Raw genomic sequence first — 98584 nt, forward strand, 5'->3', positions numbered from 1 at the left:
ACAGTTAGTAAGATACTACCTTTACAACTATTATCACTTTTTATATTTACAGGATTTTCCATTATTATTTTGTTGTACAATTATTTAGACGGAAACAAAAACTATATCCCTTCCATTTTCACTGGAAAAAGATTAGTTGCAACATCCAAAGAAAGCAGAATTAATAAGGCAATTACGATAAGCATTACGCTAATTTCATTCTTTATTTTCTGTAAATTTTGTTACGATAAAGGAATTTATTTCAGCTTAAAATCAATCTTTCAATCATTTGATTCATCATCATTTCTATCGATAAATAGAGGAATTATTGCATTTATCTTTTTCAATTCCATTATTCTGATAATTAATCCATCACAAGTAGCAAAACGAAATATGATTCGCATTGCAACACTTATTCAATCTGCTTTTTTCAGTATTTTTTTATCAGCCGCAATTGCAGTTCCTTTTATGATTTTGCAAGATCGAGTAGCTTACTTCAATATGAGTTCGGAGATTCTTTTATTTTTAGGATTTAATATTGTTTTATTAGTAAACGAAATTTCACTTTTTGTAAAATATAGAAAAGGTATAATCGACTAAGGTGAAATTACTTTTCCTGGTGCATAATATTTCTCTTTTTCAATAAATTCTCCATTTGGCGAATATTTATAAAGATATTTTTCGCCATCAATATTCTTAATTACTTCTTTTCTTATAAACTTATCATGATCATAAACAAGCGTTATCTCTTCCTTATCTTTCGTTTCATATTGTTTAGACGATAGTTTTCCTTTGTAATAATTCTCAATATAAAAAACACCTTCTTTCCTATATTGTTTTGTTTCTAAAGTTCCATCTTCATTATATTTCTCATAACTTTTACCATAAACTTCCATTTTCATAGTATATCGTATTTATTCCTAAAATTGAATTCTCCACAGAAGCTAATACTCCACTTTTATAATACGATTTTGTAATTCCTTTTTTATAATGCGCTTGGCGATTCAAAGAAACAAAACCTTCATTGGTAAGTCTATTTTGATCATTATAACTCTTGAAATTTAATTTATCATTTGCTCTAAATGTATCAGTTTCTAACAAATCATTATGATATATTTTTAATGTTATAATTTTAGAATTCTGAATCGCATACTCTTTTCTATAACTTTCTCCTTCATACAAAACAATATCTCCATTAATTAATTCATTTTTTATTTCAAATTTTCCTTTCTGAAAAGAATTTTCAAGAATATAAAATCCATCTTTAAGCATTTTTCTTTGTTGAGATTCAAGGTCTTTTACATAAACATTCTCAAAAAAATCTTTTGAATTTCCAATAGAAAGTTCAATATTATTAATTTTTTCTTGTGCAAAAATCAATGATGAAACCATCAACAATATAAATAAAATTAGATTTTTTGACTTCATAGGTTTTAAATATATAATTTTTGAAGAATAACACTATTTTACTTAAATTTACAACAAAGCTTTGTAATTTGACACCAAAAGAAATTCTTTTTAAGTATTGGAATTATTCTTCTTTCAAAACGCCGCAAGAGGAAATCATCGCAAGTGTTTTGGAAGGGAAAGATACATTAGCAATTTTGCCGACTGGTGGCGGAAAATCTATCTGTTATCAAGTTCCTGCGATTATTTTTGATGGATTAACATTGGTCATTTCGCCGCTTATTGCGTTGATGAAAGATCAAGTTCAGAATTTACAATCCAAAGGAATTTTGACGGCATATATTACCAATGAAATTGACCAAAATACGATTGGAAAAATTTTGGACGATTGTCAAAACAACAAAATCAAATTATTATATGTTTCGCCAGAGCGTTTGCAAAGTAGAATTTTTGTCGAGCGATTGAAACAAATCAATATTAGTTTGCTAGCTGTTGACGAAGCACATTGCGTTTCTGAATGGGGACATGATTTTCGACCTGCATATCATCGAATTTCAAGATTAAAAACTATTCTTCCTAAAGTTCCAATCTTAGCTTTGACTGCAACAGCGACAGAGAAAATTCAGCAAGAAATTGTTGAAAAATTAGAGCTAAATAATCCTGAAGTTTTCAAATCTTCTTTAAAAAGAGAAAACCTTTCGTACAATGTTTTCCTTTCTGCTGACAAGAAAAATGATTTGATTTATTATTTAAAAAAATATCCTGGTTCGAGTATTATTTTTGTTCGAAATCGAAAATTAACCTACGAAATTGCAAGTTTTTTAAGTCAAAATGGTTTTGATTCCGATTTTTTTCACGCCAAATTAACAAAAGACGAAAAAGAGCAAAAGCAGCAAGATTGGATGTTGAGTAATTCGAGAATTATGGTTTCGACAAATGCGTTTGGAATGGGAATCGACAAACCAAATGTTCGTACCGTTTTTCATATCGATTTGCCGCAAGGAATAGAAGCGTATTATCAAGAAGTTGGGCGCGCTGGACGTGATGAACAGGAATCGCATGGAATTTATTTGTACAATCCTGATGATCGAATTCAAGCAGAAAATATTTTCAAAGCGAATTTACCTTCGCAACAAGATTTTATCAAAATTGGGAATTGTTTGTTTAGTCAATTGCAATTAGCGGAAGGCGAATTAACGGAAATGAATTATCAATTGGATCTTCCAAAATTTGCCGAAAAATTTGGTTTAAATCTTAAAATGGTTCTTCAATTTTTAGAATTTCTCAATACGAAAGAAATCATTCAGCAAAAAAATTATTCACAAAATAGTAGCATTCAAATTTTGGCTTCACCACATTCGATTAACTTGAATGAAAACCGAATTTTTGATTATTTACAACGTCATTATCCTGGAATTTATACTTATAATAGAGAAATTTCTGAGAGTAAAATGGCGTTCGAATTGCACATGAGTATTGGCGACATTAGAAATATCTTACACGAATATGCAAAAAATGGTTCGATAGATTATTCAGATCGATTTTTAGCACGATTTAGATTTCTTGTTCCACGCGATTCGAATGCGTTTAAAAATAAATTATGGAAAGATTTCGAATCAATTCAAGTGAATAATTGGAAACGTTTGCAAGCAATGGCTTATTATGCCGAACAAAATACTATTTGTAGAGAACGTTTGTTATTTGGCTATTTTAATCAAAAATCTGATCAAAATTGTGGTAAATGTGATGTTTGTCAATCCAAAAAACAAAATGAAAGCTTTAATTCATCTGATTTGATTGAATATTTGAAAGAAGGTACAAAAACGCAAGCCGAAATTCTTTCAAAATTCATAAATTCGCCAAAAGATAAAATCGTCGAAGAATTGCAATATTTGATAGACGAAATGCGAGTTCAACCAATTGGATTCGATTCTTATAAACTAATAGAATAAAAATGCGAGTAGTCTTTATGGGTACGCCCGAATTTGCGGCGACATCTTTGAATGAAATCAATACAAATAGTCATCACGAAATAGTTGGAGTTGTTACTGTTCCAGATAAACCGTCTGGTAGAGGACAAAAAATGAATATTTCTGATGTCAAAAAATATGCAGTTGAACATAATTTGCCTTTGGCTCAACCAGAAAAATTACGAGACGAAGCTTTTATCGAAACATTAAAAAGCTGGAATGCTGATGTTTTTGTTGTTGTAGCTTTTCGTATGTTGCCACAAGTTGTTTGGTCAATTCCGTCGAAAGGAACTTTTAATCTTCATGGATCACTTCTTCCGCAATATCGTGGTGCAGCTCCTATCAATTGGGCTGTGATGAATGGCGATCAAGAAACTGGAGTAACAACTTTCTTAATTGATGAAAAAATTGATACTGGAAATATCTTAATTTCTGATAAAGTAGAAATTGGAGAAAATGATAATGTTGGAAAAATTCATGATGAATTGATGCATATCGGTGCAAAATTAGTTGTGAAAACGTTGGATGGTTTAGAAAATGATTCATTAAAACCGCATCCACAAGACGAAACAATAGAATTGAAACATGCTCCAAAAATCTTTAAAGAAGATTGTAAAATAGATTGGAACGATTCAATTACTGCTATTCACAACAAAATTAGAGGACTTTCTCCTTATCCATGTGCGTGGACAACTTTTGGAAATGGCGAAAATTACAAATCGTTAAAAATATATGCTGGTCTAAAAACGGATATTGTTGTAGATGGAGAAGATTATCAATTAATTTTACAAAAAAATAACCTTTATATCAATCTACCTCAAGGAGTTTACGAAATTTTAGAACTTCAACCCGAAGGAAAGCGCCGTATGACAGCCAAAGATTTCATCAATGGACATCAAAACGAGGATACCTTATTCGTAAAATAAGTACTTATTTACTGATTTTTGACACCGATTTCATAAAATTTTGCATTTTTATTGAAATTTATTGCGTTGAAACTTGCACAAATAAAGGGAAAGAGTATATTTGTGTATAAATTAATTTAAAAAGTTACAACTATGAACAAATCAGAACTTATCGATGCAATTGCAGCTGACGCTGGAATTTCTAAAGAAGCTGCTAAAAAAGCCTTAAACTCATTTACAGAAAATGTAACTAAAGCTTTAGCAAAAGGAGACAAAGTTGCTTTAGTAGGATTCGGTACTTTCTCAACATCTGAGAGAGCTGCAAGAACAGGTATCAACCCACAAACTAAAAAAGAAATTAAAATTGCTGCTAAAACAGTAGCTAAATTTAAAGCTGGATCTGAATTATCAGGAGCAGTTGATACAAAAAAGAAAAAATAATATTTCTGATACAATAAAAAATCCACTCGTTTGAGTGGATTTTTTTTACGCCTTGAAATTTAATTAATTCTTCAAAAAAAATCCTTCAAGAATACTTGAAGGATTTTTACATTTTATCTAATATTGATTTAATTATCTTCTGTTAAATCTGTTTTGTACGTTTCTGGAATTGTAAAGTAATTCACTAAAATCGCAATAAAGATTAATATCAATGGATAAGCTAATCCTATATATGGTGACATAGCAGCCGAAACGATAATCGTACTTTTGATTAATTCCGTTACAAAAGTCGTTGCTCCACCAATAAATCCATTCCCCATATTTTGAGCAAATCCCATACTTGTGTAACGAATTTTAGTTGGGAAAATTTCTAACATAAATGCACCAAGCGGTCCGTAAGTTGCTGCACCAGCAATTGAAGTAATTAAACTTACAATAACAATTCCGACAAGCGTTAAATTCGAAATATCATGAACTTCTTTCAATCCTTCTGGATTTCCTAATTTCATGTACAAGAAAAATGATAATGGAATTAAGATAAAACTACAAATCATTCCTCCTAACATAACAGGTTTACGCCCGATTTTATCACTTAATGCTCCAAACCATTGATAGAAAAATGAACTAAATAATGTAGAACATAAAACAACAATTAAAACTGTTTCGTAAGGTAAATTAACCGCTCTTTGTAAAAAGAAAAGAGTTACGAATAATGTTGTTTGCATAATTGTACTTTGAGCAGCATTTCCTCCAAAAATTGCTTTCAACATCAATTTTACATTTCCTGGCGTTGTAAAAGCATCTTTAATTGGTGTTTTAGACGTTTTTCCTTCTTTTTTTAATTGTTCGAAAATTGGACTTTCATGTAAACGTTGACGAATAAAGTAACTCAAAATCACTAATATTCCACTAAATAAAAATGGAATTCTCCATCCGAAACTTGCAAAAGCCTCTTCTGATAAAAATGATTGTGTTAAGAAAACAACTGATAAACATAATAATAATCCAATTGGAACAGTTGCTTGAATAAATCCTGTATAAAATCCTCGCTTCTCTGCTGGCGCATGTTCTGCGACATAAATTACCGCACCTGCATATTCTCCACTAATTGCAAGTCCTTGCATAATGCGGCAAAACAATAATAAAACAGGAGCAAACCAACCTACACTATCAAAAGTTGGAATACAACCAATCAAGAATGTTGCTGCTCCCATCATAATTAAAGAAACTAAGAATGAATATTTTCTACCAATACGATCCCCAATACTTCCAAAAATTAATGATCCAATCGGACGGAACATAAATGATGAAACCACTACGGCAAGTGTTTCTAAGAAATGTGACGAACCATCGTTAGGAAATAATTGTGTCGATAATACACTAGCCAAGATGATTGCCAAGAACATATCGTACCATTCGATTAAGGTTCCGACAGATGATGCTAAAATAATTTGGAAAATATTATCCTTCTTCGCTACTGTTTACGAAGTATCTAAAGTATTTGTACTCATGTTTTTTGTGTAATATTAGAAGTTAAATAATGTTGTCAGTTGAAATCTATTGTTATTTGCTAAATATTTATTTTCGGTTCCCGTACCTTTTATCGTCGCATCTGCCCATTGCGCTGTGCTTCGATCATATTCTAATCTAAATTTTAAGGCTTTGCTTAAGGTAAGATCTAAACGAGGAACTACTTTGTACAAATAATTTACAGTGCGTGTACCTGGAGTTGCCGAAATTGCGCCCCAATTTGTCGTTACACCATAAGATGTTGATGCAATTGCTCCTTCTACAGGATTTTTCACACCGTTATTTCTAACATAACCTGCAAATAATCCGAACGAAAATTTACCTGTTGAGTTTTGTTGCAAATCAATCCACATACTATGCGTATTCATTGGTTTATATGTTTCAACAGCTGTCGGACTTGTTTGGTATCCTACAATTCCACCAAGTTGTACAAAAGACGACGCATCTTGCATCAAATACCCAGCGACAGTTACTTGTAAAGGTTTTGTATTTAACTTAGAATAAGCCATAAACGAAACATTTTCAACTCGTTCATTAGACTTAATAGGAGGATTTCCTGAAGATAATTTTGGCTTCAAATTTTCATATTGCGCACCAATTCCGGCAGTAAAAACTTGTGATTTATATTGAAATTGAAGATGAGCTGCTGGCATTCCACTATTTCGAAAGGGCTCTGTATTTGGAGTAAAATCTCGTTGAGAATGTAAAGCAGCAATAACTTTAAATTTGTCTGTGAATTTATGCGTTAAACGAACTTGAGGATTACGATTCAAAGCATAAACAGGCGCACCAGTTCCATAATTTGCAACATTTGGTAAAGCTTCTAAAACTACAAAAGGATGCCAATATTGTCCAAACCCTAATTGCGTTTTCTCCCAATCCAACATCACATATGCATGACGCAAACGAAACTCGTTGATTCCTCCTTCTGTTGCTCCAAAAAAATCTCCTTCTAAAATACCAGAAGTTTTAGCCCCAAGTAATTCTGGACCTTTCAAATTAACGCCAGCTCTCGAGACGATTGACAACATGTGAAATTTCGAAGCTGCATTGATATCAGCACCGTTTACATCCGATAAACGATCTTTTGGATAAAGCGGAACCAAAGCCTCTCCTGCTCCAATCATTTGACGCGTATCCATAAAAATATCATTCCTGATAAATCCATAAAACTGCACATCAACTTTGTCTTTGTTTTCTCTTGGTTGTATTAATTCTACTTTTTCTACAACCACACTATCTGTCGTTTTCTGTTGAGCAGAGACATAGCTATAGCTGCAAAATATAGCTAGACAAGCCAATTTTGTTAAATTTTTACTCATTTTTTTTGTGATAATTTGAACGACTAAAATAATCAAAAGAAAAAAACTAACAAATGTTCGTTAATCATTTTTAAATAATTTTTCAAAGCTTTATTAAATTCATCATATGTTTAAATATTTTTTGAGAAATAGATATTTTGAAATAAGTTTTGGAAAGAAATTTTGAGAATTTGGTATTTTAATTAGTGTAACAAATACACTTTACTTGAATTCTTCGAGGAGTATTTTTCAAAAAAAATCGAGAGAAGAATAATTGTTTCAACAAATGAGGAGAAAGTTAGACTTCTCTCGTAGTTTTAGTTTTAAAAATGTATGCAAATTTATTGATTACAGAATTTTCTTCAGCATAATCAATAATAAGCTTATGTTAAATCATAAAAAAAAGAAGTTTTTTTAATTCTATTTACCATCCTCTACACTATTTTTAAAATTTATGTATAATTATTCAGTCAATATTATTAAATAAATTATATTTTTATCAAATTCGGATTACATAGTTCAAATAAAATTCAATCTTTACTAATTTTTTAAGATTTTTTTTAGAAAAAACTTAAATGTTGGGGCTATTTTTGCTTTGCAAATTACAGCTATGCAAACAAACATTGAAATACACTCATTAAATCATGTTGATTTGGAAGAATTATCAGCCTTATATAATCTTTCTTATCAAAATTATTACGTTTCTATCAATCTTTCAACTGAACAATTTCAGGGAAAATTAAAAATGGAAGATATCAATCTAGATTATTCTGTAGGTGCTAGTATTGATGGAAAATTAGTTGGCTTTTTACTTTATGGAATTAGAAATTATAACGAAGTAAAAACAGCTTATATTGGTGGAACGGGCGTTTGTCCTGAACATCGTGGAAAAAAAATCACACAACAAATGTTAGATTTTAGTTTTCCAAAATTGAAAGAACAACAAGTGAAAAATATATTTTTAGAGGTAAATACTAAAAATGATTTTGCTATTAACGCTTATGAAGCTTGTGGTTTTGAAAAAACAAGAACTTTAAATAGTTATAAAGGAATTCCTATTTTGGTCGTAAATCCATTACATGAAATTATAGAATTTAGTGATTTAGATTTGATTACAAGTGAAAACTTTTGGGATATAAAACCTACTTGGAAAAATGATATTCAAAGTGTAAAAAATATCATCGAAGATTGTCAAATAAATGGAATTTATGAAGATGGAATTTTAGTTGCTTACAAAATTATCAACAAAAATAATACACGTATTTATCAATTTGGTGTTCATCACGATTATAGAAATCGTTATTTAGCTTCCATCCTTTTCAGCGATTTGAAAAATAAAGAGATTAAAATGATTAATGTTGACGAAAGAGAAATCTCTACAAATGATTTTATTCAATCGATGGGATTAGAATTGTACGACAAACAATACGAAATGAAAAAAGAATTATAATGAAAAGCCTCTATTTAAGAGGCTTTTTTTCATTTTATTATCTACTTCAACTCGAAGAAATCTCTTTTTCCTATTTTAATTTTATTTTCGGTTTTTAATAAAAAATCACCAAAAGCATCCATGTTTTTCTCTCCATTAATTTGTACTGCACCGCTTTCTATCAAACGTCTGATTGCATTTCTCGACAAATCTTTCTTTAATTGATGACAAACATCTAATAATGTGATTTTATCATTCTCAAAGTTTAAAGAACTAATTTTAACAACTTCGAAAACTCTATTTTCATCATTTCTTTTCTGAAATTGATTGTTAAAAAATTCTTCTGCTTGTTCAGCTTCATTTACAGAATGGTATTGAATAATAATATTTTTTGCAACTAATTTCTTAATTAACATTGGATTATCTGTTTTTAATCGCTCATTCAAATTCATTTTTTCTTCAATAGAAAAATCCGTTGCCAACGCAATATATTCTTCTAATAAATCATCTGGAATAGACATCGTTTTCCCAAACATTTCATTTGGTTCGTCCGTCAAACCAATAATATTATTCAACGATTTACTCATCTTTTCTTTTCCATCGGTTCCTCTCAAAAGTGGCATACACATTACAATCTGAGCAACTTCTCCATTGCTTTCTTGCAATTGTCGTCCCATTGTACAATTAAATAATTGATCCGTTCCTCCCATTTCGATATCAGCACTTATCTGAACAGTATCGTATGCTTGTAAAATCGGGTAAACCAACTCATGCATTGCAATCGGCGTATTTTCGGTGAAGCGTTTATTAAAATCATTTCGATGCATCAGTTGTGCAACCGTAACTTTTGACAACAACTTAATAACATCCGTAAAAGGTAAATGATCTAACCAGTCTGAATTAAACACAATTTCAGCCTTATCCACATCAATAATTTTTGACAATTGATTAATGTAGGTTTCCGCATTGTTCTGAACTTGTTTTGCATTCAGCGGTTGACGACTTTTATTTTTTCCTGTTGGATCTCCAATCTGAGCTGTAAAACTCCCAACCAAAATAACTATTTGATGTCCCAAATCTTGAAATTCTTTCAATTTCTTCAATACAACGGCGTGACCAAGATGTAAATCTGGTGCGGTAGGATCAAAACCTAATTTGATTCGTAATGGTCTATTTTCTTTTTCAGCTAATTTTAATTTTTCTTCTAATCCATTTTCTGGTAAAAAAATAGCTACATTTTCCTTTAAACTTTTTAAATTTTCCATGATTTTTTTTAAATAAAAAAAGCCCGAGCAAAACTGCTCGGGCTTGTAGATTATGATTAAATTTTTGACATACAAAATTAATACGAAGTATACACATAGTCTACCCGAGCAAATATTGTACGATAATAAGTGCTAAAAAATGGTAAACGTAATATGTGTTGCAAAAACTTCATTCGTTATGCAAAGGTAAGAATAGTTTTGAGAATAGAAATTTTCGTCCAAAAAATTATCCTAGTCAATAATTCTATAGAAAAATCCTTTATAAAAGTTTTTCGTAATAACTTTGTGTAAATTATTATAGAATGAGCAATAAAACTGCTAAAACAAATGCAGTACGAATTTTAAACACACACAATATTTCGTACGAATTGCGCGAATATGAAGTTGATGAAGAACATATTGATGCTTTGCATGTTGCAAATTCATTGAACGTAAATCCGGAAGGAATTTATAAAACTTTGGTTTTGAAAGGAAATATAGAACCATTTTTAGTTGCCGTAATTCCTGCGAACACACATCTTAATATGAAAAAATTTGCGAAAATTTCTGGTAATAAAAACTGCGAAATGCTTCCGTTGAAAGATTTACTCAATGTTACAGGTTATATTCGTGGCGGTTGCTCACCTATCGGAATGAAAAAGCAATTTCCTACTTACATAGAAGAACTGGCTGTTTTACAAGATCAGATTTGTATCAGTGCAGGAAAAAGAGGTTTACAAATTATTCTAAATCCCGAAGATTTAAAAAATTTGATTGAGGCTAAATTTGAAGATATTACACAATTTGATTCATAATTTATTTACTATTCAGAATGATTTTTTCTAAAATAGTTGGAAATTTTGCTTCATCTTCAAACGTCAAATCTTGATTTGCATACACAATAATTCCATTTTTATCAATCACATAAGTTGCTCTATTATTGTAACCTAAACGATTATAAGAATTATACATCAACGAAATTGCATAATTCTCATCATTCAAATACGTAATATTATTTGTTCGCAAAGCTGATTTCCATAATTCTAACAACGGATTTGTAGAACTAGAAACTGCGTAACTTTTTACATTTTGTAACAATGGATTATGATCGATTAATTGAATTTGAGCAGCACAAGTCATTGCTGCTTTCGTATCAATTGACGTAAAATCTGGTAAAATTTGTCCACTAAACGCCGCAGGATAAAACGTTAAAACTTTAAAAGTTGATTTATCATCCAAAAATTTATCTGTCGAATTAGTCTTATAATTCGGTCCATTCAAAATAAAATCTGGTGCTTTATCACCAACCTTCAAGGTTTTATTTTCTGTGATATTTACTTCTATGTTATCGATTTTAAACGTTCTTTTAATCAATCTTTCCAAAGGTTTCAGATGTTCGCCTTGCGCACGATAATCATTATCTCGCATCAAAATTTTATTGTTTTGATCCACTAGAAAAAGAATCGAACTTTCTACTAAAACATTGTTAGAATTTGACGTTGGAATCATACTCGAAATTGAATTTTGCTTAAAAGGTTTCAACCCAATTGCATTATAAATTTTTCCAACTTCATCATAAATTACCTTCGTTCCATCCAACTTATTTTGATTGGTTGTTTCATTAAAAACAAACGTTTGCTGCGGTTCTTTACTCCATTTATTATCTTCATTTACAATATAAATCACATCAATTTTTAGTGGATTTTGAGACGAAAATGCCAAATTCTTCACAAAATAATAGTTCAGCGAAGTTGTCATCATGCTCGCATACGGATTCGTTTTGTATAAACTTGGCGTAAATACAATAATTTTAAAGTTTGAAGATTGATTGATATTTTCAATTTTATTAATCGGAAACTGAGCGCCAACATTCAAATTTTGAGCTTTTGTAAAACAAAAACCACATATAATTAGTACTATCGAATACATTCGTAACATAAAACGTTTATTTTAAATAAACTAATAAAAACTACCACAAGATAACTAAAATTCTACTTTCTCAAAAAAACTATTCATTAAATTCTCATTAGAATTGACGATTAACTTTTGAAATTCTCAAGCTTTTTTTGCAGTAAATCAGTTACCTTTGTGTTGATTTTTAATTTAAAATTTACACAAATGGAATTCAATGTTAGCAATGCTTTGAAACAATTAAATAATGATTATTCAGAAGATAAGGCGTCAGAAATTATCGAAAATCTATTGTATAATTCAACTGATTTTTCTGATGAAGACCATGAAATAATCGATCAATTGGGTGATAAATTTCTACGAATTGCTGCACAAATTTTTGTGGAAGATTTGGCGTATGATTTCAATACTTTGGTGAATTATTGGGAAGCTTTTATTGGACAATTAACAGAAGAACAATCTCAAAACTTATTGAATTTCGCGATAGAACAAACGGATACAGAATTTGTAGAAGATTTTATTATTGGATACCGAAAATTTTATTCAAATCCCAAAGACAGTATTACATTTTTCAATAAACTGAATGAAGACGAATTTTACGAAATTAAATTCTTCAAAGCACGTTGTTATGAGGTTTTAGGTGAAAATGAAAAAGCTGTGGAAGCTTATAATAGTTACTTAAATTCTGCACATTTCAAAAAAGAAGAAAATACTGAACAAGCTGCTGTAAACGAGTTTTATATTAGTCATAGTATTGCACCTTTGTTAGTGAGCATGAAAAAATATGATGAAGCCAAAACTTACTTTTATCGTGTTTTAGGAAATATCGATTTCGAAGATTATTTAGCTAATTTTGAAGGTTCTAATCAACAAGAAATCAAAAGTTTCTTAGACGATTATGTAACAACTTTGGAAGAAACTGGAGATAAAACAACTGCTGAAAAAATTTCAAAAAAAATAATGCAATATTTTTCTTAGAATTACAACATTCGGAAATGTAGTATTGATTTTTTAGCAAATATTCATAAATAGGTAAATTTAATATTTTCTTAACATTAATATAAATTCTATCTATTTGAGTATAAAAAAATAAATATAAATTTATTTATCAAATTAAGAAATCTACCTACCTTTGTACCATAAATAATTTATTCATAGTTGTTAAGGATAATGAAGTTGATTTTCTGAAGAAGAATATCCTTAATCAAATAGAGTTTTTTTATAGTATTTTTAGGTTGGTTAGTGGTTCAATGTAAGTTGAACCATTTTTTATTTCTTATAACCATAAGCACAATGTCTGCAACCATTTTGGCAACATTTTCCTTTCTGATAATGGAAAAATTCTGTAAAAACCCAATACCCATTTTCGATATAATAATGTATATGAGGAACAAACTCCGAAGGCATTGTTGGATGTGGATATTCTTGATCTAATTCTACAAAATAATTCAGTTTTTCTATACAAGAATTACACAAACATTTGTAATGCGTTTTCTTCAAAAACTCTTTTATTTCATCTTTTATAACAATTGTAGTACAAGCACAATTCGAAATATCATCTACCTTACACTCCATTGTTTCGTTACAACGCGAACAATTTTCGATCATTTTTTTGGATTATTTTTTTGATTTTTCAAAATACGAAAAATTCATAAACTTATCTTAAATCATGTGATTGAAATTCTCTATAACCATCATAAATAAATAGTTATAAATTAATTCTATCTAGACATAAAAGAAATCATTTAAGAATAATAGATTTAAAGTCAAAACTTTAAGAAATTTGTAAAAGAATAAAAGATAGACATTATCATTATTCAATTAGTGTTTTTATAGTAGTTTTGATTGGTTAAAATCCTCGGAAAATTCTTCCGAGGATTTTTTTATTTTCTTAATCTATCAATCAATAAACCAAATCCAAATCCAATAATCGATGGAGCAATCCAACCTAAATCATATTCGAAAAATGGAATTTTATTTAGAGTTGTAATTGTATCTTCATCAAAATATCCTAATAATTTCAATAAACCTAAAACTGCAATTACTGTAGATGCAATTATTGCACAAATGAAAGGCGTTTTACTTTTTACAACTTTGCCAAACAACACAATATAAACAACTAAAGTAATCGTAATTGGATAGACAAATGCTAATGGTTTAATTGCATAATTAATAATTTCGTCTACTCCTTTTATCGATAAACCAAACGAAATTACTGTACATAAAACCACTAAAACGGTATAACTTACTTTTCCGTTTGTTAAACGTCCGAAAAATGTACCTACCGCAGATGTTAATGCGATTGCTGTGGTAAGACAAGCAAATGCCATACATAACGCAATTGCAATTACTCCATATTGACCTAATGTATTTCGAGAAATTTCAATTAATAATTCAGGACGAAGAATTTTTGGATTTGTAATACCTGAAGTTGCACCTAAATAAATCAATCCACCATATACAAATAACAAACAAGTTGTAGACAATAAACCTGATATAATTACAATTTGAGATTTACTTTTTGTATCAGTATACCCTTTATCTCGTGCTGCTGAAATAATAATTCCAGCAAAAATAACAGAAGCCAAAACGTCTAATGTTTGATAACCTTCTATAAAACCTTTCGAAAAAGATTGCATCATCGTTAAGTCTGAAGGTAAGAAATCAGCGGTTGGGTATATAATTCCAATGACTATTAATAAGGTCAATAAAATCAATAATACTGGTGTTAAATAATTTCCAATAACGTCTACCACTTTTGAGGGACGAATCGCTAAAATAAGTGTTACTGCAAAAAATAGTAACGATCCCCACATCGGATCTAATGATGGAAAAAATGGTTTTAATCCCACTTCGAATGTTGTTGCGGCAGTACGAGGAATCGCAATTAACGGTCCGATACAAATCATAATAATTGTACCTAAAATAGCCGCCAAATGTTTGTTCACACGATGCCCTAAATCATTAAAATTATCACCCGAAAAAACAACAGATAAAATACCAGTAAATGGCAATAAAATACCAGTTAACCCAAATGCAATCATCGCGACGAAATAACTTGAGCCCACTTCTAATCCAATCAAAGGAGGTAAAAGAAGATTTCCTGCGCCAAAAAACATCGCAAACAACGCAAATCCAAGCGTTAATACATTGGTTAACTTTTTACTTTTCATATATTTAATAATTCTTTCTGTTTTAAAAAACGGTTCGCAAATTACTACAATTGCATTTTGAAGCCTTAAACTTAGTAGAATTATTCGATAATCACACAGCCAATTTATAAATTCGACAGATTTGAATAACAATTTTTATATTTATCAAAAATTTAAACTCTATATATTATGAATGTTTTAATCATCGATATCATCAAATCTCAACTCATTTGAAATTTTATAAATAGTAATCTTTCGTTTTGTAAATGGATTTATAAATTTAACGCCATCTTTTGTCGATTTTCTGATCATAAAAAAGAAACCTCCAAACAGGCAAACATTAAAGTTACAATTCTTAAAGTGAATAATTTAATTTCTAAATTTTTCATTAAATGAGGTGTCTATATTCCTCTATAATTTACTTGAAGTTCGTCTTGTAGAATCAAAACATAAGCTATAAATGCAGAAATCATTTCCACTACCTAAACCCAAACATTAATTCATCCACTAATACTTATGTTTTTGGAGGTGCGTTATATCATTGATTTGATTTCCTTTAAACTTTCTAACTGATTATTTATGCTCATATTAAAAAGTGTTTTTAATTCAAAGTTGATATAAGAAATGATTCTGAAAAATGTTTTTTCAAAAAAATCCAATTTCATTTAGAAATTGGATTTTATAAATATGATTAATCAATTTTTAAGGATTTGTAGACCATAAAGATGCTGATGCCAACATTGCGCGCTTATCTAATTTTAATAAATCGACAATTAATTGAGCAAAATCTTCTGGTTGAAGCACTTTTTCTGGATTTCCGTCAGTGATTTTTAATACATCTTTTGACATTTCAGATGCAATTGTACTTGGAGTTAAGGTCGTTACACGAATGTTTTTCTTTCTTAATTCGAACATTAATGATTCTGATAAACCTATCAATCCCGCTTTTGATGCTGAATAAGCAGAAGTTACTGCGTTTCCTTTTAATCCCGCCGTTGACGAAACATTGATAATATCACCACTTCCTAACTCTACCATCGAAGGAATTACAGCTTTAGAAACATAATATGGTCCAAATAAATTGGTACGCACAATCTCTTCCCAATCATTTTCTGGCATTTCCAAAAAACTTCCGAAAGCCGCAATACCAGCATTATTAATCAAAATATCAAACGCTCCAAAATTCTCTATTAATCGTTCAAGTTGCATTTTCACTTCAACTTTTTCGGCTACATTAAAAATTGAATAATCTGCTTTTACTCCAAAACTTTTGATCTCTTCTACAGTTTCTTCTAATGTCTTTGTATTTCGTCCTGTCACAGCTACATTAACACCTTCTTTAGCCAATGCCAAAGCAACAGCTTTTCCTAAACCTCTACTACCTCCTGTGACTAAAGCATTTTTCCCTTTTAAATCTTGCATAATTATTTTATAATTAGAATTTTACAATTTATTTTTTGAAGATTTTTTATGATTTTGAAGTACAAAGATAAACAACATAGATTTCTAGGAAAAATATTTTTTATCTACTTAATTATAAGTATTTTTACTACTTAATCACACACTGAATGGATAAATATTTATTTTTTACTCTACTCCTTATCAACGTTCTCTCTTTTTTTTTATTTAAAATAGATAAAAAAAACTCAATTATTGGTAAAAGACGTGTATCTGAATTAGCACTTTGTTTTGTGACTTTGATTGGTGGAACAATTGGTTCTCTTATGTCAATGCAGATTTATCGTCATAAAACAAGAAAAAAGTCTTTTATTTTTAAAATAGTAATGATTATAGCAATACAATGTAGTATATTAATTTTTTTAGTTGATCGTATATAATTGTTCTAAAATTTAAACCTACGACCATCTTTTTTCTCAGCTTGTTGTTTCTTTTGATTCAGTCTTTTTTGCTGAGAAGCTTTAGTAGGTTTAGTCTTTTTTCTAAACTTTGGAATAATCAATGCTTTTTCAACTAATTCTAACATTTTCTTTGTTGCAGATTCTTTATTGTCCAATTGAGAGCGAGATTCTTGCGAATTGATTTGTAAAAATCCTTCTGAATTAATCTTATTTTTTAGCTTTTCTGTGATTAATGCTTTTTCTTCATCAGAAAAAAATTGGGAAACTTCAACGTTCCATTTTGCTAAAACCATCGTTTCAACCTTGTTTACATTTTGCCCTCCTGCACCGCTACTTCTCGCTGTTTTATATGTTATTTCATAAGAAAAATCTTTCATCACTTATTATTTTTATTGAATAAAATATGAGAAATCAAACAGATTAAAGTAAAAAAAACGCCAACAGCAACCACTCCATTCCATTGAAATTTATCCCACGCATTTGCTGCAATAAATGTTCCTAAAGATCCACCAATAAAATAACTCGTCATATAAACTGTATTCACTCGATTTCCTGCTTTGGCATCTAATCCAAAAATAATATTTTGATTAGAAACGTGCATTGCTTGTAAACCTAAATCGATCAAAATTACGCCAACAATTAACCCCCAATATGTATAACCAAACTCATAGAAAAATCCCCAAGAAATTAACATAATGAGAATGGAATAAAAGATTATTTTGGAGGTCGATAAAACTTTCGAAACTCTACCAACCAAAGCTGCTGCTAAAGCACCTACTGCACCAATTAAACCAAATGCTCCAGCGACATCGCTTCCAACAAAAAATGGTGCTTCTTCTAAATGAAAAACCAATGTTGTCCAAAATGCACTAAATGCTGCGAAACCAGTTGCACCACGAAAAGAAGCTAATCTTAATTGAGGTTGAGTTTTTACTAAATCTACAATCGATTTCATCAAAATACCATAAGTTCCTTTGAAATTTGGTTGTATTTCTGGTAAAAATATATAGATGAAAATCCATAATACAAACATTAAAACTGCACCTATCAAATAAACTTCTCTCCATCCTAAATATTCTCCAATAAAGCCACTAAAAACGCGAGAAAGTAGAATACCAACAAGCAAACCACTCATAACCATTCCCACAGCTTGCGCTTTGTTTTGAGGTTCTGCTAATTCAGATGCCATTGGCACAAAAACTTGCGGAATAACTGAGGTAAAACCGATTAGAAAACTTAATGGAAAAAGCCAACTTACGGATGGTGCAAAATACATTCCCAAAAGAGCTACAATTACAAAAACAAAATCGATTAAAATCATTCGTTTTCGTTTCAATAAATCTCCTAAAGGAATAATAAACAACAATCCACAAGCGTATCCAATTTGTGTTAACATTGCAATATTAGAAACTTTACTTTCGGAAACATTAAAATCTTTAGCGATTAATGACAATAATGGCTGATTGTAATAATTATTTGCCACAACCAAACCGCTCCCAATAATCATTATCCATAAAATGATTGGAGTTAATTTGGGTTTCATTTGTAAATTTTCCATTCTAATATTCGCTTGCTTCGGTCAAAAGTTTAACATCATCATGAGATAATTGCACATTTACAGCTTCTACAAAAGCATCAAGATGTTGTTCCTTAGTCGCACTCGCAATAGGAACTACAACTGTTTTCTGATCCATTAACCAAGCCAAAGCAACTGCTGAATAAGAAATATTATATCGCGTAGAAATAGTTTGTAAAGCGTCCAAAATTTTGAATCCTCTTTCGTTCAAATATTTTTTGATTCCTTCTCCTCGTAAACTTTGTTGTAAATCTTCTTCAGTTTTATATTTACCTGATAAAAATCCACTCGCTAAACTATAATAAGGAATAACAGCTAAATTGTATTTCTCAGCAACAGGTTGCAAAAATTCTTCAAAATGCTGACGATCATACAAATTATATTCAGGTTGCAAGGTTTTGTATTGCGGCAAATTGTAAAGTTCTGATTTATCCAACGATTCAATCAATCGCTCCGAAGAAAAATTAGACGCACCAATATATCTCACTTTCCCTTCTTTTATCAATTGATTATAAGCGGATAAAGTTTCTTCAACAGGTGTATTTACATCATCATAATGTGTTTGATACAAATCAATATAATCTGTTTGTAAACGGATAAGTGATTCTTCTACTTCTTTTAAGACATGAGCTTTTGTAGTATTTGGCTTATCTTGAATCATATTTCGTCCACCAACTTTCGTTGCCAAAACGATTTGATCTCTCACTCCTCTCGATTTTATCCAATTTCCGATAATTCGTTCAGATTCTGTTCCAACGTTACCATCCACCCAATACGAATAGTTATTTGCAGTGTCTATCGCATTAAATCCTCTGTCCAAAAATCCATCTAAAATTCGAAAAGATTCTTCTTCATTCAATGTCCAACCAAAAACATTTCCTCCGAAAAAAATTGGTTTTATCTCTAAATCTGTATTTCCTAATTGTACATTTTTCATGGGTATAAAGATAAAAAAAAAGCTACTTTGCAGTAGCTTCTTGTTGTAAAATTTTTTGACTCACACGTCGAAAAATGTAACTTTTAAGATACTTTATGGTGTCTTCATAGGTTTAGAAAACAAAGCATCAAAGTTTAATACTTAGTTTGAAATCGATACTGCAAATATATATACTGAATAATATCTATCATTAAAATAGAGTTTAGATTTCGTTAATTCACGTTTCAGCAAGGTGAATTGTAAATTTATTCAGGTGAAATTTTAATCAACTTTCAAAATCATTCGAACTTTTGTTCCTTTTTCATGAAAATCTATAAAAATATTTTCTTCAATATTATGATTAAGCAATTGTAAACGCTCATTAATAATTTTAAGTGCTTTCGAATCGTGAGTTTTATTTTGCGTAATTTGTGTTGTATTTCCTTTTCCGTTATCTTCAATAATTATTTCTAAATAATCAATTTTTATTCTAATAATCAATTTGATAATCGGTTGCAAATGGTTTTGATCAAATGCGTGAACAAAAGAATTTTCGATAATTGGCTGAATCAACATTGGCGGAATTTTGATACGATAAATATCCAATTGGCTATCAATTTGAACATCAAATTCTATTTTATTTTTCCATCTAAAATTCTCAACTTCAACATATAATTTCAAAAAATCAATTTCATCTTTCAAACTAATTTCATCTTTTGTTGAAAGATTTAACATCTGACGAATCAAATGAGAAAAACGTCCCAACGAATTTAACGCATTATCAATATCATTATCCAAAATATAAAACTGAATAGAATTCAACACATTGAAAATAAAATGCGGATTCATTTGAGATTGTAAGGCTGTTAACTTCGTTTCGGTTAATTGTCGCTCTAATTGCAAACGTTGATTTTCTTGTGTATTTTTCTCATTTAATTGACTAATTTTTAATTGATTAAATTTATTTAACGTCTTGATTTTATTTGTATTATAACGATAAATAATCAATCCTAAAGTTAAGACTGACAACAAAATAAAATAAATATTCAAGTAAAAAGGTTCGTCAACATTCAACGAAACCAAATCAATAATTTGTTTTTGTCCGTTGCTTGTATCTGTTATTTCTAATTGAATACGATATTTACCATATGGTATATTCCGCAAATAAATAGATGGGTTATAAAAATACTCATTCCACTTTTCATCAGGATTTACACGATATCTGTACTTATAACTTTGAGCGAAATTAGCATCAACGACAGCAAAATTTAGTGTAATATTGTTCTCATTATTTTTTAAATTCAAATCTTTATCAATCAAATCAAACCACATAAATTTATCTATCCCAAAAGATTCATCATTAATTTTAAAACTTGTAATAATAATCTCTTTCGACTGATTTTTTTGCTTTAATAAATTCTCAAGATTTAACTTATAATAACCATTTTCAACACCAATTGTAGCCGTTTTTCCGTCAAAAATAGACGAATGTATATCCTTATTCACAAAACCTTGTTCATTGCCAATCATATATGTTTTACCATTATTGAAAACGAGTAAATTACGATTGGTTCCAATTAAAATTGAGTTCCCAAAAATGTCAATTGAACTAATATTTTCTCCACCAATTTCACGAATATTAATTACTTTTTTTGTGATTAACTCATCTCCCTTTATCTCTAAAATATAAACTTTCGCAAATTCTGTTGCAACCAACAACTGATTATCTCCAACACATTTTATCATTTTAATTTTAGATTCTTTAAACTGATTATTTTGCAAATACGAAATAAAATTTCCATTTTCATACTTGAATAATCCATCTAAAGAAGATCCAAAAAATACAGCTTTTTTATTTTGACAAATCGAAACAACATCTTTCGGAACATTGGCTTGCGCAGCGGAATATGAGTGATATTTTAGGTTATTCAAATCATCAAAAACCAAAATTCCTCCAAAAGGATTTGTTTGAATAAATTGATTATTAAAATACGTAAATTGACTTGTTCGATTAGGTAAATAATCTTTGAATTCTCCATTAAAATCTAACTCGAAAAGTCCTAAATTAGTTGCTATAATAAACGAATTATGACGAATAATCATTTTATAAAAACGAAGATTTTTTTCTTTCAAATCAAAATCAATTTCATAAAAATCTTTATTTGATTGACTTAAAAAATCTTTGAATTTTGACTTATTTCGAAGCATATATTGATAAAAAGCATCTCTCTTTATCTGTTTATTAAATACGTTGTTCTCCTGAAAATAAAGACCTTCTGACGTTAAAAAATATTGTGTATTTTCAACTTTTAAAATTTCAATGACTTTTTTATTATCAATCGTAGAAAAATCTAAAAAATGATTAAAATGAACTTCAAAAAGCCCTTTATCAGCGCTTCCAACATAAATTAAATCATTCGTTTTACTACTAAAAACTCGATAAGGATAATCCGAAGTAATTTTAAAATTCTCTGTTTGATCTGTTATTTTATTATTCTTTAACTCCGCAACCATCCCATTTCCTGCTCCCGTTTCGTAACCTGCTAATAAAAAAGAATGACGTTTATCTGAAATGTTGTGATTTCTAAAAACTGGAAAATCATACGTTTTAAAATTCAATTTTTTATTCAAAAAATCGTTTATCGGAATAACATTAAGACCTTTAGACGATGACAAATACAAATCATTATTATACAAAAAACTATAATTAATTCGATTGAAAGGATTGGCCAACTTCAACTTATCACGATGAACTTCATAAACACCATGATCGATTGTTGCAACATAAACTTTATTTTGATATTCGAAAAAAGACACCGCTTCGAACACAATATTGTTATTTTTTTCGAAAGAAGGATTGTAAATTTTCTTTGATTTTGTATCAATAATCGAAACGCCTCCTTGCGCTGCAACATATATTAAATCATCTAAATAAAATAAATTTCGAACGCGATCCGAAACCAACCCTTTCGCTGTATTAATTTGTTCAAAACGTTGACCTGTAAATTTCAATATTCCTTCTCCATAACTTCCAAACCAAACATTATGCTCTCTATCTTCTATTATTGTCCAAACATTATTGTATTGTACTTTCTCGAAGCGTTTCATCATTTTGAAATTATCCATGTCTTTCACAAACACGCCAAAACGAGTTCCAACCCATAAAATTTTTCGAGAATCTTTATAGACACTCAAAATCTCATTGGCAGGCAAACCATTTTCGTACGTGTATTGTTTTGTCAAAACATATTGCGCAGAAAGTTGATGAGAGCAAAGAAATAAAAGAAGTAAAAAAATGAAGTTACGCAACCACATTCGATAAAATTTTATACCCCAATGAAGTCACAGGCAGATTTGATTCGCCGTCTTTTGGATGACAATTAAGAATCAATAAATTGTTTCGTTTATCAAATTTTTTAGCAAAATTAATATTGACTAAGTATGATCTATTTACACGGAAAAAATTGGTTTGATCAATCAAATTTTCTACTTCTTTTAGCGTTTTAGTTACCATGTGCACATCTTTTTCAGTAAAAATTGTACAATAACTATCATCCGCTTTGCAGTAAATAATATCTTCAATTTTCAGTACCAAAACCTCTGTTATAGATGGAATAAAAATAATTCCATGTTCATTTTTGAAAACATCTTTCAGATTATCTGTTTCTACCTCATCTTCAAAATCATCTGCAATATTGATAATCTCTTTCGTTTTTTGTGTTTGATTTTGACGTTCTACAAAACGATTCAATAATACTTTAAGGTCAGAAATTGAAATAGGTTTCATCAAATAACCCAAACATCCCCATTGATTTACAGCTTCTAAAATATAGTCTGAATGAGCTGTTGTGAAAATGACATCAAACGTAATATCATCGAAATAATCAAATAATTTAAACCCAAATTCCTCTGGCATGTGAATATCCAAAAAAACGATATCTGGTTGATTTTCCTTAATTTTTTCAACGCCTTCTTTTACAGAATTTGCAGTATCAATGGAAACAAAAAAATCTGGCAAAGCATGTTGAATAATTTTCTTTAACCCTTGTTGAGCAAAGTGTTCATCATCTATAATAAGAGCTTTGTAATGATTCATTTGAGTTTAATTTGTTACAAATATAAACTAAAAAAGGATGCTCCGTAGAACATCCTTTGATTATGATTGAAGTAATATTTTTAAACTCTTTTCGATTTTAATTGTAAAAAGATTGCTGCAATTATTGATCCTACCGAAGCCATAATAAAGCCAACCCATAGTTGCGAATTAAATCCTAACCCCATTGCAATCGGAATTCCTCCTAAAAATGCGCCTAAAGCATTTCCGATATTAAAACTTGCTTGACCAGCCGCTGCTGCTAAAGTTTCTGATCCTTTTCCGTTATTAATCAACATCATTTGGATTGGCGAACCAATTGTAAACGCAATTAATCCTGTAATAAACGACATAATATAAGCCATTATTTGTATGTGAGAAGTGAAATAAACAATCACTAAACAAATCGCCATCGAAGCAAATGAGATAATTGCAGCTTTATTTGGCGACATGGTATCTGCCAATTTTCCACCTATAAAATTACCTACAAACATTCCTAGACCAATCAAGGTCATAATAATTGGAACTTTTGTTTTGGGTAAATCTGCCACATTTGTCATTAATGGAGAAATGTAACTTATCCACGCAAATAATCCTGAAGTTCCGATAGAAATCATCACAATTAATACCCAAGCTTCCCATTTTTTGAAGAAACTTAATTGTTCTACCAAACTTCCTTTGTTTGTATTTTTAAGATTCGGAACCCAAAGAGAAATCGCTAACATTGTGATTAATCCTAAACTTGCAATAATCCCAAACGTTAATCGCCACGAAAAAACTTGTCCTAATTTCGTCCCTAATGGAACTCCGACTAAATTCGCAAACGTTAATCCCGCAAACATAATCGAAATAGCTTGCGCTTCTTTTCCTTTTGTTGCTAATTGTGCTGCCACAACAGATCCTACTCCAAAAAACGCTCCATGAGGTAAACCAGACATAAAACGAGCAATTAATAAGGTATTGTAACTTGGTGCAATAACAAAAAGTGAATTAAAAATGGTAAACAATAACATAAAAAAGATTAAAACTTTTTTAGGCGAATATTTACTTGTAGCCATGATCAATGTTGGAGCTCCAACCATTACGCCCATTGCATACATTGATATAAAATTCCCTGCTGTTGGAATTGAAATATTCAAATCTTTTGCAAAATCTTCTAAAACTCCCATCATCGAAAATTCCGTCATTCCGATGGCTAAACCTCCCATTGCTAAGGCAAGTAAACTCTTTTTTACCATTTATTCTTCTATTCTTCGTATAATTCTATCGGCAAACCGTCGGGATCTTCAAAAAAAGTAAACTTCTTTTGCGTGTATTCATCCACACGAATTGGCTCTACCATCACATTCAACTGCGTTAATTTTTCTACTTCATTTTCTATATTTTCCACAGCAAAAGCAATATGTCTCAATCCAGAAGCTTCTGGTCGAGAAACACGTTTTGGTGGATTAGGAAAAGAAAATAATTCGATGCAGTAATAATTTTGCAAAGCTAAATCTAATTTATAAGAATCACGTTCTTTTCTATAAACTTCTTGCACAATTTCGAATCCTAAAATTTCTGTATAAAAGGATTTCGATTTTTGATAATCTGAACAAATGATTGCAATATGATGGATTTTTTTTAATGCTAACATGGTTTATGCGTAATGATTATTTTTTGCTCTTTCATATTGTGGCAACCACTTTATATCTTCGTCCAACTCTTTTGCAGCACGCAATGCAAAATATGGATCACGTAATAATTCTCTTCCTAAAAAGATTAAATCAGCTTCATTATTTTGAAGAATTTCTTCGGCTTGTTTTGGTTCAAAAATTAATCCAACAGCTCCAGTAATTATTTCAACTTGATTTTTAATTTCATTTGCGAATGGGACTTGATAATTTTTTTTGACATCAATTTTTTGATGACTCACTCCTCCTCCAGACGAAACATCAATCACTTCTACTCCATTTTGTTTTAATATTTTACACAATTCAATTGTTTCATCTAAATTCCAACCATTTTCTGCCCAATCCGAAGCTGACAAACGAACCCAAAGCGATTGAGTTGTAATATATTTTTGCATTTCAGCAACAATTTCTAACACAAAACGAATTCTATTTTCGAAACTTCCTCCATATTCATCTATTCGATTATTAATTAAAGGCGAAAGAAATTGATGAACCAAATAACCATGCGCACCATGAATTTCTAAAATTTCAAAACCAGCTTTTATGGCACGTTCAGTTGCTTTTCCCCATTCTTCTACAACATTTTCAATTTCAGAAATTGTTAATTGATGTGGAATTTCATCCGATTCATTAAAAGGTAAATTAGAACTCGAAACTGTTTTCCAACCATTTTTTTCGTCAGATTTTATTTGATTGTGTCCCAACCAAGGTTTTTCTGTACTTGCTTTTCGTCCTGCATGCGCTAACTGAATCCCAGGAACGCAATTGTATTTTTTGATTTCAGAAGTTAATTTTTGATACGCTTCGATATGTTCATCTTTCCAAATTCCTAAATCACCATATGAAATTCGACCTTCTACAACAACCGCGGTAGCTTCTTGTATAATCGCCGAAACATTACCTACTGCACGCGAAACATAATGTTGAAAATGCCAATCATTTGGAAAACCATCTTCCGAAGAATATTGGCACATTGGCGACATAATAATTCTATTTTTTAATGAAATAGATTCATTTATATTAATTGATTCAAATAATTTGCTCATTACTTGTTTTTTTGATTTGATTAATTTGGAATAAAATTCGTGAATTTGATTGATTTCTTAAAATGATTCAGCTTAAAAATAGTTTAAATTCTAATCTTTCAGAAAAATTAAAAAAGCGTCGAAATACACAAAATCATAAATAATTTTAACAATTTATTTAAAACTGACAAAAAACATAAATTTAAAAAAATCTAATAATCAATCCGATATCATAGTAAATATCTAAGGTTCAGAATAATTTTTAATAAATCTTTCATTGTTTCTTAGTTTGTTCGTAATTTTACAAAAAAGTGAATTTTGGAAAAGAAAAAGATTGTCATTTTAGGTGCTGGATTTGCCGGACTTAAATTAGCCCGTAAATTAAATAATAACCCACACTTTTCTGTTACACTTATTGACCGCTATAATTACCACCAATTTCAACCCTTATTTTATCAGGTTGCAACTGCAGCGATTAACGCAAGTGATATTTCGTTCCCTATTCGAAAAGTATTTCAAGGGAGTAAAAATGTGAGCGTTCGTTTAGCCGAAGTTACAGCAATTAAGAAAGATCAAAATATTGTTGAAACCACAATCGGGGATTTTTCCTACGACTATTTGGTTGTTGCCATGGGATGTACCACAAATTTCTTCGGGAACAAACAAATTGAGGAATTATCATTCCCAATGAAATCGACAAATGAAGCTTTAACGCTTAAAAATCGATTATTAACAAACTTCGAGAGTGCATATTCTGCAGAATCTCCAGAAGAATTGGAAGAAATTATGAATATTGTCGTTGTAGGTGGAGGACCAACAGGAGTTGAGCTTTCAGGTGCAATTGCGCAAATGAAAAAATTCATTCTTCCGAAAGATTATCCAGATTTAGATTTCTCTAAATTGAATATTTATTTGATTGAAGGAGGTCCAAATTTATTAGGTCCAATGTCTGAATTGGCGCACAAAAAGTCTTATGAATATTTGACAAATATGGGCGTAAATGTTTGGACAGAAGGTCGCGTAACTGACTACGATGGAAAAACAATTTCTTTGGCTGATGGTCGTACAATCAATACTCGAAATTTGATTTGGGCTGCTGGAGTTATGGGAAATGTGCCTGAAGGAGCAGTAAAACAAGAAGATTTGCAACGAGGAAATCGTTTGAAAGTAGATCGTACTTCTAAAGTTTTAGGAACTGAAAACATTTATGCAATTGGAGATATTTCTTCGATGGAAACACCGAAGTATCCTCATGGACATCCACAATTAGCACGTGTTGCAGGAGATCAAGCTGAACAATTGGCGAAAAACTTTGACAAATTAGGACAAGGTTTATCTGAAGATAAATTGACATTGTTCGAATACAAAGATCCAGGTTCTATGGCAACAATTGGTAAACGCAAAGCAGTTGTCGATTTACCTAAATTCTCTTTCTCTGGACGTTTGGCATGGTTTACATGGATGTTTTTGCACTTGATGTTAATCTTGACTGTACGTAACAAATTAGCTATTTTCTTAAACTGGGCACAAACTTATTTTACAAATGATTCATCATTACGTATTATTGTTCGTCCAACGAAAAAAGATTTTAGATTTAATTTGAAAGGTTATCGCCGTTTCCCAAAGAATCGTGATAAAGAAGTAGAAGCTTAATCAAAAAAGTATATCAATAAAAAACACCGCTAAAAATTTAGCGGAGTTTTTTTTATCTATAAATTGAAATTTTATTTTCTTGCAGAAGGTCTTCTCACTCCTGTTTTTACTCTTTCTGTTGTTGCTGATTTTGCATTTACAGCACCTTTTGCAGATTTGTTGTATAATTGAATGAAATCAAACAATCCGTCAAAATCACCCGTCAATGTTTTACCATTCGAAACTCTCAAAGCAAAGTTTGTAGACAATAAACTTCTGTTATAAGGATCAAAATAATTTTTTAAGTTAATAGATCCTGAAGAGAAATCTGTATCTAATAATGCAAATGTTCCTGAATTAAGAACTGGTACATAATTTTGCATAATAGGATCTTCGTAATATTCGATATAATCCAATCCTCTATCATTATTTTCTGTTACGTAAGTTCCATTAAAATTTAAATCACCTCTTTGAAAGATTTCTAAATACAAATAAGAGCCATATAATTTTCCATTTTTAGGAACCGGATTCGTCGATAACTCTACACTATAATAATATCCTCCATCTGCTTTTTCAATATCAGCTACAACTGCATTTCGAAGCGGAAAAGAAACGCCATCATAATTGATTTGTCCAACATTTACAATTTCTGGTCCGTTGTCATAGTATCCATCATCATTATTCACACAAGATGTTAATGATATAGACGAAACCGTTAACATTGCTAAAAATATAATTTTTTTCATAATTTCTAAATTTTCAAACTAATTATAATGCCAATATTACAAATAGCGTGCTAAAAAATAACAACAACCAGTTTTGGCATAAAAAAAGTGTCACACAAACGTGCAACACTTTGATATTAAATAAAATATTTTTTAACAGAAAATTATCCTTTGATAACGATTTCCATTTTTTCTTGCTCTTCTAAAGCCAATTCCAAATCAACCAAGATACGTCCTGAATGTTCATCAGCGATAATTTTTTTACGTTGAGCGATATCCATCTGTCTTTGTGGTGGAATTGTAAAGAAAGATCCCGCAGAAGCTCCACGTTGTACAGGAACAACAGCTAAACCATTTTTCACAGAATTTCTGATACGGCTGTAAGCATCTAATAATCTTTGTTCGATTTTAGCAGAATATTCAGAAGATAATTTCAATAAATTACTTTCTTCTTTTTCTGTATCTTTTACAATTGTATCCAACTCAGCTTGTTTGTGAGATAAATGCTCTTTCATTGAATTTAATTTTGCATTAAATTCTTCAACTTGTGCATTTTTTTGAGAAATTTTAACTGTAAACTCGCGAATACGTTTTTCAGATAACTCAATTTCCAAACCTTGATACTCAACTTCTTTAGCTAAAGCATCAAATTCTCTGTTATTTCGTACGTTATCTTGTTGTTTCGTGTATTTTTTAATTAAAGCTTCAGCATTTTTGATTGCTTCTTTCTTCAATTTAATTTCTTCATCCAAACCTTTAGTTTCGTCAACTATTTTTTGGATTCTCGTTTCTAATTGTGCAACATCGTCGCTCAAATCTTCAACTTCTAAAGGTAATTCACCTCTTGTGTTTCTGATTTCATCTAAACGTGAATCAATTAATTGCAAGTCGTATAACGCGCGAAGTTTTTCTTCTACGCTTAGTTCTTTGATATTTTTTGTTTCAGACATAGTTAACAATAATTAACAGGATTGGTATTAATTCCAGAATTAAAGACCACAAAATTAGTAAATTTTTCTTTAAGATACGAAGTTATTAAGTTTTTTGTAAACTGTTCCGATTCAAAATGCCCAATATCTGCCAAAACAAGCTTATTTTCAGCAGTAAAAAAATCGTGATATTTCAAATCTGCCGTGATATAAATGTCCGCTCCAGCCGAAATTGCATTTTTTATTCCAAATGCGCCAGAACCTCCAAGTACAGCAACCTTCTTTATTTTTTTGTTTAATAATTTCGAATGACGAATAACGGGTGTATTCATTTGAGTTTTTAGATAATTGAAAAAATCGAGTTCTTCCATTTCATTTTCTAACTCTCCAATCATTCCAATTCCAATATAATTGTTTTGATTATTCAACGAAATAACAGAATAAGCAACTTCTTCGTACGGATGATTTTTGAATAAAGCATTCATCACATCACCTTCCAAATGTTGCGGAATCACAACTTCTATTCGCGATTCGTTTACTGTTTCTAGCTTACCAACTTCACCAATAAAAGGGTTTGCGCCAGCAGTTGGTCTATAATTTCCAGTACCTTCTACCGCAAAACCGCACGAATCGTAATTCCCAATTTTCCCTGCACCCGCTTCATACAACGCAGATTTCAATTGCTCAGCATGTTCTGTTGGAACATAAGTTATCAATTGTTTGATGGTTTGAGACTTTGGAATAAGAATTTTAGTATTCAATAAAGATAATTGTTCAGAAATTTTGAAATTAACACCAACTTTCGAATTATCTAAAGCCGTATGCGTTGCATAAATATTAATTCCATTTTTGATCGCTGTCATCACTGCTTTTTCAACATAATTTTTTCCGTTTAATTTCTTTAAACCTGAAAAAATAATTGGGTGAAAACTCACAATCAAATTACAATTTTTCTCAATTGCTTCTTCTACAACTTCTGGTGTTGTGTCCAACGTTATCAAGATTCCTGTTACCTCATCATTGTAATCACCAACAAGCAATCCAACATTGTCAAAATCCTCTGCATACGCCAAAGGCGCTACTTCTTCCATCGCCAAAGCGACATCTTTTATTCGTATCATTTCTCTTTTAAAAGCAATTTTTCTGTAGGCAAATCATTTTCGATACCTTTCCAATACGATTCAAAATTAAACTTTTCTAACAACTTTCTTGAAGCAACATTATCAGGATCGATGACAGCCATTACTTGCAAATCAGGAAATTTTTCTTTTGATTCTGCTAATAAATGTTTGCAAATCATTGATCCAAAACCTTTTCTCCAAAATTCTTTTTTCAATAAATAACCTATTTCAAGTGAATTTTCGATGTGTTTGTTATACACCAATTTACAATCACCTAAAAGTGTGTCGTTTTCGTCATAAACCTTAAAAAAACCAAGGTTTTCGTTAACGCTACCTTTTTCTAAGATTGATGTAAATTTGTGATTTGCTTGCTCTTCATTCAAACCTTTTCCAGAGATATATTTCATCACTTCGTCGTCCTGAACAAGTTTAAAAAAGTTATTAAAATCTGTAGGTTTATATTTTTCGAACCGAATTTTCTTCATGAAATTTTGTTAATGCTTTTAATAAATTGATTTGATTAATCGTACGATTTAGATTTTGTTTTGGATAAGAAATCGAATAATAAATATCGTTTTCTAAATAATCTGCCAAAAATCTAACCGCCTGAATATAAATCACAATATACGCAACAAAATCCATATTTTCGATCTCTATTGGTTGTAAATCATATTTTAAATGTTCTAAAAACCCATTTTTAACCGCTTTATAATAATCAGGTTCAAACAATTTTTCAGGATTAGGATCATCTTCTGCTTTCAGATTTGCGTATGTACGAATCATATCTCCAAAATCGCACAAAATATTTCCTGGCATTATTGTATCCCAGTCTATCACAGCAATTGCTTGCGAATGATTATCATTATTAAATAAGAAATTACTGATTTTCGCATCGGCATGAACGACACGTTTTGGGAAATCTATTTCTAAATATTTTTCAACTTGATGCAGATTATCTAAAATATAAGCAACTTCTTCTTTCGTTTCTTCTAAACGCTCTGTTGACGCATTTTTCAATGCATTTTTGAAATCATTTACACGTTTATGATAATCTAAAAACCCGACAATCGAAGGATGAATTTCATCAACATTAACATCTAACAAATACGAATGAAATTCACTAATTGTTTTCGCCGCTTCATACGCTTGTTCCGCAGATTCCACTTTCTCAAAACAAATAGAATTTGGAATAAAAGAAGTCATTCTCCAAATTTCTCCATCTTCTTTTGCTAATAAATTTCCTTGCAAATCTTTTACAATTTCGATTACCGAATTTTGATACCCCTTTGATTTTAGATGACGAGAAATGATGTCAATATTGTTAGAAATTACTTCTGGTTGAGGAAAAACGTGCGTGTTTATTTTTTGTAAAATATATTTTTTTCCCTCGTACCCAACTTCATAAGTAGAATTAATCCAACCAGAACTGATTGGATTAATACTAACTTGATCTATATTTTCGAAATAATGTTTTAATATTTTCTCCATTATAATTTATGTCCAAAGTGAATTTGGATATTTTTGATCATTGATTAAATTGTGAATAGAATTTACTACAACTTCTCTGTCTTCTGGATAAGTCATTCCGAACCAATTGTCATCCGATTTTTCTACAATCACTTCCAATTGATCTTCTTTGATCATATCATTTACAACTTTCGGCAAGAAAAATTCTGCTTTCAATTGAGAAGCATTTTCGTGAAGAAATTCCTCAAATTTATCTTCTAATTTTCTAAAAATAGAAGGATGTAAAACGAAGAAATTCATCGATACAGTCGTATCTCCATCTAATGGTAAAACGTTATTATCTTCTTCGAAAACAATTTCTCCATTCTCGTTAGAATAGATATTTGTACGCTCTACTACATTCTCCAAATGACCGTTAGTTACTGTACAAACTCCGCGAGAAACAGAACCATTTTCGCTAATCGTATTGGCCAATTTGTACGCAACCATACCATAAGTATTTGCTGTAATTTTTTCGTTTTGAACCAATTCATTTGCTTTCTCAAATGCTTTACGACCATAAAAATCGTCTGCATTAATCACAATAAATGGATTATTTAAATGATTTTTTGTAATCATTAAAGCATGTCCCGTTCCCCAAGGTTTTTCTCTTTTTTCTATTGTATCGTAAATTCCTCTCGGAACAGAAGTATATGTCGTTTGGAGAACAAACTCAGCTGAACCTCCATTTTTTTCAATTAAATTTTGAAAATATTTTTTGGTTTCAACATCAAGTTGATCATTAATAATGAATACAAAATGTTTTATTCCGCAAGAAAAAGCATCGAAAATTGAATATTCCATCAACGTTTCTTTACTTGGTCCAATTGGATCAATTTGTTTTTGTCCTTTGTAGCGGCTTCCCATTCCACCTGCTAAAATGACTAATGATAAGGTTTTAGATTCCATAATCTTCTGTACCAAAAACTGGTTTTCTTGTTTTATATTTTCCTCTTGTAAAATCTGGCATTTCTTGAGAAGCACCGTTTCCTTCGATAGATTTTTCACTTAATGGTGTTACTGCATACCAAGTTGCTAAATCGTATACATCGAATGGGAATTCTTTGTTTGCTTTGATACACTCGATAAAATCATTCATTAAGAAGAAATCCATTCCTCCGTGTCCTGCTCCTTCTGCCTGAGTTTCGTATTTTTTCCAATATGGGTGATCGTAAGTTTTTAAATGATCTTCTGAACTCGCCCATTTGTGAGAATGTTTCATTTCATCTTCAAAATAAATGAAACCTTGACTAAATCCTCCTGAACCGATATCTTGCCAAATACCATCAGTTCCTTGAATACGGAAACCTAAGTTATAAGGACGTTGTAAAGATGTATCGTGCGTTAATAAGATTGTTTCTCCATTCTCACATTTTAACATTGTTTGAACGATATCTCCTTGTTTGAATTTAACCTTTGCATTTGGGTGATCTGCTCCTCCATTTTTCACGATATAATCAGTTAAACCAGCTTGTCGAGAAGCCATAGAAGTTAAATGTGTAATTCTATTTCCACGGTTAACATCCATCATTGTACCGATTGGTCCTAAACCATGCGTTGGATATAATTCTGCATTACGTTTTACATAATGATTTGTACGCCAAGCAGCTTCAGAGAAACCTTTGTCTCCAAATTCAACTCCTCCACCATAAGGTTGTTTACCATCGTTAAATAATACATTTCTTAAATCGTGTTGGTAACCACCTTGTCCATGAACAATTTGACCAAACATTCCTTTACGAACCATATTCATTACAGCCATAACATCGCGACGGTAACAAACATTCTCCATCATGAATACAGGAACTTTCGTTTTTTCGTATGTATCTACGTAATCCCAACATTCTTGTAAATTCATCGCTCCACACACTTCTAAACCTACAATTTTACCCGCATTCATTGCTGCAATTGTTTGCTCAGCGTGAAATTCCCATGGCGTAGCTATAATTACAGCATGAATTTTCTTATTCTTATATAATTTTTTATATCCATCTAAACCTTTAAAATACTCTACAGGTTTTTTATTATGTTTTGCAAAAATTTTGTTTGAACGATCAATCATTCGTTGATCTGGTTCAGCGATCCCAACAACTTCTACATCATTTCTTTTTAATAACTCATCTAAATGTACCTGCCCTCTCATTCCACAGCCAACAATTCCTACTTTCACCTTTTCAATTTTTGATGAAAAATCAAATAATGAATCTGGTGATACTAATGCTACCGTAGATGCTGCAGCAGTCGATTTAATAAAATTTCTTCTGTCCATAGTTGTATTTAATTGTTTGCTTTATTTTTTAAAAATGCAAAATATGAAAAATAATCAATAAAACTTTCTGCTTATCAGTAAAATTAGTAGGTTTTAGGCGAATCCTTAGGAAATACTATAATAAATTCTGTCGTAGTAACATTTTCGTTTTTTGATTTAATTGCAGATATTTTTTCATTTAAATCTTCACTTTCTAGAATTTCAATTACAGCGATTTTGAGCTCAGGTCGAAAAAATTTCAAATACCAATAAATTCCGCCATAATTTTTAGAATGATAATCACCATTGTAATGAATAAATAGATTATTTTTCTTCAAATTATTCAAAATTGATTCTGCCATTGTTGCATCCTTTGTAGCTTGTGCTGCAACAAACTGTTTTGCCTTCACTCCAGCATGATCTCCCATCATTTTAATCATCTCAGGATAACCAGGTGCATCATAATCTATGGTAATAGGAAGTTTCGCAATAAAGGCTTTCTCATTATTTGGAACTGTATCCAAAGCTTCAAGTCCATTCTTAGCGACATACGAAGCATATTTGCGCGTTACATTAGTTGCTACAAAATCTAAATTCTTTTCTTTCGCAAAATCAACAAGCGGTTTGTAATCTGTTTTGTAATTATTCCAAAGCTTTGTACTCTTTTGAAACTCATCATCCGTCGTTTTACTTTTCAAATAATTCGTTAAATCATTTTGTTGATGACGCTCGAACATTTCTGCTCCAAGAATCAGTTGTTTTCCTTTTATCTTATACAATTCTTTTGTCGTTTGCAATTGCAACCAATGATTTACCGCATTATTATGATGTTCACCAAATAAAACAACATCATATTTTGCTAATTCTTTAATCATTTTATCAAAATCAACTTTCTTTTCTTGTTGATTATAAATTTGATAAGTTTTTCCGTTTTGCGCTTTAGCCTGAATTGTTAGTACAATTAATAAGGTATAAAGTATCGTTCTCATGTTATTTAAATTAATTCTAAATTGTAACAAATTAACAAAAAACTCTACATATAAAGAAAACAAATTCAACTACTATGAATAAAGTTCTTGAAATTAATCAACTTACTAAAAAATTTGGCAGTTTTACAGCGGTCAACAATGTCACTTTTTCGGTAGAAAAAGGAAACGTTTATGGATTACTTGGTCCAAACGGAAGTGGAAAATCGACAACATTAGGAATGATTCTTAATGTAATCAATCCTACAGCGGGTTCGTGGAAATGGTTTGATCAAGAACCAGATAACGATTCATTAAAAAAAATTGGTGCAATTATCGAAAGCCCAAAATTCTATCCTTATTTATCAGCAGAAAAAAATCTTGAAATTGTTGCTGATATTAAAGAAGTTAATTATGGAAAAATTGACGAAAAACTTGAATTAGTTGGATTACTTTCTCGTAAAAAAGATAAATTTCAACAATATTCGTTGGGAATGAAACAACGTTTGGCAATTGCGGCTGCGTTATTAAATGATCCTGAAGTGCTGATTTTAGACGAACCTACTAATGGTTTAGATCCACAAGGAATTATTCAGATTCGTGAATTGATTATTAAAATTGCTCAACAAGGAACTACAATTATTCTAGCAAGTCATTTATTAGACGAAGTCGAAAAAGTATGTTCGCATGTAGTGGTTCTGAATCAAGGAAAAATGCTTTATGCGGGTTCTGTAGATCAAATGAATTCAAGTTTTGGAAGTATAGAAGTTGCTGCGCAAAATATGGAAAGTTTGGAATATACACTAAAAACGTTCTCATTCGTTTCAAAAGTTACCAAAGAAAACAACAAACTTTTTGCTGTTTTATCAGAAGAGAAAGATCCAGCAGAAATTAACAAAATGCTTTATGAACAAGGAATTATCGTGAATCATTTAGTAAAACGTAAAGAATCTTTAGAACAACAATTTTTCCAACTAATCCAAAAACAGAACTAACATGAAAAGATTATTTAGCATAGAATGGAATAAATTATTCTACAATAAAGGAACGCGAATTTTCATCATTTTATATTTTGTGATGATTCTGTTAATGGGAATTACGTTACCGAATTTCAAACCAAATATGAATGAAATTGAAGTTGATTTAATCAAATTGGGAGCATTAGAGTTTCCTATAATTTGGCATAATATTACGTGGTTAATTGGTTTTGGAAAATTCTTTTTAGCTATTATTGTTATTAATAATATTACAAACGAATACTCTTTCGGAACTTTCAAGCAAAATACAATTGATGGTTTATCTAAAACTGAATTTTTAAACACAAAAGTTTTGATGAACGTTGTGATAACTTTGATTTCTACACTTTTAGTTGGCGTTTTAGTTTTTGCATTAGGTTCTATTTTTAGCGAAAAGTTTGATTTTGTAAACGGAATCGAATTCTTAGGAGGATATTTCGTCGAAATCTTCGCTTATATTGTATTCGCCATGTTTTTATCATTCCTATTAAAGAAAAGTGCTTTTGCGATTTTATCTTTAATTGTCCTAAATATTGCAGAATCCGTTTTTAAAGTAATCGAATTTTTAGTTCGTTTTGGTAAAAATCCTCCAAAAGATCCAGAAAAAATTAAAATATATTCTAACTTTTTACCTTTAAATTCAAATGGAAAAATAATCGATTACCCTTCTGTAGATATACAAAAAGCAATATTAGAAGGAAAGTTATTTATTCCAGATCATATTCAATGGGAATATTTTGCTGCAAATGTTTTCTACATCATTTTATTTCTTGGTTTATCCTTATTAATTATCAAAAAAAGAGATTTATAATTTTATTATAATAAATTATCAAGTTATAAACTAGAGTTTGAAATTACTTCATGCTCTAGTTTTTTTTTACATTTCTACTACGTTAATATTTATTTTTTTTTAGAATTATTATTTTTTATTTAAATTAGTTATAATCAATCATCTAATAAAATTAAAATGAAAAATAACTTTAGAATAGTCGCCTTAGATAATGAGCTTTTTAGTGATTATTTTAATCTAAGTGATAAGGAATTGTCAAAACAAAATATCTCGAGAATGATTGTAGATAAATTCCCAGGATATCCTTGCCGAGTTAGTTTAACAGATGTGCAAGTTGGAGAAGAAGTTATTCTACTTAATTTTGAACATCATTCGGTAAACTCTCCTTACAAGGCATCTGGTCCTATTTTTATAAGTAAAAACGCACAAACTTATAAATCTTCTATTAATGAAATTCCAATAATGTTTAACCATCGGTTTTTGTCTATTCGTGCTTACAACAAGAATTCAATAATGATTTTTGCTGATGCAATAAAAGGAGATTATTTAAAAGAAAAATTAAATGAAATCTTAGAAAACCAAGAAGTCGAATACATTCATATTCACAACGCAAGACCTGGTTGTTATAATTGCTTAGTAGAAAGAGCTTAAAGCTAATTAGTATTTTTGTTAAAAAATTAAATCTGAATTATAGTTTACAAAGGTTTTTATTTTTTTATTACCATTATTCAATTCAAAAAAAAATAATTAATCATCTAAAATTTGCAGTTTTCTTCTTCAAAGCAATTTACAATTTCACTTGTTTGATTATCTTTGCAACTATGCAAATGACAAATTTCGAAGAGTTAAAAACTCTTTTAAAATCAACACCAAAGAAAATTGCAATTCTACCGCACAAAAATCCTGATGGAGATGCGATAGGTTCTACATTGGCGATGTTTCATTATTTAAATAAATTGGGACATACGTGTAACATTGTTTCACCAAACGATTTTCCGAAGTTCCTAAAATGGATGCCTTCAGCAAAAGAGATTGTAATTGCAGATTACCGACCAAAAGTTGCCGAAGCAATTATACATCAAGCTGAGTTGATTTTTATCTTAGATTTTAATACTGTAAAACGAATTGACGACTTAGGAAACTGGGTTGAACGTTCGAAAGCACCAAAAATATTAATCGATCATCACCGCGAACCAGATACATTTGATTTTATGTATTCGGATATCGAAATGCCAGCGACTTGTCAAATGGTTTATAATTTTATCGAAGCGATGAATGATTTGGATAAAATTGACAAAGGTATTGCTGAATGTATTTATACTGGAATAATGACCGATACAGGCGGATTTCGTTTTCGTAATACATCCGCAGATACGCACAGAATTGTGGCAGAATTGATTGATAAAGGTGTAAAAGTTGACAAAGTGACTTCGTATGTTAACGATTCGCAAACGCAAGGACGTTTAAAATTGTTATCATTAACCTTAAATAATCTAACTTTTTTACCAGAACATCGCACAGCTTTTATGTACTTAAAACGTGAAGATTTGTTGGCAAATGGTTTTCAGAAAGGAGATACAGAAGGTTTTGTAAATTATGGTTTGAGTGTAGAGAATTTTATCTTTTCTGTAATTTTTATTGAAGATACACATCATAATTTCATTAAAATTTCGTTACGTTCTAAAGGTGATTTTGATGTGAATGAATTTTCTCGCAAACATTTCAACGGCGGTGGTCATATGAATGCGGCTGGAGGTCGTTCGGATATGAATATGGAAGAAACAATTGCTTATTTCCAATCACTTTTACCAGAATATCAAGAAAAATTAGCTAGTATCGTTATCTAATGAAAAAAGTTATTTTATTCACTTTCGCTGTTTTTGCGTTAATGAGTTGTGATCAAAAAGTGATACAATATCCCGTTTCATATTCCAATGACGATTTTATGAATCGTTCGCAAGAACGTGGAAAATTATTGCATCAAGAAGAATTGCAATGGTTTGATGATTATATGAAAACATCTGACCTAAAATTTGTTAAAACGAGTTCGGGTTTTTGGATTTCGAACAATGGTCAACGAACAGCTCAAACAGCTAATAATGGAGATTACATCGAATTTGAATATCAAGTAACTGATCTCGAAAACAACATTTTATATTCGTTTAACGATAATAAAGTTCAGAAAATAATTTTAGGAAAAGCTGATATTGTGAGAGGTTTACAAGCTGGTTTACAATTGATTCCTGAAGGTGAAACTGCTAAATTATTGTTACCTTCGTTTTTAGCTTATGGAGGTTATGGCGATACGCAAAAAATTGCACCAGACTCGCCTATTATTATGGATGTAAAAGTTTTAAAAATAAAAAAACACTAATAAACACAAAGACTGTAAAGTTAAAATGAGAAAAATATTATTAATCTTAACTGTCATCACTACCCTTGTTAGTTGTGGCGTTAAAATTCCAAAATCGATGAGTAAAGAAGAATTTAAAAGTTTAGAAGACGGATTGTATGCAAAAATGACAACAAATCATGGTGCAATGACAATCAAATTATACGAAGAAGAAGCGCCAATGACGGTTGCTAACTTTGTTGGATTAGCAGAAGGTACAAAAGAAAATAAAGCAAAAGCAAAAGGAGTTCCTTTTTATGATGGAATCATTTTTCACCGTGTAATTAAAGATTTTATGATTCAAGGTGGTGATCCAGACGGAATTGGTACAGGTGGACCTGGTTACGATTTCGAAGATGAGTTTGAACCAACTTTAAAACACGACAAAAAAGGTGTTTTATCTATGGCAAATTCAGGACCAGCTACAAACGGTTCTCAATTCTTCATCACAGAAGTTCCTACACCATGGTTAGACGGACGTCACACTATTTTCGGACAAGTTGTAGAAGGTTTAGACGTAGTTGATTCTATTGCAAATGTAGAAAAAACGCCAAGTGATAAACCAGTCGTTCCAGTTGTAATTGAGAAAGTAGAAATCGCTCGTAAAGGTGATAAATATGCTAAATACAACGGAGCTGAAGCATTTGAAGCTGCAAAAGCTAATCACGCAAAAAAACAAGCTGAAGCTGAAGCGAAAGCAAAAGCTGAAAAAGATGCAGAAATTGCTCGTCAAAAAGAATTAGAAGCAAAAGCTCAATCAACTCCTTCTGGATTAAAATATGTAATTTTAGAAGAAGGTAACGGAGCAAAACCAATTCAAGGAGATCCAATCCAAGTACATTATACTTTACGCTTAAACGATGGTGAAAAATTAGATTCATCTTACGATCGCAATCAACCATTAGACGCAACAGTTGGTGTAACAGGATTAATCCAAGGTTGGATGGAAGCATTAACAATGTTCAACAGAGGTTCTAAAGTTTTCTTAATTATCCCTGCTGAATTAGGTTACGGATCAAGAGGTGCTGGAGGTGTTGTTCCACCAAACGCAACTTTATATTTTGATATGGAAGTTTTAGATAAATAATTTATCTATTCAAAATAAGTAGAAAAGCCACTCAAATTGAGTGGCTTTCTTTATTTATTCTCTAAAACAGTTTCATTCTCTGCTTCAACTTTCTTCTCGTATTTTTTTCGGATATACTCTGCTGCCAATGTCACAGCAATCCCTCCAATTATTCCATAAATAGACCTTTTTCCTAGAAATTTAGCAACGGTTACGCCTGTTGTAGCTGCAGTTGTTAAAAGACCTATTTTAGTTCCTTTCTCGGTGTGATTTTTTGTTAATGCTTCTAAAATTTTCATAGCTTTTTATGTTTAGTTTTAGAAATACTAACAATTATCAAACCAATTTTATTTAATAAAATCTTCTACTAATTCTTTTGGACGACCTACTACTCCATTTTTTTCATCTGTTACAATCGGACGTTGAATCAATTTTGGATATTCAACCAAAGCATTCAAAACTTCATCATCAGAAAGTTCTTTTCCTTTAAAATTTGCTTTCCAATCTTCCTCATTTGTACGCACAATATCAATTGGTTTTAAATTTAGTTTAGTCAAAATTTCCTTCAATTCATTTTTCGTTAAAGGTTCTTTCAAATATTCTCTTACTACAAAATCTTTTCCAGATTCTTCTAAAACTTTCATCGCATCTCTGCTTTTCCCACAGCGAGAATTATGCAAAATCGTGTACATATCGTTATTTTTTAGTAAATTTAACTAAATTAAAGATTATGAAAAAGCTATTTTTATTTATCAGCGTTTCTCTCCTATTCTTTGCTTGTACAACCAATCAATCTACACAAAATTCAGTGCCGAATAAAGATGAGAATTCATTAAAATTCGAGCCGAATGAAGATGGCGATTATGATATTGTTGTATTTGATCCTCAATATGATATTTATTTAAAAACAACTGCATTACCCAAAGAATATTATTCAAAAGAATATTACGAACAAAAAAATCGCCAATATGTAATGATTTGGAATCAACGACATATGCAACCAATGACATATAATCCAGATTTGTATGCAGTAAGTATAGATTTAGATCCTTCTGTTGACTATGGTTATGATTTTGAATACAAATTATTTAACTTTTTTCGATTTATTGAACATAAATATCGTGTCAGAATTAGATAATATCGTTTATTTTTGCAAGCTAATTTTAGAAAGATGAACGATTTTTCAATCAAAATATACAATCAAATCATTGAAGCAATTCCAGATTTTACAGGGCTTCACAAAAAAGATACCGAATTATTAGAATTCCATATCGAGAATGAATACAAATCGACTTTTGGTGATCTTTATATTCAGACTTCGGATGATGATAAGATTTGGATCAAATCTTCTTTTCCTTTTACAACTTACGAAGTAGATTCTGTGGAGGAACTTTTGTATATTTTGGAAGGTTTGTTGTTCAACCAATTATTCTGGGTAATTAGTTATGATGATGGTGATTGGGACGATACTTTTTTGATGCTGAAAGACCAAGAAATTAAAACGGAAGACGGTTTTACTTATAAAATTCTTTCTTGGAACGGAAAAGATGATAAAGTGATTAATGCTTAACCTCGTGTTCATAAAATCCCCTATTTTTATACATTTGCAATTATGTTTAACAACGAATTACTAAAAGACATCCAAAAACGTACACAAGATTTGCACGAATATTTGGAAATCGAACAAAAAGAAATCGAAGTGCAAAATGAAGAAGAGCATGCTGCTTCACCTGAATTTTGGAACAACCCGAAAGAAGCCGAAGCTTTTATGAAAGTTTTGCGTGGTAAAAAGAAATGGATCGATGAATACCAAACGATTGCAAATGTAGTAAATGATGTCGAAGTTTTAGTAGAATTTAACCGCGAAGGTGAAGTTAGTGACGAAGAAGTTATGGAACAATATAATGTTGTTGCCAAGCTTTTAGAAGATATAGAATTCAAGAATATGCTTTCAGAAGAAGGAGATAATCTTGGTGCAATTCTTCAAATTACTGCGGGAGCTGGAGGTACAGAATCTTGTGATTGGGCTTCTATGTTGATGCGTATGTATTTGATGTGGGCCGAAAAACATGGATATAAAGTAAAAGAATTAAACTATCAAGCGGGTGATGTTGCGGGTGTAAAAACGGTAACATTAGAAGTGGATGGCGAGTTTGCTTTCGGTTATCTGAAAGGAGAAAATGGTGTACATCGTTTGGTGCGTATTTCGCCTTTTGATAGTAATGCAAAACGTCACACAAGTTTCGTTTCGGTTTATGTTTCGCCAATTGTGGATGATACAATCGAGATTGAAATTAGTCCTGCAGATATCGAATTACAAACGTCTCGTTCTGGAGGAGCTGGAGGACAAAATGTAAATAAGGTTGAAACAAAAGTTCAGTTAACGCACAAACCTACAGGAATTGTGGTTGTTTGTCAGGTTGAACGTTCTCAGTTAGCCAATCGTGAGCGTGCAATGGAGATGTTAAAATCTGAATTGTATAAGATTGAGTTAGAGAAAAAAATGGCCGCACGTAATGAGATTGAGGCAAATAAGATGAAAATCGAATGGGGTTCTCAAATTCGTAATTATGTGATGCATCCATACAAATTGGTAAAAGACGTCAGAACAGGAACTGAAACAGGTAATGTAGATGCTGTAATGAACGGTGATATAGACGAATTCTTGAAATCGTTTCTAATGTTAATGGGACAAAAAGAAACGTCAAAATAGTTTTATCCTAAATTTCTTTCATGAAAATATTAATCGGAGGTGCTGGAGAAGTTGGTTTTCATTTGGCTAAATTACTTTCTAATGAAATGAACGACATCGTCATCATGGACATGGACAAGGACAAATTGTTGATGATCGAAAACTCGTTAGATGTAATGGCTTATCGTGGTGATATTACTTCTTTCAAGGCTTTGCGAGAAGTTGGAATTGATGATACAGATATTTTTATATCGGTCACTCATCTTCAAAACACAAACCTTACAAGTGCTTCGATTGCGAAAGATTTAGGGGCAAAACGCACATTAGCTCGAATTTCGAATCCTGAATTTCTTTACAAAGAAAATCAATTTTGGGTTCAAGGAATGGGAATTGATGCATTAATTAGCCCTGAGAAATTAGCGGCTGATGAGATTTATTCTCTTGTTCAACAATCTGCTTTCAATGCGATGCATCCGTTTGCAAATGGTCAACTTTTTATGGTTGGAACTGTTTTGGATGCGGATTGTAAAATTTTGGACAAGCAGTACAAAGACATGTATTTGACGACGAAAGGTGGCGAAGACAATCTTTTGATGCCAATTGCAATAATTCGTAGCAACGAACGTGGCGAGTATCAAACCATTATTCCTGAAGCTGAAACTGAATTTAGAATAGATGATCACGTTTATTTTATTGTCAAAAAAGCTGGAATTTTAGAAGTTTATAAAATCCTTGGAAAGAAACAAGAATATTTCAAAAATGTAATTGTTTTGGGAGGAGGAAGTATTGGTGTCAAAGTTGCCAAACTTTTAAAAGACAACAAACACAACGTTAAGTTATTAGAAATCAACAGAAACAAAGCTTTTGATTTAGCTGATGATTTAAATAACATTTTGATTATCAATGGTGATGGTCGAGATGGAGAATTGTTATTGGAAGAAGGTATTTCTGATTCGGATGCTTTTATCGCTGTGACAGGAAGTTCGGAAACGAATATTATGTCATGTCTTTTGGCAAAATCAAAAGGCGTTAAAAAAACAATTGCTTTGGTCGAAAATATCGACTATATACATCTTAGTCAAGAAGTTGGAATTAACGCTTTTATCAATAAAAAACTCTTAACCGCAGATAGTATTTTCCGTTATATTCGACAAGGTTCTGTGATGGATGTAACAGGAATTTCTGATTTAGATGCTGAAGTTTTAGAATTCCGTATTCACGAAAATTCTGAAATCGCATTCAAAAAAGTAAGCGATTTTCCGTTTAAAGAAGGTGCTATTATTGCTGGAATTGTTCGCAGAAATGATGGATTTATTCCAACAAAAGATTTCATTATCGAACCAAAAGATCACGTCGTTGTTTTTAGTCAAGCGAATTTAATTCCAAAAGTGACCAAATATTTTAAATAATGAAATCACTTAACATCAAAGTAATCCTGAATCTTTCGGGTGTTTTATTACTATTAAATGCGCTCTTTATGTTTATTGCAACATGTGTCAGCATTTATTTTAATGATCATCTACTCTACCCTTTTTTAGTTTCGGGGAGTTTAGTGGGATTGTCGGGAGCTGCAATGATGTATTTTACGCGTGACAGAAGAAAACACATCAACAAACGCGAAGGTTATATCGTGGTTTGTGTCGGATGGCTTTTCTTGATTCTTTCGGGGTGTTTACCCTATGTTACCTCGTTAATATTTCTACCAAACGATCATATCATCAATGAAAATTTTAGTTTTGTCAACATTATTTACGAAACCGTTTCTGGTTATACAGCGACTGGGACATCAATTTATGATGATGTAGAAAGTCTCCCAAAAAGTATATTATTTTGGCGAAGTACAACCAATTGGATTGGTGGTATGGGAATTATCGTTTTGACGATTGCGATTTTACCGTTTCTTGGAATTGGTGGTCGACAACTTTTTATGGCAGAAGCGCCTGGAATTTATACGGATAAAATTCACCCTCGAATTACAGAAACAGCGAAAAACCTTTGGTTAGTTTATTTAGGATTAACTGCTTTTTTTGCATTGTTGCTTTATTTTGGTGGAATGAATTTATTTGATGCTGCAAACCATTCGATGAGTGTGATTGCAACCGCAGGTTTTTCTACTAAAAATGAAGGTTTGATGTATTGGAATAACAATGTTTTTATTCAATATGTACTAATCGTGATGATGTTTTTGGGCGGAACAAACTTCGCTTTGATTTATTTATTGATTAAAGGACAATTCAAAAAAGTGTGGAAAAATGAAGAATTTCGCTGGTGGGTTGGCTTACTTGCTGTCGTTACATTTATCGTTTTTGTCGTATTATTTTTTAATATTTACCCTAGCTATTCCGTCGAAACTTATTCCTGGTTTAACTTCGAACATTCATTCAGAAGCTCATTATTCCACGTCGTTTCTATCGCATCTACAACCGCTTTGGCAATGGAAGATTACACAAGTTGGTTAACCGTAACCACACTTATTTTCTTCTCTTTGTTCTTCATCGGAGGTTCGGCAGGTTCTACATCTGGAGGAATTACAGTTATCAGACACGTCATTTTATTAAAAAATAGTTGGATCGAATTTAAGCGTATTTTACATCCAAACGCAATTATTCCTGTTCGTTATAACAATCGTTCACTGAATCAATCTATCGTTTTCCACGTCATGGCATTCTTTGTCATGTTTATGTTTACATGGATTGTGAGTTCTATTTTGTTTGCGCTTTTGAATTATGGTATAACAATGAGTTTCCAAGATATTTTGGCCTCTTTAACATTAACTGCTTCCACTTTAGGAAACGTAGGTCCGGGAATTGGCGAATTTGGTCCGGGTACCTCAATGAATTCTTTAACAGATAATGCAAAATTATTATGTTGTTTTCTAATGGTTTTAGGACGATTAGAGCTTTATACAATCTTAATTTTATTTACGCCAGCATTCTGGAAAAATAATTAATGAGACGCTTCTAAAATTACTTTCTGAATGATTTCTTCAGTTTGATCTGGGAAATCTTTCTCAATAATTTTATTCGAATCCACCCAACATTGCAATTGTTCAACATTCAAATCATATGAATAATCAACGCCAATCATTTTTAAAGCTTCGCAATTACATAATTGTTCGTATTGACCTTTAATCGGAATCACAAAAAGCTTCTTTTTAAGATAAATACTTTCGGCAGGCAATTCGAAACCAGCACCGCACAAAACTCCTTTACAATTTTCTAAAGTTCTAGTAAAAAGACGTTCATCAATTGGATAAATTTGAACATTAAATTGACGCGTAACATCTTTCACAAAAGGTGAAAAAACTTTCCATTTTGAATCTTTAATCAGTGATAATTTCTCCATAATTTCTGTTGGATGAAAACTTGGTAAATACACCAAATAGTAATCTTTTCGTTTTGGACGCAATGCTCTAATTTTATCTCGAATGATTGGTAAAAAAATAGCATCATTATATTCTTCGAAATGAAAACCGTAATACTTAGAAGTTGGTGCGTAATATTTTAAAATCGTTTCGCCCGTTTTATTTTTCACTGTTGGTGTTTCATCAAATAAAAATGAAGCTTGATGACTCAAACCAACAATATTTATCTTTTTCTTTCGAGCTGCATGTGCCGTAATTGGCTCAAAATCATTAATAATTAAATCATATTTTTCAATTGGAAAATGATTCACTTCATTCCAAAAAGATTTAAAACTATTCTCCTTAAAAATTCGTTTATACGAAACTTTCCCAAGCTGATTATAAAACAACGACAAGCCATTGTGATGTTTAAATTGATAATTTTCGAGTTGTAATTGTGAATTAGAACCACTCACAAAAACATTCAAATCTCCATATTCTTCAAGGATTGGTAACATTTTTTGCGCACGAGCCAAATGTCCATTTCCTGTTCCTTGCAAAGCGTATAAAATTTTCATTTATTTTTTATTGAGAATTGAAACAATCAGTTCATCTAACGAATAATTGAACTCGATTTCTTCTAAATTTTGCATCAAAGTATGTTTGTGTTCTTCAAAATAAAACACTGACCAATTTCCGTCTATATATTCTAAAGCCGATAAATTCTCAATCCAATCGCCCGAATTCATATACACACACGATCCTTTATCCGTTTTTACTTTTCGCAATTGTGGCTGATGAATATGTCCACAAACCACGTAATCATATTCATTTTCGATCGCTAATTCAGCAGCAGTTTGTTCAAAATCATTGATATGCTTCACCGCTTTTTTAACTGAGTTTTTAATTTTTTGAGACAACGAATAACGTTCTCTTCCAAAAAATTCTAAACATTTATTGATAAAATAATTCAACTGAATTAATTTATCATAACCCCAACCACCTAATTTTGCAATCCATTTCGAATGTTGAATCGAGGCATCAAACACATCTCCATGAAAAATCCATGCGATTTTATCATTCTGTTTCAACATATATTTATCCGTTAAAAGAATATTCCCAAAACGCATTGTCGTAAATTTACGCAACAGTTCATCATGATTTCCAGTGATATAAACGATTGGAATTCCTTGTTCAGATAAATTCAATAAATAACTAATGATTTGAAGATGCGTTTCTGGAAAATAACTCTTCTTGAAATTCCAAATATCCACAATATCGCCATTGAGAATAATTTTTTTTGGATTGATTGACTGTAGATAAGCTAACAGCTCTTGTGCTTTGCAACCAAAAGTTCCTAAATGCACATCCGAAATAACAACAACATCAAGATTACGCTTCATTGATTTTTATTTAAATTTCGAAATCAAATATTACTTAAACGTTTTTTTAATCTTATGAAATCTTTATAAATTTGAGTCTAAATTGTAAAGTTATGAGCGAATTGAAATTCAAAACAAATATAAATTGTGAAAGCTGTATCAAATCTGTAAAACCTTTTTTGGACGAAGCTGTTGGTGAAGACAATTGGAAAGTTGATACTTCTGATGAACGAAAAGTACTGACTGTGACAACAACCGAAGATGAAGAAGAGGTTGTGGAAGCCGTGACAGATGCAGGTTTTAAGATTCAGAAATTAAAAGAATAAATAAAAGCGATTCAGTAAACTGAATCGCTTTTTTGTTAGATTAAGAATATATTCTTTCTTATTTTTTTACTACTTTTTGAGTAGAAGATTTTCCGTTAGAAGTTGTTTTAACCACATAAGTTCCTTTAACTAATGAAGAAACATCAACAGACTGAATTCCTTTCACTTCAAAAGTTTTTACTAATTGTCCGTTTATATTATAAACTTCTACAGTAGTTTTATCTTTTACATTGAAAGAAGCTGTATTTGTCCATAATGTATTAGAAACTGCTTTAGCTGCTTCAGAATAGTCCACTGTAGCTAAAGATCCTGTGTAAACAATTTCTAAATTTTGAATTCTAATTTGCGCTGAAGTTCCTGTTTGACCATTTTTAATCGTAATATTTGAAGCAGGAGTAGTCGTATTAACTACATAAATATTAGGATTTGCAGGGTCTTTTACAGTTGGAACTACAACACCGTCAACTGTAATTACAGCACTCATAGGAGCATAATCTTGATAAGTATCCGTTACAATTTTTACAGAATTAATTTTTAAAGTTCCTACAGCTTTTACAGCTAAAGAATTTCCATTACCATCTGAATTGTTTGAATATAATCTCAAACTTGTTCCTGTTGTATAATATTTTGGAGTATTACTTGCTCCATTTGCTAAAGCTTCAAAAGTAATTTTACCAGCAATAATGTTACCAGTAGTTACATCTTGAGCATTCGCATATCCTAAATCAGCAAATTTGAAAATAACAGTTTCTTGAGATTGAGCAAATGATAATGTTGATAACGCAGCAACTGCTACTAAAGAATAGAATTTTTTCATATTGTATTTTTTTAAATTATTTCTGTAAAGATAGTTAAAAAACTAAATCAATATACAAGACGCAAAAAATTAACGATTTGGTAAAATTAAAAAAGCAGCCAAAAGGCTGCTTCAACTATAAATTATAATTATATTTTTTAAATATGAATTGCATGTCCGTATGCATCTTCTACCGCTTCCATAATAGCTTCTGCCATTGTTGGGTGAGCATGTACAGATTTCATAATTTCGTGTGCTGTCGTTTCTAATTTACGTGCAACAACTGCTTCAGCAATCATTTCAGTAACACCATCACCTATCATGTGACATCCTAACAATTCACCGTATTTCGCATCAAAAACAACTTTTACGAATCCATCAGCAGCTCCATTTGCAACAGCTTTTCCATTTGCAGAGAATGGGAATTTACCAACTTTCACTTCGTAACCTGCTTCTTTTGCTTTTGCTTCTGTAAGCCCAACAGACGCAATTTCTGGTGAACAATATGTACAACCTGGGATATTTCCGTAGTCAATTGGCTCAACTTTTTCGCCAGCAATATGCTCAACACATAAAATTCCTTGTGCTGATGCTAAGTGTGCTAAATCTGCTCCTTTTACAACATCACCAATTGCGTAATATCCTTTTACAGATGTTTCACAAAAATCATTGATAACAATTTTACCTCTTTCAGTTGCAATACCAACTTCTTCAAGACCGATATTTTCTGTATTTGGAACAACACCAACAGCAGATAAAACAACTTCAGCTTCGATAATTTCTTCACCTTTAGCAGTTTTAATTGTTGCTTTTACTAAATCTCCAGTTGTATCAACTCCTGTAACTTCTGCATTTGTTAAGATATTGATTCCAGATTTTTTAAGAGATAATTGCAATTGTTTAGAAATATCTTCATCTTCAACATTTACAATGCGTGGTAAAAACTCTACAATTGTAACTTCTGTTCCTAATGTATTGTAGAAATGAGCAAACTCAACTCCAATCGCACCAGAACCTACAACAATCATTGATTTTGGTTGTTTTTCCATTGCTAATGCACCACGGTAACCAATTACTTTTTTACCATCTTGTGGTAATGCAGGTAATTCACGAGAACGTGCACCAGTTGCAATAATTATATTTTCTGAAGATAATTCGCTAACAGAACCATCTGCTGCAGTAACTTTTACTTTTTTTCCTGGTAAAACTTTTGCTTCACCTTGAATCACTTCAATTTTGTTCTTCTTCATCAAGAATTGAACACCTTTACTCATACGATCCGCCACTCCTCTACTACGAGAAACTACATTTCCAAATTCGAATGAAATATCTGAAGGTAAGTTAATTCCAAAATCTTCTGCATGATTTAAGTATTTGAATACTTGAGCAGATTTTAATAAAGCTTTTGTAGGAATACATCCCCAGTTAAGGCAGATTCCTCCTAATTCAGCTTTTTCTACGATTGCTACTTTTTTACCTAATTGTGCTGCTCTAATTGCTGCAACGTATCCTCCAGGACCACTTCCAATAACTATAATGTCGTAACTCATTTTTTCCATAATTTGATTGCTAATTTAATAATTATAACCCGAAAAAAAAGGAATTCCTTAAAATAGATTAAAATTTCTTACTTTTGCAATGTGAAAATATTCTTTGAAAATTACGCTGACGACTTACTGGTCGAAACTGAATTACCTTTAGAAGGTAGTTTATCACAAGCTATTGAGATTTTTCATAACCTACCTGATTATGACGGAAGTTATATTGGTTTGATGAATCAAGATGGGAATACTGTTCAGATTTCGAAATATGATCGATTTTTATTTTTAGTAGAAATCCCTGTTTATCAAGAACAAGCTTCATATTCAGTATTATTTACTTATTTTCAAGTAATGCAATTGTTAGAAGATTTATACAAAGGATTTGATCCTTATAACATAAAAGGATTAAAGTTTGAACAGTATTTAACAAAAAAAGCAACGAAATAATCGTTGCTTTTTTATTTAATATTATGTATTAATTCGCTAAATCCGTATATTTTTTTCTTGACTTTTTCAAACGAATTAATACATAAATTAAAGAGATTACAGAAATTGTAAACGTAGTATTTAATAATAAATCTGCAGATTCAAATTCTAAAATCTTAGTAAAACCAGCAATCACAACTAAAATAAAACTAAATACATAAATAAAAAATGGGTGTCTAACATTCATTTCTACTATTTTTTAACTTAAACTTAACATTGATAAAAATAAAAATAATTTTATAATTTCCAAATTATTTATCATCAATCAAATAAAATTTAACATAACTTCGCTCTATGGACCTATTCAACGATTTATTTGACGGACAAGAAAATCTACTTCCTAAAGATGGAACTGTAAATTATTTTGGGCAAATTATGAGCGATGAAGAAGCGCATCGTTATTATTCTGTTTTATTAAATGAAATTGAATGGAAGAACGATCAAGCAATTATTTTTGGTAAATTAATCGAAACTAAACGAAAAATTGCTTGGTACGGAGATTTTCCATTTGCTTATACCTATTCCAAAATCACGAAAACAGCTTTACCTTGGACTAATACTTTACTTGAATTAAAAAAATTAGCTGAGAAAAAAACTGGAGAAACTTATAATTCTTGTTTGGTAAACTTATATCACGATGGTTCCGAAGGAATGGCTTGGCACAGCGATGGCGAAAAACAATTGAAACGTCATGGCGCAATTGCGTCGCTTAGTTTTGGTGCTGAACGTAAATTTGGTTTTAAACACAAAGAAACCAAAGAAGTAATTTCTTTAAATCTTGCAAGTGGTAGTTTATTGGTAATGAAAAATGAAACGCAGGATTATTGGCTGCATCGCTTACCTCCTACTAAAAAAGTAAATTCACCACGAATTAATCTAACATTCAGAACAATAGATTTGGAGCAATAATTATTTTTGCTTGGAGATTTCAGCTTTATAAAAAGTCAAACTTTGTTGATTAAATTTATTCAGAAATGCATCATTAAAATCATTCAAAGAAATAACATCCAAATCAATTTTAGTTTTTAACGTCGGTAAAGCAATCACTTTATTTGATGATTTATCCAAACTATTCCATTTCGCAATAAATTCTTTTGTAGCTGTTATAAAAGTTGATTCGCCGTTTTCTTTCGAATAATCATCCGAAACTATTGAACGTTTTATAGCAGATAATTCAATCTTTTTTGTCTGACGATTGTATCGAAAATAAGATGTAAATAAAACATCTCCTATTTTATTGATAATCTTAAAACCTTTCTTTGTTTCCTCAATCTTCGCATTGCGATCCAATTCATGAAAAGCTAAACTACTCTGCTTTTTATATTCAGTATCAGAAAGTAAAAACTCTATTTTATTCGTTTCAAAATTAATCGAAACCTTGTCAAACTTTCCATCGCCGTCCAAATCTTTCACAATCGATTGTTTTGCAAAAGTCAGTAGACTCATGCTCAAAAACAACGATATGAAAAATGTTAACCTCATCAGAAAGTATAATGTTTTAATTTTTATCTAAAGATACCACAAAAAAAGCTCCAAAAAGGAGCTTTAACTATTTAATAACAGGATTTATATCCAAAATATTTTCTTTTCTATATTTTTCTATGAAATCATCTGTAAAATTTTCGCTTCCTAACAATTTATTTTCTTGCAAAACTTTTTTGATATCTAGCTTTTTGTAGGCTTGTAACATCGGTTCAGAAATCGCTTTGTACGTAAAATGCCACGGCTCATATTTGAATCCTTTTCTCGCTGAATTATCCGTGTACACCAAATAAAAACCATATTTCGAAGCGTTTTCATCTAACCAAATCTTAAACTTATGCATTGATCCTCCTTCATTAAAATGTTTCTCATTCAACGGATCTGCTGGTATTCCACGCGTTCCATCTATAATATCCAAATCAGTTCCCCAATGGTGACGAGAAGTTCCTGGAATGGTAGAATATTCAATAATCTTTTCGATGTTTTCTTTCGCTGCAATTTTCTTCGCCTGATTCGCTTTATACTTGCGCTCCCAAATTCCATTTTGGTAAGTATAATTTCTATAACTCGAAATCACTTGTATTTTAAAGCCTGCTTTTTGCGCATCAGCTTTCATTAATTCAAATTGTTTTGCAACTTCTGGCAACAATTTATACCCATTCCCCACCATCGTAGGATTTCCTTTACCAATCAATTCAGCCGTTGTAAAAGTAGGTAAAATAGTATCTGTTTCTTCTGGAGTTTGATCGCTGTTACCGAAAGCACAACCAGCATTTAGCATAAAAGCAAGTAAAATTAAATAAGAAAATTTCATAATATTAAATTGAGACATTATGGTAAGTATTAGATTTTGGTTTATTTTTATCAAAATTAAAGAATAAAAGTGGAGATTGTTATAATAATCGTATTGATTTTATTGAACGGAATTTTTTCCATGTCAGAAATGGCACTTGTTTCGTCAAGAAAATTCAAATTAGAAAATCAAATGAAGAAAGGAAGTTCTGGTGCTAAAACGGCTTTAGAACTTGCTGAGAATCCGAACAAATTTTTATCAACCGTACAAATCGGAATTACCCTTATTGGTATCTTATTAGGGGTTTTCTCGGGTGATAAACTAACTGCAAATTTAACAGAATTTTTAACATCTATCGCTTTCATTGCACCTTACGCCAAAACACTTTCTCCAATTATTATGGTAGTAATCATCACTTATTTTTCGATTGTATTTGGCGAATTATTACCAAAACGTTTGGGAATGAAATTTCCTGAAATGGTTTCTACTATTGTTTCGAAACCGATGAAATGGTTATCTATCATCACTTCTCCATTCGTTTGGTTGTTAACAGTTACCAATAATTTTTTCTTAAAATTGTTTGGTATTAAAGACGATAGCAGCGAAGTTGTTTCGGAAGAAGAAATTAAAAATATCATCAAAGAAAGTACAGAAGGTGGTGAAATTCAGGAAAAAGAACACGAAATCTTAGAACGTGTTTTCGAGCTTGGAGATCGTCGTGTGAACACGTTAGCAACGCATCGTTCGGAAATTGCTTCATTAGATATTTCGGATGATTATGAGAAAGCACGTGCAAAAGTTAAGAAAAATAAATATTCAGCCTACCCTGTTACGAAGAACAATAATCTGGACGAAATCGTTGGTATCTTGAAACTAAAAGATATGTTTGGTGTAAGTAAGGAAGATTTTAGCCTGAAAAAATTTATACACAAACCTATTTTTGTCAATGAAAATTCGTTTAGTTATCAGCTGTTGGAAATGTTACAGAATTCGCAAGCACATTTCGCCATTATTTTAGACGAATATGGTACGACTGCTGGTATTGTAACAATAAATGATATTTTGGACGAATTGGTTGGTGATACACCAGAGAACCAAGACGAAGATTACGAAATCGTAGAACGTGAAGATGGTACATGGTTGATAGATGGACAATTTTCGATCTATGAATTCGAGAAGTTTTTTGAGATTGATATCGACGAAGACATCGAAAATAGATATGTTACCGTTGCTGGAATTTTCTTAGATAAATACGAAACCATTCCAAATGTCGGTGACAAAGTAGAAGTAGAAGATTTGACACTAGAAATTGTAGACAAAGACGGTAATCGTATTGATAAGATATTGGCATATCGAAAATTTAATTGAACTTTTTTAAATTAATAGGATAACATAATTTGAATTTGTTTCTTGAAATTCAGTTTTATTTGTGCAACTCATGATTTAAACAGAAAGTAAAACTATTGAACCTAATAATAAAGGTGTGATTATTTTTTTCATTGTAATAGATTTTGAGAAATAGTTTTATCAAAAATCTATCTGAATAAATTCTGAAGATTAAAAATTTATTTAAATCCATTCTCAATAAAATTGTATTAATTAATTCTCTATAAAAATTTAAATTTGTTATTTTTTATCACCTTATTTTTAATAGTACATAATTTTTACGTTAAAAAAATAAATTTATACGATTTATTAAATAAGTTTTTCGGAGATTGTAAGCAATTGTAGATTTAATGCTACAATTTATAATACTTTGACAAATCACTTTATAGGAATAGGAAAATATATTCCAACCGAAACAATTTCAAATCAATTTTTTGAAGAACATCAATTTTATAATGAACAAGGAGAAATTTTAGACCAAAATAATGCTATAATTTCGCATAAATTAAAACAAATAACAGGAATAGAAGAACGTCGATATGCTAGAAAAGATCAAGTAACATCAGACTTAGGCTATATGGCAGCTGCTAAGGCTATTACAAATGCAAATATCGACGCAGAAACTATTGATTATATTATATTCGCTCATAATTTTGGAGATGTAAAACACGATACGATTCAGTCTGATATGGTGCCAAGTCTTGCTGCAAGAGTAAAAAATTTATTGAAAATTCAGAATCCTTATTGTGTTGCTTACGATGTTATTTTTGGTTGTCCTGGCTGGGTAGAAGGTGTTATACAAGCCAATGCATTTATGAAAGCTGGATTAGCAAAAAGATGTTTGGTGATTGGTGCGGAAACGCTTTCGAGAGTTGTCGATGAACACGACCGAGAGCAATGAAAAAATGTGTTGATGATAGTACATATAACATTGACGATATCAGTAAAATAGTGATTCATCAAGCTAATGAAAAAATGGACGAAGCAATTGTAAAACGCTTTTATAGTTTATATGATCAGGATGTGCCAAAAAATATTATGCCAATGAATATTCATAAACTTGGCAATAGTAGTGTGGCAACAATTCCAATTCTTTTGAAAATGATTATGGATAATGATTTGGAAAATCACCAAATAAATGAAGGCGATGTTGTATTATTTGCATCTGTTGGTGCAGGTATGAATATCAACACATTTATTTATCAATTTTAACGATATCAATCATAATAAGATCAAATTTCTAATCACATTTAGGTTAGAACTTTTTTGTCATATCGAATTCTGTAGAAATTAATACCATTTAATTCATTAAAACTTATTACCTTTGCAACGTACTTAAGAAGATATTTTGTCTTAATAGTTTACAATTGTATTCTTTATTTTACTTTTTTTAATTCACTAATTGACCTAGTCAATATAATTTTAACTTCTGTTTTCTAAAACGTATACTTGTAAGTTTTACTTCATTATAATATAAATGTTGTTGGATAATTAATTCATGTTTTCTTAGGTTTTATGAGTATTAATAATAAAAAATCTATACAAACATTTATGGCAGATTCTACATCTAAAAAAGAAAATAGCAAAAAGAAAGCTTTAAAAAAATTAGAGAAATTAAACAAAAGAGAGAACAGAAAAGAGAATAACAACAAAGGAAAATCATTAGAAGATATGATTGTCTATGTTGATGTACTTGGTAATTTTACAGATGTACCACCTCATTTACAAGACAAAGAAGCCGATTTGCTGAATAATAAAAGATTAGAATCTGATAACAGAGATGTTTTTATTGAAGGTATGGTTGATATCTACAACGATTCAAAAGGGTTTGGTTTTATTAAAGTACCAACTTCTAACGATAAAATCTTCTTCCACTTCAAAGAATCAAAAGAATTACTTAAAGTAGGAGATCAAGTGCAGTTCAAAAAAGAAATGTCTGAAAAAGGATTCAGAGCAATTCAAATATCAAAAAAATAAATTAATTAAATATACAACTATGCAAGAAGGAACAGTAAAATTCTTCAACGAATCAAAAGGTTTTGGTTTTATCTCTAACGCAAAAGGAGGTGAAGATGTTTTTGTACATGTTTCTGGATTAATTGACAAAGTAAATGAAAATGATCAAGTTACTTTTGATATTGAAAAAGGAAAAAAAGGTCTTATGGCTGTTAATGTAAAAAGAAAATAATTGAACATATAATTATTTCTTATAAACCAAAAAGTCCTTATGTAAACAAGGACTTTTCTATTTATAAGAAATTCTAAACCAATTCGACTAAAGCTTGACGAATCGTATCATAAATATAATTTAGATCATCAGTCGAAATACAATAAGGAGGAACTAAATAGATGATATTTCCTAATGGACGCAATAATACAACTTTCTCTAAAAAGAAAGAATACAGCTTTTCTTACATATCACTAAAATAAGATATTTGTTCGTCTTTATTCCATTCCAACGCCAACATAGTTCCTCATTGTCTTATCACTTTTACTTTAGGATGATCTTGAATAGACGTAACAAAATGTTGATGTTGATGTACAATATTTGCTATTTGCTGTTGTGTAGAAGTCTGTAATAACAAATCAAGACTTGCTAACGCAGCGGTACACGCTAATGGACTTGCGGTAAAAGAATGCCCGTGAAATAACGTCTTATTCAAATCATCTGCATAAAAGGCTTGGTAAATTTCGTCTGTACAAGTTGTAACGCCCAAAGGCAAAGTACCACCTGTTAAACCTTTCGAAAAACACATAATATCTGGAACTTCTGTCAAATGATTTGCTGTAAATAATTTACCTGTACGACCAAATCCTACAAAAATCTCGTCTTGAATCATTAAAATATGATGTGTTCTACAACACCTCATCAATTGATCTAAGTATTCAGCCTCATGCATCAACATCCCCGAAGCTCCTTGAACCAAAGGTTCGTAAATAAAACACGCCACTTTAGGTGCAACTTCTTTTATTTGTGCTTTAATTGCTTCTATATTTTCTGCATTCGGCGTATCAATAAATATCACATCAAAAAGCTTTTCACTAAAAGGTTCTGTCCAAATTCCTCTTCCACTCACCGACATCGCGCCAAAAGTATCGCCATGATAAGCATTTTTGAACGCTAAAATCACAGGTCTATCTTCTTTTTTATTGAAATGATATTGTAAACACATTTTTAGTGCTACCTCAATCGCTGTTGATCCATTGTCGCTATAAAATGCTTTCTTTTGATTTTGAGATAAAAGAGCCAACAAACGTTCAGACAATTCAATTGCAGGTCGATGCGTAAATCTGCAAAAATAACATGTTCCAAAGTTGTTAGCTGTTCGTGCATTTTTTGTGCAATATACGGATGCGCATGTCCATGCAGCGTTACCCACCACGATGAAACCTCATTAATATATTGTTTGTTATTTTCATCGTAAATTTAACTTCCTTCTCCTCTTACAATTGCAATAATATTATTGGCTTTTTTCATCTGCGTATAAGGATGCCAATTCACCAACTGATCGCGTTCTTTTAATGTGTACATGTCTGAGTTGTTTCTTGTTTAACCATTGGTACTAAACCTAAATTTTCAAACATTTTCATATCCTCTGTTACCCCAGGATTAGGCGTCACCAATAAAGTTTCACGCTCTCCTGTAAAAATCGAATTCGCTCCAGCCATAAAACACCAAGCTTGTTCAACTTCCGTCATTTCTATTCGACCAGCACTTAACCGAACAACCGAAGAAGGCATCACAATACGAGCTGTAGCAATCATACGAACCATATCCCAAATATCTACTTTCGGATTATTTTCTAAAGGTGTTCCTTTTACTCTTGCTAAAGCATTTACAGGTAAAGATTCTGGCTGTTTTAGCATTGTTGTCAAAGTTAATAGCATAGAAATTCGATCTTGATGCGTTTCTCCTAAGCCAATAATTCCACCCGAACAAACTGTAATCCCAGCCTTTCGCACATTTTGTATCGTATTGACTCGATTATCAAATTTACGTGTAGAAATAATCTCATCATAATAAGCTTCGGAAGTATCTAAATTATGATTATAAGCGTGTAAACCTGCTTCTTGCAAACGAATTGCCTGCTCTTCTGTCAACATTCCTAATGTACAACACACTTCTAATCCCAACTCATTTACACCTTTCACCATTTCGATTATTCGATCAAAATCTCGATTATTTCGTACTTCTCTCCAAGCAGCTGCCATGCAAAAACGTGATGAGCCAGCTTCTTTTGCTTTCTTTGCATGTGCTAATACTGTTGCTGTTGGTAACAAAGCTTCTACTTTAATATCGGTATGGTAGCGCGCTGCTTGTCCGCAATATGAGCAATCCTCGGGACAACCACCTGTTTTTACAGATAACAAGGTGCATACTTGTACTTCTCTTGCGTTGTGCCATTCTCGATGTGTTTTGGATGCATGATATACTAAATCTAATAATGGTTGATGATAGATTTTTTCGATTTCTTCTTTCGTCCAATCATGGCGTGTTTCGTTTGATACTTTCATTGTATTTAAATATTAAATTGATACTTAATTGTTTTTTGCTATATTTCTCACTTCGCTTGAGTTTATTGAATTGAGTTTTGGTATAATGATGATAGAAATATCCGGACTACTGGGAGATTAAACTGCTGAATAAGATCAATCATAAAATCTTCTTCATTAATAGGAACAAATAATCCGCCTGCTCCTTCAACAATAAGAGAATTGGTTGTTTTGGGAAGTTCAAAATCATTTAGATTGATTTCAATATCTTCTTCTTTTGCAGATTGATGTAGCGAAGCGGCTTTTTGCAAACAATAACGTTCTTGATGAATTTTCAGTTCTAGAGAAGTTAACGATTTTGCCAACAAACTATCTGATGAATCTAAATCTCCCAATTGTATTGGTTTGCAATAATCAGCTTGTAAAACTTCAGTTAAAATTGCTGAAACAATCGTTTTCCCAGCTCCTGTCCCAATTCCTGTAACAAATAATTGTTTAGACATTTTCTTTTATCTTTTCCATTAATTGATTAATTTCTTCTTGTGTGTTAAAAGCATGCAAACAGATTCTTAAGCGCTCTTCTCCTTCTCCTACTGTAGGTTGAAAACCGCAAAAGTGTTTATTTCCACCAACTCCAATTGATTTTTGATTTTGGTTAATTGGTTTGTAGACTCAAACTTTAGAATTTGAATTGGACTATTTTTATTCGAAGAACTCGTGAAGCCACTATTTCTAAAATGTGATATATTATATTTTAAACTCTCTTGAAGCGATTTATTTTCTTTGATAAACTGATAACCTTTACGTAAACCTGTCACATGAAAATCAGCAATAGCTGTGGTGTAAATAAAAGTTGAAGCATAATTAATGAGATAATCAATCACTAACTTATTAGCTAAAATCTCGGCACTGCTCATTCCCATCGCTTTTCCATAAGTTACAACTGTTGCAAATACTTTGCATTGTAAACCCAATTGATGACCCAATCCATAACCCAAAACACCAAAATCATGAGCTTCATCTACCACTAATGCAGCATTGTATTTATTGGATAATTCAACCAGTTCATTTAATGGAGCATAATCTCCATCCATCGAATACAAACTTTCTACCGCGATAAAACAATGCTCTTCTACTCTTTGCAATAGTTTCTCTAAATAATCTAAATCGTTATGTTTAAACTTTAACTTTTTTGCGTTGGATAATTTAATCCCATCATGCATTGATGGATGTATATTTTCATCAACTAAAGCAATATCATGTTGAGTTAAAAGCGCAGAGAAAAGTGCCAAATTAGCATTATATCCAGATGAAAAAAGTGTTGCAGCTTCTACTTTATGTTCTTTCACAATCATCTCTTCCGTTTCACTTAGATAATCAGAATTCCCACTAATCAAACGTGCTCCAGTAGAACCATAAAGTAAAGATGGTTGCACTATAAACTCATTTAAAATCTGCTGATGTAAGATTTCATTTTTAGCTAATTCCAAATAATCATTACTATAAAAATCAATTCCAGAAGAACGAACTTTTAATTCCTTTTTGTTCCTTTTTGTTCTTTTTCGAATAGAGATAGTTGCAATGGAATAAAAAATTTCGATATTATTCAGTTCATTTTCAATTGCAGAAATCCAATTCATAAATAACACTTCTTCTAGTTGTATCACTTGATTTAAATAGATTTACCATTCAGTATGAAATTTTTTTAATTGTGAAATCATTTCTTCAAGATGACCTTCTTCTTCGACAATAATAGATTTCACCATCACTTTTTGTTGATGCACCGTCAAAATATCTTGATATATTAGATCCAACTCATCGGCCCTCACTTCTATAGCATAAGTCACAAACAAATAGGTTGCGTATTTTAAATCTACTCCATCAAAATTAAATTCTTTCTTCTACAAACGACAAACCTGAATATCTAATTAATGTAAATAATAAATTGTTTCTTTTGGTGCTAAAACATAAATAGGCTCATAATTGACACAATTATCTGGAATTAATTTTTTAATTTGCTTTTTCAAATAATAAGCATGACGATGTTCCTCTGCTGCATGTTTCAATTGGATAAGATTCACAAAAGTTTTGTGTTCACATGCCGAAATTTTTCGTGCTCCTGCATTTTCCATATACGAAAGTGTATTAAGCCACTTTACATGTAATTTTGGTTCTAAAACAATATGATTTAATAATTTTTTCAATTGATTTTATTTTTGACCAAAATTATAAGTCAAACGGATCACATATATACTCCACTTTTATAATAAATGATAGTCCGGATATATTAAACCTATTTTGAATCTCTGAAAAAGGTTGTAGAATCATCACTATAAAGAAGTTGAGTAATAAAAACTATTATTACAGAAAAATTCATTATTCATGTATTAATTCTATCTTTTACGATTAGACTTTTCTAAATAGCTACATTAATCTTATTTTTACAAAAACTTTTAAATTGAGTACTCGAGAAAATTGGATAAGTTGCAAGAATTGTAATGGACTTGGAAAAAAAAGTCAAGGAGTTTCGAAAAGAAAACTATCACGTTATGAATCAGCTGTTGCTCAATCTAAAAAGAATGAAAATTTTATTACTCCAAATAAACCAAAAAGTTCAATGCAGATCTGTACTATTTGCTCAGGAACTGGTTTGATTACTACAAATGAACGCCCATTATCTAACGAAAAAAAATATCCTCATGTTGCAATTGTCGGAGCTGGAATTGGTGGAATTGCATTTGCATTAGCGTGTTTACATCGTCAAATTCCTTTTACTCTTTTTGAGCTTACTCTCTTTCAAACTCCTTTATTTTTTCTTCATCATGCTTTATATCATATTTATAATCGACAATAAACTTTTCTTGCCCAAAACCAAAATTCGAAAAAAGTAAAAATCCAGCTAATAATAATTGTTTCATTATATTGTAAATTTTTAATTATTACTCTAAAATAATTTTTATTTTTTAATTCTACAATAATAGAATACATAATTAACACAACATTGTGAAAAGAAAAAAAATTCAACCTAAGTTGTTTTTTTTCTATATAAATTAAAATAAGTTTCTAAATTATCTCAAACTGTTTCAGCGCATTCCATATTCCGTGATTATCTGCAGAAGTTGTATAATAATCAGCCGCTTCACGAACATTCTCTTTCGCATCGCCCATTGCTACGCCTATTTTACAACCTTTCAACATACTAATATCGTTACCACCATCACCAAAAGCCATTGTTTTAGTTAAATCTAAATTATCGCGTTCAGCCATTCGCTCTATTCCACGCATTTTACTAATATTTTTCGGATTTATATCAGCAAAATATTCTATCCAACGTGTTCCTACACTGTTTGTCAACACATTTTTCATCAAATAATCTTCTTGTTCTTCGTTCACAAAAAAATTCATTTGCATAATATTATCTTTCGGCAAAGTTCGAGGATCAACTACTTCTGGAAGTTCCATTCCAAAATAAGCAAACGATTTTTCTACATTCTCATTCACACGATTGATACTAAACGCTTCTTTCGTCATATACGAAAATGAGAAAGGATTTTCATCATCGTATTGCAACAAAGCCTCTATATCATTAGGATTGATGTAATCTACAAAAAATGATTGACGGTTTTCGTCGGAGCACATTCCTCCATTATTATTGATGTAACCATCAAAACCATAATCAAAAATATGCTTAGGCATATCCGCCATATTTCGTCCTGTTGCGATGTATATTTTTTTGTTTTTTTGTTTCAATAATTTCAACGCTTCAATTGTCGAATCACTGATTTCGTGGTTTTCAAAACCTTGTAATGTTCCGTCAAAATCGAAGAAAAAAGAATCTATCATACTTTAGTTTTATCTTTTACAAAATTAAAAAAGCAACCTTTGCTTGGTTGCTTTTGCTGTTTATTTTAACGCTAATTTAATAATTTCTATTGCTTTATTGGTATCTTCTTCAGAAATATTGAGATGAGGGCGCATTCGCACAGAGTTTTCACCACAAGGAAGAATAATCATGTGATTTTCGAAACATGTTTTGATGAACTCTGAACGATCCAAATCTGATGAAAAATCAAACGCAATGAACAATCCTAATCCACGAACCGAATGAATTTTCTTCGTCTCTTTTGCTATTTCATTCAATTTTGATAAAATATATTTACCTTTTTCTGCCGCATTTTCTACTAATTTTTCTTGTTCGATCACTTCTAAAATTAATTTGAAACGCAACATATCGATATAATTTCCACCAAAAGTCGAATTAATACGGCTTGATTCCTTGAAAACATTATTCGGAATTTGATCTAACTTTTCTTTATTCGCTAAAATTCCACAAACTTGTGTTTTCTTTCCAAACGAAATCACATCAGGAATCACATCATAATGCTGAAAAGCCCACATTTTACCAGTCATTCCCATTCCTGTTTGTACCTCATCAAAAATCAATAAAATCTCTTCTCTATCACAAATTTCTCTCAATTTCTGAAAGAATTCTTTTCGAAAATAATTATCTCCTCCTTCACCTTGAATCGGCTCAATAATAATACAAGCAACTTTATTTTTGCGTGTTTCTAAAGCATTTTCAATTTGTTCAATCGCACGTTTTTCAGCCTCAACAACCTTGCATAAATTATCTTCTGTAACAGGATAAATTCGTTTTGGATTTTCAATTCTTGGCCAATCAAACTTTGGAAAATATTCGTATTTACGAGGATCTTTCGTATTCGTTAGCGATAATGTATAACCAGAACGCCCATGAAAAGCTTGTTTAAAATGAATAACATCACTTGCTTCTTTCTCAATTCCTCTCGAAAAGTTTAATCTTGTTTTCCAATCAAAAGCCGTTTTCAATGCATTTTCTACTGCCAATGTTCCACCAGAAATAAAAAATAAATATTGCAATTCTTTCGGCATCGCTACACGCTCAAATGTATCAATTAAATCGGCGTAATCTTTTGTATAAATGTCTGACATCGCAGGTTTATTGACTGCATTTCGACCTAAAAAATCTATTTTCGCCATCAAATGTGGATGATTATAACCAATCGCAGTCGAAGCAAACATTGAAAATAAATCCAAATATTCAATGCCATTTTCGTCTACAACATAGGATCCATGCGACTTATCCATATCCATTACAATCGGATATCCATCTGCCAATATATGTTTTGCTAATCTTTCGTGTACTGTACTCATCTCTGTAAATTTTTAAAAATCAAACTTAATTCCTTGCGCCAATGGCACTTCTGTCGAATAATTAATTGTATTCGTTTGTCGTCGCATATACGCTTTCCAAGCATCCGAACCTGACTCACGCCCACCTCCAGTTTCCTTTTCTCCACCGAAAGCGCCGCCAATTTCAGCTCCAGAAGTTCCGATATTTACATTTGCAATTCCACAATCAGAGCCTTGCTGACTCAAGAATAATTCAGCTTCACGAAGATTATTTGTCATAATAGAAGACGATAAACCTTGTGCCACATTATTCTGAATTTCAATTGCATTTAACACATCTCCAAAATATTTGATTAAATATAAAATTGGAGCAAAAGTTTCATGTTGAACAATATCAAAATGATTCTCAACCTCAGCAATAACAGGCTTTACATAGCAACCGCTTTCAAAACCATTTCCTTCTAAAATTCCTCCTTCAACGATAATCTTTCCTCCTTCTTCATTAATTTTTTCTAATGCTTTTGAATACATTTCAACCGCATGTTTATCAATCAATGGACCAACATGATTTGCTGTATCCAACGGATTACCTATTTTTATTTGTTTGTAAGCATTTACCAACGATTCTTTTACTTTATCATAAATCGACTCGTGAACAATCAAACGTCTTGTTGTTGTACAACGCTGTCCAGCCGTACCAACTGCCCCAAAAACAGCCGAAGTTAGCATAACTTTTAAATCAGCATCTGGCGTAACAATAATCGCATTATTTCCACCTAATTCTAAAATTGTTTTACCCAAACGAGCAGCAACAACTTTATTCACTTCAATTCCCATTCGCGTAGAACCTGTTGCAGAAACCAAAGCCACACGAGCATCTTGCGCAATTAATTCACCGATTGTTTTATCGCCCATTACCAAAGAAGAAACGCCTTCTGAAATATTATTTGCTTTTAAAACTTCTGCTAAAATATGTTGACACGCAACCGCACACAAAGGTGTTTTTTCACTTGGTTTCCAAACTACAACATCACCGCAAACCATCGCTAAACATGTATTCCAAGACCAAACTGCAACTGGAAAATTGAACGCAGAAATCACGCCTACAATTCCAAGCGGATGATATTGATCGTACATGCGATGCAAAGGTCTTTCCGAATGTATTGTCGAACCATATAATTGACGCGATAATCCAACTGCAAAATCACAGATGTCAATCATTTCTTGCACTTCACCCAAACCTTCTTGATAGGATTTTCCCATTTCGTACGAAACCAATTTTCCCAAGGAAGCTTTTTTCTCACGAAGTTTATCTCCAAATTGACGCACAATTTCTCCACGTTTCGGAGCAGGAACCATTCGCCATTCTTTGAAAGCAACTTGTGCCTCTTTTATCACTTCTTCATAATCATCTTTTGTTGATGATTTTACTTTTCCAATCAATTTTCCATCTACTGGCGAGTAAGAAGAAAGCTCTTCACCTTTTCCAAACCAAGTATTTCCTGTTGATGTTCCAAGATTTTCGGAAGAAATACCTAATTCTTTTAATTCGTTTTCTATCATTTTTTTGTGTTATTTTGTGTTTTTAACTTTTACCTAAATTAGTCAAAAGTTTCATAAATTAAAATTTTTAATAAATATTATTCAGAATAATTTTTAATTTAATGAATAATCGTTAGATTTAATAAAATAAAACCGCATAAAATGAATTCAACTACAGATTATTTTAAGATTGATGATTTATTAACCGAAGAACATAAATTAATTCGTCAATCTGTTCGAGATTTTGTGGATAACGAAATAAAACCTGTGATAGATGATGCCGCGCAACATCATAAAGATATTCCAGATTTAATGAAAAAATTAGGTGCAATTGGTGCTTTAGGACCTTATATTCCTGAAGAATATGGAGGTGCAGGCTTGGATCAAATGTCGTACGGATTAATCATGCAAGAATTAGAACGCGGCGATTCGGCTGTTCGTTCTGCTGCATCAGTACAATCTTCGTTAGTGATGTATCCAATTTTTTCTTTTGGATCAGAAGAACAAAAACGCAAATATTTACCAAAATTAGCTTCAGGAGAATTCGTTGGAAGTTTTGGATTAACTGAACCAAATCATGGTTCAAATCCAGGCGGAATGGAAACTCGTTTAACAAAAAATGGTGATCATTATATCTTAAATGGAGCAAAAATGTGGATTACAAATTCACCAATTTGTGATATTGCAGTTGTTTGGGCAAGAGATGAAGAAGGAAAAATTCGTGGTGTAATTGTAGAACGCGGTATGCAAGGTTTTACAACACCAGAAACTTTGAATAAATGGTCATTAAGAGCTTCAAAAACAGGTGAATTAGTTTTCGAAAATGTGAAGATTGAAGAATCTCAAATTTTACCAGAAGTGAGTAGTTTACGCGGACCATTATCTTGTTTAAATTCTGCTAGATACGGAATTTCTTGGGGTGTAATTGGTGCTGCAATTGATTGTTACGAATCAGCTTTAAAATATTCATTAGAACGAACACAATTTGGAAAACCGATTGCTTCTTATCAATTACAGCAGAAAAAATTAGCTGAATTTATTACAGAAATAACGAAAGCTCAGTTGTTATGTTGGCGATTAGGAACACTGAAAAACGAAAATAAAGCAACGCCTGAACAAATATCAATGGCAAAACGAAATAATGTAAAAATGGCTATCGATATTGCGAGAGAGTCACGACAAATCATTGGTGCAATGGGAATTGTAGGCGATTTCCCTATGATGCGACATGCTGCAAATCTTGAGTCTGTAATCACTTACGAAGGAACACATGATGTCCATTTACTAATAACTGGCGCAGATGTGACAGGAATTAATGCTTTTGTGTAAGATATTTTTCCATACAATCAGATAATTTTATAGGTTTACAATTCGTTTGTAAACCTTTTTTATTTTATCACACATGAAATTGAAATCAATTCTACTTATTATTTTTTGTATTCAGGCTATTATTCTTGATGCGCAGGAAACCTACAAAATTACGTATGAACGCTTTTCGAATGGAAAAAAAGTCGAAGAAAATAACCCCATACAAGTTATTGCTAATACAAAAGAAACAGTTATTGGAAAGCAACAAAGTTTTAGTTATTCATCAAATTATCCTGATGAAATGTTTTATTATACCAAAACAAATCCATCAATTATTTCCTTGATTACACAATTTGATCCGACTAATTCTATCATTACAAATGATTCGGTTGCGTTTAATAAATCTGTTTTCACAATTTCTAAAGAAACGAAACGAATTTTAGGTTTACGTTGTAAAAAGGCGACGACAAATATCAATTCGAATACAATAGACGTTTGGTTTGTTGACAATATGGATTTGAATGCCTCACCAACAATGGTTGGAATGAATTTGGGGTTTGTTTTAGAACTTACTCGAAATAATAATTCAACCATTCGAGCTTCAAAAATAGAACGTGAAAAAGATTTGATTCCAAGTCAATTTATTCAAAAAGAATTGCATCAAAATCGAGTTGATTTATTGACATATAAAGATATTATTTGGAAAAGTAAATTTGTCGATATTCCGCTTTTATCACATCAACAAGTTAATTTTAGTAAAGATTTTTCGTCAAATGATTCAATTTATCGCTTTGCAAATGGAACTGTTGTAATTCGAAAAATTAAAATTCCTCAAATTAAAGTAGGAAGCCAAGTTTTCTTAAATGTTTCGCAACAATCAAATGGTGATGCTTACGATAGAACAGGTTCTGTATTTTTGATTCCACGTGATTCTAAAATTACATTTATGGATGGTTTACAAAAAGGAATCAATCAATTACCAATTTATACATCAGCAAATAATAAAAAATATCAAGGTTATTTTTTAACTGAAAATTATTCACCAACGATAGAATTAATGCGATTTTTCACACCTTTTGGAATCAAAAAATTCAATCATATTCAATTAAAAAATCAAACTTGGGAAACCGAAGCAAAATATCGTCAAGAAATCACAGAATTCCAAGGTTTATTATCTAATCAAGAGGTTTTAATCGGTTTCTTTATTGGAAATTATGATCAAGGCGGACATATTATTTCTGCCAATATTTCTGTTCATCCATCAGGTTCTACAACAATGCCAATTAAAAAGGCTTTACCAATTTTCAACACTGCAAATGTGATGGAAATGGCTGGACAAGAATACCCTACTTTATTCGAAAATCCGAATGGTTTTACGGTAGAATTCACGCTGAAAGAAGATTACAACAATGCTAAATTAAGATTTACAACAACTGGACATGGCGGTTGGGAAAATGGAGATGAGTTTGTTCCAAAAGAAAATAGTATTTTTCTTGATGGACAAAAAGTATTTAATATAGTTCCTTGGAGACAAGATTGTGGTTCGTATCGCGCTTATAATCCTGCTTCTGGTAATTTTGATAATGGTTTATCATCATCAGATTATAGCCGTTCTAATTGGTGTCCTGGAACAATCACAAATCCATACTTCATAGATTTAGGCAATTTAAAAGCCGGAAAACATAGTATACAAGTAAAAATACCGCAAGGAAAACCTGAAGGAAATAGTTTCAGTTATTGGAATGTTTCTGGTGTTCTTTTAGGAGAATAGTTTTTTTTAGAGCAAAAAGATTTATTAAACGTCTTTTTGCTCTATTTTTTTATGATTTATCAAAACCGTTAACCAATCTACAATATCTTGATAAACTTGCTCTTTAATAGATTCATTCAATATTTCATGTCTCAAGTTTGGATATAATTTTATTGAAACTTTTTCAAAACCATTTTGCTCTAAATCTTTATACGATTGCAAAACTCCTTTACCAAAATCACCAATTGGATCATCTGCTCCACTCACAAAATAAATAGGTAAAGATTGCGGTATAGCTTTTGTCCAATTCTTTTTTGTTGCTTGTATATTTAAATTAATCAAAGTATAAAAACCATTAACAGTAAAAGGTATTCCGCAAAGAGGATCTTTCAGAAAATTTAAACGATTTAACTCATCTAAACTAAGCCAATTAGTTTCATAAAAATTTTCTTCATTTTTAAAATATTTATTATTTGATTTTAAAAAAATAATATTAAGTAATTTACTTCTTTTATGAGGAATCAATTTATTTAGAAGACTTAAAAAACTACTCAATAATTTAATTCCAGGAATTCTACCTCCTGTTCCCATAATTATAGCACCATCAAAATGATTTCCATATTCTTGAAGTAGGCAACGTGTTATAAACGATCCCATTGAATGCCCCAAAATAAAATGTGGTAATAAAGGATATTGATCTTCTAACCATTTTACCATAATTTTAGTATTTTCAATCAGTTTTTCTGTTGGACTATCTAAACTAAAAAAACTATAATCTTCTTCTATTTTCGCTGTTTTTCCATGTCCTAAATGATCATATAACAAAACTAGAATTCCTTTGTCCGTCAAATACTTTGCAAAATTCTCATATCGCCCACTATGTTCTTGCATACCATGGACAATTATCAGTGTTGCTTTAATCTCATCTTCTGGAAGAATTACTCTATAATAAATATTTTCTAGTATTGACATTTTTATTAAGATTTAATTATTAATTTACAGTTTTACTCATTCAAAATCAATATTTTTTATAAATAAACCATTGACTTTTTCAACAAATTTCAAGCTAATAAATAAGATCTAAAATTTCTAATTTTTACAACTAAAAAAACGAGGTAAAATAAAAATTAACCTCGTTTTTTTTATGATGTACGATAATTTTACTTTTTCGTTTTAATTGTATTCTTATAGATCTGTCCATCTTTAATAATCACTAAAAAATTTTTATCAGGATTAGCAATTAATGATAAATCTTTCAACGGATTTCCATCAACCAAAATCAAATCGGCTAAAGCTTGTTCTTCAACAACGCCTAATTTCCCTGGATATGGACTTCTTAAACCAGATAATTGCAACAATTCTCCATTATCTTGCGTAACCATCTTTAAAATTTCGGCATTTGTAAACCATTTTTGAAGACGTAATATGTAACTATTTTGATCATCATTCAACTCAGGTTCAAACAAGAAATCCGTTCCCCATGCAAGCTTCACACCAAGTTTTTTTGCTAAAGGCCAAACTTTATCTTGACCATCCAAAACTGGTTTACGTTTTTCTTTTCGCTGCTCGTCCATGTTTTCATTATTATCCATCAAATTTTGAAGGCTTAACCAAACACCTTTTTTAGCAAGAATTTTCAAAGTTTCTTCATCTAACATTTGACCATGCTCAATTGACTTCACTCCTGCTTCCACAGCGCGTTGCACAGCTCTCGGCGTATAGGCATGTACCATTACATACGTTCCCCAATCTTCAGCAGCATCAACAGCCGCTTTCATTTCGTCAAAAGTATATTGCGTAACATCAATCGGATCATAAGCAGAAGACGTTCCACCACCTGCCATCAATTTGATTTGACTCGCACCAAAGCGTAAATTTTCTCTTGTTGCTGTCAAAACTTCATATCTTCCATCAGCAATAAAAGTAGCTCCTAATTCCTCTGCACGAGATGCTTTTCCAAAAAAACGACGCGAACGTTCATCAGGAGTTCTAAAATCTCCGTGACCAGCCGTTTGACTAATCGTTGCTCCTGAAGGCCAAATTCTAGGTCCTGCAACTTTACCTTTATCAATGGCTAGTTTCAAAGGAAAAATTGGTCCTCCAGCATCACGAACACTCGTAAAACCTCGCATCAACATTTTGTGGGAAGCTTCGCCAACTTTATTCATTAACATTTCTTCTGACATATCTGGCGACATCATTTGCGCCATCGTCAATGAACCAAATACCATGTGTACATGAACATCGATTAAACCTGGCATCAACGTTTTTCCTCCTCCATTAATTTTTACAACATCTTGATTAGGTGAAGAAATTTTTGCAGAACTAATTTTTTCAATTTTTTGACCAGAAACCAAAACATTCATCGGTGATGTTAATGCTTGAGTTTGATGATCTAAAATTCTAACATTTTCAATCAGAATCTGCTTTGTTTGAGCAAAAGTAAAAGTGGTAGCGAGAAAAAAAAGTGCTATTATCGACTTTATTTTCATAATTTATTGTTTAATTGCCCTAAAGATACGTTGAATGCGCGTAATTTGAGGATAAAGTTTAGATTAAAAATTTATTCATTAATTAAATGAAAACAATCCTTTTCTAAATCTATTCTATCTCCTAACCTTTAGCTAAACCTATTAATTTCTTAACTATTGTGACAAGTACCACAACCAATAATCCTGCAACTAATGAAATCAAAGCTTCGTTAATCATCATTGGAATTGCTGTAGGTAAATGATGATGAATATAATCGATGTTGTGAACAAATATTCCGCCTGAAACCAATAAAAGCGCAACAGTCCCTACAAATCCTAAAATTTTAATCACATAAGGCAATGCATCAACTAAAAAGTGTCCCAATTTAGAAACAGCTCCTTTGTCATGCGATGCTTTTATCAGTTTAAAACCAGCATCATCCATACGAACAATTAAAGTTACAATCCCGTAAACGCCAATAGTTGCTAAAATTGCAATAAACGAAACTGTAAAAACTTGTTTCAACATTGGTTGTTCCAAAACTGTACTCAACGCAATAATCACAATTTCTATTGAAAGAATAAAGTCTGTAATAATCGCAGATTTCACTTTTGATTTTTCCGAAACTTGTTTCTTATCTTCTACTTTATCTTCATGAATAACTTCTGAACCTTTTTTTGGACGGTGAAAAATAAACTCGATTATCTTCTCTACACCTTCAAAAGCTAAATAAAAACCTCCCAAAATCAAAACATATTTTATCACTTCTGGCATATAATGATTTAGTGTCAAAACAATTGGAACAATAATCAATTTATTGATAAAAGAACCTTTTGTAATTGCCCATAAAACAGGTATTTCACGCGAAGACAAAAATCCCGTCGCTTTCTCAGCATTTACAGCCAAATCATCTCCTAAAATTCCTGCTGTTTTACTCGCTGCCACTTTACTTGTAACCGCTACATCATCCATCAATGCTGCAATATCATCTAAAATTGCAAATATTCCTGAAGCCATATTATTGTTATTTTTTGGTTCGTAAAAGTAAAAAATAATGACAAATCTTTACAGATTATTTTCATGTTCTTTCAACGATTCATTTCAAACAAATTGCACTCCAAATTTTGACTATAATTCTGATTAATTTTGGACTAAATTAAGTTCTTTCGGAAACTAATCATTAATTTTAAAGAGGAATACATTAAGCTTATAAAATGGAAAATTCTTTCGATCAGTTAAAGAAACATATGCAAATTTTCACTTCAATTTCTGAAGAAGAGTTTCATGATTCTATTCAATATTTTGAAGAGTTTTCGGTGAAGAAAAAAGAAATGATTCATGAAGCAGGAACAATTAGTACATATAATTATTTTATTGTTTCTGGATGTATTCGATTATTTTTCATCAATCAAAAAGGTGTAGAACAAACCATTGATTTTGCTATCGAAAATTGGTGGTTGACCGATTTGTTTTCTTACATTAATCAACAAAGTTCTGAGTTTTATATTCAAGCTGTAGAAAATGCAATTATTATGAAAATGAGTAAAACGAACGAAGAAATTTTATGCAAAAAAAATCCTATTTTCAATTCGTATTTCAAACAAATTTATCAAAAAGCAAATGCTGCTGCTCAAATGCTTTCCAAATATTTGAAAGAGTTTTCGAAAGAGGATTTTTATCTTCACTTCAAGAAAAATTTTCCTGAGTTTTTACAACGCGTTCCTCAATATTTATTGGCTTCTTATTTAGGTTTCACACCCGAATATTTAAGCGAAATCCGAAAGAAAGAGTTTTCTTAAACCAGTTTAATTTTATTGAATAAATAATCGACGAACTTTGTAAAAAATTAGGAAATGAAATCACGATTAAATATTCAAAAATTAGAACCAAAAGCTTACGAAGCGATGTATGGGTTTAGAGAATTATTTAGCAAATTCTGAATTAGATAAATTATATTTAGAACTTATTAAAACCAAAGCTTCACAAATCAATGGTTGTGCTTTTTGTATTAATATGCACACCAAAGAAGCGATGATATTAAGCGAAACAAATCAACTTATTTTTTTGTTGAATGCATGGCGATAAACAACACTTTTTACAGAAGAAGAGCGTGTGATATTGTAGATGACAGAATAAATTACAAATATTAGTCAACATGGTTTATTAGAAGAAACTTATCAAAAGGCATTGACACTTTTTTCTGAAAATTATATTGCGATTATCATTATTGCAATTACCACGATTAATGCTTGGAATAGAATTGCAATCAGTTCTCATATGACGGTTTAAAATTTTAGCTTCAGAAATCTGAAGCTTTTTTTGTGCTAAAAATCGGCTTTCGGATTAAAATAGTTTATTTTTGAGTCTTGAAGTAAAATTGATATGAATATTTACGATTTAATTGTTGACGATAAGGAAGAAATTTCTTTGAATGATGTTTTTTTAGATGATCAAAATCTTGCTCAAGTAAAACAACTTATCAAAGAACATAGATATATAGAGGAATTGAGTAAATATAATTTACCTGTCAATAATAAAATTTTGTTGCATGGATTTTCAGGTTGTGGAAAAACAACAACTGCAAAAGCAATTGCAAATGAAATCGGAAAACCAATATTGATTTTGAATTTAAGTAATATTGTTTCATCAAGAATTGGTGAAACTTCGCAAAATATTCGAATGCTTTTTGATAAAGCTGCTCGTGAAAAAGCAATTCTATTTTTGGATGAGTTTGACCAAATCGGAAAAGCGCGTGGAAATGATGACAAAGATGTTGGCGAAATGCGTCGTTTAGTGAACACAGTAATTCAATTAATTGATTATTTGCCACAAAATTCGTTGTTGATAGCCGCAACAAATCATCCACATATTATTGATGTTGCATTGTTGAGAAGATTTCAGTTAAAAATTGATTTCAAAATGCCAACTTCTGAAATGTTAGATGTTTATTATGATAAACTTTTAAACGATTTACCAAAAGATATTCAATCACTCAAACGAAAATATAACGTTTCATTTGCAGAAGCTAAAGATTATGCACTTACAAACGCAAAAGCATTACTGATTGAAAAATTAGAACGTCAAGCAAATTCTTAAAACCAAAATATGGAAGACGAATTAATTTATTTCAGAGAACTTTTGGACACTGATGTAGCACGACTTTTCGAAATTTATTCGAATGCAAAAGCCATGAAATACCGCGAAACCGCTCCAATGAAAACAATCGAAGATTCGTACAAAATGCTGGAAAGAGATAAAGAAAAAAAGAATTCTGGATATGAATTTCGTTTTGCTGTTATCGAAAAATCTTCTGAAACCTTGATTGGTACTGTGATGTTTCAACCTGTTCACGACAAAGCGATTATTGGCTATTCGATTGATGAACAATTTTGGAACAGAGGTTACGCAACACGAATCATCAATCTGATTTCGAAAGAGTTGAAATCGAGAAAATATATGCTGATTGAAGCTTGGGTGAAAAAAGAAAATATCGCCTCGTCTAAAGCCTTATTAAAAAATAATTTTCAACAGATTTCGCAAACAATTTATCCGAAAAATCATCTTTTTCAATTAAGATTTACTTATTCTTAAGTTTTACTTAAGATAAGTCTTTAAGCATTAATTTCTAAAATCATCGTCCTAATTTTGTAACAGAATAAAATTTCTGGTCATGATTTTTACTATTTTTCTCCTATTTATTGGAGCTATTTTAGCATTTTGGATAAGTGCAATTTGTGGCGGTGGCGCAAGTTTAATCTTAATTCCAATCCTCAATCTTATTATTCCAACTTCGTTAGTCCCTTTTTCGTTAACAATCGGAACATTTACAAGTTCTGCCTCTCGAATAGCGGCTTTCAGAAAATCTGTACATTGGAAAATCTTCTTTTGGTTCGTGCCATTTTCGATTCCAGCAGTTTTAATGGGCGCTTATTTAATCAAATTTATCAACCCAATTTATTTACAAATTATTGTAGCTGTATTATTGATTTCAAATGTTCCACAATTATTTCTAAACAAAAAACAACAAGACAATGAAGAAAAACCTTCACCAAAATATATTTTGGCCATTGTTGGTTTTTTAGCTGGATTCGTTTCTGGAATAACAGGAGCAATAGGTTTATTATTCAATAGATTTTATTTAAAATATGGATTAACAAAAGAAGAAATTATTGCAACGCGAGCTGCCAACGAAATTATACTTCATATCATAAAATTAATCATTTATATTGTTCTTGCTTTATACTCAAAGAACGCATTATTACTTGGATTGACGATTGCAATTGCCTCAATTATTTCTTCTTATACGGTCAAATATATTTTACCTTATTTTAGCGATTTTATTTTCAGAAAAGTTGGCTATGCAGCGATGGTTATTTCTGGAATTACACTTTTTTATACAAGTTCCCAAAAAATCATTCAAGAAGATAAAGTTCAACTTACAACAACAAGTAAAGGTGACGAAAATGAAACCACTTTAAAATGGCGAAACAGCGATTTTGTGATGGAATATTCGTTAGATGGTGAATTTGAGATTGAACGTCCAATTCAACCGAATGAATTACCTGAAGGTTTATTAAAAAAATACAATGAAATTTTACCTAATTACGATAAAATCCATCTCGAAAAAGTATTCAGAATTGGAGAAGATAGTTATGAATTTTATTGTTACAAAGACAATAAACTGACCAAATTTGAACTGAAAGAATAGAAGATTGAACAATTAATTTTTACGAAACATTATTTTTAATAAATTATTCTTAAGTTTAACCAACATTACTATAAAAAATTTATGAATACAAAAGATAATCCCAAACTAATACGAGCTTGGATTTCTTACGATTGGGCGAATTCTGTTCATTCTTTAGTTATTGCCTCTGCTATTTTTCCGGTTTATTACACTTTAATGACCTATGATGCGAACGATCAACCAATTAAATTCTTAGGATTATTACCAGAATCCGCATTCAATTTTTCATTAGCAATTGCTTTCTTTTTTGTGATTGTTTTGTCTCCTGTTTTATCTTCAATTGCAGATTTAATCGGATATAAAATCAAATTTCTTCGCTTTTTTTGCTACTTAGGATCGTTCTCATGTATCGGAATGTTTTTCTTTACATCAAGCGATTTAGTTTGGTTAGCTTTATTACTCAATATCACTGCAAGCATAGGTTTTTGGGGAAGTTTAGTTTTTTACAACGCCTATTTACCAGAAATTGTTTCGGACGAAAAAATGGACAAAGTTTCAGCACAAGGTTATATGTTTGGCTACATTGGTTCTGTCATTTTATTGACAATTTGTTTGGCAATGATACAATTTGCCCCAGAAGAAAAACAAGCAATGTTTACCCGAATAAGTTTCTTATTAACAGGAGTTTGGTGGTTAGGATTTGGACAAATTGCTTTGAGTAAATTACCAAATCATAAATATGATCGCGAAATTCCGAAAGATATTATCAAATCGAGTTTTAGAAATTTAAAACATACCTTCAAAGATCTTAATCAATACAAAAATATTCGTGTGTTTTTGGCTGGATTTTTCTTTTACAGTTTAGCAATGCAAACTATCTTTTTGATGGCGGCAATGTTTGGAAGTTCAGAAATAGGAATGGAATCTTCAGAATTGATTATGACCATTTTATTAATTCAAATTGAAGCTGTTTTAGGTGCATGGTTATTCTCTTTTTTATCAGGAAAAATAGGAAATAAGAAAACTTTATTAATCGGTATTTTTATCTGGATTATTACATGTATTATTGGTTATTTGATTAATAAAAATGAACCTAATGTAAAAACTCAATTTTACGTAATGGCAGCAATGGTTGGTCTTGTAATGGGAGGTTTGCAAGCTTTATCACGTTCTACATACGCCAAATTATTACCAGAAACAGAAGACACAACAACCTATTTTAGCTTTTACGATGTGTTCGAAAAATTTGCCTTATTTTTAGGTTTAGTTATTTACGGATTATTGATTGAATATTCTGGCGGAATGAAAGCTTCTGCACTTGCAATGGGCGTTTCGTTTGCGATTAGTTTCGTTATTTTATTGTTCTATAAAATGGAAAAGAAGTAAAGCATAATTACATTTTTATATAATCGAATAATTATTCTAACTTAGCAATATTATACAATACTGGTAATGAAAAATAAATATGTAAACTTTATTTCAGATGAGCATTTATTAAATTGCATTGAAAATTTATATAAATCTTATCAAAAGGCTAAAAGCAAAATTTCTAAAAAAAGTTTTTATACAAATAAAGTTGACACTATTAAATTAACTTTTGATTCAAAATTTAATAATATTGATGAAGAAGATTTGATACAATCTGAGATTCTTAGACAAATTGATAAATCTATAAACAATTCTATCGGAACTTTTCATGAACAAATTTTAGGTGGAATAAAAGGTTATGAAATTGGAAATTTAAGTGGATTTGATATAAAAGCAAATGATGACACGTTATTTGCAGATATCAAAAACAAACATAATACAATGAATAGCAGTTCTTCGGAAGCTCTTTTTCAAAAATTGGCTCGATATGCAGATGATTACAAGAAAGCTAAATGTTATTGGGTTCAGATTTTAGCGAAAAATAGTTTTAACGAAAATTGGAAAGGCGAAATTAATGGCAAAGAATATAGTCATTCAAGAGTTTTTAAAATCTCTGGAGATCAATTTTATGCTTTACTAACTGGAGAAGAAGATGCTTTCTATCAACTTTATAAAGCGCTTCCTATTGCAATAAATGATTTTTTAGAAACCACAAAAAAAGAACAAAACGAAAATGAAAATTCGGCTTTAGAAGAAATTACTTCAGAAACCGAAAATTCAAAACGTTCTATTCTTGATCAAATTTCCTTTGATAATTATTCTTATTATTCAGGTTTTAATAAACTATAATATTGGTTAAGAAAATTAATTATTGAATAACCAACCTCTTTTCCTAAATTAACGGGAACTGCATTACCAATTTGCTTATATTGTTGTGCCATAGGCCCTGAAAATTCCCATTCATCAGGAAAAGTCTGAATACGAGCATATTCTCTTACTGTAAAAGGGCGAGTTTCATCTGGATGACAACGCTCTGTTTGTTTTTGGGCAGGGCTACATGTTAAGGTTAAACAAGGTTCGTCCCAGCCTATTCTTCTTGCCATTCCTGTTTTTCCTCCACCTAAATAAAAACTTGCTCCCATAAATTCTTTCTGAATTTCAAGAGGTAAATCTCTCCAATAGCCTTTTGGAGGAACTAAATCTAATACACTTTTCTTGCTTTCAGGATATTTAGCTCCAGTAGATTTTGGAACATTACAATCGAACAATTCTCCTTTTTTCAATGCATCAGAAAGATTATATATTTTTTTGTACGGCGTTGGATAGTGATAATCTATTGGAATATCTTTACGAATTCCTACTAAAATTAATCGTTCTCTTTTTTGTGGAACATTATAATTAATTGCTTTCAAAACCTCTACTGGAACTACTTTATACCCAATTTCATCTAAAATTGAAATCATTCCACGTAAAGTATTACCATTATCATGATTCAATAAACCTTTTACGTTTTCTCCAATGCAAATAGGTGGATTAACTTCTTTTACAGCTCTTGCAAATTCATAAAATAAAGTTCCTCTTGCATCTTCTAAACCAAGTCTTTTTCCTGCGTAACTAAATGCTTGACAAGGAAATCCTCCTGTTACAACATCAACTTTATTATAATATTCAGAAAAATTAAAATTCTTAATATCACCTTCTAAGACATTCCAATTTGGTCTATTTTTTCTTAGAGTTTCGCAAGCGTGTTTATCAATTTCATTTAATGCAACACATTTCAACCCTGCTTTTTCCATACCAATTGCCAAACCTCCAGCTCCAGCAAATAATTCTAAGACATGAAAATCTTGCGTTGGCTTTACAAAATTTGAAACAGTTTCTTCAATATCTGTCTGCAAAAATTCAGCAAACAACGTCTCTACATCTCTTCTCCTATAAACTCTATAATTACTTATAGGTTCTCGAACAGCCGATAACTTCCCTTCTTCATCCCAACGACGAAGTGTTTTTGTACTTTTATTAAGTAATTTCGCTGTTTCTGAAATAGTTAAATACTCACTCATAACCAAATTATACAACATTAGACATTGGTTACAAAATAAAAGAAAAAAAATAGAATCTCAAAGAAAAAATTATAAAAAAAACAAACCTCAATATTTTAATCAATATTGGGGTTTATTTTTAACAATTTACAATCTTCCTTTTTCAGAACTACTTTTTGATTGTTCTATTGTGAATGATTTTCCAAAATTGTATCGAATTCCAATACGATAATAGCGAGCGGATTGTCCTGTATAAACAAATTTCGTATCGTTACTAAAACTTTGATCTTGCCAAGCTCTATCTTTAAATACATTGTTCACATTAAACGAAACCTCGAATTTTTTATCCAAAAATAACGCTCTCAAACCAAAAGCTGTACTCCAATTAGCGCGGCTTCTTGACATGGCATCAATTGTTTTTGTTGTATAATTTGTAGTATGATTAAACAATAATGTTTTCGATTTATTCAATTCTAAATTATTTGTCAAACGAAAGTCTCCATTAAATCCATCCAATACATAATTGTATTCTGGAATAATTCCTTTCGTTTTTTTGTAATACAAATCAATCGCTCCATTGACTCTCCACCATTTTACAAGCTTGAAATTTAGATTTTCACTAATTCCAAAACTCTCCGAATCAGCATAATTATATGGAATCCAATTTTGTGTATTTTCTGTTGGATTTACAACCACAATTTGATTGATTTCATCCGTAGAATTTCTGTAATACAACGTCGTAATTGCCAAATCTTTGTACGCATATTCCAACTCATAATTATACGAATAAGAAGGTTTTAACTTCGGATTTCCTTCGGCAAAAGAATAAGGCGAATAAATGGTACGAAACGGATTCAATTGTCCCATAAAAGGTCGATCAATACGTCGCCCAACATTTATACTTAACGAATGATTTTCAGCTGGTTTATACATCAAATAAGCCGTTGGGAATAACCCATCATATTTATAGGTATCATGTTGATTTTCTTGCGGAGAAAAACCTTTTGCATCAGTATTTTCGTATCTCAAACCAATTTTTGCAGACCATTTTTCTGAAATATCTTTTTCGATACTCGCATAAAAAGCTAAAATATTTTCGTCATAATAAAAACCATTACTCAACTTTTCATCATAAACAGGCGTTCCAGAAGATGTGTTGTAAAATAAATTATCGCTATTATTTTTCGTCCAACTGTAACGTCCACCATAATTTAGTTTCCAAGTATTAACGGGGTGTTCCATATCAATATTCAAACTATAATTATTTGCTTTTTGATCAGACAAACTTTTATTTCCTTGATATTCTACTGTATTTTCAACATCATTTGAATCAAAAAATCGGTTAGAAGCTACACTTGTATTATTGTTATTAAAATTAACCCAATCAAAATCAAATGTCAGTTTTTTTCCGATTGTATCCATTTTATAAATCACGTGATAATTTAAAGTATTGTATTTCGTGTTTCCTTTGCTCCCATTTCGATCATTCAAAATATAACTCAACAATTCGTTTTTATCCAAACTATTTATTGTTGTTTTCGTACCACCAGTCCCTTTTCGATTTCCTGCATATAAATCAAGCGTAAATCCAGTTGTCAATTTATCCGAAACTTTATAATCCAATCCTAATTTTCCGCCAATATTTCTATTTTTTCCACTATTTTTTTCTCTTTCGGTCCAAACTTCATTGGTTTTTGTGAAATAAATATCAGATTGTCCAATTCCGTCATATTCTCCAAAACCACCAAAAATATTCGAAACTAATGTCCATTTATTTTTTCGGTAATTAAACGATGCACTATTGTTCCAATATGGTTTGTTATAATGTTGCAATGACGATGACAAACTCCCATTCCACGAGTCTTTTTTACCAGATTTTAATACAATATTGAGAATTCCACTATTTCCTATTGCTTGATATTTTGCGGGCGGATTTGTAATTACTTCTATTTTCTCGATATCATCTGCGCGAAGCGTTTTTAAATAATTTATCAATTGATCACCAGACATTTCCAACAAACGATCGTCCACCATCACACGCAAATTACTTTTACCAATTATCGAAACAACATCATTATCAACCTTCACACGAGGCGCCAATTTCAGCAAATCTAACGCATCTCCACCTTTTGCTCCTTCCGCTAAATCAGCATTAAAAACAAGTCGATCAACTTTCTTTTCAATTAATTTTTTCTGACTTTTTACAACTGTTTCATTTAATGTAATATTTTCAGTTTTTGGAATAATAATAACGCCTAAATCTTGATTTTGTTCACATAAAATTGTTTGAGTATGAAGCAAAACACCAGCTTCTTCTATTCGAAACGTATAATTTCCTTCTACTAAATCAACTGTAAAATTTCCTTTATCATCAGTTGAAATTTCATCAATAATTTGATCATCTTTTAAAATAATAACATCAGCCAAACTAACAGGCATTTGATTCGTATATTGCAAGCTTCCTTTATATTGTTGTTGCGCAAAAATCGAGGTCGAGGCAAATAATAAAATTGGTATATATAATTTAGACATATTAGGTTTGTTTACTATAATGACGCGTGAATTACAGAAAAGTTACATAGAAAATGAATAATAATTGAATTTGTCTTTAAAAAATAAATTAACAATGATTTAATATTTAAAGAATTTTACTACATTTCAAAAAATAATTTTAACCGATTAAAGAAATATAAATGAATGGATTTTAATGAATTAAAAAACAAATTAGTGCAATCAACCAAACAAGCCTTTTTGAAAATTTATAACGAAAATCCTTCCCAAGACCTTTACGCTTTTGCCTTGTGCAATAACGACACGAAAATAGCTATTCATCCTTCAGCAAATTCTATCGAACATTTGGAAAAAGTATCGGATGAAGACGATTTTTGTTACTACAAATACGAGCCTTCTGAATGGAAATATGATTATTTAGGAGCTGAAAATTCTTTCCAAGAAATCAATCAAATGTGCAAACAAATAGTTGATGAACACGACAATGACGAAGATTGGTTTTATCAATTTCAAAATAAAATTAATGAAAAATGTATCGAAGTTTTAGAAGAATTAAAGAATGAAAATTTCTTTTCAAAATTAATCGGTAAAGATATTTTCTTAAACTTTTCTGTAATTGATGATGATTTGAACAAAGAAAAACAACAAAAAATTATTACGCAATTGAATGATAATTCATACAAAGAAGATTATTTTGAATGGATGACAACTTGGGGTAAAAACAAAAAAAGAGCTTTTTAAAAAGCTCTTTTTTTGTTTGATAATATTTCTTCTAAAAGTTTAGATTTCTTTTCTCAATCTCGCAACCGGAATATTTAGTTGTTCGCGATATTTTGCAATTGTACGACGAGCAATTGGATAACCTTTTTCTTTTAAAATTTCAGTTAATTTTTCGTCTGTCAAAGGTTTACGTTTGTCTTCATCTGCAATTACATCTTGTAAAATTCGTTTGATTTCGCGCGTCGAAACTTCTTCACCTTCATCATTTGTTAACGATTCTGAGAACAAATCTTTTATCAAAAATGTTCCGTAAGGCGTTGTGACATATTTTGAATTCGCTACACGAGAAACTGTCGAAATATCCATTCCAATTCTGTCTGAAATATCTTTCAAAATCATCGGTTTGATTTTCGTTTCATCTCCTGTTAAGAAATATTCTTTTTGAAATTTCATAATCGCTTCCATCGTGTACAAAAGCGTGTTACGACGTTGCTGAACCGCATCAATAAACCATTTCGCAGAATCTAACTTTTGTTTGACAAACATCACAGCTTCTTTCTGTTGATTCGATTTATTTTCGGTTTTTTTATATGTATCTAACATTTCTGCAAACGCACTCGAAATTTTCAATTCTGGTACATTACGTCCATTTAACGATAATTCTAAATCGCCATCGTTGATATGAATTGTAAAATCTGGCGTTATTTGCTCTACAATTTTACTACTACTCGAAAATGATTTTCCTGGTTTTGGATTCAAACGTTCAATCTCCGAAATTGCATCACGCAATTCATCATCATCCGCATCATATTTTGCCATCAATTTCGAATAATGCTTTTTCGTAAATGCATCAAACGATTCTGAAATTAATTTTTCGGCTAATTCTACTGCTTCAGTTTGATTTTTATTTTCTAATTGAATCAATAAACATTCTTGCAAATCACGCGCACCTACTCCAACTGGATCCATTCGTTGAATATAATTAATCAACAAATTTTCAACCTCTTCTGGCGAAGTGTAAATATTTTGCGAGAATGCTAAATCGTCAACCAACGATTTAATATCACGACGCATATAACCATCATCGTCAATATTTCCTAAGATAAATTCAGCAATTTGAAATTGTTCCGAAGTTAATCGATTCGTATATAATTGTGATGTCAAAAACTCGATAAAACTCTCTCCTTGTGCGTAAGGAACAGATTTATCTTCGTCATCATCACTATAATTATTCGTATACGTTTTATAATTTGGGATGTCATCATCGCTCAAATAATCATCAATATTGATATCACTTGTATCAATCACTTGCTCATCGCCAAAATCATCACTCTGATTGTCCCATTCTTCCTGCTCTCCTCCGTAATCTTCATCATATTCAGAAGATTGATCATCCAAAGCAGGGTTTTCTTCCAACTCTTCCTTTACGCGTTGTTCAAAAGCAACCGTAGGAAGTTGAACCAACTTCATTAATTGGATTTGTTGTGGCGATAGTTTTTGTTGTAATTTTAAATTTAATTCCTGCTTTAACATATTTTGGGTTTTGGCTTATATAAAAAAACGGATTTAGCTTAAAGTTACAATTTTTAAGCATAAATCCGTAAAAATATTTTTATTAAAATTCAGCGTTATTCGGTGTTCTAGGGAAAGGAATTACGTCACGAATGTTACCCATTCCTGTAACGAATAATACCAAACGCTCTAAACCTAAACCGAAACCAGAATGTGGCACAGAACCGAAACGTCTTGTATCGCGGTACCACCATAATTCTTCTTTATCGATTCCGAATTTCTCCATTTTTTCGTCTAAAACTTCTAAACGTTCTTCACGCTCAGAACCTCCGATAATTTCTCCGATTCCAGGGAATAAAACGTCCATTGCACGAACTGTTTTTCCATCATCATTCATACGCATGTAAAATGCTTTGATTTCTGCAGGATAATCAAATAAAATAACTGGCGTTTTGAAATGTTTCTCAACTAAATAACGTTCGTGTTCTGATTGTAAATCTGCTCCCCAACCTTCGATTGGATATTTGAATTTACCTTTTTTATTTGGTTTAGAATCTTTTAAGATATCTATTGCTTCTGTATAAGTTAAACGAATGAATTTGTTATTTAAAACATATTCTAAACGCTCAATTAAACCTAATTCAGAACGCTCTGCTTCTGGTTTTTGTTTTTGTTCTTTGTCAAAACGTTCAGCTAAGAATTTCAAATCATCTTTACACGTTTCCATTGCATAAGTGATAACAGATTTCATAAAATCTTCTGCCAAATCCATATTTTGATCTAAACGGAAAAACGCAACTTCTGGTTCAATCATCCAGAATTCAGCTAAGTGACGAGAAGTATTCGAGTTTTCTGCGCGGAAAGTAGGTCCAAATGTGTAAATTTTCCCTAATCCCATTGCTGCAGTTTCTCCTTCTAACTGTCCAGAAACCGTTAAATTAGTCGATTTACCAAAGAAATCTTGTGTATAATCTACTTTTCCTTCTTCGTTTTTAGGCAAGTTTTCCATATCCAAGTTTGTGATATGAAACATCTCTCCTGCTCCTTCAGCATCAGATCCTGTAATAATTGGCGTGTTGATGTAAACGAATCCACTTTCGTTGAAATACTTGTGAATTCCGAACATTAACGCATTACGAACACGCATAGTTGCAGCAAAAACATTAGTTCTGAAACGTAAATGTGCTTGCTCACGCAAAATCTCTAAGCTGTGCTGTTTTGGTTGTAAAATTGTTCCTTTTAAATCATCAGATGGCGCAGTTCCTAAAATTTTGATTTCTTTCGCAACAATTTCAATATCTTGACCTGCTCCTTCACTTTCTACTACTTCTCCTTTTACTTGTAAAGAAGCTGCTGTAGAAATTTGTTTTATAATTGATTCGTCAAAATTTTCGAAATCTACTACTACTTGAATATTATTAATTGTAGAACCGTCATTCAACGCGATGAAACGATTACTTCTGAACGATCTTACCCATCCATTTACAACTACTTCCTGTAGCAACAAATCCTTGCCTTTTTCTAATAAGGCTTTAATTCCGTACGATTGCATAATTTTTTAATTTATCCTTACAAATTTAGTTATTATTTAAAGTTATAAAAATTATAGGCATAATTTTTGCGAATATTTTTCAACCAACCTAAAAATCCTTTACAATTTCAATGAAAATGTAAAGGATTTTTGATTTTAGTTTATTTTTTGAAGTAAAATTATCTTATCATGAGATTCTGAAATAAATTCAGAATGACAAAATCTAAATTCTACAAAAAATTCAAATTAACTGTTAATTTTAAATAGAAATTATCTTGGAATTTTTCTTCAGAATAAGCTCCTAAACGATAGAAAGCTCCCAATCCAAATGTTTTGAAAATTAAATTATTTACTTCAACTCCTGTTTCGTGATAATAATGATTCAATGTTTTGAATTCTAAATTTTGATGATCTGCTCTATCTTTCATATCACCTAAAACTCCACGGTAAACGAATTGTGGGAAAATAATTTTGTTTCCAACTTTAATGCCTGCAAAAATATGTTTCAACTGAAATGATACAAATCGATCCGAATAAAATTCTCCAGGACGCATTGTTTCAAAGTTCGTTAAACCTCCTACTCCAAAATTCAAAAAGTCATTTCGTTTTGCATTTCCTTGTCCTTCGTACAAATTCATCAACGGCATTTTTCCTTCAACCCAACCCGCATTTACATTGAAATTTGTTTTACCAACTCGCGTATCGAACACATCAAAATAAGAAATATTGAAACGAAGTGGATCATAATCAGAATTGAAAATATCCCAATATTTCGTCAACATTGCATAGAAAACAGATTTCCCGCTATTCACCGTCACTTTTCCGTAAGGCGTGCGGATAAACTTGTCTTTTGGTGCAAAACGGATCGCTAATTGCGTATTATACAAATCGTACCAACCTATATTATTCAGGAAAGAATAATCAAATTCTGCTTGTTGTTTTTCATAATTTGCCGAAATATTGAAGGTTACATTCTTGAAAATATCTTGCTCATATCCAAAAGAATAATGTTTATACGAAAAATATTCGTGATTATAAATATTACTAAAAGCTCCAGAAATTAGACGTGTATAATTCGATTGTAATAAAATTGGCGTTTTCCCAGAAGCCGAAACATCTTGCGAGTATTTTGCAAAAATTCGACCCGAATAAGGCTTATTTACATAATAATCTCCACCAAATCCAAACTTGAATGTTTCATCTTTGAAACCATAAGCTGAATACGCATTCAACGAATATTTATCGCTCCAATTTTCATTTGTATTAAACGCGGCACCAAGTCTAAAACCTTCGTAATCATTAAACGCTAAGATTTTTGTTAAATCTAAATCAACTTTTCCTAATGATAATTTCCCACCAGAATTGATGATTCTCATCAATTTCATTTGACGTTCTAACTTATATTTATCGCCAATACTATCAATTGTCGTATAAGTATTTCGCTCTTTGTTTGATAATGACGAATCGCGGTAATCTTCCATCACATTGTCCCATTTCTTTTCGTTCATATTTTGAAAAGAAATTTCGTCTTCGTAACCTAAAAATTCGTTGCGTTTGAAATGTGCTGGATTTTGAATATCCTTGAAAGTTGTTTCAAGATTAATCCAAATTTTTTCTTTTTTATCAATAAAATCATCATCGGATAATTTCTCTGTAATCTTAAAATTACCAGCTTCCATGCGATATTTTTGTTGATTTGGAATCCAAGAACCATTATTCAATTTCCAATCTGCTTCTAATTCTGCAACATAATTTGAAATCGTATTTTCTGCTTCAATTTTGATTAAAGCATACGTTCTATCATCAATCCAAAGTGTTCCTTTAATTTGTCTTTTATCCGTTTTGATTGAAGGGAAAAAGCTAATAACAGCCGTTTTTCGCCCATCAATAAAAATATCCTCTTTGAAACCATAACGGTAATGCGAAAGACCTTCTCGACTTACTGGATTAATAATTCCTTTGAAGAAAAAATTGATTTTATCTTGATCAAAATTGAACGCAATTGGTTGCATCGCCAAATATTCGTACAAAGGCGAACGCATTCCAGAAATACGAGAAGATTGCACGATATTTTTTAGTCCAAAACGCTTCGAAACTTTATGATCCATTGCACGTTCTCCCAAAAATAAATGACTGTTGTCTAACAATTTTTTCCATTGATTATTGACAGAATCTTTGTGATTTTGAGGTTGAATGATAAACGGAATCGAATCGTTATTTACTGTACTCCAAAATTTAGTGTATGATTTTAGGAAAATATTTCCTCCGTTTCTGATTGTATTTTTGGATTGATTGCGAATTGCTTTGATAATCAAATTACGACCAACAGAATCATTTGTCGTAAAACTAACCTCATCCAAACTAATGAAAGAAGGTTTCATCATAATTTCCACCAACTTTTTACCATCAGTCTGAATACTTTCTGAGAAATATCCATTTTTGATTATATCAATAAAATGAACAGAATCATTAATATCCAATTCTCCTAATTCGTCTGTTTGACCAAAAAATTGTTTGGTATCGCTGTAAACATTAGCACCAGTTAAACGAAATTCGTCTTGAGCATCGAATACTCTCACTTTAATTTGAGCAAATGTGGCAATTGAAATACAGAAATTTAGCAGGAATATATAGTTCTTCATCTTTTGAAATTGATTATGCAAATAAATAAAAAAAGCAGCGAAACGCTGCCTTAAAATATTTTTTTTTCAAGAAAGATTAAACTTTCATGATTTCAGCTTCTTTTTTCGTTAAAGCTTCTTCTAATTTCTTAGAAAACTTGTCTGTTAATCCTTGAACACGTGTTTCATAATCTTTCACCATGTCTTCAGAAGCTTCTTTTACAGCTTTCAATGCTTTGTTCGCATCTTGACGTGCATTACGAAGAGAAATTTTAGCAGTTTCCATATCAGATTTGGCCATTTTCACCAACTCTTTACGACGTTCTTCTGTTACTGGAGGAATACTGATAATAATTGTATCTCCATTGTTAGAAGGTGCAAAACCTAAATTAGCATTGATGATTGCTTTTTCAATTTCATGAATTAAATTTCTCTCGTATGGTTGAATGCTCAATGTCATTGCATCTGGTGTATTTACATTTGCAATTTGAGTTAACGGAGATAAACTTCCGTAGTAATCAACACGAACTGAACTTAACATTGCAGGAGTAGCTTTACCTGCTCTTAATTTGTCGAATGCAACCTCTAAGTGACTTACAGTTCCCTGCATTTGCTCCTTAGCCGTTTCTAAAATAATATCTAATTCTTCCATTTCGGGATTTATTTATTTGTTACTAGAGTACCTACGTTATCTCCTAAAATTAATTTTTTCAAATTACCATCTGTATTCATATCAAATACAATAATAGGTAAATTATTTTCTTCACTCAAAGTAAAAGCTGTCATATCCATTACTTTTAAGTTTTTATCGTAAACTTCTTGATAAGAAATTGTTTCGAATTTCTCTGCTGTTGGGTCTTTTTCTGGATCTGCAGTATAAATTCCGTCAACACGAGTTCCTTTCAAAATAACATCAGCTTGTGTTTCAATCGCTCTTAAAACTGCTGCTGTATCTGTTGTAAAATATGGATTTCCTGTTCCTGCACCAAAAATTACGACACGCCCTTTCTCTAAATGACGCGTTGCTCTTCTTTTGATAAATGGTTCTGCGATTTGCTCCATACGAATAGCCGTTTGTAAACGTGTATTAACACCAGCATCTTCCAAAGCTCCTTGCAATGCCATACTGTTAATCACTGTTGCCAACATTCCCATATAATCTCCTTGTACACGATCCATACCAGAAGCAACACCTTGTACACCTCTAAAAATATTACCACCTCCGATTACGATTGCCACTTCGCAACCAAGTTCAGCAACTTCTCTAATTTGTTGCGCATATTGTTTCAGCATATTTGGATCAATACCATATTGTAAATCTCCCATTAATGCTTCACCACTCAATTTAAGTAATATTCTTTTGTATTTCATCTTGTCAAAGGTTTTCTTTTGCAAATATAATTTTTCTATTCTGATTTATCCTAACGTTCGAAAATGTCAAACGCATTTTTTGTTGTAATTGCTGCAATTTCAGCTGGTGTTTGATGGTAAATATCAACCAACTTATCGCAAACATGTGTCAAATAACTACTTTCATTTCGTTTTCCGCGAAACGGAACTGGAGCTAAATAAGGTGAATCTGTTTCGAGAACGATATGTTTGATATCAAAATCACCTAAAAATTGATCTATTTTACCATTTTTGAAGGTTACAACTCCACCAATTCCTAATTTCAGATTGAAATCAATTGCGCGTTGTGCATCTTCTTTTGTTCCTGAAAAACAATGAAAAATTCCGAATAATTTTTCATCTTTTACTTCTTCTAACACTTCAAAAACTTCGTTGAAAGCATCTCGACAATGAATGACAATTGGTAAATTCTTTTCTTTTGCCCATTCAATTTGCATTTTGAAAGCATCTTGTTGCGTTTGTAAAAATTCTTTTTCCCAATACAAATCAATTCCGATTTCGCCAATTGCTTTAAATGGTCGTTTATCAATCCATTCGCGCACATGAGCCAATTCGTCTTCTATTGTATCTGGATGAACCGAACACGGATGCAAACCCATCATCGCAAACATCGAATCTTGGTGAGCAGCTTCTAACGCCAACATTCTATCCGTGTAACTTTTATCAATTGCTGGCAAATAAAATCGCTCTACTCCATTTTGCTTTGCTCGCGCAATTACTTCATCTATATCATTCTCAAATTGCTCCGAATATAGATGTGTATGTGTATCAATTAACATGTTTTATTTTTGATTTCAAAAGTTCATTTTCAACTGAAAAATCAAGTTGATTTCCTTTTTCTAATTCATTCATCAATGTAATCGTTTTTACTAAAAATTGTTGATAATTGTCTGATCCTTCATTAAAAGGGCGATGATTAATTGCTGAAATAACTTTATTTATTTTTTGAATAATTGTTTGCGTTGATTGCTCGAAATAAGTTTCTGAAAACTTTTCCCAAATATAATCAACGGCTTGTTTCGATGGATGAATCAAATCTTCTTTGAAAAAACGATAATCTCTCAAATCATCTAAAACTAATTCATATGACGGGAAATATTCAACTTGATTATTTTGAAGACTTAATTGATATAAAGCATCCAACAGTCTAGCTTTACTTACATTATTTTCGATCATTCCATCTTTTGTGTGACGAACTGGACTAACTGTTGTAATAATGCGAATAGTTGGATTAATATTCTTCAAATCTGAAACAATTAATTCCAATGATTTTAGATTTTCTTCTGTTGTTAATAATCGTTTTTCAAATTGTTTTGCGTCAACTTTATGACAATTCGCAACAACTTGATTAGATGTTTTCCATTCATAAATCCACGATGTTCCCAATGTAATCATTAACACATCACAAGAAAGAATGTAATCATGAACTTGATCTAAAGTCAAATTTAATTCCTCTAAAACAGCTTCTTTCGTCAACGCATTAAACGAAGAATGTACATCGAAACAGAAAAATTCTTCTCCGTTTTGATGTACATCTGCTGTTGTAAAATATTTTTTTTGAATGCTTCTTTCGATTAAATTTTGAATAGAATGTGAATTAAAAATTACTCCAAAAGGATTAATTAATCCATCAAACTTTAAATCTGTCAAACGTTTTCCAATTTCATCTGAAAAACAAGAGCCTATCGTCAATATTTTATGTTGATGATTGAGCTTAAAATCAGAAGATTGAATTTGAAAAGTCGTTCGAAATTGCATTTTTTATCCTTGTCGATCAATTAAAACCTCGCTTAATTCTCTCAAATAAGATTTACGTTCTTCTGGAACATCAATTTGATCCAAATAGCTGTGCGCTTTATTTGTATATTCTCTAATTAATGTAGAAAGTTTACGGTTAACATTCAGTTTTCTGAATAATTTTTCTACCGCATATACTTTATCGATATTATCTGTATTTGAACTATACCAATATAATAATTCCTCTTTTTCTTCTTCATTTGCCGCTTCTAAAGCAGAAATGTAAAGAATCGTTTTCTTATTCTCGAAAATATCTCCAGCATGTTTTTTACCTAAATGTTCAAGGCTACCAAAAACATCCAAATAATCATCTTTCAATTGATACGCGATTCCTAAATTCAAACCATATTGGTACAATTTATCCGAATCCTCTTCCGAAGCGTTTCCAATCATTGCACCTAATTTCAAAGCACAACCAAGTAAAACACTCGTTTTTAAAGAAATCATATTGATGTAATCATCGTACGAAACATTCAATTTTGTTTCATAATTCACGTCCAATTGTTGTCCTTCACAGACTTCTAAAGCAGTTTTAGAAAATAATTTTGTCGAACTTTTAAATAATTCTGGTTCTAAATCTTCTAAATATTGATACGCTTTTACCAACATTGCATCACCAGAAAGAATCGCTGTATTTAATCCAAATTTTTCGTGAACTGTTGGTTTACTTCTTCTTAATGAAGCATTATCCATAATATCATCGTGCATCAACGAAAAATTATGAAAAAACTCAATCGCTAACGAAGGTTTCAATGCTTTTTCAACTTCACCATCAAACAAATCAGTTCCCAATAAAGTCAAAATTGGACGAATTCTTTTACCACCAATATTCAAAATGTAATCCATCGGTTCGTATAATTCTTCTGGATTTTTAGAAAATGGATTTTTATCAATTGTTTCGGCAATTAATTCGTGAAATTTATCAAATGAGTACATAGTTTGATTTTTGTAAAAATTAAGTTTTGGCAAATATAACTAAGAATGATTGATTTTGGGTTGTTTTCTTTTATTTTTGATTGAACCTAAAAATTCGTTTCCGACAATCAAATACAAAAGAATTTGACCAATAATCGCAGCAATAAAATAAGGATGACCTTTTTGTAAAACAATCTCAGCACTTTGCAGCAAAGGAATTGTCCAAAAATAAGTGGAAACAATTACTAAAAGCAACGCATTAAGCCTAAAAATCCAGATTTTATTCATTTTATATGTTCCGAAATGTATAAATAAAGCGCCCAAAAAAGTATAAGCCAACACCTCGAAAAATTCGTTCAACACAAATTGTTCTCTAAATAAGCCAAAAATATCTTTGTGACTTACAGACAAAAATTCTTCTGGAACAAGGTAACTCCAATGGTTTGCAATAAAAAATAAAACAAGATTTAGCATCAAAACAATCGTCAATTGATCTTTGAATTGATCAACAAACATTGAATAATACTTGAACTTTGAGATTGATTTCTTTGATTTCATTTAACGAAACAATTCACTTACAATTTGATACGATTTTCGTTTTGCTTTTTGATCAAAAACATTTGTTGAAACCATAATTTCATCAATTTTAGATTCAAAAATAAATTCATCTAAACTCTGCGCCAAAGCACCTTTACTTCCAATAAAAGACAAAGCTGTCATTCCTTTTAGCATATATTTTTGCTCAGGCGAAGCTAATTCTAACTGTGTTTTTTCTGGCGGGACAATTGGCTGACGTTTATCGGTAATAATATTCAAAAAACCTTGGTACATCGACATTGATAAATAATGCGCTTCTTCGTCTGTATTCGCCGCAATTACATTGACACAAGCAATTGTATAAGGTTCTTTCAAAAATTCAGAAGGTTGAAATTGAGAGCGATAAATCTCTACCGCATCATAGAATTGTTGTGGCGCAAAATGACCTGCAAACGCATAAGGTAAACCTAATTTAGCTGCCAAAAAAGCCGAATCTGTGCTTGATCCCAAAATATAAATCGGCACATTTGCTCCTTCTCCAGGAATCGCACGCACTTTACTTTCTTTATTATCTAAACTAAAATAGTTTTGTAGATTTTTGATTTCAGCTTCAAAATCATAATTCATAAAATTATCGCCACGACGTAAAATAGACGCCGTTAATTGATCAGTTCCTGGTGCACGACCTAGACCTAAATCGATACGATTTGGATAAAGTGCATCTAATGTTCCAAACTGTTCTGCAACTGATAAAGCAGTATGATTAGGTAACATGATTCCTCCCGAACCAACTTTAATTCTTGAAGTTCCGTTTGCTACATAACCTATTAATAAAGAAGTTGCCGCACTCGCAACATTTTGCATATTATGATGTTCGGATAGCCAATAACGACTATACCCTATTTCGTCGACAAATTTTGCGTTATCTAACGTGTTTTTGAACGTTTGATTTAATGTATCTCCTTCTCTTACATAAGCCAAATCCAACACTGAGTAGTTTATTTTCCTCATCCGTTCTTTTCTAATTAAAATATAAAACTAAATTACAAAGAAAAAAATTCAAAAAAAAATCCTCCATAACTTGCATCATGAAGGAAATAATTTTGTAATTGGATTTATAAATAGGTTTAAGTAGTTGAGAGTGTTTAGTTTTTTATTAATAGTTTGATGATAGATTAGTAATCTTTCGAAATACTTAATTCAAAAATAGATTATTAATCAAAAAAAATTATATTTTCGGGGGGGGACAATTGAGGGGACATTTCATATTTATCTAAATATCAATATTTTGAAAATGAAGTAAAACATAAAAATTATTCGAATTTTTATTAAGATTTACAATTTTTTCGGTCTATATTTGAAAAAATAATATATTGAAAGTTTCTATTTTTTTTACGCTCCTACTCTTTCCTTTTTTATTTTTATCATCATTTAGTTCTATTAGTAAAAATGATGAACGTATTATTATTGAAAAAATCATCGAACAGAATAAAAATGTGACAGATTCTATTCAATTGCAAAATAATTTCAAGAAATTAGATATCTCATCAACTTCTTTTTTATCAAAAAGTCTAAAATCAATTTATCAAGTTTATTTAGCTAATCTTTATGCACAAACCAACGATAAATTAAACAAAAAAAGTAATTCGTTATTTGAGTCTGCATTAAAAGTTTCAAAAAATGTTAACTCACCAGAATTACAAATTTGGGTGAACACACAATATGGGTATTACTATTATAATTTTAGCCAATATCAAAATGCTTATCCATATTTTATGGAAGCATCAAAACTTCTCGACTTAACAAAAGATGAGGATATTTTTTCTAAAAGTGATGTTTACAAAAAGAATGCATTTTACTTTATGAATGTAAAAGAATTTGATAAAAGTGAAAAATATCTTTTGTTAGCTTTAAAATATACCAACAAAAAGGACCACGAATATGGAACAATTCTGAATGCGATTGGTCATGTTTTTATGAATAAAAATAATATTAATAAAGCAAATAATTACTTCGAATTAACAAAAGAATATGCAATTCAAAATAAGGACGAAATTCGATATGCAAAAGCTTTAGGTGATATTGCCTCTATAAATATTCTCAACAAACAGTACGATTTAGCGATTGATAATTTGAAAAAAGATATTGAAATTTCTAAAAAATTAAAAAACGCTCGAAATTTAATGTATGCTAATATTCAATTGGGAAAATTGTACTTGGAATTAAATCGAATTGATGATGCTAAAATAATTTTGAATGAAGCAAAAGAATATGCTTCTCAGAAAATTTATTTGAACAGTTTTGAATATGACATTTATAAAATCTTATTAGAAATTGCTGTAAAAAACAATAATATCAATGAGGAGTTAATTAGCCGAAGAAAATTGGATGAATTGGAATTAGAGTTGCAAAAAACAGATGGTCAAAATGTGATTAATGAAATTAATTGGAAAATTCAACAAGATAATTTCAACTTTAAATTTGAAGCAGAAAAAGCAGAACAAGAGAAAACAACCATCCTAAAAAATGCATTATTTCTTATTTCTTTTCTATTAATCATCATCATTTTAGTGGTAATAATTTCTTATCGTAGAAAAATAAAAATACAAAATTCCACATACGATAATAAAATATTATCTATTCAAAATGATAAACTTAAGTCTGAAAATAAGTTAAATAAAACCGCTCAAACTTTAGAATCATATAAAACATATTTGTCTGAAAAGAATAAACAAATAGTTACATTAAAAAATGAAATTAATTCTATTTCCAATTCAAGTACCATAAACAAAGAAAAACAATATAATGAATTAGTTAATCTCTTAGATTCGCATTTAATGACAGACGAAAGTTGGGGAAATTTCAAAAATATTTTTGCTCATGAACAAAAAGATTTTGTAAAATATCTTTCTCAAAATTTTCCATCTTTAACCGAATCTAATTTGAGAACTATTTATTTGTTAAAATTAGGCTTGAACAATTTAGAAATTTCGCAAATCTTAGGAATTTCAGCTGATTCAGTCAAAAAGGCAAAACAACGCTTAAAAAAGAAATATAAAAATTTTGATCAAATTTTTCATAATAATAATGATTAAAAAAGAATTATTCAATTCTCAACTTATTCAAATTACTTCGATAACTTTCTAATAATAAACTTTCGGTTACATAACCTTCAAATTTACCTTTTTTAGTGAGTAAAATATAATCTATTTTTTTTGCTTCCATCATTTTCATCACGTTAGCAGCATTCGTAAAAATAGATGTCGAAGTTGCTTCTGTTATACATTCTAAGTAACTTTTATCAATATTATCATTAAAAATAAATGATCGAATATTATCTAAAACTATAATTCCATGAATCGATTTATCTTCATTGAGGACTGGAATAAAATCTTGTGTTGTAGTAGAAAAAATTTCTTTTATATCTTCAATTGAATTGTAAACCGTCAATGTTTTGATATTCTTGATATAAATCGAAAACAAATCAATTTTATTAAACAAATTTCGGTCTTTATCAGATGTAAAAACAATTCCTTTTTCTGCTATTGCGTATATATCCATCGAATATTTGTCGTATCGTTTTGAAATTGCAAAACTTATCGAAGAAACAATCATTAAGGGAATAATCAATCCATAACCTCCCGTAATTTCGGCTATTAGGAAAATCGCTGTTAATGGGGCGTGAAACAATCCACTTAAAACAGCTGCCATTCCAACAACTGTAAAATTACCAACAGGAACTTCTTTGAAACCGATTAAATTAAAGAATTTTGCAACGAAAAAACCAAGATATGACCCAACAAATAACGAAGGCGCGAAGTTTCCTCCGTTTCCTCCACTTCCTAAAGTTAAACCTGTTGCAATAGATTTGATTAAAATTGTGACAAAAACAAATCCTAAAACTATCCATTGATTCGTTCTAAAACTCTCTAACAATGAATTATTTAAAATAAAACCAGCTTCATCATTTGCTAAATATTTTATACTCTCATAACCTTCACCAAATAATGTTGGGAAAAAGAAAATCAATATTGCTAAACTTCCCGCTCCAACAATCGCTCGCCAATATACATTATCCGAATAATTCCCTATCAAATGTTCAACTTTACGAAATAATCGAGCATGGTAAACTGAAACAAACCCCGCTAAAACACCCAAAATCACATAGAAAATAACATTATGATAATCAAATCCTAACGCATAACGAAAGGATAATAACATATTGCTTTTTAATGTTAAATTGGCAATTAAAGCTCCTGTTGCAGAAGATAACAATAAAGGAATAAAAGCAGTAACACTCATATCCGCTAATACAATTTCTATCGCGAACAAAACACCTGCAATTGGAGCATTAAATGCTGTCGCAATACCAGCTGCAACACCACAAGCCAACAAAAGTGTTCTTTCTTTGTATTTGAATCTGTAATATTGTGCATAATTAGAACCAAAAGCTGCTCCAGTAATTGTAATTGGGGATTCTAAACCAGCCGAACCACCCATACCAACTGTTAAGGAACTCGTTAAAATCTGAGCATACATCTGTTTTTTAGGCATTATTCCAGATTTTTTAGCTACAGCAATCATGATTTGAGAAGTTCCCTTTTCTATCGAACCATCCAAAAATTTCTGCACTACAAAAACCGTCAACAAAATACCTATAATTGGTAATATACTATTGATGTAAGGCAGTTTGACTAAATTATTAATATAAATAGTAAATTGAAAAACATTGTGCGCAAAAGTTTTTAGCACAATCACTGCAAAAGCAGATGAAATAGCTACCAAAATACACGATAAATACAAAAATTGTCGCTCTGATAAAACTAATTTTAACAGGTTCAACAAGTTTTGAAAAAAATTAAATGATTTTTTAATGTATTGAAAAAACTTTTGTTTTGTAGAAAGTCGCATACTCCAAAAATAGTGTACCTTTTGTTTATTGCCTAATTTAACTGCCACGAATTACACAAAAAGTAAACCAATAATACATAAAAGAATAAAATTTTTGAGAAAAAAAATAATTAATCATCTAATAACTATTTAATGTTATCAACTTCAATGATCTATAAACATTCACTTTTATAAATTATTTACTTTTCTATGATTCACTAAATAAAAGAATATTCATTAAAAGCATTTTTACAATTGTAATCTTCCCCTTGTTAAG

95 protein-coding genes and 3 pseudogenes are annotated in these 98584 nt (G+C 30.9%); 39 read left to right on the top strand and 59 right to left on the bottom strand.

Annotated elements, in window-relative coordinates; all coding sequences use genetic code 11:
- Nucleotides 1-579 (top strand): hypothetical protein (locus B3J26_RS00670; RefSeq protein WP_291072686.1); only part of this gene is annotated, 579 nt, incomplete at its 5' end.
- Here the strand turns inward: B3J26_RS00670 and B3J26_RS00675 are convergent.
- Both B3J26_RS00675 and B3J26_RS00680 read right to left on the bottom strand, forming a co-directional pair.
- Nucleotides 576-881, bottom strand: a complete 306-nt coding sequence (locus B3J26_RS00675; protein ID WP_291048935.1) for a hypothetical protein — start codon at nt 879-881, stop codon at nt 576-578. The two genes, B3J26_RS00670 and B3J26_RS00675, sit on opposite strands and share 4 nt — an antisense overlap.
- Complete coding sequence (locus B3J26_RS00680) at nt 859-1407, bottom strand: hypothetical protein (protein WP_291072687.1); 549 nt, start codon at nt 1405-1407, stop codon at nt 859-861. Before B3J26_RS00680 ends, B3J26_RS00675 begins: the two co-directional genes overlap by 23 nt.
- 68 nt (nt 1408-1475) lie before the next feature.
- Here B3J26_RS00680 and B3J26_RS00685 point away from each other — a divergent pair, with 68 nt between their 5' ends.
- The 3 genes from B3J26_RS00685 (at nt 1476) to B3J26_RS00695 (ending at nt 4702) form a co-directional block, all read left to right on the top strand.
- Entirely contained in the window at nt 1476-3338 is a 1863-nt protein-coding gene (locus tag B3J26_RS00685; RefSeq protein WP_291072688.1) for a RecQ family ATP-dependent DNA helicase, read from the top strand.
- Between the two features lie 2 nt (nt 3339-3340).
- Nucleotides 3341-4282 (top strand): methionyl-tRNA formyltransferase, encoded by a 942-nt coding sequence (gene fmt / locus B3J26_RS00690; RefSeq protein WP_260392459.1) that lies wholly within the window; start codon nt 3341-3343, stop codon nt 4280-4282.
- Nucleotides 4283-4414: 132 nt separating this feature from the next.
- Nucleotides 4415-4702 carry an HU family DNA-binding protein gene (locus tag B3J26_RS00695; protein WP_019975917.1) on the top strand — a complete coding sequence of 96 codons (288 nt, stop codon included), beginning with the start codon at nt 4415-4417 and terminating at the stop codon, nt 4700-4702.
- Between the two features lie 128 nt (nt 4703-4830).
- Here the strand turns inward: B3J26_RS00695 and B3J26_RS00700 are convergent, their stop codons facing one another.
- Both B3J26_RS00700 and B3J26_RS00705 read right to left on the bottom strand, forming a co-directional pair.
- Entirely contained in the window at nt 4831-6162 is a 1332-nt protein-coding gene (locus tag B3J26_RS00700) for an MFS transporter (protein ID WP_291072773.1), read from the bottom strand.
- Between the two features lie 66 nt (nt 6163-6228).
- Complete coding sequence (locus B3J26_RS00705) at nt 6229-7554, bottom strand: DcaP family trimeric outer membrane transporter (protein WP_291072692.1); 1326 nt, start codon at nt 7552-7554, stop codon at nt 6229-6231.
- 589 nt (nt 7555-8143) lie between these two features.
- Between B3J26_RS00705 and B3J26_RS00710 the strand changes: the two genes are divergently transcribed.
- The gene (locus tag B3J26_RS00710; protein ID WP_291072693.1) at nt 8144-8983 is read left to right on the top strand and encodes a GNAT family N-acetyltransferase; all 840 of its coding nucleotides are present in this window, start codon (nt 8144-8146) and stop codon (nt 8981-8983) included.
- A 41-nt stretch (nt 8984-9024) separates the two neighbouring features.
- Here the strand turns inward: B3J26_RS00710 and tyrS are convergent, their stop codons facing one another.
- Nucleotides 9025-10227 (bottom strand): tyrosine--tRNA ligase, encoded by a 1203-nt coding sequence (gene tyrS / locus B3J26_RS00715; protein WP_291061629.1) that lies wholly within the window; start codon nt 10225-10227, stop codon nt 9025-9027.
- 302 nt (nt 10228-10529) lie between these two features.
- Between tyrS and ybaK the strand changes: the two genes are divergently transcribed.
- Complete coding sequence (ybaK, locus tag B3J26_RS00720) at nt 10530-11021, top strand: Cys-tRNA(Pro) deacylase (protein WP_291061627.1); 492 nt, start codon at nt 10530-10532, stop codon at nt 11019-11021.
- 1 nt (nt 11022) lies between these two features.
- On the opposite strand, the gene B3J26_RS00725 is transcribed toward ybaK, so the two are convergent.
- Nucleotides 11023-12135, bottom strand: coding sequence for a redoxin family protein (locus B3J26_RS00725; protein ID WP_291072695.1), 1113 nt, complete (start codon nt 12133-12135; stop codon nt 11023-11025).
- 189 nt (nt 12136-12324) lie between these two features.
- Here B3J26_RS00725 and B3J26_RS00730 point away from each other — a divergent pair, with 189 nt between their 5' ends.
- Nucleotides 12325-13095 (top strand): hypothetical protein, encoded by a 771-nt coding sequence (locus B3J26_RS00730; RefSeq protein ID WP_291061623.1) that lies wholly within the window; start codon nt 12325-12327, stop codon nt 13093-13095.
- A gap of 291 nt (nt 13096-13386) precedes the next feature.
- Here B3J26_RS00730 and B3J26_RS00735 read toward each other — a convergent pair whose 3' ends face one another.
- From B3J26_RS00735 to B3J26_RS00745, 3 genes are all read right to left on the bottom strand, one after another.
- Entirely contained in the window at nt 13387-13725 is a 339-nt protein-coding gene (locus tag B3J26_RS00735; protein ID WP_038331257.1) for a cysteine-rich CWC family protein, read from the bottom strand.
- A 275-nt stretch (nt 13726-14000) separates the two neighbouring features.
- A complete protein-coding gene (gene brnQ, locus B3J26_RS00740; protein ID WP_291072697.1) occupies nt 14001-15290 on the bottom strand; it encodes a branched-chain amino acid transport system II carrier protein in 1290 nt (429 codons plus the stop codon).
- Nucleotides 15291-15971: 681 nt separating this feature from the next.
- Nucleotides 15972-16691 (bottom strand): 3-ketoacyl-ACP reductase, encoded by a 720-nt coding sequence (locus B3J26_RS00745; protein ID WP_291072699.1) that lies wholly within the window; start codon nt 16689-16691, stop codon nt 15972-15974.
- Between the two features lie 146 nt (nt 16692-16837).
- Between B3J26_RS00745 and B3J26_RS00750 the strand changes: the two genes are divergently transcribed.
- Complete coding sequence (locus B3J26_RS00750) at nt 16838-17107, top strand: DUF1294 domain-containing protein (protein ID WP_291061615.1); 270 nt, start codon at nt 16838-16840, stop codon at nt 17105-17107.
- 5 nt (nt 17108-17112) lie between these two features.
- Here the strand turns inward: B3J26_RS00750 and arfB are convergent, their stop codons facing one another.
- From arfB to B3J26_RS00790, 8 genes are all read right to left on the bottom strand, one after another.
- The gene (gene arfB / locus B3J26_RS00755) at nt 17113-17505 is read right to left on the bottom strand and encodes an alternative ribosome rescue aminoacyl-tRNA hydrolase ArfB (protein WP_219034336.1); all 393 of its coding nucleotides are present in this window, start codon (nt 17503-17505) and stop codon (nt 17113-17115) included.
- Nucleotides 17505-18671, bottom strand: coding sequence for an MFS transporter (locus B3J26_RS00760; protein ID WP_291072701.1), 1167 nt, complete (start codon nt 18669-18671; stop codon nt 17505-17507). Before B3J26_RS00760 ends, arfB begins: the two co-directional genes overlap by 1 nt.
- A gap of 16 nt (nt 18672-18687) precedes the next feature.
- Nucleotides 18688-19641 (bottom strand): aldo/keto reductase, encoded by a 954-nt coding sequence (locus tag B3J26_RS00765; protein WP_115000882.1) that lies wholly within the window; start codon nt 19639-19641, stop codon nt 18688-18690.
- A 261-nt stretch (nt 19642-19902) separates the two neighbouring features.
- Entirely contained in the window at nt 19903-22863 is a 2961-nt protein-coding gene (locus B3J26_RS00770) for a sensor histidine kinase (RefSeq protein ID WP_291072702.1), read from the bottom strand.
- A 58-nt stretch (nt 22864-22921) separates the two neighbouring features.
- On the bottom strand, nt 22922-23716 hold the full coding sequence (locus B3J26_RS00775; RefSeq protein ID WP_291072704.1) for a LytR/AlgR family response regulator transcription factor: 795 nt from the start codon (nt 23714-23716) through the stop codon (nt 22922-22924).
- Nucleotides 23717-23796: 80 nt separating this feature from the next.
- Complete coding sequence (locus tag B3J26_RS00780) at nt 23797-24951, bottom strand: MFS transporter (protein WP_286495202.1); 1155 nt, start codon at nt 24949-24951, stop codon at nt 23797-23799.
- An 8-nt stretch (nt 24952-24959) separates the two neighbouring features.
- Entirely contained in the window at nt 24960-25349 is a 390-nt protein-coding gene (locus B3J26_RS00785) for a VOC family protein (protein WP_291072706.1), read from the bottom strand.
- A 3-nt stretch (nt 25350-25352) separates the two neighbouring features.
- Entirely contained in the window at nt 25353-26432 is a 1080-nt protein-coding gene (locus B3J26_RS00790) for an NADH:flavin oxidoreductase/NADH oxidase (RefSeq protein ID WP_280061220.1), read from the bottom strand.
- A 297-nt stretch (nt 26433-26729) separates the two neighbouring features.
- On the opposite strand from B3J26_RS00790, the gene B3J26_RS00795 reads away from it, so the two are divergent.
- Complete coding sequence (locus tag B3J26_RS00795) at nt 26730-28064, top strand: NAD(P)/FAD-dependent oxidoreductase (RefSeq protein WP_115000890.1); 1335 nt, start codon at nt 26730-26732, stop codon at nt 28062-28064.
- 71 nt (nt 28065-28135) lie between these two features.
- On the opposite strand, the gene B3J26_RS00800 is transcribed toward B3J26_RS00795, so the two are convergent.
- From B3J26_RS00800 to B3J26_RS00835, 8 genes are all read right to left on the bottom strand, one after another.
- On the bottom strand, nt 28136-28789 hold the full coding sequence (locus B3J26_RS00800; protein WP_219034331.1) for a hypothetical protein: 654 nt from the start codon (nt 28787-28789) through the stop codon (nt 28136-28138).
- 143 nt (nt 28790-28932) lie between these two features.
- The gene (locus B3J26_RS00805; RefSeq protein ID WP_125349270.1) at nt 28933-29718 is read right to left on the bottom strand and encodes a zinc ribbon domain-containing protein; all 786 of its coding nucleotides are present in this window, start codon (nt 29716-29718) and stop codon (nt 28933-28935) included.
- 2 nt (nt 29719-29720) lie between these two features.
- Nucleotides 29721-30818 (bottom strand): Nif3-like dinuclear metal center hexameric protein, encoded by a 1098-nt coding sequence (locus B3J26_RS00810; RefSeq protein WP_414646884.1) that lies wholly within the window; start codon nt 30816-30818, stop codon nt 29721-29723.
- The gene (locus B3J26_RS00815; protein ID WP_280051139.1) at nt 30815-31303 is read right to left on the bottom strand and encodes a GNAT family N-acetyltransferase; all 489 of its coding nucleotides are present in this window, start codon (nt 31301-31303) and stop codon (nt 30815-30817) included. Before B3J26_RS00815 ends, B3J26_RS00810 begins: the two co-directional genes overlap by 4 nt.
- Nucleotides 31275-32306: a phosphotransferase enzyme family protein gene (locus B3J26_RS00820; RefSeq protein ID WP_291072708.1), complete on the bottom strand. Its 1032-nt coding sequence runs from the start codon at nt 32304-32306 to the stop codon at nt 31275-31277. Before B3J26_RS00820 ends, B3J26_RS00815 begins: the two co-directional genes overlap by 29 nt.
- Nucleotides 32307-32312: 6 nt before the next feature.
- Nucleotides 32313-33233: a nucleotidyltransferase family protein gene (locus B3J26_RS00825; protein WP_180904604.1), complete on the bottom strand. Its 921-nt coding sequence runs from the start codon at nt 33231-33233 to the stop codon at nt 32313-32315.
- Nucleotides 33223-34593, bottom strand: a complete 1371-nt coding sequence (locus B3J26_RS00830; protein ID WP_280046222.1) for a Gfo/Idh/MocA family protein — start codon at nt 34591-34593, stop codon at nt 33223-33225. The genes B3J26_RS00825 and B3J26_RS00830 overlap by 11 nt, the downstream gene beginning before the upstream one ends.
- 83 nt (nt 34594-34676) lie before the next feature.
- Complete coding sequence (locus B3J26_RS00835) at nt 34677-35561, bottom strand: ChaN family lipoprotein (protein ID WP_291072710.1); 885 nt, start codon at nt 35559-35561, stop codon at nt 34677-34679.
- Nucleotides 35562-35635: 74 nt separating this feature from the next.
- On the opposite strand from B3J26_RS00835, the gene B3J26_RS00840 reads away from it, so the two are divergent.
- The 6 genes from B3J26_RS00840 to B3J26_RS00865 all read left to right on the top strand — a co-directional run bounded on the left by B3J26_RS00840 (nt 35636) and on the right by B3J26_RS00865 (nt 40822).
- Nucleotides 35636-36532, top strand: coding sequence for an ABC transporter ATP-binding protein (locus B3J26_RS00840; RefSeq protein ID WP_221856261.1), 897 nt, complete (start codon nt 35636-35638; stop codon nt 36530-36532).
- A gap of 1 nt (nt 36533) precedes the next feature.
- On the top strand, nt 36534-37364 hold the full coding sequence (locus B3J26_RS00845) for an ABC transporter permease (RefSeq protein WP_291072712.1): 831 nt from the start codon (nt 36534-36536) through the stop codon (nt 37362-37364).
- A 156-nt stretch (nt 37365-37520) separates the two neighbouring features.
- On the top strand, nt 37521-37994 hold the full coding sequence (locus B3J26_RS00850) for a DUF1203 domain-containing protein (RefSeq protein WP_125349264.1): 474 nt from the start codon (nt 37521-37523) through the stop codon (nt 37992-37994).
- A 170-nt stretch (nt 37995-38164) separates the two neighbouring features.
- Nucleotides 38165-39190, top strand: a complete 1026-nt coding sequence (locus B3J26_RS00855) for a DHH family phosphoesterase (protein ID WP_291072714.1) — start codon at nt 38165-38167, stop codon at nt 39188-39190.
- Nucleotides 39190-39717: an FKBP-type peptidyl-prolyl cis-trans isomerase gene (locus tag B3J26_RS00860; RefSeq protein WP_291072716.1), complete on the top strand. Its 528-nt coding sequence runs from the start codon at nt 39190-39192 to the stop codon at nt 39715-39717. The genes B3J26_RS00855 and B3J26_RS00860 overlap by 1 nt, the downstream gene beginning before the upstream one ends.
- A 25-nt stretch (nt 39718-39742) precedes the next feature.
- Nucleotides 39743-40822: a peptidylprolyl isomerase gene (locus B3J26_RS00865; RefSeq protein WP_286495213.1), complete on the top strand. Its 1080-nt coding sequence runs from the start codon at nt 39743-39745 to the stop codon at nt 40820-40822.
- Between the two features lie 50 nt (nt 40823-40872).
- On the opposite strand, the gene B3J26_RS00870 is transcribed toward B3J26_RS00865, so the two are convergent.
- Nucleotides 40873-41100 carry a hypothetical protein gene (locus B3J26_RS00870; RefSeq protein ID WP_038331196.1) on the bottom strand — a complete coding sequence of 76 codons (228 nt, stop codon included), beginning with the start codon at nt 41098-41100 and terminating at the stop codon, nt 40873-40875.
- A gap of 48 nt (nt 41101-41148) precedes the next feature.
- Complete coding sequence (locus B3J26_RS00875) at nt 41149-41493, bottom strand: arsenate reductase family protein (protein WP_038331194.1); 345 nt, start codon at nt 41491-41493, stop codon at nt 41149-41151.
- A gap of 38 nt (nt 41494-41531) precedes the next feature.
- On the opposite strand from B3J26_RS00875, the gene B3J26_RS00880 reads away from it, so the two are divergent.
- The 5 genes from B3J26_RS00880 to B3J26_RS00900 are packed head-to-tail and all read left to right on the top strand — an operon-like array spanning nt 41532 to nt 46443.
- The gene (locus B3J26_RS00880) at nt 41532-41939 is read left to right on the top strand and encodes a DUF6146 family protein (protein ID WP_291072719.1); all 408 of its coding nucleotides are present in this window, start codon (nt 41532-41534) and stop codon (nt 41937-41939) included.
- Nucleotides 41940-41972: 33 nt separating this feature from the next.
- Nucleotides 41973-42371: a hypothetical protein gene (locus tag B3J26_RS00885; protein WP_038335837.1), complete on the top strand. Its 399-nt coding sequence runs from the start codon at nt 41973-41975 to the stop codon at nt 42369-42371.
- A gap of 42 nt (nt 42372-42413) precedes the next feature.
- On the top strand, nt 42414-43514 hold the full coding sequence (gene prfB, locus B3J26_RS00890; RefSeq protein WP_291072721.1) for a peptide chain release factor 2: 1101 nt from the start codon (nt 42414-42416) through the stop codon (nt 43512-43514).
- 20 nt (nt 43515-43534) lie between these two features.
- The gene (trkA, locus tag B3J26_RS00895; RefSeq protein WP_180906656.1) at nt 43535-44902 is read left to right on the top strand and encodes a Trk system potassium transporter TrkA; all 1368 of its coding nucleotides are present in this window, start codon (nt 43535-43537) and stop codon (nt 44900-44902) included.
- Nucleotides 44902-46443, top strand: a complete 1542-nt coding sequence (locus B3J26_RS00900) for a TrkH family potassium uptake protein (protein ID WP_291072722.1) — start codon at nt 44902-44904, stop codon at nt 46441-46443. The genes trkA and B3J26_RS00900 overlap by 1 nt, the downstream gene beginning before the upstream one ends.
- On the opposite strand, the gene B3J26_RS00905 is transcribed toward B3J26_RS00900, so the two are convergent.
- Together B3J26_RS00905 and B3J26_RS00910 are read right to left on the bottom strand one after the other, a co-directional pair.
- Nucleotides 46440-47414 carry a glycosyltransferase family protein gene (locus B3J26_RS00905; RefSeq protein ID WP_291072724.1) on the bottom strand — a complete coding sequence of 325 codons (975 nt, stop codon included), beginning with the start codon at nt 47412-47414 and terminating at the stop codon, nt 46440-46442. The genes B3J26_RS00900 and B3J26_RS00905 overlap by 4 nt on opposite strands.
- The gene (locus B3J26_RS00910; RefSeq protein WP_291072725.1) at nt 47415-48239 is read right to left on the bottom strand and encodes a UDP-2,3-diacylglucosamine diphosphatase; all 825 of its coding nucleotides are present in this window, start codon (nt 48237-48239) and stop codon (nt 47415-47417) included.
- Between the two features lie 92 nt (nt 48240-48331).
- Here B3J26_RS00910 and B3J26_RS00915 point away from each other — a divergent pair, with 92 nt between their 5' ends.
- Nucleotides 48332-48544 (top strand): hypothetical protein, encoded by a 213-nt coding sequence (locus tag B3J26_RS00915; RefSeq protein ID WP_291072727.1) that lies wholly within the window; start codon nt 48332-48334, stop codon nt 48542-48544.
- 58 nt (nt 48545-48602) lie between these two features.
- On the opposite strand, the gene B3J26_RS00920 is transcribed toward B3J26_RS00915, so the two are convergent.
- Both B3J26_RS00920 and lpdA read right to left on the bottom strand, forming a co-directional pair.
- Complete coding sequence (locus tag B3J26_RS00920; RefSeq protein WP_291072728.1) at nt 48603-49361, bottom strand: T9SS type A sorting domain-containing protein; 759 nt, start codon at nt 49359-49361, stop codon at nt 48603-48605.
- Between the two features lie 137 nt (nt 49362-49498).
- The gene (gene lpdA / locus B3J26_RS00925) at nt 49499-50890 is read right to left on the bottom strand and encodes a dihydrolipoyl dehydrogenase (protein WP_291072778.1); all 1392 of its coding nucleotides are present in this window, start codon (nt 50888-50890) and stop codon (nt 49499-49501) included.
- Nucleotides 50891-50980: 90 nt separating this feature from the next.
- On the opposite strand from lpdA, the gene B3J26_RS00930 reads away from it, so the two are divergent.
- Nucleotides 50981-51328: a hypothetical protein gene (locus B3J26_RS00930; protein ID WP_038335851.1), complete on the top strand. Its 348-nt coding sequence runs from the start codon at nt 50981-50983 to the stop codon at nt 51326-51328.
- 28 nt (nt 51329-51356) lie between these two features.
- Here the strand turns inward: B3J26_RS00930 and B3J26_RS00935 are convergent, their stop codons facing one another.
- Entirely contained in the window at nt 51357-51554 is a 198-nt protein-coding gene (locus B3J26_RS00935) for a hypothetical protein (protein WP_038335852.1), read from the bottom strand.
- Between the two features lie 107 nt (nt 51555-51661).
- Here B3J26_RS00935 and B3J26_RS00940 point away from each other — a divergent pair, with 107 nt between their 5' ends.
- Nucleotides 51662-52276 (top strand): alpha-ketoglutarate-dependent dioxygenase AlkB family protein, encoded by a 615-nt coding sequence (locus B3J26_RS00940; protein ID WP_291072730.1) that lies wholly within the window; start codon nt 51662-51664, stop codon nt 52274-52276.
- Here B3J26_RS00940 and B3J26_RS00945 read toward each other — a convergent pair whose 3' ends face one another.
- Nucleotides 52277-52813 carry a hypothetical protein gene (locus tag B3J26_RS00945; RefSeq protein ID WP_286485707.1) on the bottom strand — a complete coding sequence of 179 codons (537 nt, stop codon included), beginning with the start codon at nt 52811-52813 and terminating at the stop codon, nt 52277-52279.
- 103 nt (nt 52814-52916) lie between these two features.
- A complete protein-coding gene (locus B3J26_RS00950; protein ID WP_291072733.1) occupies nt 52917-53663 on the bottom strand; it encodes a M15 family metallopeptidase in 747 nt (248 codons plus the stop codon).
- A 69-nt stretch (nt 53664-53732) separates the two neighbouring features.
- On the opposite strand from B3J26_RS00950, the gene B3J26_RS00955 reads away from it, so the two are divergent.
- From B3J26_RS00955 to B3J26_RS00970, 4 genes and pseudogenes are all read left to right on the top strand, one after another.
- Nucleotides 53733-55010, top strand: a complete 1278-nt coding sequence (locus B3J26_RS00955) for a hemolysin family protein (RefSeq protein ID WP_291072735.1) — start codon at nt 53733-53735, stop codon at nt 55008-55010.
- 388 nt (nt 55011-55398) lie between these two features.
- Nucleotides 55399-56240: pseudogene (locus B3J26_RS00960) on the top strand (3-oxoacyl-ACP synthase III family protein).
- Between the two features lie 339 nt (nt 56241-56579).
- On the top strand, nt 56580-57005 hold the full coding sequence (locus B3J26_RS00965; RefSeq protein ID WP_219033988.1) for a cold shock domain-containing protein: 426 nt from the start codon (nt 56580-56582) through the stop codon (nt 57003-57005).
- Between the two features lie 19 nt (nt 57006-57024).
- Nucleotides 57025-57216, top strand: a complete 192-nt coding sequence (locus B3J26_RS00970) for a cold-shock protein (RefSeq protein WP_291061542.1) — start codon at nt 57025-57027, stop codon at nt 57214-57216.
- A gap of 286 nt (nt 57217-57502) precedes the next feature.
- Here the strand turns inward: B3J26_RS00970 and bioA are convergent.
- The 6 genes and pseudogenes from bioA to B3J26_RS01000 form a co-directional block, all read right to left on the bottom strand.
- Nucleotides 57503-58455, bottom strand: a pseudogene (gene bioA, locus B3J26_RS00975) (adenosylmethionine--8-amino-7-oxononanoate transaminase).
- 92 nt (nt 58456-58547) lie between these two features.
- A complete protein-coding gene (gene bioB / locus B3J26_RS00980; protein ID WP_291072738.1) occupies nt 58548-59543 on the bottom strand; it encodes a biotin synthase BioB in 996 nt (331 codons plus the stop codon).
- Nucleotides 59544-59605: 62 nt separating this feature from the next.
- The gene (bioD, locus tag B3J26_RS00985) at nt 59606-60025 is read right to left on the bottom strand and encodes an ATP-dependent dethiobiotin synthetase BioD (RefSeq protein ID WP_291059946.1); all 420 of its coding nucleotides are present in this window, start codon (nt 60023-60025) and stop codon (nt 59606-59608) included.
- Between the two features lie 87 nt (nt 60026-60112).
- Nucleotides 60113-61162: an aminotransferase class I/II-fold pyridoxal phosphate-dependent enzyme gene (locus tag B3J26_RS00990; RefSeq protein WP_291072740.1), complete on the bottom strand. Its 1050-nt coding sequence runs from the start codon at nt 61160-61162 to the stop codon at nt 60113-60115.
- Between the two features lie 42 nt (nt 61163-61204).
- The gene (locus tag B3J26_RS00995; RefSeq protein WP_291072742.1) at nt 61205-61336 is read right to left on the bottom strand and encodes a hypothetical protein; all 132 of its coding nucleotides are present in this window, start codon (nt 61334-61336) and stop codon (nt 61205-61207) included.
- A gap of 114 nt (nt 61337-61450) precedes the next feature.
- A complete protein-coding gene (locus B3J26_RS01000; protein ID WP_260509649.1) occupies nt 61451-61726 on the bottom strand; it encodes a hypothetical protein in 276 nt (91 codons plus the stop codon).
- Nucleotides 61727-61980: 254 nt separating this feature from the next.
- On the opposite strand from B3J26_RS01000, the gene B3J26_RS01005 reads away from it, so the two are divergent.
- Nucleotides 61981-62376 carry a hypothetical protein gene (locus B3J26_RS01005; RefSeq protein ID WP_291061533.1) on the top strand — a complete coding sequence of 132 codons (396 nt, stop codon included), beginning with the start codon at nt 61981-61983 and terminating at the stop codon, nt 62374-62376.
- 209 nt (nt 62377-62585) lie between these two features.
- On the opposite strand, the gene B3J26_RS01010 is transcribed toward B3J26_RS01005, so the two are convergent.
- The 3 genes from B3J26_RS01010 to B3J26_RS01020 are packed head-to-tail and all read right to left on the bottom strand — an operon-like array spanning nt 62586 to nt 66257.
- A complete protein-coding gene (locus B3J26_RS01010) occupies nt 62586-63365 on the bottom strand; it encodes an HAD family hydrolase (protein ID WP_291072744.1) in 780 nt (259 codons plus the stop codon).
- A gap of 60 nt (nt 63366-63425) precedes the next feature.
- Nucleotides 63426-64715 (bottom strand): L-lysine 6-transaminase, encoded by a 1290-nt coding sequence (lat, locus tag B3J26_RS01015; protein WP_291060686.1) that lies wholly within the window; start codon nt 64713-64715, stop codon nt 63426-63428.
- Nucleotides 64716-64727: 12 nt separating this feature from the next.
- Nucleotides 64728-66257, bottom strand: coding sequence for an aldehyde dehydrogenase family protein (locus B3J26_RS01020; protein ID WP_291072746.1), 1530 nt, complete (start codon nt 66255-66257; stop codon nt 64728-64730).
- A gap of 141 nt (nt 66258-66398) precedes the next feature.
- Between B3J26_RS01020 and B3J26_RS01025 the strand changes: the two genes are divergently transcribed.
- Nucleotides 66399-67565, top strand: a complete 1167-nt coding sequence (locus tag B3J26_RS01025; protein ID WP_115000948.1) for an acyl-CoA dehydrogenase family protein — start codon at nt 66399-66401, stop codon at nt 67563-67565.
- A 73-nt stretch (nt 67566-67638) separates the two neighbouring features.
- The gene (locus tag B3J26_RS01030; RefSeq protein WP_219034907.1) at nt 67639-69315 is read left to right on the top strand and encodes a PNGase F N-terminal domain-containing protein; all 1677 of its coding nucleotides are present in this window, start codon (nt 67639-67641) and stop codon (nt 69313-69315) included.
- A gap of 24 nt (nt 69316-69339) precedes the next feature.
- Here B3J26_RS01030 and B3J26_RS01035 read toward each other — a convergent pair whose 3' ends face one another.
- The 3 genes from B3J26_RS01035 to B3J26_RS01045 all read right to left on the bottom strand — a co-directional run bounded on the left by B3J26_RS01035 (nt 69340) and on the right by B3J26_RS01045 (nt 72783).
- Nucleotides 69340-70266 carry an alpha/beta hydrolase gene (locus B3J26_RS01035; protein WP_219034906.1) on the bottom strand — a complete coding sequence of 309 codons (927 nt, stop codon included), beginning with the start codon at nt 70264-70266 and terminating at the stop codon, nt 69340-69342.
- Between the two features lie 188 nt (nt 70267-70454).
- Complete coding sequence (locus tag B3J26_RS01040; RefSeq protein ID WP_291072748.1) at nt 70455-71786, bottom strand: metal-dependent hydrolase family protein; 1332 nt, start codon at nt 71784-71786, stop codon at nt 70455-70457.
- Nucleotides 71787-71907: 121 nt separating this feature from the next.
- Nucleotides 71908-72783, bottom strand: a complete 876-nt coding sequence (locus B3J26_RS01045) for a DUF808 family protein (protein ID WP_291072749.1) — start codon at nt 72781-72783, stop codon at nt 71908-71910.
- A 197-nt stretch (nt 72784-72980) separates the two neighbouring features.
- On the opposite strand from B3J26_RS01045, the gene B3J26_RS01050 reads away from it, so the two are divergent.
- From B3J26_RS01050 to B3J26_RS01080, 7 genes and pseudogenes are all read left to right on the top strand, one after another.
- Entirely contained in the window at nt 72981-73565 is a 585-nt protein-coding gene (locus B3J26_RS01050) for a Crp/Fnr family transcriptional regulator (RefSeq protein ID WP_291072751.1), read from the top strand.
- A gap of 54 nt (nt 73566-73619) precedes the next feature.
- Nucleotides 73620-74055 (top strand): annotated as a pseudogene (locus tag B3J26_RS01055) (carboxymuconolactone decarboxylase family protein).
- A 93-nt stretch (nt 74056-74148) separates the two neighbouring features.
- Nucleotides 74149-74862, top strand: a complete 714-nt coding sequence (locus B3J26_RS01060) for an AAA family ATPase (RefSeq protein ID WP_115000956.1) — start codon at nt 74149-74151, stop codon at nt 74860-74862.
- Between the two features lie 9 nt (nt 74863-74871).
- Nucleotides 74872-75357: a GNAT family N-acetyltransferase gene (locus tag B3J26_RS01065; protein ID WP_286495182.1), complete on the top strand. Its 486-nt coding sequence runs from the start codon at nt 74872-74874 to the stop codon at nt 75355-75357.
- 79 nt (nt 75358-75436) lie between these two features.
- The gene (locus B3J26_RS01070; RefSeq protein WP_291072753.1) at nt 75437-76474 is read left to right on the top strand and encodes a sulfite exporter TauE/SafE family protein; all 1038 of its coding nucleotides are present in this window, start codon (nt 75437-75439) and stop codon (nt 76472-76474) included.
- 81 nt (nt 76475-76555) lie between these two features.
- Nucleotides 76556-77839 (top strand): MFS transporter, encoded by a 1284-nt coding sequence (locus B3J26_RS01075; protein WP_291072755.1) that lies wholly within the window; start codon nt 76556-76558, stop codon nt 77837-77839.
- A 66-nt stretch (nt 77840-77905) separates the two neighbouring features.
- Nucleotides 77906-78670 (top strand): Eco47II family restriction endonuclease, encoded by a 765-nt coding sequence (locus B3J26_RS01080; protein ID WP_280051168.1) that lies wholly within the window; start codon nt 77906-77908, stop codon nt 78668-78670.
- Here B3J26_RS01080 and dcm read toward each other — a convergent pair.
- Nucleotides 78646-79884, bottom strand: a complete 1239-nt coding sequence (gene dcm, locus B3J26_RS01085; protein ID WP_115002090.1) for a DNA (cytosine-5-)-methyltransferase — start codon at nt 79882-79884, stop codon at nt 78646-78648. The genes B3J26_RS01080 and dcm overlap by 25 nt on opposite strands.
- 126 nt (nt 79885-80010) lie before the next feature.
- Complete coding sequence (locus tag B3J26_RS01090) at nt 80011-82395, bottom strand: outer membrane beta-barrel family protein (protein WP_291072756.1); 2385 nt, start codon at nt 82393-82395, stop codon at nt 80011-80013.
- Nucleotides 82396-82560: 165 nt separating this feature from the next.
- Between B3J26_RS01090 and B3J26_RS01095 the strand changes: the two genes are divergently transcribed.
- Nucleotides 82561-83115 carry a DUF4303 domain-containing protein gene (locus B3J26_RS01095; protein WP_291072758.1) on the top strand — a complete coding sequence of 185 codons (555 nt, stop codon included), beginning with the start codon at nt 82561-82563 and terminating at the stop codon, nt 83113-83115.
- Nucleotides 83116-83154: 39 nt separating this feature from the next.
- Here the strand turns inward: B3J26_RS01095 and rpoN are convergent, their stop codons facing one another.
- From rpoN to B3J26_RS01145, 10 genes are all read right to left on the bottom strand, one after another.
- Nucleotides 83155-84627 carry an RNA polymerase factor sigma-54 gene (rpoN, locus tag B3J26_RS01100; RefSeq protein WP_115000980.1) on the bottom strand — a complete coding sequence of 491 codons (1473 nt, stop codon included), beginning with the start codon at nt 84625-84627 and terminating at the stop codon, nt 83155-83157.
- An 82-nt stretch (nt 84628-84709) separates the two neighbouring features.
- Nucleotides 84710-86158, bottom strand: a complete 1449-nt coding sequence (asnS, locus tag B3J26_RS01105) for an asparagine--tRNA ligase (RefSeq protein ID WP_115000982.1) — start codon at nt 86156-86158, stop codon at nt 84710-84712.
- 209 nt (nt 86159-86367) lie between these two features.
- Complete coding sequence (locus B3J26_RS01110; protein WP_291072760.1) at nt 86368-88779, bottom strand: DUF5686 family protein; 2412 nt, start codon at nt 88777-88779, stop codon at nt 86368-86370.
- A gap of 76 nt (nt 88780-88855) precedes the next feature.
- Nucleotides 88856-89410: a ribosome recycling factor gene (frr, locus tag B3J26_RS01115; RefSeq protein WP_115000990.1), complete on the bottom strand. Its 555-nt coding sequence runs from the start codon at nt 89408-89410 to the stop codon at nt 88856-88858.
- An 8-nt stretch (nt 89411-89418) separates the two neighbouring features.
- Nucleotides 89419-90129 carry a UMP kinase gene (gene pyrH, locus B3J26_RS01120; RefSeq protein WP_115000992.1) on the bottom strand — a complete coding sequence of 237 codons (711 nt, stop codon included), beginning with the start codon at nt 90127-90129 and terminating at the stop codon, nt 89419-89421.
- 50 nt (nt 90130-90179) lie between these two features.
- Complete coding sequence (locus B3J26_RS01125; protein WP_291072762.1) at nt 90180-90947, bottom strand: TatD family hydrolase; 768 nt, start codon at nt 90945-90947, stop codon at nt 90180-90182.
- Nucleotides 90937-91926, bottom strand: coding sequence for a GSCFA domain-containing protein (locus B3J26_RS01130; RefSeq protein ID WP_291072764.1), 990 nt, complete (start codon nt 91924-91926; stop codon nt 90937-90939). The genes B3J26_RS01125 and B3J26_RS01130 overlap by 11 nt, the downstream gene beginning before the upstream one ends.
- Nucleotides 91927-91929: 3 nt before the next feature.
- Nucleotides 91930-92901 (bottom strand): polyprenyl synthetase family protein, encoded by a 972-nt coding sequence (locus B3J26_RS01135; RefSeq protein WP_280036151.1) that lies wholly within the window; start codon nt 92899-92901, stop codon nt 91930-91932.
- A gap of 39 nt (nt 92902-92940) precedes the next feature.
- Nucleotides 92941-93438, bottom strand: coding sequence for a hypothetical protein (locus tag B3J26_RS01140; RefSeq protein ID WP_291072767.1), 498 nt, complete (start codon nt 93436-93438; stop codon nt 92941-92943).
- Nucleotides 93439-94428 (bottom strand): LLM class flavin-dependent oxidoreductase, encoded by a 990-nt coding sequence (locus tag B3J26_RS01145; protein WP_291072769.1) that lies wholly within the window; start codon nt 94426-94428, stop codon nt 93439-93441.
- Nucleotides 94429-94790: 362 nt separating this feature from the next.
- On the opposite strand from B3J26_RS01145, the gene B3J26_RS01150 reads away from it, so the two are divergent.
- Entirely contained in the window at nt 94791-96512 is a 1722-nt protein-coding gene (locus B3J26_RS01150) for a transcriptional regulator (RefSeq protein ID WP_291072771.1), read from the top strand.
- 7 nt (nt 96513-96519) lie between these two features.
- Here B3J26_RS01150 and B3J26_RS01155 read toward each other — a convergent pair whose 3' ends face one another.
- Entirely contained in the window at nt 96520-98328 is a 1809-nt protein-coding gene (locus tag B3J26_RS01155; protein WP_125349835.1) for a chloride channel protein, read from the bottom strand.
- Between the last annotated feature and the right edge of the window lie 256 nt (nt 98329-98584).

The sequence above is a fragment of the Empedobacter sp. UBA5987 genome, from assembly GCF_002429865.1.
Classification (GTDB): Bacteria; Bacteroidota; Bacteroidia; order Flavobacteriales; family Weeksellaceae; genus Empedobacter; species Empedobacter falsenii_B.

Coding starts and splice junctions, on each gene's coding strand:
- B3J26_RS00675 (WP_291048935.1), bottom strand. CDS start 881: ATGAAAATGGAAGTTTATGGTAAAAGTTATGAGAAATATAATGAAGAT.
- B3J26_RS00680 (WP_291072687.1), bottom strand. CDS start 1,407: ATGAAGTCAAAAAATCTAATTTTATTTATATTGTTGATGGTTTCATCA.
- fmt (WP_260392459.1), top strand. CDS start 3,341: ATGCGAGTAGTCTTTATGGGTACGCCCGAATTTGCGGCGACATCTTTG.
- B3J26_RS00695 (WP_019975917.1), top strand. CDS start 4,415: ATGAACAAATCAGAACTTATCGATGCAATTGCAGCTGACGCTGGAATT.
- B3J26_RS00705 (WP_291072692.1), bottom strand. CDS start 7,554: ATGAGTAAAAATTTAACAAAATTGGCTTGTCTAGCTATATTTTGCAGC.
- B3J26_RS00710 (WP_291072693.1), top strand. CDS start 8,144: ATGCAAACAAACATTGAAATACACTCATTAAATCATGTTGATTTGGAA.
- tyrS (WP_291061629.1), bottom strand. CDS start 10,227: ATGGAAAATTTAAAAAGTTTAAAGGAAAATGTAGCTATTTTTTTACCA.
- ybaK (WP_291061627.1), top strand. CDS start 10,530: ATGAGCAATAAAACTGCTAAAACAAATGCAGTACGAATTTTAAACACA.
- B3J26_RS00725 (WP_291072695.1), bottom strand. CDS start 12,135: ATGTATTCGATAGTACTAATTATATGTGGTTTTTGTTTTACAAAAGCT.
- B3J26_RS00730 (WP_291061623.1), top strand. CDS start 12,325: ATGGAATTCAATGTTAGCAATGCTTTGAAACAATTAAATAATGATTAT.
- B3J26_RS00735 (WP_038331257.1), bottom strand. CDS start 13,725: ATGATCGAAAATTGTTCGCGTTGTAACGAAACAATGGAGTGTAAGGTA.
- brnQ (WP_291072697.1), bottom strand. CDS start 15,290: ATGAAAAGTAAAAAGTTAACCAATGTATTAACGCTTGGATTTGCGTTG.
- B3J26_RS00745 (WP_291072699.1), bottom strand. CDS start 16,691: ATGCAAGATTTAAAAGGGAAAAATGCTTTAGTCACAGGAGGTAGTAGA.
- B3J26_RS00750 (WP_291061615.1), top strand. CDS start 16,838: ATGGATAAATATTTATTTTTTACTCTACTCCTTATCAACGTTCTCTCT.
- arfB (WP_219034336.1), bottom strand. CDS start 17,505: ATGAAAGATTTTTCTTATGAAATAACATATAAAACAGCGAGAAGTAGC.
- B3J26_RS00760 (WP_291072701.1), bottom strand. CDS start 18,671: ATGAAACCCAAATTAACTCCAATCATTTTATGGATAATGATTATTGGG.
- B3J26_RS00765 (WP_115000882.1), bottom strand. CDS start 19,641: ATGAAAAATGTACAATTAGGAAATACAGATTTAGAGATAAAACCAATT.
- B3J26_RS00775 (WP_291072704.1), bottom strand. CDS start 23,716: ATGAATCATTACAAAGCTCTTATTATAGATGATGAACACTTTGCTCAA.
- B3J26_RS00780 (WP_286495202.1), bottom strand. CDS start 24,951: ATGGTAAAAAAGAGTTTACTTGCCTTAGCAATGGGAGGTTTAGCCATC.
- B3J26_RS00785 (WP_291072706.1), bottom strand. CDS start 25,349: ATGTTAGCATTAAAAAAAATCCATCATATTGCAATCATTTGTTCAGAT.
- B3J26_RS00790 (WP_280061220.1), bottom strand. CDS start 26,432: ATGAGCAAATTATTTGAATCAATTAATATAAATGAATCTATTTCATTA.
- B3J26_RS00800 (WP_219034331.1), bottom strand. CDS start 28,789: ATGAAAAAAATTATATTTTTAGCAATGTTAACGGTTTCGTCTATATCA.
- B3J26_RS00805 (WP_125349270.1), bottom strand. CDS start 29,718: ATGTCTGAAACAAAAAATATCAAAGAACTAAGCGTAGAAGAAAAACTT.
- B3J26_RS00810 (WP_414646884.1), bottom strand. CDS start 30,818: ATGATACGAATAAAAGATGTCGCTTTGGCGATGGAAGAAGTAGCGCCT.
- B3J26_RS00815 (WP_280051139.1), bottom strand. CDS start 31,303: ATGAAGAAAATTCGGTTCGAAAAATATAAACCTACAGATTTTAATAAC.
- B3J26_RS00820 (WP_291072708.1), bottom strand. CDS start 32,306: ATGGAGAAAATATTAAAACATTATTTCGAAAATATAGATCAAGTTAGT.
- B3J26_RS00825 (WP_180904604.1), bottom strand. CDS start 33,233: ATGGAATCTAAAACCTTATCATTAGTCATTTTAGCAGGTGGAATGGGA.
- B3J26_RS00830 (WP_280046222.1), bottom strand. CDS start 34,593: ATGGACAGAAGAAATTTTATTAAATCGACTGCTGCAGCATCTACGGTA.
- B3J26_RS00835 (WP_291072710.1), bottom strand. CDS start 35,561: ATGAGAACGATACTTTATACCTTATTAATTGTACTAACAATTCAGGCT.
- B3J26_RS00840 (WP_221856261.1), top strand. CDS start 35,636: ATGAATAAAGTTCTTGAAATTAATCAACTTACTAAAAAATTTGGCAGT.
- B3J26_RS00845 (WP_291072712.1), top strand. CDS start 36,534: ATGAAAAGATTATTTAGCATAGAATGGAATAAATTATTCTACAATAAA.
- B3J26_RS00850 (WP_125349264.1), top strand. CDS start 37,521: ATGAAAAATAACTTTAGAATAGTCGCCTTAGATAATGAGCTTTTTAGT.
- B3J26_RS00855 (WP_291072714.1), top strand. CDS start 38,165: ATGCAAATGACAAATTTCGAAGAGTTAAAAACTCTTTTAAAATCAACA.
- B3J26_RS00860 (WP_291072716.1), top strand. CDS start 39,190: ATGAAAAAAGTTATTTTATTCACTTTCGCTGTTTTTGCGTTAATGAGT.
- B3J26_RS00865 (WP_286495213.1), top strand. CDS start 39,743: ATGAGAAAAATATTATTAATCTTAACTGTCATCACTACCCTTGTTAGT.
- B3J26_RS00870 (WP_038331196.1), bottom strand. CDS start 41,100: ATGAAAATTTTAGAAGCATTAACAAAAAATCACACCGAGAAAGGAACT.
- B3J26_RS00875 (WP_038331194.1), bottom strand. CDS start 41,493: ATGTACACGATTTTGCATAATTCTCGCTGTGGGAAAAGCAGAGATGCG.
- B3J26_RS00880 (WP_291072719.1), top strand. CDS start 41,532: ATGAAAAAGCTATTTTTATTTATCAGCGTTTCTCTCCTATTCTTTGCT.
- B3J26_RS00885 (WP_038335837.1), top strand. CDS start 41,973: ATGAACGATTTTTCAATCAAAATATACAATCAAATCATTGAAGCAATT.
- prfB (WP_291072721.1), top strand. CDS start 42,414: ATGTTTAACAACGAATTACTAAAAGACATCCAAAAACGTACACAAGAT.
- trkA (WP_180906656.1), top strand. CDS start 43,535: ATGAAAATATTAATCGGAGGTGCTGGAGAAGTTGGTTTTCATTTGGCT.
- B3J26_RS00900 (WP_291072722.1), top strand. CDS start 44,902: ATGAAATCACTTAACATCAAAGTAATCCTGAATCTTTCGGGTGTTTTA.
- B3J26_RS00905 (WP_291072724.1), bottom strand. CDS start 47,414: ATGAAAATTTTATACGCTTTGCAAGGAACAGGAAATGGACATTTGGCT.
- B3J26_RS00910 (WP_291072725.1), bottom strand. CDS start 48,239: ATGAAGCGTAATCTTGATGTTGTTGTTATTTCGGATGTGCATTTAGGA.
- B3J26_RS00915 (WP_291072727.1), top strand. CDS start 48,332: ATGAGCGAATTGAAATTCAAAACAAATATAAATTGTGAAAGCTGTATC.
- B3J26_RS00920 (WP_291072728.1), bottom strand. CDS start 49,361: ATGAAAAAATTCTATTCTTTAGTAGCAGTTGCTGCGTTATCAACATTA.
- lpdA (WP_291072778.1), bottom strand. CDS start 50,890: ATGAGTTACGACATTATAGTTATTGGAAGTGGTCCTGGAGGATACGTT.
- B3J26_RS00935 (WP_038335852.1), bottom strand. CDS start 51,554: ATGAATGTTAGACACCCATTTTTTATTTATGTATTTAGTTTTATTTTA.
- B3J26_RS00940 (WP_291072730.1), top strand. CDS start 51,662: ATGGACCTATTCAACGATTTATTTGACGGACAAGAAAATCTACTTCCT.
- B3J26_RS00945 (WP_286485707.1), bottom strand. CDS start 52,813: ATGAGTCTACTGACTTTTGCAAAACAATCGATTGTGAAAGATTTGGAC.
- B3J26_RS00950 (WP_291072733.1), bottom strand. CDS start 53,663: ATGAAATTTTCTTATTTAATTTTACTTGCTTTTATGCTAAATGCTGGT.
- B3J26_RS00965 (WP_219033988.1), top strand. CDS start 56,580: ATGGCAGATTCTACATCTAAAAAAGAAAATAGCAAAAAGAAAGCTTTA.
- B3J26_RS00970 (WP_291061542.1), top strand. CDS start 57,025: ATGCAAGAAGGAACAGTAAAATTCTTCAACGAATCAAAAGGTTTTGGT.
- bioB (WP_291072738.1), bottom strand. CDS start 59,543: ATGAAAGTATCAAACGAAACACGCCATGATTGGACGAAAGAAGAAATC.
- bioD (WP_291059946.1), bottom strand. CDS start 60,025: ATGTCTAAACAATTATTTGTTACAGGAATTGGGACAGGAGCTGGGAAA.
- B3J26_RS00990 (WP_291072740.1), bottom strand. CDS start 61,162: ATGAATTGGATTTCTGCAATTGAAAATGAACTGAATAATATCGAAATT.
- B3J26_RS01010 (WP_291072744.1), bottom strand. CDS start 63,365: ATGATAGATTCTTTTTTCTTCGATTTTGACGGAACATTACAAGGTTTT.
- lat (WP_291060686.1), bottom strand. CDS start 64,715: ATGAGTACAGTACACGAAAGATTAGCAAAACATATATTGGCAGATGGA.
- B3J26_RS01020 (WP_291072746.1), bottom strand. CDS start 66,257: ATGATAGAAAACGAATTAAAAGAATTAGGTATTTCTTCCGAAAATCTT.
- B3J26_RS01025 (WP_115000948.1), top strand. CDS start 66,399: ATGAATTCAACTACAGATTATTTTAAGATTGATGATTTATTAACCGAA.
- B3J26_RS01030 (WP_219034907.1), top strand. CDS start 67,639: ATGAAATTGAAATCAATTCTACTTATTATTTTTTGTATTCAGGCTATT.
- B3J26_RS01035 (WP_219034906.1), bottom strand. CDS start 70,266: ATGTCAATACTAGAAAATATTTATTATAGAGTAATTCTTCCAGAAGAT.
- B3J26_RS01040 (WP_291072748.1), bottom strand. CDS start 71,786: ATGAAAATAAAGTCGATAATAGCACTTTTTTTTCTCGCTACCACTTTT.
- B3J26_RS01045 (WP_291072749.1), bottom strand. CDS start 72,783: ATGGCTTCAGGAATATTTGCAATTTTAGATGATATTGCAGCATTGATG.
- B3J26_RS01050 (WP_291072751.1), top strand. CDS start 72,981: ATGGAAAATTCTTTCGATCAGTTAAAGAAACATATGCAAATTTTCACT.
- B3J26_RS01060 (WP_115000956.1), top strand. CDS start 74,149: ATGAATATTTACGATTTAATTGTTGACGATAAGGAAGAAATTTCTTTG.
- B3J26_RS01065 (WP_286495182.1), top strand. CDS start 74,872: ATGGAAGACGAATTAATTTATTTCAGAGAACTTTTGGACACTGATGTA.
- B3J26_RS01070 (WP_291072753.1), top strand. CDS start 75,437: ATGATTTTTACTATTTTTCTCCTATTTATTGGAGCTATTTTAGCATTT.
- B3J26_RS01075 (WP_291072755.1), top strand. CDS start 76,556: ATGAATACAAAAGATAATCCCAAACTAATACGAGCTTGGATTTCTTAC.
- B3J26_RS01080 (WP_280051168.1), top strand. CDS start 77,906: ATGAAAAATAAATATGTAAACTTTATTTCAGATGAGCATTTATTAAAT.
- dcm (WP_115002090.1), bottom strand. CDS start 79,884: ATGAGTGAGTATTTAACTATTTCAGAAACAGCGAAATTACTTAATAAA.
- B3J26_RS01090 (WP_291072756.1), bottom strand. CDS start 82,395: ATGTCTAAATTATATATACCAATTTTATTATTTGCCTCGACCTCGATT.
- B3J26_RS01095 (WP_291072758.1), top strand. CDS start 82,561: ATGGATTTTAATGAATTAAAAAACAAATTAGTGCAATCAACCAAACAA.
- rpoN (WP_115000980.1), bottom strand. CDS start 84,627: ATGTTAAAGCAGGAATTAAATTTAAAATTACAACAAAAACTATCGCCA.
- asnS (WP_115000982.1), bottom strand. CDS start 86,158: ATGCAATCGTACGGAATTAAAGCCTTATTAGAAAAAGGCAAGGATTTG.
- B3J26_RS01110 (WP_291072760.1), bottom strand. CDS start 88,779: ATGAAGAACTATATATTCCTGCTAAATTTCTGTATTTCAATTGCCACA.
- frr (WP_115000990.1), bottom strand. CDS start 89,410: ATGGAAGAATTAGATATTATTTTAGAAACGGCTAAGGAGCAAATGCAG.
- pyrH (WP_115000992.1), bottom strand. CDS start 90,129: ATGAAATACAAAAGAATATTACTTAAATTGAGTGGTGAAGCATTAATG.
- B3J26_RS01125 (WP_291072762.1), bottom strand. CDS start 90,947: ATGTTAATTGATACACATACACATCTATATTCGGAGCAATTTGAGAAT.
- B3J26_RS01130 (WP_291072764.1), bottom strand. CDS start 91,926: ATGCAATTTCGAACGACTTTTCAAATTCAATCTTCTGATTTTAAGCTC.
- B3J26_RS01135 (WP_280036151.1), bottom strand. CDS start 92,901: ATGTACTCATTTGATAAATTTCACGAATTAATTGCCGAAACAATTGAT.
- B3J26_RS01140 (WP_291072767.1), bottom strand. CDS start 93,438: ATGAAATCAAAGAAATCAATCTCAAAGTTCAAGTATTATTCAATGTTT.
- B3J26_RS01145 (WP_291072769.1), bottom strand. CDS start 94,428: ATGAGGAAAATAAACTACTCAGTGTTGGATTTGGCTTATGTAAGAGAA.
- B3J26_RS01155 (WP_125349835.1), bottom strand. CDS start 98,328: ATGCGACTTTCTACAAAACAAAAGTTTTTTCAATACATTAAAAAATCA.